This is a genomic window from Microbacterium rhizosphaerae, from assembly GCF_034120055.1.
GTDB classification, from domain to species: domain Bacteria; phylum Actinomycetota; class Actinomycetes; order Actinomycetales; family Microbacteriaceae; genus Microbacterium; species Microbacterium rhizosphaerae.
The window spans coordinates 3877326-3990903 of the sequence record NZ_CP139368.1; the positions used below are offsets into that span (position 1 = coordinate 3877326).

General features: G+C 70.1%; 108 protein-coding genes (2 of these 108 only partly in view). 36 read left to right on the forward strand and 72 right to left on the reverse strand.

The features are described from left to right. From SM116_RS17585 to SM116_RS17605, 5 genes are all read right to left on the reverse strand, one after another. Positions 1-727, reverse strand: partial view of an alpha/beta hydrolase family protein gene (locus SM116_RS17585; protein ID WP_320944207.1) — the 5' portion only. Its footprint begins 449 nt before the window's first position; only the first 727 of its 1176 coding nucleotides appear in the window; the start codon lies at positions 725-727; its stop codon lies off the left edge, out of view. A gap of 17 nt (positions 728-744) precedes the next feature. After that, complete coding sequence (locus tag SM116_RS17590) at positions 745-1554, reverse strand: SDR family NAD(P)-dependent oxidoreductase (protein ID WP_320942260.1); 810 nt, start codon at positions 1552-1554, stop codon at positions 745-747. Then, the gene (locus tag SM116_RS17595; protein ID WP_320942261.1) at positions 1551-2105 is read right to left on the reverse strand and encodes a cupin domain-containing protein; all 555 of its coding nucleotides are present in this window, start codon (positions 2103-2105) and stop codon (positions 1551-1553) included. The genes SM116_RS17590 and SM116_RS17595 overlap by 4 nt, the downstream gene beginning before the upstream one ends. Next, a complete protein-coding gene (locus SM116_RS17600; protein WP_320942262.1) occupies positions 2102-3238 on the reverse strand; it encodes an FAD-dependent oxidoreductase in 1137 nt (378 codons plus the stop codon). Before SM116_RS17600 ends, SM116_RS17595 begins: the two co-directional genes overlap by 4 nt. 101 nt (positions 3239-3339) lie before the next feature. Further along, positions 3340-4254, reverse strand: a complete 915-nt coding sequence (locus SM116_RS17605; RefSeq protein WP_320942263.1) for a LysR family transcriptional regulator — start codon at positions 4252-4254, stop codon at positions 3340-3342. A 120-nt stretch (positions 4255-4374) separates the two neighbouring features. Here SM116_RS17605 and SM116_RS17610 point away from each other — a divergent pair, with 120 nt between their 5' ends. Genes SM116_RS17610 through SM116_RS17620 form a run of 3 tightly spaced genes read left to right on the forward strand, consistent with a single transcriptional unit; the run spans position 4375 to position 6798 of the window. Next, positions 4375-5310 (forward strand): VOC family protein, encoded by a 936-nt coding sequence (locus SM116_RS17610; RefSeq protein WP_320942264.1) that lies wholly within the window; start codon positions 4375-4377, stop codon positions 5308-5310. A 44-nt stretch (positions 5311-5354) separates the two neighbouring features. Next, positions 5355-5873 (forward strand): RpiB/LacA/LacB family sugar-phosphate isomerase, encoded by a 519-nt coding sequence (locus tag SM116_RS17615; RefSeq protein WP_320942265.1) that lies wholly within the window; start codon positions 5355-5357, stop codon positions 5871-5873. Between the two features lie 10 nt (positions 5874-5883). Further along, on the forward strand, positions 5884-6798 hold the full coding sequence (locus SM116_RS17620; protein ID WP_320942266.1) for an NADP-dependent oxidoreductase: 915 nt from the start codon (positions 5884-5886) through the stop codon (positions 6796-6798). 6 nt (positions 6799-6804) lie between these two features. Here the strand turns inward: SM116_RS17620 and SM116_RS17625 are convergent, their stop codons facing one another. Continuing rightward, positions 6805-8181 carry an NADP-dependent succinic semialdehyde dehydrogenase gene (locus SM116_RS17625; protein ID WP_320942267.1) on the reverse strand — a complete coding sequence of 459 codons (1377 nt, stop codon included), beginning with the start codon at positions 8179-8181 and terminating at the stop codon, positions 6805-6807. 206 nt (positions 8182-8387) lie between these two features. Between SM116_RS17625 and SM116_RS17630 the strand changes: the two genes are divergently transcribed. The 5 genes from SM116_RS17630 to SM116_RS17650 all read left to right on the forward strand — a co-directional run bounded on the left by SM116_RS17630 (position 8388) and on the right by SM116_RS17650 (position 12379). Then, entirely contained in the window at positions 8388-9155 is a 768-nt protein-coding gene (locus SM116_RS17630; RefSeq protein WP_320942268.1) for a cyclase family protein, read from the forward strand. A 23-nt stretch (positions 9156-9178) separates the two neighbouring features. Then, positions 9179-9472 carry a putative quinol monooxygenase gene (locus tag SM116_RS17635; protein WP_320942269.1) on the forward strand — a complete coding sequence of 98 codons (294 nt, stop codon included), beginning with the start codon at positions 9179-9181 and terminating at the stop codon, positions 9470-9472. A gap of 1 nt (position 9473) precedes the next feature. After that, positions 9474-10439, forward strand: coding sequence for a fumarylacetoacetate hydrolase family protein (locus tag SM116_RS17640; protein WP_320942270.1), 966 nt, complete (start codon positions 9474-9476; stop codon positions 10437-10439). A 98-nt stretch (positions 10440-10537) separates the two neighbouring features. Beyond that, positions 10538-11467 carry a LysR family transcriptional regulator gene (locus SM116_RS17645; RefSeq protein ID WP_320942271.1) on the forward strand — a complete coding sequence of 310 codons (930 nt, stop codon included), beginning with the start codon at positions 10538-10540 and terminating at the stop codon, positions 11465-11467. A 132-nt stretch (positions 11468-11599) separates the two neighbouring features. Continuing rightward, on the forward strand, positions 11600-12379 hold the full coding sequence (locus SM116_RS17650) for an SDR family NAD(P)-dependent oxidoreductase (RefSeq protein WP_320942272.1): 780 nt from the start codon (positions 11600-11602) through the stop codon (positions 12377-12379). 60 nt (positions 12380-12439) lie between these two features. Here the strand turns inward: SM116_RS17650 and SM116_RS17655 are convergent, their stop codons facing one another. Both SM116_RS17655 and SM116_RS17660 read right to left on the reverse strand, forming a co-directional pair. Beyond that, on the reverse strand, positions 12440-13723 hold the full coding sequence (locus SM116_RS17655) for an MFS transporter (protein ID WP_320942273.1): 1284 nt from the start codon (positions 13721-13723) through the stop codon (positions 12440-12442). Positions 13724-13849: 126 nt separating this feature from the next. After that, positions 13850-14866, reverse strand: a complete 1017-nt coding sequence (locus tag SM116_RS17660; protein WP_320942274.1) for a VOC family protein — start codon at positions 14864-14866, stop codon at positions 13850-13852. Positions 14867-15103: 237 nt separating this feature from the next. Here SM116_RS17660 and SM116_RS17665 point away from each other — a divergent pair, with 237 nt between their 5' ends. From SM116_RS17665 to SM116_RS17680, 4 genes are all read left to right on the forward strand, one after another. Next, positions 15104-16366 (forward strand): ROK family protein, encoded by a 1263-nt coding sequence (locus SM116_RS17665; protein WP_320942275.1) that lies wholly within the window; start codon positions 15104-15106, stop codon positions 16364-16366. Between the two features lie 94 nt (positions 16367-16460). Further along, positions 16461-18035 carry a hypothetical protein gene (locus SM116_RS17670; RefSeq protein WP_320942276.1) on the forward strand — a complete coding sequence of 525 codons (1575 nt, stop codon included), beginning with the start codon at positions 16461-16463 and terminating at the stop codon, positions 18033-18035. Continuing rightward, positions 18011-18562, forward strand: a complete 552-nt coding sequence (locus SM116_RS17675; protein ID WP_320942277.1) for a redoxin family protein — start codon at positions 18011-18013, stop codon at positions 18560-18562. The genes SM116_RS17670 and SM116_RS17675 overlap by 25 nt, the downstream gene beginning before the upstream one ends. Further along, positions 18555-18866: a thioredoxin domain-containing protein gene (locus SM116_RS17680; protein WP_320942278.1), complete on the forward strand. Its 312-nt coding sequence runs from the start codon at positions 18555-18557 to the stop codon at positions 18864-18866. Before SM116_RS17675 ends, SM116_RS17680 begins: the two co-directional genes overlap by 8 nt. 82 nt (positions 18867-18948) lie before the next feature. On the opposite strand, the gene SM116_RS17685 is transcribed toward SM116_RS17680, so the two are convergent. The 19 genes from SM116_RS17685 to SM116_RS17775 form a co-directional block, all read right to left on the reverse strand. Continuing rightward, positions 18949-19941 carry a Gfo/Idh/MocA family protein gene (locus SM116_RS17685; protein WP_320942279.1) on the reverse strand — a complete coding sequence of 331 codons (993 nt, stop codon included), beginning with the start codon at positions 19939-19941 and terminating at the stop codon, positions 18949-18951. A 3-nt stretch (positions 19942-19944) separates the two neighbouring features. Further along, positions 19945-20826, reverse strand: a complete 882-nt coding sequence (locus tag SM116_RS17690; RefSeq protein ID WP_320942280.1) for a ThuA domain-containing protein — start codon at positions 20824-20826, stop codon at positions 19945-19947. Between the two features lie 5 nt (positions 20827-20831). Beyond that, positions 20832-21821: a sugar phosphate isomerase/epimerase family protein gene (locus tag SM116_RS17695; RefSeq protein ID WP_320942281.1), complete on the reverse strand. Its 990-nt coding sequence runs from the start codon at positions 21819-21821 to the stop codon at positions 20832-20834. Next, positions 21818-22795 carry a sugar phosphate isomerase/epimerase family protein gene (locus tag SM116_RS17700; RefSeq protein ID WP_320942282.1) on the reverse strand — a complete coding sequence of 326 codons (978 nt, stop codon included), beginning with the start codon at positions 22793-22795 and terminating at the stop codon, positions 21818-21820. The genes SM116_RS17695 and SM116_RS17700 overlap by 4 nt, the downstream gene beginning before the upstream one ends. Before the next feature lie 53 nt (positions 22796-22848). Continuing rightward, positions 22849-23850, reverse strand: coding sequence for a sugar phosphate isomerase/epimerase family protein (locus tag SM116_RS17705; protein ID WP_320942283.1), 1002 nt, complete (start codon positions 23848-23850; stop codon positions 22849-22851). A 111-nt stretch (positions 23851-23961) separates the two neighbouring features. Then, a complete protein-coding gene (locus tag SM116_RS17710) occupies positions 23962-25167 on the reverse strand; it encodes a Gfo/Idh/MocA family protein (RefSeq protein ID WP_320942284.1) in 1206 nt (401 codons plus the stop codon). Continuing rightward, positions 25164-25580 carry a C-glycoside deglycosidase beta subunit domain-containing protein gene (locus SM116_RS17715; protein ID WP_320942285.1) on the reverse strand — a complete coding sequence of 139 codons (417 nt, stop codon included), beginning with the start codon at positions 25578-25580 and terminating at the stop codon, positions 25164-25166. Before SM116_RS17715 ends, SM116_RS17710 begins: the two co-directional genes overlap by 4 nt. A gap of 9 nt (positions 25581-25589) precedes the next feature. After that, positions 25590-26420, reverse strand: coding sequence for a nuclear transport factor 2 family protein (locus SM116_RS17720; RefSeq protein WP_320942286.1), 831 nt, complete (start codon positions 26418-26420; stop codon positions 25590-25592). Further along, complete coding sequence (locus SM116_RS17725; protein ID WP_320942287.1) at positions 26413-27456, reverse strand: sugar phosphate isomerase/epimerase family protein; 1044 nt, start codon at positions 27454-27456, stop codon at positions 26413-26415. The genes SM116_RS17720 and SM116_RS17725 overlap by 8 nt, the downstream gene beginning before the upstream one ends. Continuing rightward, entirely contained in the window at positions 27453-28595 is a 1143-nt protein-coding gene (locus tag SM116_RS17730; RefSeq protein WP_320942288.1) for a sugar phosphate isomerase/epimerase family protein, read from the reverse strand. Before SM116_RS17730 ends, SM116_RS17725 begins: the two co-directional genes overlap by 4 nt. Next, positions 28592-28987 carry a C-glycoside deglycosidase beta subunit domain-containing protein gene (locus SM116_RS17735; protein ID WP_320942289.1) on the reverse strand — a complete coding sequence of 132 codons (396 nt, stop codon included), beginning with the start codon at positions 28985-28987 and terminating at the stop codon, positions 28592-28594. The genes SM116_RS17730 and SM116_RS17735 overlap by 4 nt, the downstream gene beginning before the upstream one ends. 426 nt (positions 28988-29413) lie before the next feature. Next, positions 29414-30970, reverse strand: coding sequence for a GMC oxidoreductase (locus SM116_RS17740; protein ID WP_320942290.1), 1557 nt, complete (start codon positions 30968-30970; stop codon positions 29414-29416). Further along, complete coding sequence (locus SM116_RS17745; RefSeq protein WP_320942291.1) at positions 30967-31761, reverse strand: TIM barrel protein; 795 nt, start codon at positions 31759-31761, stop codon at positions 30967-30969. The genes SM116_RS17740 and SM116_RS17745 overlap by 4 nt, the downstream gene beginning before the upstream one ends. Positions 31762-31799: 38 nt before the next feature. Further along, positions 31800-32171 carry a nuclear transport factor 2 family protein gene (locus SM116_RS17750; RefSeq protein ID WP_320942292.1) on the reverse strand — a complete coding sequence of 124 codons (372 nt, stop codon included), beginning with the start codon at positions 32169-32171 and terminating at the stop codon, positions 31800-31802. Then, positions 32168-34978, reverse strand: a complete 2811-nt coding sequence (locus SM116_RS17755) for a hypothetical protein (RefSeq protein ID WP_320942293.1) — start codon at positions 34976-34978, stop codon at positions 32168-32170. Before SM116_RS17755 ends, SM116_RS17750 begins: the two co-directional genes overlap by 4 nt. After that, complete coding sequence (locus SM116_RS17760; RefSeq protein ID WP_320942294.1) at positions 34975-36489, reverse strand: family 43 glycosylhydrolase; 1515 nt, start codon at positions 36487-36489, stop codon at positions 34975-34977. Before SM116_RS17760 ends, SM116_RS17755 begins: the two co-directional genes overlap by 4 nt. A 6-nt stretch (positions 36490-36495) precedes the next feature. After that, complete coding sequence (locus SM116_RS17765) at positions 36496-37338, reverse strand: carbohydrate ABC transporter permease (protein WP_320942295.1); 843 nt, start codon at positions 37336-37338, stop codon at positions 36496-36498. A gap of 3 nt (positions 37339-37341) precedes the next feature. Beyond that, complete coding sequence (locus SM116_RS17770; RefSeq protein ID WP_320942296.1) at positions 37342-38295, reverse strand: carbohydrate ABC transporter permease; 954 nt, start codon at positions 38293-38295, stop codon at positions 37342-37344. 64 nt (positions 38296-38359) lie between these two features. Further along, positions 38360-39649, reverse strand: coding sequence for an ABC transporter substrate-binding protein (locus SM116_RS17775; protein WP_320942297.1), 1290 nt, complete (start codon positions 39647-39649; stop codon positions 38360-38362). A 256-nt stretch (positions 39650-39905) separates the two neighbouring features. Between SM116_RS17775 and SM116_RS17780 the strand changes: the two genes are divergently transcribed. After that, positions 39906-40841, forward strand: a complete 936-nt coding sequence (locus SM116_RS17780) for a LysR family transcriptional regulator (RefSeq protein ID WP_320942298.1) — start codon at positions 39906-39908, stop codon at positions 40839-40841. A gap of 62 nt (positions 40842-40903) precedes the next feature. Here the strand turns inward: SM116_RS17780 and SM116_RS17785 are convergent, their stop codons facing one another. After that, positions 40904-42193, reverse strand: coding sequence for an ABC transporter substrate-binding protein (locus SM116_RS17785; protein ID WP_320942299.1), 1290 nt, complete (start codon positions 42191-42193; stop codon positions 40904-40906). A gap of 103 nt (positions 42194-42296) precedes the next feature. On the opposite strand from SM116_RS17785, the gene SM116_RS17790 reads away from it, so the two are divergent. Beyond that, complete coding sequence (locus SM116_RS17790; RefSeq protein WP_320942300.1) at positions 42297-43313, forward strand: TetR/AcrR family transcriptional regulator; 1017 nt, start codon at positions 42297-42299, stop codon at positions 43311-43313. 1 nt (position 43314) lies between these two features. On the opposite strand, the gene SM116_RS17795 is transcribed toward SM116_RS17790, so the two are convergent. The 11 genes from SM116_RS17795 to SM116_RS17845 form a co-directional block, all read right to left on the reverse strand. Then, on the reverse strand, positions 43315-44919 hold the full coding sequence (locus SM116_RS17795) for a DUF5597 domain-containing protein (RefSeq protein WP_320942301.1): 1605 nt from the start codon (positions 44917-44919) through the stop codon (positions 43315-43317). After that, positions 44916-45824 carry an alpha/beta hydrolase gene (locus tag SM116_RS17800; RefSeq protein WP_320942302.1) on the reverse strand — a complete coding sequence of 303 codons (909 nt, stop codon included), beginning with the start codon at positions 45822-45824 and terminating at the stop codon, positions 44916-44918. Before SM116_RS17800 ends, SM116_RS17795 begins: the two co-directional genes overlap by 4 nt. Further along, positions 45821-47041 (reverse strand): GDSL-type esterase/lipase family protein, encoded by a 1221-nt coding sequence (locus tag SM116_RS17805; protein ID WP_320942303.1) that lies wholly within the window; start codon positions 47039-47041, stop codon positions 45821-45823. The genes SM116_RS17800 and SM116_RS17805 overlap by 4 nt, the downstream gene beginning before the upstream one ends. After that, a complete protein-coding gene (locus SM116_RS17810; protein WP_320942304.1) occupies positions 47038-47169 on the reverse strand; it encodes a hypothetical protein in 132 nt (43 codons plus the stop codon). The genes SM116_RS17805 and SM116_RS17810 overlap by 4 nt, the downstream gene beginning before the upstream one ends. Continuing rightward, the gene (locus tag SM116_RS17815; protein WP_320942305.1) at positions 47166-48644 is read right to left on the reverse strand and encodes a C-glycoside deglycosidase beta subunit domain-containing protein; all 1479 of its coding nucleotides are present in this window, start codon (positions 48642-48644) and stop codon (positions 47166-47168) included. The genes SM116_RS17810 and SM116_RS17815 overlap by 4 nt, the downstream gene beginning before the upstream one ends. A 1-nt stretch (position 48645) precedes the next feature. After that, positions 48646-49554 (reverse strand): sugar phosphate isomerase/epimerase family protein, encoded by a 909-nt coding sequence (locus tag SM116_RS17820; protein WP_320942306.1) that lies wholly within the window; start codon positions 49552-49554, stop codon positions 48646-48648. Beyond that, entirely contained in the window at positions 49551-49952 is a 402-nt protein-coding gene (locus SM116_RS17825; RefSeq protein ID WP_320942307.1) for a C-glycoside deglycosidase beta subunit domain-containing protein, read from the reverse strand. The genes SM116_RS17820 and SM116_RS17825 overlap by 4 nt, the downstream gene beginning before the upstream one ends. A gap of 13 nt (positions 49953-49965) precedes the next feature. After that, the gene (locus tag SM116_RS17830; RefSeq protein ID WP_320942308.1) at positions 49966-51561 is read right to left on the reverse strand and encodes a GMC oxidoreductase; all 1596 of its coding nucleotides are present in this window, start codon (positions 51559-51561) and stop codon (positions 49966-49968) included. Between the two features lie 26 nt (positions 51562-51587). Continuing rightward, positions 51588-53102, reverse strand: a complete 1515-nt coding sequence (locus SM116_RS17835; protein WP_320942309.1) for an MFS transporter — start codon at positions 53100-53102, stop codon at positions 51588-51590. A 118-nt stretch (positions 53103-53220) separates the two neighbouring features. Then, positions 53221-54552, reverse strand: a complete 1332-nt coding sequence (locus SM116_RS17840; RefSeq protein WP_320942310.1) for a flavin monoamine oxidase family protein — start codon at positions 54550-54552, stop codon at positions 53221-53223. A gap of 78 nt (positions 54553-54630) precedes the next feature. After that, positions 54631-55251 (reverse strand): NADPH-dependent F420 reductase, encoded by a 621-nt coding sequence (locus SM116_RS17845; RefSeq protein ID WP_320942311.1) that lies wholly within the window; start codon positions 55249-55251, stop codon positions 54631-54633. Positions 55252-55349: 98 nt separating this feature from the next. Between SM116_RS17845 and SM116_RS17850 the strand changes: the two genes are divergently transcribed. Further along, positions 55350-55829 carry a MarR family winged helix-turn-helix transcriptional regulator gene (locus tag SM116_RS17850; protein WP_320942312.1) on the forward strand — a complete coding sequence of 160 codons (480 nt, stop codon included), beginning with the start codon at positions 55350-55352 and terminating at the stop codon, positions 55827-55829. A 3-nt stretch (positions 55830-55832) separates the two neighbouring features. Here SM116_RS17850 and SM116_RS17855 read toward each other — a convergent pair whose 3' ends face one another. Continuing rightward, entirely contained in the window at positions 55833-56678 is an 846-nt protein-coding gene (locus SM116_RS17855) for an NAD(P)H-binding protein (protein ID WP_320942313.1), read from the reverse strand. 93 nt (positions 56679-56771) lie between these two features. Between SM116_RS17855 and SM116_RS17860 the strand changes: the two genes are divergently transcribed. The 3 genes from SM116_RS17860 to SM116_RS17870 all read left to right on the forward strand — a co-directional run bounded on the left by SM116_RS17860 (position 56772) and on the right by SM116_RS17870 (position 61027). Continuing rightward, on the forward strand, positions 56772-57752 hold the full coding sequence (locus SM116_RS17860; RefSeq protein WP_320942314.1) for a helix-turn-helix transcriptional regulator: 981 nt from the start codon (positions 56772-56774) through the stop codon (positions 57750-57752). 58 nt (positions 57753-57810) lie between these two features. Then, positions 57811-59277, forward strand: coding sequence for an MFS transporter (locus SM116_RS17865; RefSeq protein ID WP_320942315.1), 1467 nt, complete (start codon positions 57811-57813; stop codon positions 59275-59277). Between the two features lie 109 nt (positions 59278-59386). After that, on the forward strand, positions 59387-61027 hold the full coding sequence (locus tag SM116_RS17870; protein ID WP_320942316.1) for an HNH endonuclease signature motif containing protein: 1641 nt from the start codon (positions 59387-59389) through the stop codon (positions 61025-61027). Between the two features lie 8 nt (positions 61028-61035). On the opposite strand, the gene SM116_RS17875 is transcribed toward SM116_RS17870, so the two are convergent. Genes SM116_RS17875 through SM116_RS17885 form a run of 3 tightly spaced genes read right to left on the reverse strand, consistent with a single transcriptional unit; the run spans position 61036 to position 64061 of the window. After that, the gene (locus tag SM116_RS17875) at positions 61036-62271 is read right to left on the reverse strand and encodes an acyl-CoA dehydrogenase family protein (RefSeq protein WP_320942317.1); all 1236 of its coding nucleotides are present in this window, start codon (positions 62269-62271) and stop codon (positions 61036-61038) included. A 16-nt stretch (positions 62272-62287) separates the two neighbouring features. Continuing rightward, on the reverse strand, positions 62288-63298 hold the full coding sequence (locus SM116_RS17880; RefSeq protein ID WP_320942318.1) for a phosphotransferase family protein: 1011 nt from the start codon (positions 63296-63298) through the stop codon (positions 62288-62290). Continuing rightward, positions 63291-64061, reverse strand: a complete 771-nt coding sequence (locus tag SM116_RS17885) for an SDR family oxidoreductase (protein ID WP_320942319.1) — start codon at positions 64059-64061, stop codon at positions 63291-63293. Before SM116_RS17885 ends, SM116_RS17880 begins: the two co-directional genes overlap by 8 nt. An 80-nt stretch (positions 64062-64141) precedes the next feature. Here SM116_RS17885 and SM116_RS17890 point away from each other — a divergent pair, with 80 nt between their 5' ends. The 4 genes from SM116_RS17890 to SM116_RS17905 all read left to right on the forward strand — a co-directional run bounded on the left by SM116_RS17890 (position 64142) and on the right by SM116_RS17905 (position 66834). Further along, positions 64142-64537: a VOC family protein gene (locus SM116_RS17890; RefSeq protein ID WP_320942320.1), complete on the forward strand. Its 396-nt coding sequence runs from the start codon at positions 64142-64144 to the stop codon at positions 64535-64537. Between the two features lie 14 nt (positions 64538-64551). After that, positions 64552-65103 carry a pyridoxamine 5'-phosphate oxidase family protein gene (locus SM116_RS17895; RefSeq protein ID WP_320942321.1) on the forward strand — a complete coding sequence of 184 codons (552 nt, stop codon included), beginning with the start codon at positions 64552-64554 and terminating at the stop codon, positions 65101-65103. Between the two features lie 79 nt (positions 65104-65182). After that, positions 65183-65851 carry a response regulator transcription factor gene (locus SM116_RS17900; RefSeq protein ID WP_320942322.1) on the forward strand — a complete coding sequence of 223 codons (669 nt, stop codon included), beginning with the start codon at positions 65183-65185 and terminating at the stop codon, positions 65849-65851. Then, positions 65848-66834, forward strand: coding sequence for a sensor histidine kinase (locus SM116_RS17905; protein WP_320942323.1), 987 nt, complete (start codon positions 65848-65850; stop codon positions 66832-66834). The genes SM116_RS17900 and SM116_RS17905 overlap by 4 nt, the downstream gene beginning before the upstream one ends. A gap of 160 nt (positions 66835-66994) precedes the next feature. Here SM116_RS17905 and SM116_RS17910 read toward each other — a convergent pair whose 3' ends face one another. Both SM116_RS17910 and SM116_RS17915 read right to left on the reverse strand, forming a co-directional pair. Beyond that, positions 66995-67528, reverse strand: coding sequence for an FMN-binding protein (locus SM116_RS17910; protein WP_320942324.1), 534 nt, complete (start codon positions 67526-67528; stop codon positions 66995-66997). Between the two features lie 16 nt (positions 67529-67544). Continuing rightward, positions 67545-68969, reverse strand: coding sequence for a ferredoxin reductase family protein (locus SM116_RS17915; protein ID WP_320942325.1), 1425 nt, complete (start codon positions 68967-68969; stop codon positions 67545-67547). Between the two features lie 184 nt (positions 68970-69153). Here SM116_RS17915 and SM116_RS17920 point away from each other — a divergent pair, with 184 nt between their 5' ends. Further along, a complete protein-coding gene (locus SM116_RS17920) occupies positions 69154-70284 on the forward strand; it encodes a DUF998 domain-containing protein (protein ID WP_320942326.1) in 1131 nt (376 codons plus the stop codon). 10 nt (positions 70285-70294) lie between these two features. On the opposite strand, the gene SM116_RS17925 is transcribed toward SM116_RS17920, so the two are convergent. The 10 genes from SM116_RS17925 to SM116_RS17970 form a co-directional block, all read right to left on the reverse strand. After that, entirely contained in the window at positions 70295-70651 is a 357-nt protein-coding gene (locus SM116_RS17925) for a hypothetical protein (RefSeq protein ID WP_320942327.1), read from the reverse strand. Between the two features lie 164 nt (positions 70652-70815). Then, complete coding sequence (locus tag SM116_RS17930) at positions 70816-72426, reverse strand: AMP-binding protein (RefSeq protein WP_320942328.1); 1611 nt, start codon at positions 72424-72426, stop codon at positions 70816-70818. A gap of 207 nt (positions 72427-72633) precedes the next feature. Then, positions 72634-73329 (reverse strand): lipoate--protein ligase family protein, encoded by a 696-nt coding sequence (locus SM116_RS17935; protein WP_320942329.1) that lies wholly within the window; start codon positions 73327-73329, stop codon positions 72634-72636. A 20-nt stretch (positions 73330-73349) separates the two neighbouring features. Beyond that, positions 73350-74957, reverse strand: coding sequence for an LTA synthase family protein (locus tag SM116_RS17940; RefSeq protein WP_320942330.1), 1608 nt, complete (start codon positions 74955-74957; stop codon positions 73350-73352). 8 nt (positions 74958-74965) lie between these two features. Further along, on the reverse strand, positions 74966-75658 hold the full coding sequence (locus SM116_RS17945; protein WP_320942331.1) for a RibD family protein: 693 nt from the start codon (positions 75656-75658) through the stop codon (positions 74966-74968). Beyond that, positions 75655-76620 carry a lysylphosphatidylglycerol synthase transmembrane domain-containing protein gene (locus SM116_RS17950; protein WP_320942332.1) on the reverse strand — a complete coding sequence of 322 codons (966 nt, stop codon included), beginning with the start codon at positions 76618-76620 and terminating at the stop codon, positions 75655-75657. The genes SM116_RS17945 and SM116_RS17950 overlap by 4 nt, the downstream gene beginning before the upstream one ends. Then, positions 76608-77408: an SAM-dependent methyltransferase gene (locus SM116_RS17955; RefSeq protein ID WP_320942333.1), complete on the reverse strand. Its 801-nt coding sequence runs from the start codon at positions 77406-77408 to the stop codon at positions 76608-76610. Before SM116_RS17955 ends, SM116_RS17950 begins: the two co-directional genes overlap by 13 nt. Beyond that, positions 77405-78409, reverse strand: a complete 1005-nt coding sequence (locus SM116_RS17960) for a glycosyltransferase family 4 protein (RefSeq protein WP_320942334.1) — start codon at positions 78407-78409, stop codon at positions 77405-77407. Before SM116_RS17960 ends, SM116_RS17955 begins: the two co-directional genes overlap by 4 nt. Further along, the gene (locus tag SM116_RS17965; RefSeq protein WP_320942335.1) at positions 78406-78801 is read right to left on the reverse strand and encodes a 6-pyruvoyl trahydropterin synthase family protein; all 396 of its coding nucleotides are present in this window, start codon (positions 78799-78801) and stop codon (positions 78406-78408) included. The genes SM116_RS17960 and SM116_RS17965 overlap by 4 nt, the downstream gene beginning before the upstream one ends. Beyond that, positions 78798-79850 carry a zinc-dependent alcohol dehydrogenase gene (locus SM116_RS17970; RefSeq protein WP_320942336.1) on the reverse strand — a complete coding sequence of 351 codons (1053 nt, stop codon included), beginning with the start codon at positions 79848-79850 and terminating at the stop codon, positions 78798-78800. Before SM116_RS17970 ends, SM116_RS17965 begins: the two co-directional genes overlap by 4 nt. Positions 79851-79870: 20 nt before the next feature. Between SM116_RS17970 and SM116_RS17975 the strand changes: the two genes are divergently transcribed. The 5 genes from SM116_RS17975 (at position 79871) to SM116_RS17995 (ending at position 84603) form a co-directional block, all read left to right on the forward strand. Continuing rightward, positions 79871-80599 (forward strand): CDP-alcohol phosphatidyltransferase family protein, encoded by a 729-nt coding sequence (locus SM116_RS17975; RefSeq protein WP_320942337.1) that lies wholly within the window; start codon positions 79871-79873, stop codon positions 80597-80599. A 114-nt stretch (positions 80600-80713) separates the two neighbouring features. Then, positions 80714-81130, forward strand: coding sequence for a hypothetical protein (locus SM116_RS17980; RefSeq protein WP_320942338.1), 417 nt, complete (start codon positions 80714-80716; stop codon positions 81128-81130). After that, positions 81127-83037, forward strand: coding sequence for a M64 family metallopeptidase (locus SM116_RS17985; RefSeq protein ID WP_320942339.1), 1911 nt, complete (start codon positions 81127-81129; stop codon positions 83035-83037). Before SM116_RS17980 ends, SM116_RS17985 begins: the two co-directional genes overlap by 4 nt. 116 nt (positions 83038-83153) lie before the next feature. Further along, positions 83154-83558 carry a hypothetical protein gene (locus SM116_RS17990; protein WP_320942340.1) on the forward strand — a complete coding sequence of 135 codons (405 nt, stop codon included), beginning with the start codon at positions 83154-83156 and terminating at the stop codon, positions 83556-83558. Positions 83559-83619: 61 nt separating this feature from the next. Next, positions 83620-84603, forward strand: coding sequence for a G1 family glutamic endopeptidase (locus SM116_RS17995; RefSeq protein ID WP_320942341.1), 984 nt, complete (start codon positions 83620-83622; stop codon positions 84601-84603). A 16-nt stretch (positions 84604-84619) separates the two neighbouring features. On the opposite strand, the gene SM116_RS18000 is transcribed toward SM116_RS17995, so the two are convergent. The 3 genes from SM116_RS18000 to SM116_RS18010 form a co-directional block, all read right to left on the reverse strand. Further along, positions 84620-85585, reverse strand: a complete 966-nt coding sequence (locus SM116_RS18000) for an alpha/beta hydrolase (RefSeq protein ID WP_320942342.1) — start codon at positions 85583-85585, stop codon at positions 84620-84622. A 143-nt stretch (positions 85586-85728) separates the two neighbouring features. Continuing rightward, positions 85729-87795, reverse strand: a complete 2067-nt coding sequence (locus SM116_RS18005; RefSeq protein ID WP_320942343.1) for a hypothetical protein — start codon at positions 87793-87795, stop codon at positions 85729-85731. A 164-nt stretch (positions 87796-87959) separates the two neighbouring features. Further along, positions 87960-88550 (reverse strand): TetR/AcrR family transcriptional regulator, encoded by a 591-nt coding sequence (locus SM116_RS18010; protein WP_320942344.1) that lies wholly within the window; start codon positions 88548-88550, stop codon positions 87960-87962. 103 nt (positions 88551-88653) lie between these two features. Between SM116_RS18010 and SM116_RS18015 the strand changes: the two genes are divergently transcribed. Together SM116_RS18015 and SM116_RS18020 are read left to right on the forward strand one after the other, a co-directional pair. Beyond that, positions 88654-89469 carry a sugar phosphate isomerase/epimerase family protein gene (locus SM116_RS18015; protein ID WP_320942345.1) on the forward strand — a complete coding sequence of 272 codons (816 nt, stop codon included), beginning with the start codon at positions 88654-88656 and terminating at the stop codon, positions 89467-89469. Beyond that, on the forward strand, positions 89466-90614 hold the full coding sequence (locus SM116_RS18020; protein WP_320942346.1) for a Gfo/Idh/MocA family protein: 1149 nt from the start codon (positions 89466-89468) through the stop codon (positions 90612-90614). The genes SM116_RS18015 and SM116_RS18020 overlap by 4 nt, the downstream gene beginning before the upstream one ends. Positions 90615-90645: 31 nt before the next feature. Here SM116_RS18020 and SM116_RS18025 read toward each other — a convergent pair whose 3' ends face one another. The 6 genes from SM116_RS18025 to SM116_RS18050 form a co-directional block, all read right to left on the reverse strand. Further along, entirely contained in the window at positions 90646-91761 is a 1116-nt protein-coding gene (locus SM116_RS18025) for a peptidoglycan-binding protein (RefSeq protein WP_320942347.1), read from the reverse strand. 100 nt (positions 91762-91861) lie between these two features. Further along, positions 91862-93385: a coiled-coil domain-containing protein gene (locus tag SM116_RS18030; protein ID WP_320942348.1), complete on the reverse strand. Its 1524-nt coding sequence runs from the start codon at positions 93383-93385 to the stop codon at positions 91862-91864. Positions 93386-93713: 328 nt separating this feature from the next. Next, a complete protein-coding gene (locus tag SM116_RS18035) occupies positions 93714-95282 on the reverse strand; it encodes an SLC13 family permease (protein ID WP_320942349.1) in 1569 nt (522 codons plus the stop codon). A 54-nt stretch (positions 95283-95336) separates the two neighbouring features. Next, the gene (locus tag SM116_RS18040; RefSeq protein WP_320942350.1) at positions 95337-95711 is read right to left on the reverse strand and encodes a hypothetical protein; all 375 of its coding nucleotides are present in this window, start codon (positions 95709-95711) and stop codon (positions 95337-95339) included. Positions 95712-95777: 66 nt separating this feature from the next. After that, complete coding sequence (locus SM116_RS18045) at positions 95778-96434, reverse strand: DUF1254 domain-containing protein (RefSeq protein ID WP_320942351.1); 657 nt, start codon at positions 96432-96434, stop codon at positions 95778-95780. Continuing rightward, complete coding sequence (locus tag SM116_RS18050) at positions 96431-97039, reverse strand: DUF1214 domain-containing protein (protein WP_320942352.1); 609 nt, start codon at positions 97037-97039, stop codon at positions 96431-96433. Before SM116_RS18050 ends, SM116_RS18045 begins: the two co-directional genes overlap by 4 nt. Positions 97040-97189: 150 nt before the next feature. Between SM116_RS18050 and SM116_RS18055 the strand changes: the two genes are divergently transcribed. Together SM116_RS18055 and SM116_RS18060 are read left to right on the forward strand one after the other, a co-directional pair. After that, on the forward strand, positions 97190-98257 hold the full coding sequence (locus SM116_RS18055; RefSeq protein WP_320942353.1) for a magnesium and cobalt transport protein CorA: 1068 nt from the start codon (positions 97190-97192) through the stop codon (positions 98255-98257). 143 nt (positions 98258-98400) lie between these two features. Further along, positions 98401-99867, forward strand: coding sequence for a glutamate-cysteine ligase family protein (locus SM116_RS18060; RefSeq protein ID WP_320942354.1), 1467 nt, complete (start codon positions 98401-98403; stop codon positions 99865-99867). A gap of 225 nt (positions 99868-100092) precedes the next feature. Here the strand turns inward: SM116_RS18060 and SM116_RS18065 are convergent, their stop codons facing one another. Continuing rightward, positions 100093-101538 (reverse strand): purine-cytosine permease family protein, encoded by a 1446-nt coding sequence (locus SM116_RS18065; protein WP_320942355.1) that lies wholly within the window; start codon positions 101536-101538, stop codon positions 100093-100095. Between the two features lie 207 nt (positions 101539-101745). Here SM116_RS18065 and SM116_RS18070 point away from each other — a divergent pair, with 207 nt between their 5' ends. After that, positions 101746-103455 carry a SulP family inorganic anion transporter gene (locus SM116_RS18070; RefSeq protein WP_320942356.1) on the forward strand — a complete coding sequence of 570 codons (1710 nt, stop codon included), beginning with the start codon at positions 101746-101748 and terminating at the stop codon, positions 103453-103455. A gap of 423 nt (positions 103456-103878) precedes the next feature. On the opposite strand, the gene SM116_RS18075 is transcribed toward SM116_RS18070, so the two are convergent. From SM116_RS18075 to SM116_RS18105, 7 genes are all read right to left on the reverse strand, one after another. Further along, complete coding sequence (locus SM116_RS18075; RefSeq protein WP_345135510.1) at positions 103879-105330, reverse strand: amino acid permease; 1452 nt, start codon at positions 105328-105330, stop codon at positions 103879-103881. Positions 105331-105447: 117 nt separating this feature from the next. Next, positions 105448-105846, reverse strand: coding sequence for a SpoIIAA family protein (locus SM116_RS18080; protein WP_320942358.1), 399 nt, complete (start codon positions 105844-105846; stop codon positions 105448-105450). A 282-nt stretch (positions 105847-106128) separates the two neighbouring features. After that, positions 106129-106593, reverse strand: coding sequence for a nitroreductase family deazaflavin-dependent oxidoreductase (locus tag SM116_RS18085; RefSeq protein ID WP_320942359.1), 465 nt, complete (start codon positions 106591-106593; stop codon positions 106129-106131). A 55-nt stretch (positions 106594-106648) separates the two neighbouring features. Next, positions 106649-107863 carry an SCO family protein gene (locus SM116_RS18090; protein WP_320942360.1) on the reverse strand — a complete coding sequence of 405 codons (1215 nt, stop codon included), beginning with the start codon at positions 107861-107863 and terminating at the stop codon, positions 106649-106651. Beyond that, complete coding sequence (locus SM116_RS18095) at positions 107860-108726, reverse strand: cytochrome c biogenesis CcdA family protein (RefSeq protein ID WP_320942361.1); 867 nt, start codon at positions 108724-108726, stop codon at positions 107860-107862. The genes SM116_RS18090 and SM116_RS18095 overlap by 4 nt, the downstream gene beginning before the upstream one ends. Beyond that, on the reverse strand, positions 108723-109754 hold the full coding sequence (locus tag SM116_RS18100) for a cytochrome c oxidase assembly protein (RefSeq protein WP_320944208.1): 1032 nt from the start codon (positions 109752-109754) through the stop codon (positions 108723-108725). The genes SM116_RS18095 and SM116_RS18100 overlap by 4 nt, the downstream gene beginning before the upstream one ends. Then, positions 109754-110224, reverse strand: coding sequence for a MarR family winged helix-turn-helix transcriptional regulator (locus SM116_RS18105; RefSeq protein ID WP_320942362.1), 471 nt, complete (start codon positions 110222-110224; stop codon positions 109754-109756). The genes SM116_RS18100 and SM116_RS18105 overlap by 1 nt, the downstream gene beginning before the upstream one ends. A gap of 74 nt (positions 110225-110298) precedes the next feature. Here SM116_RS18105 and SM116_RS18110 point away from each other — a divergent pair, with 74 nt between their 5' ends. The 3 genes from SM116_RS18110 to SM116_RS18120 all read left to right on the forward strand — a co-directional run. Beyond that, a complete protein-coding gene (locus SM116_RS18110; protein WP_320944209.1) occupies positions 110299-111687 on the forward strand; it encodes a chloride channel protein in 1389 nt (462 codons plus the stop codon). A 93-nt stretch (positions 111688-111780) separates the two neighbouring features. Beyond that, entirely contained in the window at positions 111781-112962 is a 1182-nt protein-coding gene (locus SM116_RS18115) for an FAD-binding domain (protein WP_320942363.1), read from the forward strand. 8 nt (positions 112963-112970) lie between these two features. Continuing rightward, positions 112971-113578: the 5' portion of a TetR/AcrR family transcriptional regulator gene (locus tag SM116_RS18120; protein ID WP_320942364.1), read on the forward strand. 10 nt of this gene lie beyond the right edge of the window; only the first 608 of its 618 coding nucleotides appear in the window; it begins with the start codon at positions 112971-112973; its stop codon lies off the right edge, out of view.

Sequence of the window (113578 nt, forward strand, 5' to 3'; positions counted from 1 at the left end):
AGCCGCCGAGCGACCAGCCGACGAGTCCGACGAGCTTCGGGTCGATGCCGAGCTCGGCGGCGTTCTCCTCGATCCAGTCGAGGGTGGATGCGGCCCACACCTCGGTGTCGTAGCGGGCGCGCAGATCGCGCATGCGCAGTGCCTCGCCGGAACCGGGCGGGTCCATCATGAGCGTCGAGATGCCCCGCGCGGCCAGCAGCTGCGGGAACCCCGAGGTGTACATCATCTCCTTGGTCGAGTCGAGGCCGTTCCACATCACCACGAGCGGGTGCGGGCCCTCGCCCGGGGCGCGGTGGAAGTACGACGGGATCGCGGAGCCCGCCGGGGCGTCGTCGCCCGTGTACGGGACGTCCACGACGGTCAGCGGCACCTCGCCCAGCTCGACGTGCTTCAGCAGCAGGTCGATCGACTTCTGGTAGGCGGCCTTGCGGCCCTCCCACTTCGGCGACTGGAGGCGCTCGGCCTGCGACGTGTACAGCGCAGCGCGGTAGTACTTCTCGGCCGCTCCGCGGCGCCAGCCGCGCGCCTCATCCTCCTGCGCGGAGGCGAGGATGCGGTCGGCCACCGCCTGCCATGAACCGTAGAGCAGCTCGGTGCCGACGTCATCCCCGTGCTCGGAGGCCTCGAGCACCGGACGCGACGCCTTGTCGACGTCGTCGATCAGACCGCCGTTGTTGAGCGTGGCGACGACCGACATGCTCCAGACGTAGTTGGTGGGGAAGTACATGTACACGGAACTGACTCCTAGGAGGTGGGAGGACGCACGGCGTCCGAGAGGTAGGTGGCGACGCCCGACAGCAGCTGGCCGCCGTCGACGCCGACTTCGGCGCCGGTGACGTAGGAGGCGGCGTCGGAGAGGAGGAACACGACGACGTTCGCGACGTCGTCGGGCTCCCCTCCGCGGTGCAGCGGGGCGATGGCGATGTTCGCGTCGAGGAAGGCGGGCGGCGCGCTCGCGGTCATCTCGGTGCGGATGTAGCCCGGGTGGACGATGTTGACGCGGATGCCGCGGGGCCCGAGCTCCGTGACGCACGAGTGGGTGAGGCCGCGCAGGGCCCACTTGCTGGTCGTGTACGCGGCCGTGTAGTGGCCGGTCACGCCGGCGGCCGAGCCGATGTTCACGATGGAGGACCCGGCATCCATCAACGGAAGAAGGGCCTGGATGCCGAGCATCGCCCCCGTCACGTTGATCGCGAGCACGCGGTCCCAGTCGGCGCGCTCGACGCTGCCGATGCGCACGCGATGGGTGACGCCGGCGTTGTTGACGAGGCCTTTCACCGTGCGTCCTCCGAGCGAGGCGGCGAGCTCGGCCCAGGCCGCTTCGTCGGTCACGTCGAGTCGGCGGTAGGTCACGGTGCCCGGCCTGACGCCCTCGGCGAAGCTCAGTGAAGCGGCATCCCGGAGCAGTCCCGGTGCGTCGTCGCGGATGTCCGCCGCGATGACGTCGGCGCCCAGGGCGGCCAGCAGCAGGGCCTCCGCGGCCCCCTGGCCACCAGCGGCCCCGGTCACGACGAAGAGGCTCCCGGTGATGCCGGGCAGCTGAAGTCCGGTCATATGGCGCGGTCCCGGGGTCCGTGGCGCAGGAGGCCGTTGCGCACGTCGGCGGGCAGCACGTCGAGGACGTCCTCGCCGAACGCACCGCCCACGAGCACGAAGGCGACGCGGGCGACGGCGTCCCCGCGATTGGCCCACGCGTGGTCGGTGCCCCGCTGGACGACGATGTCGCCGGCGCCGGCCGTGACCTCGCTGTCGTCCAGGATCAGCGTGATCTCACCCTCGAGGACGATGCCGTAGTCGATCGACTCGGTGCGGTGGACAGGCGACTGCAGGCCGCGGTCGTCCAGATGCCCGGGGAGGAACTCGTTGATCCGGATGCGGGTCCCCTGCGTCGGCGGCGGCACCGTCAGAGCGCCGGCGGTCGGGTCCTCGAACCCGCCCCCGATCGTCGCGGGGGCGGACGTCGTGACCCACACCTCGTGGAACGCGACGCCGTCCTCCTGGAGCTCGCGCGTGACCGGCACCGGGCCGTCGCTGACGACGACCGATGCGCCGGCGGCGTCGTGGCCCGTGACGATCCGGCGAGGGATGCGGAAGCCGCCGGTCACGGCGCGGGCACCAGGGCGGCGAGAGCCTGCCCCATGACGCGACCGGGGTCGGCGTCGGGTGCACCCGGGTCGAGCTCCCACTTCGCGAGGAGCATCGTGGAGTCGACGACGCCCTTGACCCGGGGGATGCGGCGCGCGTGGAACTCCGCGACCTGCGTGTCGAAGTCGCCGTCGGCGGTCACGTACTCGGCGAACAGCAGCGCGTCCTCGACGCACTGCGCGGCGCCCTGTGCGATGAGCGGGGGGACGGCGTGCACAGTCTCGCCGAGTGCGACGACCCGGCCCCGGTTCCACGGCCCCTCCACGAAGATCCACTCGATCTCCTGGAAGTTGAGGAATGTGTCGGGCCCGATCGACTCGCGCAGGTAGTCGAACTGCCCGTGGTAGTTCGCCATGAGCCGCTGCACCTCCTGCCAGCCCTCGAGGCCGTTGTCCGGACGCTGCGGCGGGCACAGCACGAAGATGTAGCACTGGCTGTCGCTCACCGGCGTGTAGCCGACCTTGAACGCGCCCTGGTCGTCGAAGGGGTACGCGATGCCGCCGGTCATCTCCGGCAGCCGCGACGTGACCGCGCGCCAGATGCCGAGTCCGCTCGGGCGTCGGTCCTCCGTGATGCCGAGCTTGGGGCGCGTCTGCGACTTGATGCCCTCCGCGACGACGATGACGTCCCACGACTCGGTCGTGCCGTCGGACAGCACGGAGGTCGCGGTGTCGCCGTCGTTCTCGAACGACGTGAGCTCGAAGCCGAGGCGGATCTCGACGCCGAGCGACTCCGCCTTGCGCACGAGGATCTCGTGCAGGTCGGGACGCAGGGCGCCGATCGTCGCGGGCAGGTCGTCACCGCCGGTGCGCGGAGTCGGCATCTCGGCCATCACCCGCCCGTCCGCGAAATAGAGGGTGACGGCGTTCTCCGCCTGGCCGACGGCGAGCACCTCGTCGATGACGCCGATCTCCTTGAAGACGCGGAGCGCGTTGCCCTGGATCGTCAGGCCGTGCCCGACGCGCGCCCACGCGGGCGCCTTGTCGACGAGCGTGACCTCGACCCCCCGCTGGGCGAGGGCGATCGACGTCGTGAGGCCGGTGAATCCACCGCCGACGATGAGCGCGCTGCGAACCGACATCTTCGTCTCCATCCCGGACGCGCCTCTGCGTTGGGTGCGTTCCGTCCGTTACCGACGTTACGTCCGGTGCCGGACGACGACCAATCGCCGTTGCTGATGCCTGATATCAGCGATCAGGAATGCAGGAGGCCGTCAGCGACGCCTCGCGCGACGAGCCCGCGGAACCAGGCGTGGCCGTCGTCGTGCGCGTGCGCCGGATGCCACCACATCCGCTGGAGTAGCTCCACACGCGGGAACGGCGTGGGCACGGCCACCGTGCCGGTGAGCGCCGCGCTGTCGGCTGCGAGCCGGCCGGGCACGACCCCGATGAGGTCCGTGCCGCTCACGGTCAGCGGAATGGAGAGCAGTGTGGAGGTCGTGACCCGCACCCGCGGATGCAGGTCGAGCTCGTGCATGCGCCTCTCCGCCGCCGTGATGTGCGCGCGGCCGAAGTCGCAGCGGATGAAGGGACTCGCCAGGAAATCGTCCAGCGAGACCGTCCCGTCGGCCACGATCGGATTGCCGCGGTCGGCGATCACGACGTACTCGTCACGGAAGAGCTCCATGCTGTCGACCTCGATGCCGATGCCGGGCGGGGCGACGATGAAGTCGTTGGCGAGCAGGTCGCGCATCGCATCCGTCGGCTCGGCGGGGAGGCGGAGCGTGTCGAAGCGGATGCCGGGGGCCTGCGCCTGCGCAAGGTCGAACACCGGGCCCAGCTCGAGGGCGCTGAAGTCCGAGACCTGGATGCGGAAGATCCGCCGGCTCGTCTCCGGATCGAACGGCTCGGCCTGACCGAGCGCCTGGGCGACCAGCGGCAGCGTGAGCTGGATCTGCGGGAGTATCTGCCGCGCCAGCGGCGTCAGCTCGTACTCGCGCCCCACGCGTACGAGCAGCTCGTCCTGGAAGACGGTGCGCAGACGCGCGAGAGCGCTCGACATCGTCGACTGACCACTGCCGATGCGCTCCCCGGCGCGGGTGACGTTCGCCTCCTCGAGCAGCGCGCGCAGCGCCACGAGGAGGTTGAGATCGGTGTCTCCGCTCGTCACAGATGCATGGTATCCGGCGGGAGCATGGCTCACCCGGGGGCCGTCGCCCTACTCTCATCACGTCGTTCCGTGCGCTTCGCGTGCCCCGGGGACGCCCCTGACTCACAAGAAAGGTCGACGATGACTGAGCGACTCGTCTCCCACCTGCGCTACGCCGCCCTCGCCGTGCCGAACTTCGAGGTCGAGCGCGACTTCTTCGTCAGGCACTGGGGCCTGACCGAGGTTCGCGCCGAGGACGGCCTCTCCTATCTGGCCGCGGAGGGCTCGACCGAGCCCTTCATCCTGCGCCTGCGCAAGGACGACAAGCGCGTCGACCTCGCCGGCTTCGGCGTGCGCAGTCGCGCCGACGTCGACGCCCTCGCCGCCAAGCTCCACGCCGAGGACGTGCAGTTCATCCACGAGCCGCAGGAGCTCGACGGATTCAGCGGCGGCTACGGCTTCCGCGTGTTCGACGGCGACGGCCGCGCGCTCGAGTTCTCGACGGGCTACCAGACGCGCGAGGCGCGCAAGATCCGCGAGCGCGAGCCGATCCCGGCCAAGCTCTCGCACATGGTCTTCAACTCGCAGGACCTGAACAAGACGGCGCAGTGGTACGTCGACCACCTCGACTTCACGATCTCGGACTCGCTCGTGCGCCCGGACGGCACCGACATGATGCACTTCATGCGCTGCAACCCGAACCACCACTCGATCGCCGTGGCGATGGGTCCGCACCACTCGCTGCACCACCTCTCGTTCGAGATGCGCGGCATCGAGGAGTGGATGCGCGGCGCGGGCAAGATCCTCCGCTCGGGCGCGCGCATGATCTGGGGTCCCGGGCGCCACAACGCCGGCGACAACACGTTCGCCTACTTCCTCGACCCGGCCGGGAACACGATCGAGTACACGACCGAGCTCTCGATGGTGGACGACGAGAACTGGGTCGCCCACAAGCACGACATCAGCCAACTGTCGACACAGGACCAGTGGGGCACCGCGCAGGAGATGAGCGAGCTCGTCGCCCGCGAGTCCTTCAACGACATCGACAAGGGCCTGTTCGTCGCCCCGCCGGTGTGACCGCACGTCTTCGTGAGCCGACGCATCCACTGGGAGAACCGATCATGACACGCATCCACTTCGCCGCCGACCACGGCGGCTACGAGCTCGGCCGAGCCCTCGAGGCGCGGGCGCGCGCCGCCGGCTTCGACGTCGTATGGCACGGCGCCGATGAGCCCGACCCGGGGGATGACTACCCGATCTTCGCCGTCCGCGTCGGCCGTTCGGTGGTCGAGGACCAGGATGCGGCGATCGACGCGTTCGGCGTGCTCGTCGTGGACGAAGCGGTCGCGGGTGTGGTCGCCGCCAACAAGGTCAACGGGGCCCGCGCCGTCACGAGCACGTCTCCCCGCGCGGCGGCGCACGCGCGCGGCGTCGTGGATGCGAACGTCCTCGTGCTCGAGGGCATCGCCTACGAGGAGTCGGCGTGGCTGAACGTGTCCGCGTTCGTGACGGCATCCATGGAGCAGACCGTCGAGCGCGGCCGGCAGATCCTGCAGATCGAGGAGTACGAGAACTCCGGGACGATCGAGGGATGGGCCGTGCAGCTCGAGCCGGACCAGATCGCCGTCCGGCACGAGTAACGTCGCGGGCATGAGCAGAGCCGCACTGTACGACCGCACCGGCGGGCCCGAGGTCCTCTACATCGGCGACGCCGCCGATCCCCAGCCGGGGCCCGGCCAGGTCGTCGTGAGAGTGCAGGCCGCGGGCCTCAATCCGGTGGACTCGAAGCTGCGCAGCGGCTTCATCCCCTCGGATGCGCCGTTCCCGCGGCGCGTGGGCTCCGATCTCGCCGGAACCGTCATCGCCGTCGGCGAGGGCGCCGTCTACGGGGACGGCAGGCCGGTCTCCGTCGGAGACGAGGTGCTCGGGCGCGGGCCCGGGGCCGTCGCCGAACGCACGCTGGCCGAGGCGGCCGAGCTCGCGATCCGGCCGCACGAGCTGCCGGTGGATGTCGCGGGTGGCCTGTGGATCGCGGGGCTCACCGCGGTCTCGTGCCTCGCGACCGTCCCGGTCGATGCCGACGACGTCGTGCTGGTCGGCGGCAGCACTGGCGGCGTGGGGCTCATGGCGGCTCAGCTCGCCGTCGCGACCGGCGCCCGCGTGATCGGGACGGCCGGCCCGCGCGCCGCGGAGTTCCTCGAGTCGCTCGGCATCGAGCCCGTCGCCTACGGCGAGGGGCTGGTCGACCGCCTGCCTCCGGCGGGCACGATCACCGCCGTCATCGACTGCCACGGTCGCGAGGCCCTCGACGCCGGCATCGCCCTCGGCGTGCCCGTCGACCGCATGGTCGCGATCGCCGCGTACGGCGCTGTGCACGAGCTCGGCGTGCACAACGTCGAGCGCTCCGCCCGCACCGCCCAGAACCTCGCCGGTCTCGCCGCCGGCATCGCGGCGGGAGACCTCCTGCTGCCCGTCGCGGCGACGTTCCCGCTCGACGAGGTCGCTGCGGCGTTCGAGGCCCTCGAGTCGTCGCACGCGCCGGGGAAGATCGTCGTCCTCCCCTGAAGCGGGTCAGCCCTTCCAGACCGTCTTCAGGTTGCAGAACTCCCGGATGCCGGCGGCCGCCAGCTCGCGGCCGACACCGGAGTCCTTGACACCGCCGAACGGCAGCTCGGGATAGGAGGCCGTCATCCCGTTGACGAACACCGCGCCGGCGTCGAGGTTCTCCACGAACCAGTCCTCCTCGTCGGGGTCGGTCGTCCAGACCGCCGACGAGAGTCCGAAGGTCGTGCCATTGGCGACGGCGGCGGCCTCCTCGCGGTCGGCCACGCGGTACACCGTGGCGACGTGGCCGAAGGCCTCCTCGAGGTGCAGGCGCATCCCGGGAGCCACGCCCTCGATCACGGTCGGCTCGTAGAACCAGCCGTCGCGGTCCGGCACGAACCCGCCGGTGCGGACGATCGCGCCCTTGGCGACGGCATCCGCCACCTGGCTCTCCAGCTCGTCGCGACCGGACTCGGTGGCGAGCGGCCCGACGTCGGTCGCCTCGTCGAGCGGGTCGCCCACCGTGAGCGCGGCGACCTTCTCGCAGAAGAGCCGCGTGAACGCGTCGTAGACGTCGGTGTGGACGATGAAGCGCTTGGCCGCGATGCACGACTGGCCGTTGTTCTGGTTGCGCGCGGTGACGGCGACGGATGCCGCCCGGTCGACGTCGGCGCTCGACATGACGATGAACGGATCCGAGCCGCCGAGCTCGAGCACCACGTGCTTGACCTCGGAGCCGGCGATCGCGGCGAGCGAGCGCCCGGCGGGCTCGGAGCCCGTGAGCGTGGCGGCCTTGACGCGCGGGTCGCGCAGCACCTTCTCGACGCGGGATGCGGGGATCAGCAGGGCGTGGAACGATCCGGCGGGGAATCCGGCGCGCTCGAAGAGCGTGTCGAGGTAGAGCGCGGCCTGCGGCACGTTCGACGAGTGCTTGAGCAGGCCCGTGTTGCCCGCCATGAGCGCCGGACCGGCGAACCGCAGCACCTGCCACAGCGGGTAGTTCCACGGCATGACGGCGAGCACGACGCCGATCGGCGCGTAGCGGGTGCCGGCCTGCGAGGCGCCCACCGCAGAGGGGTCGTCAAGCTGCTCGGGCGCGAGGAACTCCTCGGCGTGGTCGGCGTAGAAGCGCAGTCCCTTGGCGCACTTGAGCACCTCGGCGCGGGCGCCCTTGATCGGCCGACCCATCTCGATCGTGATGATGCGGGCGAGCTTCTCGACGTCGTCCTCCAGCAGCTGCGCGGCCGCCCGCATCCATTCCGCACGCTGCGCGAAGCTCGTCCGGCGCAACTCGGCGAACGCCGCGTGCGTCGCGGCGATGCGCTCCTCGACCTCGGCGTCGGTGTGCGGCTCGAACTCCTGCTCGGTCCGCCCGGTGAAGGGGTTGATCGTGGCGATGGCCATGCGGGCTCCTGTTCGATCGGCGGGGTCGTCGCGATGCTACGTGCCCGCGACGCTGTGCGTCCATCATCCGCCGCGATGCCTCCCATGGGGGCGGAGGATCGGCTCGGATATCGGATGCCCGGCGGCGAGAATACGTGGCATCGCGCGGTGCCACTCCCGGCGCAGACGGAGCCCGCCCAAGATGGATGTGACCGAAGGAGCTCCCGTTGCGTTTCGTAGACCTGTCCATGCCGCTGGACGACGTCATCCCCGTCGACCCGCCGTTCCTGCGCCCGAAGATCGAGTACAAGGACCACCAGGCCGGTCTGAAGGACATGGATGCGATGTACGGCATCCGCCCCGACCAGCTGCTGGACCAGCAGGGCCTGGCCGCCGAGACGGTGACGATCACGACGCACGCCGGCACGCACGTGGATGCGCCGTGGCACTACCACCCGACCATGAACAACGGCGAGCGCGCCTGGACGATCGACGAGGTGCCGCTCGACTGGTTCTTCCGGCCCGGCGTCAAGCTCGATCTGCGTCATCTGCCCAGCGGGCACCTCGTGACCCCGGACGACATCGACGCGGAGCTCGAGCGCATCGGCTACGAGCTGAAGCCGCTGGACATCGTGCTCGCCAACACCATCGCCGCGAGCGCCTACGGCCGCGACGACTACATCGACACCGGCATCGGCTTCGGCCGGGATGCGACGCTGCACCTCACGGGCAAGGGCGTCCGCGTCGTCGGCACCGACGCGTGGGGCTGGGACCTGCCGGTCAGCATCAACCGCCGCCTCTTCGAGGAGACCGGCGACCCGACCATCGTGTGGGAGGGCCACAAGGCCGGCGCCGAGGTCGGCTACTGCCAGATCGAGAAGCTCCAGAACCTCGAGGAGCTTCCCGCCTTCGGCTTCACCGTGGCCTGCTTCCCGGCCAAGGTGCGCGGCGCCTCGGCCGGCTGGACCCGCGCCGTCGCCCTCTTCGACAACTGAAACCCCGCCCGAAAGGAAGAGACATGGCATTCGTCTGCAGCGCCACCTGGATCGCCAGGCCCGGAGAGGAGGAGACCGTGCGCGACGCGCTGGAGAAGCTCTCCCCCGCCTCGCGCAAGGAGCCCGGCAACATCTACTACCAGGCCTATCAGAGCCCCGAGGAGCCGCACACGTTCCGCATCTTCGAGGTGTACGTGGACGAGGACGCGTTCACGGCGCACGGCACCTACCCCCACTTCGAGCAGTGGGCGCTCGGCCAGGCGATCCCGGCCCTGGAGACCCGTCGGCGCGACTTCTACGCCACGCTGGACTTCTGAGGTGGCGCAGTACGCGCGCTACGTCGGGCCGAACGGCATCGTCCACACCGGACGGGTGCAGCACGGCAAGCTGCAGGACATCCCGGGAGACCCGGAGATCCTCGACCTGCTGAGCGCGCCGGCGGAGGTGCGCCGCGACCTCGACGTGCGCGCCGGTCGGCAGCAGAAGCTGCCCATCCCCGAGGCGACGTTCGCCGTGCCGGTGCAGCCGCGGGCGATGCGTGACTTCCTCGTGTTCGAGGCGCACATCGCCGGCATGAAGAAGAACGAGCCCGGCGACGGGTCGGTGCCGCCGCAATGGTACGAGGCTCCCGCGTTCCTGTTCATGAACCCGTGGTCGGTGCTGCCGACCGGGGCAGACATCCCGATGCCGCCGTTCACGCAGAAGCTCGACTTCGAGCTCGAAGTCGCGATGATCGTCAAGGACACCGTCCGCGACGTGCCGCTCGAGGAGGCCGCCGAGCACCTCGCCGGCTTCTGCATCTTCAACGACTGGAGCGCGCGCGACATCCAGGCAGGCGAGATGCGGGTCGGCCTCGGACCGTCCAAGGGCAAGGACTTCGCCAACACCCTCGGCCCGTGGATCACCACGCCCGACGAGCTCGAGCAGTACCGCGAGGGCGACCGCTACGCGTTGGAGATGTCGGTCGCGATCAACGGCGAGGTCGTCGGCACCGACAACCTGCGCAACATGTCCTGGTCGTTCGAAGAGATGCTCGTGCACGCCTCCCGCGACGCGTGGGTCGGCCGCGGTGACGTGCTCGCCACCGGCACCGCCTCCACCGGCGCCCTCTCCGAGCGCTGGGCGCGCACCGGGCAGCTCACCCCGCCGCCACTGCAGGTCGGCGACGTCGTCACCATGACCGTCCAGGGCCTCGGCACCATCGAGAACCGCATCGTCGAGACGGTCAGCCCCGCCCACACCGTCCCGACCGCGCGGCGCACCTACGGGTCCGACCGGCTCTGACCGCGGTGCCCGCTTCCGGCGCGGCCGCTGCGCACCCGAACCCGAAGGGGGGCGCAACGGCCGCGCCGTATGCTGACAGCGAAGCAGGAAGGGCGGCCGTGGACGATCTGCGCGGGGTGGACCTCAATCTCCTCGTCGTGCTCGACACGGTGCTCTCCGAGCGCAGCCTCACGCGAGCCGCCGACGTGCTCGGCACGAGTCAGCCCACCGTGAGCGGCGCCGTCGCGAAGCTGCGGACGATGCTCGACGATCCGCTGCTCGTGCGCAGCGGACGCCTGTCCGAGCTCACTCCGCGCGCGCAGGCGCTGCAGCCGATCGTGCGCGCGGCGCTCTCGGAGATCGATCGGACGCTCAATCTGCGACCGATGTTCGACCCGCTCACGAGCAGCCGCCACTTCCGGCTCTCGACATCCGATTACGCCCTCTCTGTCATGGCGGCTCCCCTCCTCGCGGTGCTCGAGCAGGCCGCACCGCAGGTCACGATCGACTTCGGGCCGCTCGCGAACTTCGGCCCGGTCGATCTGCTCCGCGACGACGTCGTCGTCGCATTCGCGGACCGCGGCGTGCCGGGGAAGCACCGGGCCCTGTTCTCGGACGCGCTCGTCTGCCTCGTGCGGCGCGATCATCCCGCTCTCGTCGACGGCGCACTGAGCCTCGAGCAGCTCGCGTCGCTGCCCTACGTGCAGGTCGCCTTCGGCGAGGGAATCGTCATGTACGCCGACGACAGCCTCGCCTCGGCCGGTGTGTCACCGCGCGTCGCCCGCACGGTGCCCGGGTTCCTGCCCGTTCCGTTCACCGTCGCGGGCTCGGACCGGTACGGCTTCGTTCCGGAGCGGGTGGCCGATCGCTACGCCGCCCAGCTCGGCCTCCAGGTCGCCCGCATCCCGGTCTCCCTCCCGGTCCTCGTCGAGGCGGCGTTCTGGCACCCCTCCCGCAACGACGATCCCGCGCTGCGCTGGCTCGTGTCGATCCTGCGAGAGGTCGCGGAGCGCGTCGAGTTCGCGGACGACGAGGGCTCTCCCGTCTGACTCGAGCCGCCGCCCAGCGGCGGGCCTGCCCCTCGCTGCGCGGAGGCGATGCCAGTCATCCCCGGAGACCCGTACCACGGATCCGCGCACCGCCGTAGCGTGTGAGCGTGACGAGCCGGGGAGGCCGCGACGATGACAGAACTGACCCCCGAAGACCTGTTCAGGCTGGAGGGTCGGGTGGCGATCGTCACCGGCGCGACGAGCGGGATCGGACTCGCCTGCGCGGAGGCGCTCGCCGCCGCCGGCGCGAGCGTGCTCCTCGCCGGGCTGGGTGATGCTCCCGGCGCCGCCGAACAGCTCGCCGCCCGCGGCCTCTCGGCGGTCGGCCTGGAATGCGATCTGCTCGATCCCGGTGCGCCCGCATCCCTCGTCCGCGCGGCGGTCGATCGCTGGGGCCGCCTCGACACGGTGCTCGCGAATGCCGGAGTCGCCCTGGACCGCCCCGGCGAGCCGATCGACGACGCGCTCGGAAGGTTCGAGGTCATGTTCGGCCTGCACGTCGGCTCGGTGCTGCGTCTCGCCGACGCCGCGCTGCCGATCATGGCCGAGGGCGGGGGCGGCGCCTTCCTCGTGATGTCCAGCCTGGCGGGCCTGCGCGGAAACCGGATGATCGCCGGCTACGGCATCACGAAGGCCGCCAACGCGCAGCTCGCGAGGAACATCGCCGTCCAATGGGGGCCGCACGGAATCCGCGCGAACGCCATCGCGCCCGGAGTGATCGCCACGGACTTCGCAATGCCGATCACCGGGGATGACGACGTCGCGCGCATCCGGCTCGCGAAGACCCCACTCCGGCGCTTCGGCACCACCGCGGAGATCGCCGGGACCGTCGTGTGGCTCGCCTCGCCCGCCGGCGGGTTCGTGAGCGGCCAGACGATCGTCGTCGACGGCGGGACCCTCGCCTCGGACTGAGACGAAGGAGGGGGATGCCGTCGGCCGACGGCATCCCCCTCCCGGATACTCCGGTCGCGTCTACCTGACGCCCCGGATCGGCAGGATGAGCACCGCCCCGATCAGGCCCGCGATGGCGCCCGTGAGGAACAGGGCCGGGAAGTTCTGGGGATGGGCGGCGGAGGCGCCGATCGCCAGCAGCACCGGCGCCACGGCGGGGACGATGGACTGCGGCAGTGTGCTCGCGAGCCCCATGATGCCCATGTCCTTCGCGATGTTGTGACGGTCGGGCAGGATCTCGCTGACCAGGGCGAGGTCGACAGCCATGTAGACGCCCTGGCCGAGGCCGATGATGCCCATCGCGACGAGGAACATCGGGTACGAGGTCGCGAACGTGACGACGATCAGGCCGATTCCGAACACGAGAGCCGCGACGATGACGAAGGGCTTGCGGCGACGGACGCGGTCGGAGATCTTGCTCGCGATCGGGGCGAAGATCAGCGCCATGACGGTGAGCACGAGCGTCGACAGGAACACCGCGGTGGAGACCCCCGCGATCGAGAAGTGCAGCGCGATGATCAGATAGAACGCCTGGTAGGCCTGCACGGCCGCGATGCCGAAGAAGATCAGCAGGCGGCTCCACCACGCCCATCCGTACGACGGGTGCTTGACGGGATTGACCCAGAAGGTGCCGAAGAAGTCGCGCGCGGTGAACGTCGGCACCTCGGCCCGGGTGATGGGCCGGTCGGGCAGACGCAGCGCGAGCAGGATCACCGCGATGACGCCGATCGCCGCCGGGATCAGGAACTGCGCCAGGAGGCTCCCCGACACGAGCTGCGCGAGGAAGAGGCCGATGACGGCCCCCACCGGCAGGCTCAGCCCGATGAGGGCGGAGGCCGGTCCGCGGCGATCCGGCGAGTACTGGTCCGCGAGGATCGCGGTGCAGGCGACGGTGACCGCGGCGACGCCGAGGAACGTGAGCACGTTGCCGAGGATCAGGATGCCGAGCGAGCCTGCCGCGTACGACAGCGGTGCGCCGATGGCCATCAGGACCGCGCCGATGATCAGCAGCGGACGGCGACGACCGAGCCGCGTCGTGAGGCGGTCGCTGATGCGGCCGAAGATCGGGGCGGCGATGAGAGCGACGATCCCGCTGATCGCCATGACGATCGACAGCAGTGTCGTGGCGTTGCTGTGGTCGATCGCCTCCGCCTTGAGCGAGAGCGTCAGCACGGCCGGCACGAGCTGCGCCATGCCGGCGCCGATCGCCCCGAAGCCGAGGAAGAAGAGGAGCCCACGGCGCGGGTTCGGCCAGTCGTGGCCCGAGGTGTCGACGTCCTGGGTCGTCGTGCTTGTTGAGGTCATGAGGCTTCCTTGCCTGTGCCCGGCGTTCGGGCGGCCGGGGTCTGCAGCGATTCAACCAACGGGCATCCGCCTGTCCCATGGGCTGCGGCGATTCAACCCATCGCGCAGCCCGATGAAGAACCCGCGTCAGCCCTGGCCGTGCTTCGCGTACGGGTTGAGCAGCGCCTCGCGGATCTCATCCGGCACGCCTTCCTCGGTCGCGCTCGGGCCGTCGGCGGCCGGGAACGACTCGGTCATCGACATCGGCATCGCGCCGTTGCGATAGAAGTTGTTGGACCCGAGCGACGGCTTCCACGTGTTCGGCTCCCAGTCGGGAACGTAGTTGCGGTAGCCGCCGGTGTTCAGCTCGATGCGCAGGCTGGACGGCTCGCGGTAGTAGAGGAAGTTCTGCTCGCCGATGCCGTGGATCGACGGGCCGTACTCGATGGGGATGCCGTGCTCCATGAGCGTGTCGGCGGCGATGAGCAGCTCCTCGCGCGTGTCGACCCAGAAGGCGTAGTGGTTCACGCGGCCGGCGCGCGACGAGCCGTCGAGCACGACGCCCAGGTCGTGCGACTTCTCGTTCGTGGTGAGCACGGAGAACACCGAAATCGGCGCCTCGTCGAGCAGCGTGCGGGCCATGATCCGGAACCCGAGCACCTCGTTGTACCAGGCGGCGAACGCGTCGACGTCGCTCGCGGCGATCGTGACGTGGTCGAGCTGGCGCGGAGCGCCGGCGACGGTGCTGCGCTTCTCCGGGCGGTCGGGATAGATGGATGCCGTGTGCCCCTGCGCCTGGTGCCGCGTGACATCCCAGTGCAGGGTCATCGAGTGGCCCCACGGGCCGGTGAAGCGGTAGGCGCGGCCGATGGTGTGGACGTCGACCCACTCCCCCTGGACGCCGGCGGACTCGATGCGCTGCACGGCCTTGTCGAGCGCCTCGAGGCTCGAGGTGCGCCAGGCCATCGTGTCGAGCGACGGCTCGTCGCCGGGAAGGACGACGACCGAGTACGCGTAGTAGTCGCCCCAGCAGCGCAGATAGACCGCGCCGTCGATCCGGTCGACCACGGTGAGGCCGACCCGCTCGACATAGAAGGCGACGGAGGCCTCGACGTCGGGCGACGTGATCGCCACGTACGACAGGTGGGACAGGAGCTTGATCATCGTCGATCCTTTCGAAGTGCCGGGCGACGGCCCACTTCCACGATCGGCGCTCGGCCGATATCAGGGAAGACCGGGTTCCCTATCTCCACCATCACCGCGACTTATGCATTCCGGTTCGCCGTGGAGTGAACCTCGGAGGGGCAGCTTTTGCGCAGATTCCTCCTAAGTCCATGTGGATTCGTCGATAGTTCGCGCGTTTGTGTCGATTTGATGCGTCGAGTTGTGTGAAAATCAACCATGGTCAGGGAGTCAGCACTGCGTTTCGGCGCACAGACGGACGAGGTGACGAGCCTCCTCAGGATCGTCAACATGGTGCGCACGGGCGAGGCCACGACCCGCCCAGAGATCGGTCGCCTCACGGGACTGGGACGTGGCGTCGTCACCCAGCGCGTCGAGGCGGCGATCGCCATGGGCTTCCTCGAGGACGGCGCTTTCGGCCCCTCGTCGGGTGGTCGCGCACCCCGCACGCTCGGATTCCGTTCGGACCGCGGTCTCATCGTGGTGTGCGCGCTCGGCGCCCTGCACATCCACGTGGGACTGGCATCGCTCGACGGCGTGATCATCGCCCAGGATCACCGGGCATGGGAGATCGTCCGGGGGCCGGCCGAGACCCTCGAGGCGACGATCGCGATGGTCGAGAAGCTCCTCGCGACCACCGATGGACGCCCCGTCTGGGCCGTGACGGTGGGCGTGCCGGGCCCGGTGGACTTCGAGTCCGGTACGGTCGTCGCCCCGCCGATCATGCCGGGCTGGAACGGCTTCGATGTGCGGCGCCGCTTCGAGCAGCACTTCCAAGCGCCCGTCTGGGTCGACAACGACGTGAACATCCTGGCGCTGGCCGAGCGGGTGCACCGCCGGGACGACGCCATCGACCTCATCTATCTGAAGGTCGGCACGGGTATCGGAGCCGGGCTCCTCTCGCACGGACACCTGCACCGCGGTGCCAACGGCGCTGCCGGAGACATCGGGCACGTCCGCGTGGGCGACTCGGAGGTGATCTGCCGCTGCGGCAAGATCGGCTGTCTCGAGGCCGAAGCCGGCGGCTGGGCGCTTGTGCGGGATGCCGAGCGAGCCATCGGCGACGGCGCGGTCGGGGTGCTGAAGACCCACCACGACGCCGGTGAGCAGCTCACTCCCGAGCTCATCTGCGTGTCGGCGCGCGACGGGGATGCCCTGGCGATCGCGCTCGTGCAGCGCTCCGCGCGGCTCGTCGGCGAGTCCATCGCGGCGCTCGTCAACATGTTCAACCCGTCGGTGATCGTGATCGGCGGTGCGATGGCGGGTGCCGGAGAGATCTACCTCGCCGGGGTGCGGCAGCGGGTGTATGAGCTGTCCCTTCCACTCGCGACGCGGGATCTCGTCATCCAGCCCTCGAACAACGACGTCGCCGAGCCGCTGCTCGGCGGGGCGGAGCTCGCGATCGAGCAGCTGTTCGACGTGACCTTCCCCCGCTGGTTCGCGTCCGGCGTGCCGACGATCGAGCGGGTGCGCGCCGCCTGAGTCGTCTTCCGCGCATCGGCGAGCCGATACTTCTTCTGTTATTCGACTTAAGTGTGTAGGTTGTGATCTGAAGTAGGGATCACGAGGAGACCGCATGCTGCCGATCCTGCGCGAGGGGGCGCTGGCCTGGACCGACCGTGGCATCGCCCTGCGACTGTGCCTCCCGTGGATCCGCTCACTGCCCCTCTCGTCCATCACCGCCATCGAGGTCGCGGTGGACGGCGAGCCGCTCACGGTTGTCGTCTGCGTCGACGGACGCGCCGTTGCCCCAGGCGAGCTCGCCGACGAGGACGGCTGGTGGTTCGTGCAGGACCGCCTCGTGCTCGAGGCTCCGCGGTCGCCACGCCCGCTCCCGTCGCTGCCGGGACGTCGTCCGAAGCCTCGCGCCCCGGACGGCCGGCTGCGCCCCGGGGTGCACGACGTCTCCGTGTCGTTCCGGCTCGTCATCCCCTACCTCCCGGCGGGCCCCGACGCACCGTTGGTGCTGCCGTTCCACGCCGAGGCGCAGCTCATCCTGGATGCGCCGCGCTCGCCCGCTGCGCGAGCCGCCGAAAGCCCCAGAATCCCCGGAGAGGCGGAGGCCCGGCCCGCAGAGGTCCGACCGCGCGAGGATTCTCCGAGGTCGGAACGGCTGCCGAGCGGCTGGACGCTCGGCGCGAGCGCCTTCAACTGGACGCCCGTGGTCATCACGGCCGAGCGGCCGGCTCCTGACATCGCGGTCGGGATCGTCGCCGACGGCGTCGCCGACGTCATCGAGGTCGAGCTGGGTCAGCTGTGGCGCTCGTTCCCCGACCCCGCGGACGCGGATGCCGACGACCTGCGCGCGGCGCTGGAGGCCGTCGGCGGTTCGGTGAGCATCGTCGGCGCCAGCATCGACGACTGGCGCACCCCGACCCGGCACCGGACGGACGAGGAACGGCTCGCCTTCCTCATGCCCCAGCTGCGCGCCGCGCACCGCCTGGGCGCCCACGGCGTGCGTCTGCCGATCGGGCAGGCGGGTGCCGCGCTGCTGCGTCGCCTGCAGCCCACGCTCGACGAGCTGGACCTCATCCTGTACGAGGAGGTGCAGGGCCACCAGGCGCCGGGAAACCCGGCCGTCGCGGCGGCGTACGAGACGATCGCGCGGCTGGACGACCCGCGCATCCGTCTGCTCGTCGACATCAGCATGCTGATGCCGGCGCTCCCGACGTCGTACCTCGGACTCCTGCGCGATCGTGGAGTGCCCGCATCCCTCGTCGACGCCCTCGAGTCGGACTGGCGGGAACCCGCGATCGGCGCGAAGGTCGTGCGACTCCTGCAGTCAGGTGGTGTGCCGCCGGCAGTGCACACGGCCTACATGAACCTGCTCGTGCGGTTCGGGCGATCGGATGCGGCCGACCTGCGCAGCATCCTTCCGCGAACCGGAGCCTTCCATCTGAAGTTCTGGGATCTCGACGACGCCGATGGACGCGTGTCGAGCCCGATCCGCGATCTCGGCGCCCTGCTCGTCGAGCACGGCTGGCGCGGCACGCTCACGAGCGAGTGGGGCGGGCACGAGTGGCTCGAGGACCTCGATGCCACCGAGACCACGCGCGCCCACCTCCGCCTCGCCCGCGCGGCACTCGCACAGGGCGCGCAGACCATGACCGAACAGAAGGAGAATCCATGCCGTACGCCGTCGGCGATCTGACCGAATCGTTCACGCTGCCTCGGGCGGGGGGCGGTGAGGTGACCGTCGCAACCGCGGGGGCGCCCGCGACCGTCGTCATCTGGACGTGCAACCACTGCCCCTATGCCCTCGCCTGGCATGACCGGCTGCAGCAGGTGGTGCGCGACTACGCGGACCGCGGGGTCGTCTTCGTGCAGGTCAACGCCAACGACGAGCAGAAGTACCCCGCGGACTCCTTCGCCGAGATGGAGCGGCGCGTGGCGGCGGGTGAGTTCGCGTCCGACTTCCTGCGGGACGCCGAGCAGTCCCTGTCGAAGCAGTGGGGCGCGCGCGTCACGCCGGATGTCTTCGTGCTCGATCCGCAGGGCCGGATCGTCTACAAGGGGGCCCCGGACTCGGATCACGACGACCCGACGCAGAACGCGCAGCACCTGCGGAACGTCCTCGATGACGTGCTCGCCGGCCGCCCCGCCCGCCTCAGCGGCACGCGCGCGGCGGGCTGCAAGATCAAGTGGACCGTCGACGATCAGCCGAACCCCTATGTCTGAGAAGCTGACCGTCCTGGGCTGGTCCGGATGCCCGTCGACCGGGATGGTGGACACGTGGGTGGCCGACGTGTGCGCGGGGGCCGGCATCCAGCCCCCCGCACTGGAGCTCGAGTACGTCGAGACGGACGAGGATGCGGCGGCCCGCGGCTTCATCGGATCGCCGACGTTCCTCCGCGACGGCGTCGACCTGTTCCCCGAGCCCGGCGCACCGCCGGCGTTGACGTGCCGGCTCTATCGGCGCCGCGACGGGCGCCCGTCGCCCCTGCCGGATCCCGCGGACTTCGTCGAGGCCCTGCGACGCTGAGTGCCCTGCTGCCGGACGGGCGCGCCGCCCGCAGGCGCCGGAGCATCGAGCGCCCGTGCGCGACGGCCGGGCGGAACGGAGCTCAGCGCGGCTGGAGACCAGCCGCCCGGTAGATGTCGTCGACGGTGCGCATGGTTCCGACCCCGCGGGCCGCATCGAGGATGCTCGGCGAGCCGTCGTCCAGCACCGCGACGAGGTGCTCCAGCTGACGCACGTAGCTGTTCTCGCCCTCGACGGCCTTCTCGTCGATGAGGACGTCGTCGCCCGCGGTCACCCGCAGCGTCGCTCCCCACTGCGGCACGATGACACTCGTCGCCTCGAGGTGGGCCGCCGACCCGGCGACCCGCATCCACATCGCACCCTGGTCATCCCCGATGAACGATGCCCGCAGCTGCACCGGCCCGCCGGACGGCAGCCGCAGCACGGCATCGGTCTGCAGGTCGATCCGCGGGTCGTCCTCGAAGAGCACCGCCGTCGCCGACTCGACGACGGGCTCGCCCCAGGCGGCGCGCATCAGATCGACCGCGTAGCATCCGACGTCCATCACGGCCCCGCCGCCGAGGTCTCCGTCGAGCCGGATGTTGCCGGGCTTCACGACGAAGTGGGGGATGCTGAAGTCGAAGTCGACCCGCTCGATGTCGCCCAGCGCACCCGAGGAGATGACTTCCAGCAGCCGCTGCGTGAACGAGTGCAGCCGGTAGTGGAAGCCGACGAACGCGCGCCGGCCGGTCGCCGCGGCCGCGTCGGCGATCGACGCAGCGGTCGTGCCGTTCACCGACAGCGGCTTCTCGCACAGGACGTGTTTTCCGGCCTGCAGCGCCCGCACGCCCCACTGGGCGTGCACGATGGGCGGCAGTGCGAGGTACACGAGGTCGATCTCGGGGTCGGACAGGATCGCCTCATAGTCGCCGTGCTGCGGCAGGTGCAGCCGCTCGGCGAACGCCCGCGCACGTTCCGGATCGCGCGCACCGATCGCGACGACCCGGGCGCCGTCGACCTCACGGGAGGGTTCGACCATCGCCCGCTCGGCGATGCCGCCGGCACCCAGGATGCCGATCCTCAGTTCGGATGCCATTGGTCAGCCCTCGTGGTTGTAGTACGGCCAGGGCAGGAACCGGCGCTCGCCGCGACGGTCGGGACCCTCGAGCGACACCGAGCCCGTGGCGGCCCACTCGACACCGCGCGGGAACATGCGGATGAACTCGATCCGGCGGAACGTGTCGATGTCGTGCCCGATCGTGATCGTGAAGGAGCGGCCGGCGCCGTACTCGTTGATCCACGCGATCGGCTGGTCGGTGTTCATTCCCGGGAGCGCGGCGATGCCCTCCGGCGGGATCGCCACCGGGTAGTGCGACATCGGCCAGATCGGCGCCTTCTGGTACGACTCGAGGTCGTCGTAGGTCGTCAGCAGCACCTGCGCGCCGTCGGCGATCTCGACGCCGGTGAGGATGTCGTCTCCCGTCACGGTCCACCGAGCGCTGATGCCCTCGGTGATCGCGTGCCGAGGCTCGACGGTGTCCAGCCGCGCCTCGCCCCACGGGCGCGGACGCAGCCCGTCGGCGACCGTCATCCGCGAGCCGCGCATGACGTTGTACTCGTCGGGGTAGCCCCAGTCGTCCTCTTGAGCGGCGGATCCGTGGAACCACACGATGCCCTTGCCGTCGTCGTGGACGAAGGTCAGGAGCGCAGCATCCGTCTCGGCGCCGAAGCCCACCGCCTTCTCGTGATAACCGTCGCGCCCCTCGAACACCACGATCACGACGTCGTACTTGTCGATGATCGCGGCGCCGAGACCCCGCGGATCCTCGACGACCCGTACGGTGAACCGGCCGGTGTCCTCGAGGAGCGCCGTGATCCACTCGTTGTGCTTGCGGAAGCTGCGGTGCTCGTTGTCGTGCTCGCGGGTCATGTGTCCCGACAGGATGAGGACGCGCAGACCGTCCGATTCGTGCTCTGCCATGTCGTTCATACCCGGGCGACGCGCCTCTCGACGATCGGCTCCAGCACCTTCTGCACGTACCAGCCGCTGACCATGGCGCTCTCGGCAGGCCGCGGGCTCTGGTCCGACTCGACCACGATCCAGCCCGAGTACGAGGAGTCGGCGACGGCCTGCGCGAAGGCCTCGAAGTCGATCAGTCCGCCTTCATCGGTCGGCTCGAAGAACCAGCGCTCGATCCGCCGGGAGCCGCCTTCGGTGCGCACGAACTGCTCGGCGTGGGGCGTCAGCGCTTCCGCGTCGTCGACGACGTCGTGCGCGTTCTTGAGCTGGATGTGCCACACGCGGTCGGCATGGCGACGGAAGAACTCCACCGGCTCGATGCCGGCGACGGCGAGCTCCGCCGTGTCGAGCGCGAGGCCGACGTGGTCGGGATCGGTGGCGGCGAGGAGCCGGTCGAGGCCGTCCTCGAGGCGCAGCGCCGACAGGAAGTCGACGTGCAGCGCCAGTCGCACGTCGTGCTCGGCGATACGGCGGCCCACCTCGTCCCAGAGCACGGCGAGCGTGCCGATCTGCTCATCGCTGAGGGCGCCCGTCTGCCATGCGGAGCCGGCGGGGCGCACGACGAGGACATCGCCGCCGAGGCGATGCACCGCATCGGCGAACCACACCGCGGTGGCGGCGATCTGCTCGCGTGCATCCGGATCCAGCGGATCGGGACCGCGACCCATCTCCACATCGAATCCGACGGACGGGTCGTAGACGTAGCTGCTCACGGCGTCGAGCGCGCACTCGGCGAGGAACGAGCGCAGATCCTCGAGCGATCCGTAGAGGTGCGCGATCTCATCGGGGCTGCCGAACGGCTCCCAGGGACCGAAGCTCACCGCCGTCAGCTCGACCCCGCTGAACCCGCTGATCGAGATGGTCTTGAACGCGCGCTCATGGTCGCGCCGGCGAACGAACGCATCGATGTTGGTGTCCCACTGGTTGAGGGCGTAGCCCCACCGGATGCCGCTCACTTCGCACCCTCCCCGTAGATGCCGTCCAGCACGTTCTTGGCGTACCACCGCGCGATCGCCGTGCTCTCGGAGTAGTCGCCGCCGAGCTTGTCGGCCTTGTCGTGCTCGACGCTGATCCAGCCGGAGTACCCGTGATCGCGCACCGAGCGCATCATCGACTCGAAGTCGACGAGACCCTCGGCGGTGCCCATCTCGTAGAACCACTTCTCGGTCGTGACCGCCGAGAGCTCGGCATCCGGCCAGAGTCGGTAGTCCTCGTTCACGTCCTTCGTGCGCGTGTCCTTGAAGTGGAACCCCGTCACCCGATCGTGATGGGCCTCGTAGACGTCCACCGGGTCGACATCCGCGATGCAGTGCTGGGCGGTGTCCACGAAGAACTTCACGTAGTCCGGATCGGCGTAGTCGTAGAACGTGTCGATCTGGGCACGCGTGCGGATGCCGCCGTAGAACTCGTGGTGGCACGTGAGGTTGACCCCGTACTCCTGCGTGATCCGTCCGACCTCGCCCCACACGTCCGCCGCGTGCTTGAGTCCGTCGTCGCTGACGCCCACCTCGTCGAAGTACCTCGAGCCCGGCATGACGATGATGTTGTCCAGCTGGATGCCCGACCACCGGTCCATCGTCACCTTGAAGTCCTCGAGGATCGTCGGATGGGTCGCGGGGACCTCCGGGGCGTACCGCTCGGGCGTGTAGTAGACGCCGTGGAACGTGTTCACGATGCGCTCCAGCCCCTGCTCCTGCACGAACTCCTGGTAGTTCGCAACGGACCCGTACTGCTCGAGGATCTGCCAGAACCGGAAGTCGAACGTGTCGATCGCGTCGAATCCGACGGCTGCGACCTGACGCAGGAACCGGGTCATCGCCAGCCGCGACTGCCATTGATCGATCGGGCCGGCCGGACCCTGGCTGCGCCAGTGGTCCATGTAGCTCCACTTGATCTTCGGGGGCTCGGTGGTCGGCATCGTCATCGTCATGTCTGCTTTCGTGTGGAGTGGAGAGGAGCCGACCCTCCGGCTGGAAGACCGGCCTACTTCGTCGAGAAGGCGGCGTCGAAGGCGGCGGCGGGCGGGGTGATGGCGTTCAGCTCGCGGACGAACGCGATGGCCTCCGGTGCGCCCTGCAGGCGGTCCATGCCGGCGTCCTCCCACTCGACCGAGGTCGGGCCGGTGTAGCCGATGAAGTTCAGCGCCCGGAAGATCGGCTCCCACGGCACCTCGCCGTGCGCGGTCGACACGAACGTCCAGCCGCGGCGCGGGTTGTTCCAGGGCAGGTGCGAGCCGAGCACCCCGTTGCGGCCGTCGAGGTTCGTGACGGACTCCTTCACGTGCACGTGGAAGATGTGGTCGGCGAAGTCGAGGATGAACGCCACCGGGTCCAGCTGCTGCCACATGAAATGCGACGGGTCGAAGTTGATGCCGAAGCTCTCCCGGTGGCCGATCGCCTCCAGTGTCGCCTTCGCGGTCCAGTAGTCGTAGGCGATCTCGGACGGGTGCACCTCGAGCGCGAACCGCACGCCGACCTCTTCGAACACGTCGAGGATCGGGTGGAACCGGTCGGCGAAGTCCTGGTAGCCGGCGGCGATCCACTCGTCGGATGCCGGCGGGAACATCGCCACCGCCTTCCAGATCGACGAGCCCGTGAACCCGGTCACCGTCTTCACGCCGAGCTTCGCGGCGAACCGGGCCGTCATCTTCAGCTCCTCGGCAGCCCGCTGCCGCACTCCCTCCGGGTCGCCGTCGCCCCACACCCGATCGTTCAGGATGTCACGGTGCCGCTCGTCGATCGGGTCGTCGCAGACGGCTTGACCCGCGAGGTGGTTCGAGATCGTCCACACCTTCAGGCCGTTGCGCTCGAGGATGTCCTTGCGGGACTGCACGTACTCCTCGTCATCCCACCGCCCCACATCGATGTGGTCGCCCCAGCAGGCGATCTCCAGGCCGTCGTAGCCCCACTCGCCGGCGAGGCGAGCCACCTCCTCGAACGGCAGATCGGCCCACTGTCCGGTGAACAGCGTGATCGGACGCGTCATTGCTTCTCCTTTGTCATTCTTCGGTCGTTGAGCGGGCGCAGCGAGTCGAAACGTGGTGATCGATCGACGTCGGCGGCATGCCGCGTTTCGTCTCGTCGCTGCGCTCCTCGCTCAACGACCGACCTCCAGGACATCCGCACCGACGCGCACCCACGAGGAATCCTTCGCCGCGCTCGCCTCGACCGCGGACAGGACACGCTGCACGCTCAGCCCTTCGTCGAACGAGGGATGCGGGTCGGTGCCGTCGTGGATCGCGGCCACGAGGTCCACGACCTGGTGCGTGAACCCGTGTTCGTAGCCGAGCATGTGCCCGGGGGGCCACCAGGCGGCGACATACGGATGCTGCGCCTCGGTGACCAGGATCTTCGTGAACCCCTGCCGGTCCGCCGGTGCCGTGCGATCGTAGAACCGGAGGCTGTTCAGGTCCTCCAGGTCGAACGCGAGCGCCCCCTTGTCGCCGGAGACCTCGATCGTGAGCGCATTCTTGCGGCCCGTCGCGAACCGGGTCGCTTCGAACGAAACGAGTGCGCCGCCCGACAGGCGCCCGGTGAACAGGGCGGCATCGTCGACCGTGACATCGCCGTAGCCCTCGGCCGCCGTGCCCGTGAGACCCGAGCCCGAACCGAGGAGAGGGCGCTGCTTCACGATGGTCTCGAGAGTCCCGGAGACGGCATCCACCGTCTCACCGGTGACGAACTGGGTCATGTCGATGATGTGCGCGCCGATGTCGCCCAGGGCGCCGGAGCCCGCGTGCTCCTTCTGCAGGCGCCACGCGAGCGGCATCTCGGGGTCGACCAGCCAGTCCTGCCGGTACGCGGCCCGCACCTGCTGAACCCGCCCGACGACGCCCTCCGCGATGAGATCGCGCAGGAACGTGACGGCGGGCACCCGGCGGTAGGTGAACCCGACCATCGCCTTCGCGCCGCCGCGCGCGGCCCGTTCGGCCGCGGCGGCCATCGCCTCGGCCTCCTCGACCGAGTTCGCCAGCGGCTTCTCGCACAGCACGTGCTTGCCGGCATCCAGCGCGGCGATCGCGATCTCGGCGTGCGAGTCGCCCGGCGTGACGATGTCGACGATGTCGATGTCGTCCCGCGCGATCACCTCGCGCCAGTCGGTGGCCGACTCGGCCCAGCCCCAGTGCGCGGCGGCCTGTGCGACCGCGTCCGCGTTGCGACCGACGAGCACGGCCATCTCGACGTCCTCCGGGAGGTCGAACACGTGCGGCGCCTGCCGCCAGCCCACCGAGTGCGCCGCGCCCATGAAGCCGTAGCCGATCATCGCCACCCGCAGTGGTCCCCGAGCCTGTCGAGGGGTCATGACAGCACGACCTCTCGCTCGACCGGGACGCGGTTGGTCACGTAGCGGCCGGGACCGCCGTCCTGTCCGGGCATGATCTGCATGTAGAGCAGACGCATCGTGAGCACCACCTCGATGGTGAGCCTCTCACCGGCGGCGGGCACCTCATCGAGCTGGATGACGACCTCGGGGCGATCGGCGACGAACCAGAGGGTCTCCCACTGCGCGGGGAGCTCCTCGATCCGGTACGACCGTCCGTTCAGCTCGAACCGCAGGCGGTCACGCGGGATCGCCGTGCCGTTGACGGTGGCGTCGACGCCGTCGACCGCGGAGAGCCAGAGGCTGCGGTACCAGGGCAGCTGCACCGACACCGCGATGCCGTCGGGACGCCGGGTGACGTCCTTCTCGGAGAACAGGGAGTTGTGGGTGGCCATGGCGCTTCCTTACGCGAAGGTATCGGTGAACGTGTCGTGCGGAACCGGCGGGACGGGCTCGAGCTTCTGCACCGTCCGCGGGCTGTAGGGATGGTTCGTGCTCGGGACGGGCTCGTCGGCGGGCGGCATGAACACCGGCTTGCCGTCATCCCCGAAGTACATGAGGTCGAGGTCGAACGCGCCCTGGTTCTTCAAGCCGAAGCTGACCCAGTTCTCCTCGAACGGCGCGCGGGCGAGCTCGTAGCAGCGGAACTTCCAGAACTTCCACTCGCCGTCCTGCTTCAGGAAGTCGATCGCGTACTTGCACCACACCCAGTGCGCCCAGACCTTCTTGCCGAGCACCTCCTCCGGCGAGTACATGTCGGGGAACGCCTCGGCGACCGCAGGGTCGGTCAGACCCGACTCGGTGCCGGCCATCAGCCACACACCCTTCGCAGTCCGGCCGTCGGCGGCGACCTCGATCACGGGCGTGGTCGTGGCGTGCAGGATGAGCTTGCCCTCGGGCGCCGGCCGATCCCGGTGGTATCGCGTCACGCTCTCCCACGTCGTGTACTGACCGGCGTTGGTGTAGCGCGCGCGGATGCCTTCCGTGCCCTCCTTCACCCACAGCGGGATGATCTGCTCGTCCTGGAACGCGTTGTGCAGGTACATGTAGCGGTTGAAGAGGTTCTCGACCCGCCCGCGGTCCTCGGCGCGCTGCGCGAGGCGCCGAGCATCGGCCACCTCCTGCCGGAGCCGCGCGAGCTCGGCCTGCAGATCTTCGACGGTCGCTGAGCCGGTCGAAGCGTCGCTCTTCGACGCCTCGACGGGCTCGGGCACCAGTGCACGCAGATCAGACATCCGCGGTCTCCTTCTGGGCGACCGCATCCTCGATCGCACCGCGCATGAGCGCGTGCTGCTTCTTCACGAGGTCGATGGGGTCTGCTTCGCCGAGGTCCTGGAACGCGTGCCCCTCCCACTCGCTGGAGAGGAACCCCTGGTAGCCGCCCTCGACGAACTGGCGGACGATGCGCGGGATGTCCATCGCCGGCTCCTCGCCGTCCGCGCCGATGTCGTAGAACTTCGCGTGCACATGGAAGATCTGCGGCATGATGTCCAGCCACTCCTCCGGCGGCACCAGCCCGTGCATGTTGAACGCCAGCCGGGTGAACGGGCCGAACGTGAGCGGGTCGACGCCCTCGCCGCTCAGGTAGTCCTCGAAGGTCTGATTGCGCACGTGCATGGGGGTGGGCTCGTGCCAGATCTCGTCCATGACCGCGAAGTGCTTCGGGTCCATGCCCATCTTCTCCAGCTGCGCGAGCAGCGTCGGCGACAGGCTGTGCATGGTCGACGAGAAGTCCGCGGTGAAGCCCAGGCGGTCGCTGCCGAGCTCGTCGTACAGCTCGCGGATGCCGAGCACTTTCGGGTCGTTCGGACCCTGCGGCGCGTGGATCTCGTAGCCCAGACGCTGGTCGTACTCCTCCGCGAGCGGCAGCAGGCTGCGCAGCAGCTCGCGGCCGGCCGACCGGATGACGACCCGCGTGAAGCCGAGCGTGTGCGCGGTCTTCAGCTGGCGGGCGAGGAAGTCGTGCTCCTCGTCTGGGGTCATGTCGCGGTCCTTGCGACGCCCCATGTCGAGGTTCGTGCCCACCGCGCTCGGCTCGAGACCGTACTTCTCCAGCGAGTCGAACCACAGCTTCACGAACGCACTGTCGACGTCCGGGTACGTGCGCAGCAGCTGCGCGATGTTGAACTCCACACCCGGGCCGATGCCGTTCTCGGCGACGGCGGCGATCAGCGTCTCGGGCGTGTACAGCCCCGCCGCGAACTCGCTCGTCATCGAGTAGAGGGTCGTGCCGAGCCGGATGCCGGTTCCGGCGATGCCGTCCGCGGTCATGCGCGTGCTCCTTCCGTGTCGGGCAGCCAGGCCGCCAGTTGTGCGCGGGCGTCCGCGGCATCGGTCACCATGCGGCTGCCCGCGTCCCGAGCGGCGGAGCGCTGCACCTTCTGCTCGCCCGCGATGATCTCGAAGGGCGACTGCCAGTGGTTCCAGTGCCACCCCTCGTATTCGCTCGAGATGGCGCCGTTGTAGCCGTTCTCCACGAGCAGGCGGATGAGATCCCGCACCGGCACCGAGGGCTCCTCGCCCGACTCGTCGATGCCGAAGAACTTGCCGTGCACGTGCCTGATCCACGGCATGATCGCCAGCCAGTCGTCGACGCGCGCGGGCCCGAACAGGCCCGTGCCGTTGATGCCGAAGTCGATGCCCAGGTCGGGGCGGCCGTTCTCGGCCGCCAGGCGGATGAAGGAGCCCATGCGCTGGGCGTGATCCTGCTGGTCCTTCGGCGGGCCCTGCTCGTAGTAGGAGTTCCACAGGTCGACGACCCTGCCGAGCAGCTCCTCCGACGCGCCGCGGCGTCGATACGCCTCGACGAGCGACGGTGCGAACCCGACGGTCGTGGCGCCCCAGTCCATCGTGAAACCGAGGAACGGTGAGCCGATCTTCTCGTAGCGATCGCGCAGGGCCAGGATGCGGGGATGCGACGCGTACTGGTCGGCGTGCACCTCGAGCGCGAGGGTGACGCCGTAGTGCTCGGCCACCGGCGCGAGGGCCTCCATCGAGTCCGGCTCGATCGAGATCTGCACGCGCGCGATCGGGAAGCCGAGCTTGGCGGCGGCCTCGATCTGACGGCGCATGTACTCGATGAGCTCGTCCTGGTTCAGCAGGCGATCGCGGTGGATTCCGATGTCGGCGTTGATCGCGAGCGAGGTCTGCACGAGCCCGGTCTCCGCGATGAGGTCGCGGAACCACGCGGCGTAGGCGTCGTCGATCTGGGGGAAGCCACGGAAGCTCGAGAAGCCGATGATCTCGAGGCCCGGGCCGAAGCCCTCGGCTGCACTCTTGCGGATGAGGCCTTCGAGGTCGTACTCGCGGCCGTGGAACGCGCGCGTGAAGCTGTACAGCGTCACGCCCTGGATCGGTGCCCCCGGTTCCTGCCCTTCGACAGGCTCAGGGACCGAAGTCAGATCGGTCATGCCGCCACCGCCTTCATCTTCTTGGTGTCGTGCTCCTCGATGTGAAGCACCTCGTTCTCGCCGATGACGATGTACGGGATGTACAGGGTGAGGTCGACGCTCACCTCGTGTTCGGCGCTCGGGTCGACGGGCAGGTCTCCGGAGAGCACGGCGGAGTCCGTGGGGAACCACCACTCGTCGACGTCGTCGACCATCTCGGCGAAGGTGCGGGAGCGGCCGTTCATCTCCCAGCGCAGGGAGTCGGTCGACGCGGCCACGCCGTCGATCGTCAGCCCGGCGCCCGCGATGCAGGATGCCGGAAGGGCCCGGTACCAGGGGATGCGCACCTCGACGGCGGCGCGAAAGCCGTCCGTCCGGAGCGTGCCGTGCTCGATGATGCGATCCGGGATCACAAGTCCTCCTCGACTTAAATCTTGTTTCTACAGTCTATTGTTTGAAATCGACATAAGCAAGCGCCGCGAGTGAGACGAGGTCGCGAATTCCACGTTTCGTCTCGCTCGTTCCTCGCTCGCTCAACGGCCGGCGGGGGAACGGTCGCTGAGCGAGCGCCAGCGAGACGAAACGAGGTCGCGGGTTCCACGTTCCGTCTCGCTCGTTCCTCGCTCGCTCAACGGCCGGCGGGGGAACGGTCATTGAGCGAGCGCCAGCGAGACGAAACGAGGTCGCGGGTTCCACGTTCCGTCTCGCTCGTTCCTCGCTCGCTCGACGACCGGCGGGGGAACGGTCGTTGAGCGAGCGCCAGCGAGACGAAACGAGGACGCGGGTTCCACGTTCCGTCTCGCTCGTTCCTCGCTCGCTCAACGGCCCGTATCGCTCGCTCACCGACCAGGGTCGGCGAGCTCCGCCGCGATACGTCGGGCGCCCCGTACGGCGAGCGCGACCGACGTGAGCGTCGGGTTGCACGCGGTGGCCGTCGGGATGACGCCGTTTCCGGCGACGAAGACGCCGGGCGCCGACCACACCTCGCTGTCCGGACCGCACACACTGGTGCCGTCGTCCGTCGCTCCCATCCGGACGGTGCCCTGGTAGTGCAGCGAGGCGCCGAGCGGCATCGTGAACGGGCGCTCGTCGATGGGCTCCCCCACCGCGTTGCCGAGACGCACGATCTCCGCGCGGGCGCGGTCGAGCACCTCCCGGTCGCGGTCGGTCAGCCGATAGTGCAGGCTCATCGACGGCATGCCGTACGCATCCGTCTCGTCGTCCGAGAACTCGACGCGGTCGTCCCACTGCAGGTCCTTCGCGGTGAACAGGCCCAGGCCCACGATCGAGCCGGGAACCGCGGGATCGTCCTCGGCGAGCGGGACGGGCGAGGCATCCAGCTGCATGATCTGGCCGTGCCACGGCTCGGCATCGGTGAACGGCACCCAGCTGACCCCGCTCTGCTCGCTGAGGGCGCCGGCGACGATGTCGTGCTCGTCGGACTGCCCCGCGGGTGCGGCCGCAGCGGAGCCGCCGGGGGCGGCGTCCCGGATCCGCGACGCGAACACGACCTGCGACTGGTCGTTCAGCATGCGACCAAGGGCGCGGGGGCGGATGCCCGAGGCGAAGAGCACTTGGGGCGTGCGCAGCGCGTCCGCGGCCACGACGACGAAGCGGGCCCGCACCTCGTGCACCTCTCCGGTGCGCTGATCGCGCACCTCGACGCCCGCCGCGCGGCCGTTCTCGAGGAGCACGCGGGTCACGAGCGAGTCGTCGAGCAGGGTGAAATTCGGGTTCCGGCGGGTGACGTCGCCGAAGACGACGTCCGAGCCCGACCACACGAGACGGCCGTCCTCCCGGCGATGCACGGCGAGCGGCATGCGCTGGACGCGCCGGTCGGCCGGGCGCCCGGCGTCGACGGCTGCCGCGAGGCGATCGCGCACGAGCTCGGTGAAGGGCGCGCCGTCGAAGGCGTGCGTCGTGACGCCGAGCAGGCGGTCGCCCTCATCCAGCAGCTCGTCCAGGTCGTCGAGGAACGCGATGCGCTCGCTCTCGCCCGGTCGCGGGCACGCGGCCGTCCAGTGCGCGCCCATGCCGCCGACGTTGCTCGAGAAGGCGGCGACCGGCAAGCCGTCCTCGCCGGGGAACGCGAAGCCCTCGTCGAGCAGATACGTGCCGGGGCGTGCCATGCGGTCGCCGGATTTCACGGCGCCCGGACCGTTCACGGTCGCGGCCTCGGCGCCAGGCCCCTGCGACCGGTGCTGCGCCGCGGCGCGGGCCGCGGCATCCTCGATGTTCTTCACGTGCGCACCGGGCGGATCCGAGACCGTCGGGCCCACCTCGAACATGGCGACCGTCGCCTGCGGCGCCTGCTCGCTGAGAATGCGCGCGTACGCGGCGCCCGTCGGGCCGCTGCCGACGATCGCGACATCGACGGCATCAGGGTATCGGGTCATGCCGACACCGCCAGCTCACGGATGAGGACGACGGATGCCGCGGACTCCTGCGTCGGGTAGTACTCGAGGCCGATCGGGCCGTCGTAGCCGGAGCTGCGCAGAATGCCGAGGCGCTCGGCCCAGTCGAGGTCGCCCGATCCGGGCTCGCCGCGGCCCGGCGCGTCGGCCAGCTGCACGTAGACGATGAGGTCGCCCGCGTTCGCGAGCTCGGCCCTCATGTCCTCGCCCTCGACGGCCGAGTGGTAGATGTCGTACAGCACGCCGAAACACGGCGAGTCGACGCCGCGCGCCACGTACACGGCCTCGGCCGTGCGGTCGAGCAGCGAACCGGGGTGATCCACCCGCACGTTGACCGGCTCGAGGGCCAGCGTGATGCCGGACCCGTCGATCTGCGCGATCGCCTTCTGGTAGATCTCGATGAGCTTGTCGAGCTGCACCTGGCGCTTCCAGCCCCCGAAGCCCGTCCCGCTTCCGACGACGATGCGGGGGCAGCCGAGGTCCTGCGCGATCGCGACGCCCTCGTCGAGCTTGCGGTAGAACTCCGAGTGGTCCCACGGCGGGATCATGAACTGGGTGCGGGGCTCGGACAGCTGGGCCGTGAGCTTCGTTCCGGTCTCCTCCAGCGCAGCCTTCAGCGCCGGGAGGTCTTTGGGCGTCGCGGGCGCGTCGGCGCCGGTCGGCCCCCACATCTCGACGGCGGTGAAACCGGCGGCGGCCGCCGCGCGCACGCGGTCGTGGTAGTCGCCGGCCTCGGTGAACAACAGCTCGATATTGGGTGCGAGTTCGTACATGATTGCCTTTCTGGTCGGTCCCCGAGCCTGTCGAAGGGTCAGAACATGGGGTGGTCGTGGGCGGCGTGCACGGGAACCTGCTGCAGCACGTCCCAGTGCTCGACGATCCGGCCGTCCTCGAATCGGTAGATGTCCGCGACCGCCGCGTGGGGCGCGCCGGGTCGGGAAGCCTTCACGTGCACCATCGCCAGATCGCCGTCGACGAGGATGCGCTGGATCTCGAACCGCGCATCGGGTGAGCCGTCGAACTTCGGCGTCAGCAGCTCGACGGCGGCGGCCGGGCCGTCCACGATCGTCGGGTTGTGCTGGACGTAGTCGTCCGCGACCAGCAGGGCGAACGCATCCGCCACGCGCTTGTGCGTGTAGAAGAGGTCGCAGAAGCGCTCGAACGCGGCGCGGTTGTCGGTCATGCGTCGTCCTCCCGCAGCGGTGCGAGCGTCACAGGCCCGAGCAGGCCGGTGGGCTCCTGCGGGGCGAAGGCGGAGAAGAAGTCGGGCTGCGCCTTCACGAGGGTGTTGACGACCTCGATCTCCAGCACGTTGGTCGCACGCAGGACGCCGTCCGGCACGTCGAAGACGTAGGGCGGTGCGATGCGCGTGCCGAGGTCGACGCCGTTCAGGCGCACGCTCGCCACCTCGAAGACGGCGCCGAGGTCGAGGCGCGCGGGACCGGTCGCAGCGGTGGAGAGGGATGCGGTGTACCGCAGCGTCCCGCTGAACCGGGGCAGCAGGCCCGGCCGGTCGAGCGGCACGAGCTCGTCCAGTTCACCCCACGGCCTGAACTCCGGATACTCCGTCGCGGTCGCGGTCGACACGCTCCAGGTCGGCGCGACGGGATGCGACTCACCCGCGGTGACAGCAGGGGCAACGGGCAGTCCGTCCCAGGCCTCGGGATCCCCGACCAGCAGCACGATCGCCTCACCGGGGCCGAGGTCGATATCCACGGAGGTCTCCGCCGCCCCCGGGGCTTCGAGCACGGCCGCTCCCGCGGTCGTCGGCAATCCGGCGGAATTCGGGCTCTCGGAGCCGAAACGCCCGATTCCGGCCGGATCACCGACGGTCGACGAACGGCGCAGAATCGGCGATCCGGCGGATATCGGGCTTTCCAGGCCGAAACGCCCGATATCCGCCGGATTTCCGCCGCGGAGCGCGGGCATCCGGGATGCCACGGCCGAGGGCCGGCCGGAGAACGCGTCGAACCGCACCGCCTCGCCGGCGCGCGGCACCGTCACGGCGGCCTGCACGCGGTCGCGCACCGACTCGTTGACGAGCATGACGACGTCGGCGTCGCCGTGGTCGATCCGCAGCGTTCGCAGGGACGGCGCATCCACCGACACCCGCACCGCGCGGTCGGTCATGCCGGACACGGCATCCACCAGCTCCCCGAGCGGCACGGCGCGGAACCGCGCCCGCAACGCCTCGGCGGCCCCGTCGGCGACCTCGGGGACGCTGTCGACGAAGACGACCGGCACTCCGGCGTCGTCGAGCCGCAGCAGTTCCGACGCGATGTGCGCAGGCAGGAACGCCGACCCGGGCACGACGAGCGCGTCGTACTCCTCGGCTCCCGCGACCAGCGCCGCCCCGTCGACGGATGCGGCGGCCAGCGCGTCGCCGGGCAGGACGTCGGCATCGAGCTGCGCCTCCATGAGCACCCGCAGCGGGCGCTCGAAGGGCTCCGCCTCGCCGAGCCACTCCGCGTCGGCGTGGTAGAGCACGGCGAAGGGCGCGACGTGTGCGCCGCCCTGCAGCAGGTGGCTGAGCCTGTTCGTGTACGCGCTCAGCACGTGCTGGTGCCGGTACTGGGGGTTCTCACCCCGGGCGTAGAAGTGCGGCGGGCAGTCGAGGTCCGGGAACGGCGCCGGCGAGAAGGCGTGCGGCACGATGTGCGTGACCCCGCGGACGAGCAGGTGATTCGTGAGCCACGTGAACAGGCGCAGCCCCGCGTACCAGCCGTAGGCGCCGATCGTCTCGCACATCGACCGTCCGCGCTTGCGCGGGTCGAGGTGCGCGGCGGAGGAGGCGAGCTTGGCCAGGCCGAAGTGGAAGAAGTCGCCGTCTGCCGCTCCGGACATGTTCCCGAACGGCCCCCGCGCGAAGCCGGGCACGACCTGGCCGCCGATGATGTCGACCCCCGCCATGTCCTGTCCGGCCATCGCGCGGAAGTAGTGCCCGGCACCGGGGCCGAGGCGGGCGTGCGCGCCGTTGTCCTCGATGACATGCCCGATGTACTCGACGTCGTGCGTGCGGCACCAGGCGCCCAGTCGACAGCTGAAGCTCTCGGAGTAGAGCCGGCTCACGGCATCCATGAACGCGTACCGCACGCGGCGCTCGGCGCCGCGACCCGGCGCCCACAGCAGGGGCAGGCTCAGCAGCGCATCCGCCCCGAGCGCCCCTTCGAGAAGCGGCAGGATGCGGTCGTTCCACGGCAGCGGCACCCGCGTGCCGAGCTGCGAGCCGAAGTCGAACGTGTCGGGGTCGTTGTACAGGCCGGGCTCGTCGCTGAAGAAGCCGGCGATCGTGTCGCCGAACTCGTCGGCGTACCGGGCGTGGATGCGTTCGTACACGCTGTCGATGAGCAGCTGCGTCGAGTCGGGGTTGAGGTAGTCGATGTGGTCCGCGTGCGGCGCGCTGCCCCCATCGGCCGTGACCGAGAGGAAGAAGACGCGCCACCAGCCGTCCGGGATGTCCCAGTGGATGACGCCGTCCGCGATGCGGTCGGTGAGGTCGACCGGCTCGCCGACCAGCTCGTCCGAGTCCTCGGCGCGGGGATAGGCCATCACGCGCAGCAGCTCCCCCGGATCGAGGGATGCCGAGGGCCCCCAGAACTGCCGCCGCTCGACGAGGAACGACGCGCCGACGGCCGGCCCGACGGCATCCGTGTGCCGCTCGACGAGGAACCGGCGACGCAGCCCGGCCGGAGCCGTCGCGACGGCCCCGCCCGCGTGCCCCGTCGGGAACGTGTCGTCGTCGAAGAACCAGACCTTCATGCCGCGCCGGCGCGCGATCTCGAGGACGGCGTCGACGTCGCGCCACCAGCCCTCTTCGAGGAATTCGGGATGCGGGCGCGCCTCGAGGATGACCGCGCCGATGCCGGCATCCGCGATGCGCTCCATCTCCTCGCGGACGATCTCGACCGGTCCGCCCTTCTGCCAGAAGAGCGGCATGATCACGTTCGGGACGGCGCCCGTCACGGCGTCACGCAGTCGCTGGAGGGTCATCGCGAGGCCTGCTCGCCCAGCGACCGATAGCGGAAGCTCCGGAAGACGACCTGGCCGTCGCCCGCGGCGAAGATCGCCGGACGCAGGCTCTTCAGGTCGTTGATCGTCGCCGAGTGCGCACCCGACGTGTCGTACCGCACGCCGTGGCGCTGCCACTCGCCGCCCGGGTGCCGGTGCCAACCGGTCACGATGTGGTGGTCGTTCTGCAGGCGGAGCTGGATGCCGCGACCCGGCTCGGCCGGCTCACGCCAGTGCGTGCGGATGCCGCCCGCAAAGCTGTGCATCGCCTCGCCGTCCCAGCCCATGCCGTAGAACAGGCGGTCGTTGAAGTACAGCAGCAGTCCGCCGAGCACGTCGCCGGAGGTCTCGAGCTCGACCTCCACTTCGAACGCGCGGTCCATCGACCAGGTCGTGAGGGGTGAGGAGTCCGCGGGTCCGGTGCCCTTGCCGGCCAGCACGAGTCCGTCGGCGAACACGGCGCGGGACTGCTCGTCGGGACCGGGGTTGTCGAACACCCAGCGCTCGCCCCACGCGGGGGCCGTGAAGTCGTCGGAAGGCGCCGGCACGGGGGTCGGCTCCGCACCGGGACGCGGCAGAGGCAGCGGCGCACCGAGGTCGCGCGCCGGCGCGATCGGCCAGCCGTCCTCGGTCCACTCGATGGGCTCGAGGAGCGCCTGGCGACCGAGGGTGCGGTAGCCGTTCTCGTAGCCGTGCGAGACCATGAACCACTGATCCGCCGGTCCTTCGAGGATCGTGGCGTGCCCGCGCGACCACCACGCTTCGTCGACGCTCCACGTGCGGGCGACGGGGTTGTGCGGGGAGTTCTCCCACGGCCCGAGCACCGAGCGGGAGCGGGCGACGATCACCATGTGCCCGGTGGCCGGACCTCCAGTGCCCCCCACGGCGCTCACGAGGTAGAACCAGTCGCCGCGCCGGAAGAACTTCGGCCCCTCGAGCGCGTAGGCCTCGGTGACCCACTCGTCCGGGTAGCGCCAGCCGTCATAGCCGTGCTCGAGCGGCGTCACGGCGGTCAGGCCGTCCGGGCTGAGCCGGCAGCGACGGATGCCGGCGACGAAGAGGTAGCGCTCTCCGTCCTCGCCCACGACATGGCCGGGGTCGATCGCGCCGGAGACTCCCGTGTACACCGGTTCGCTCCACGGGCCCTCCGGGCGGTCGGCATGGATGACCCACACCTGCGGTGCATCGATGGCGTCCGACCACGAGCTCGGGATGAACGGGATGTAGATGAAGTACCGCCCATCGTGCTCGACGAAGTCGGGCGCGAACACCGTGCTGAGGGGCTTCTCGACCGCGGACGTGACGAACGTCCAGTTGACGAGATCGGGCGAGCGCCAGATGGTGAGCCCCGGCGACGCGTCGAACGACGAGTACGTGAGGTAGTAGTCGTCGCCGACCCGCAGCACGCTCGGGTCCGGCCGATCGCCCGGGAGAACGGGGTTGCGGAAGTGTCCGTCCCCGAGGTCGGGGGCGGGTCGACGGGTCTCGATCATCCCGGGTCAGCCCTTGAGTCCGCCGGCGTAGCCCTGGATGAACTTCCGCTGGGCGAACGCGTAGAACGCCAGGATCGGGATCATCGAGACGATGACGATCGCGAAGATGAGGTTCCACTGCGAGACGAGCGAGCCGACGTAGCTGTACATCACGACGGGCAGCGTCTGCCACGGCGTTCCGTTCAGGAAGATCAGCGCCGTGAAGAAGTCGTTCCACACGATGAGCCCGGCGAGGATCGACACGGTGCCGGTCGCCGGGGACATGAGCGGGAACACGATCCGCCAGAACACCTGGTACCTGTTGGCGCCGTCGATCACGGCCGCCTCTTCGTACTCCACGCCGAGGTTGCGGAAGAAGTTGGCATAGAGGAACACCGACAGGGGAAGCAGCATCCCGGTGTAGATGATGACCATGCCCCACGGGTTGCCGACGAGTCCCACGCTGCGCGCCCCGATGTACAGCGGCAGCGTGCCCAGCTGCGTCGGCAGGATGATCGCCACGAGGAACAGGTAGAAGGAGCGTCGGCTCCACCGGCTCGTGGAGCGGGCGATGCCGTACGCGGCGACCGAGCCGAGCACCACCAGGAGCAGGATGCTGCCGACCGTGATGACGACACTCGCCAGCAGACCCGCCCAGATGTTGCCCGACGAGCTGGACGACGGCGACAGCAACTGCACGAAGTTGTCGATCGTGGGCTGGGTGGGCGGTGCGACCGCCGCGGTGTTCAGGATCTGCGGGAGGGTCTTGAAGGACCCCATCAGCAGGATCCAGAAGGGCAGCAGCAGAATCGCGGTGGCGAGGATCGTGATGATCTCGACCGTCAGGGTCTTCTTGGTGTAGCGGAACACGGGTCAGGCCTCCTTCTGCGAGCGGTCGCGCGTCGCGTACTGCTGTCCGACGGAGAAGATCAGGATGAGCAGGCTCAGCACGAGGGCCAGAGCGGCGCCGAACCCGAACTGCTGGTAGGTGAATGCCGTGTTGTAGACCTCGAGCGCCAGCGTCTGGGTGGCACCGGCGGGACCGCCGTTGGTGAGTGCGACCACCTGGTCGAACACGCGCAGGCCCTGGATCAGGGTGAGCGTCGTCGCGATCGCCACCGAGGGCTGGATCATCGGCAGCACCACGTACCGGAAGCGGCGGAAGGCGCCGGCGCCGTCGATGGCCGCGGCCTCCTCCATCTCCACCGGGACCGTGGCGAGGCCGGCGAGGTAGGTGACCATGATGAAGCCGATGTTCTGCCACACCAGAACGACCAGGACGCACCAGATCGCGAGCGTGGGGCTGGCCAGCCAGTTCTGCCTCGGAATCCCCAGGGCTCCGACGAACTGGTTCAGCGGGCCGTTGTAGTCGAAGATGAACTTCCAGATGTACGAGACGGCGATGGGGCTCACGACCACCGGCATGAACACGAGGGTGCGCAGCACGTAGCGCGACTTCAGCCCGCGATTCAGGGCCAGTGCGAACAGCAGGCCCAGGATGTTCGTGAAGATGAGGAACCCGAACGCCAGGAACAGAGTGTTCCACAGCGAGCCGACGAGCTCCGGCGTCTGGAAGATCTTCACGAAGTTCTGCAGACCGACGAAGTCGAAGTCGCCGACGCCGGTCCAGTTCGTGAAGGCGAAGAAGCCTCCGGCGACCGTCGATGCGTAGATCACGATCAGCACGAGCACGAGGGCGGGCAGCGCCCACCACCACGAGCCGAGCCGCACGTGGTAGGACTTCGTCCGCGGACCCCGCGGCCGTCCCCGCCCGACCGACCGCGCGGTCGTGATCACTTCGGTCTCGGTCACCATCTGGGTCACCATCGCGTCATTCCCCTCATCCGAGCCGGTGGCCGGCCCTCAGGGCCGGCCACCGAGCGCATCCGGATCAACCCCAGTCGGCATCCATCTGCTTGAGCACCTGGTCGACCGTCATCTGACCGGTCAGGATGCCCTGTACGCCGCTCCCCAGGTCGGCGTACACCTTCGCGTTCGACCACGCCGTGGCCGGGTATCCCCGAACGTCGTTCGCCGTGATCATGTCCTTGAGGCCTTCGTATTGGGGCAGCAGTGCCGTGGAGCTGCTGACGTTCACCGGGATGGTGCCCACCAGCGTGGAGTACGCCTGCTGGCCCTCGCCCGACAGGATGTACTTCAGGAAGTCCGTCGACAGCTTGGGGCTCTTTGTCTTGGCGCTCGCCGCAACGCTCTGATCCGCACTCAGCGACAGGTACGTCTTGGTGCCCGCGGGCGCGGGAATGGGCTGGATGACGAGCTTCACGTGGCCGCCCGCGGCATCCATGATCTCCTTCGCCGCCGCGCTCGGCGCGAAGAAGCCGAGGATCTTGCCCTGCGAGGCGCCGTTCGTCAGAGCGTCGAAGCCGGCGCCCTGCGCTCCGTCCTGGAAGCACTTGGCGTCGAACATCGCCTTGATCGACTCGAGCGCCGTGTGCCAGCCCTTCGTCCCGTCGAAGGTGACCTTGCCTGCGGCGCGCTTCTGGTTCCAGTCCTTGTCGGGGCCGTAGACCGTCGAGGTCGCGATGCCGAGCGCCAGGAAGCCCGTGTTGGGCGGCGCGGCTCCGGCCAGGCCGTAGATCGACTTGCCCTGCGCGCGCGCCGCGCCGCACTGCGCGATGAGGTCGTCGAGGCTCGTCGAGGGGGTCACGTTCACGCCGATGGACTTCGCCAGCTCGTCGTTCCAGATCACGCCGTTGGCCTGGGTGCCGAGCGGCACGCCGTACGCCTTGCCGTTGTAGACCCAGAGGTCCTTCTGCGACGCGGGCAGGTTCCGCTGGATATCGTCGCTGAGCGGCAGCAGCAGCCCGGCCTTCGCCCAGGGGATGATCGAGTTCGCCTGGCCGATGCCACCCTCGGCATTGAAGGTGTCGGGGGCGTTACCGCCCTGCACCCGGGTGGCGAGGGCGCTCGCGTAGCTCTCGCCCGGGAGGTTCACCGTGTTGACGGTGACGCCTTTGTGCGCCTTCTCGTAGTTGGTGGCGATGCTCGTGTACGCCGCCTTGTCCTGCGGGTTGCTGGCACCGAAGGCGTACGAGATGGTCTGCGGTTCGGGTCCGCTGGCCGTGTTGCTTCCGGAGCAGCCGGCGAGGATGAGGGCCCCGACGGCGAGCGGGGCGGCGAACAGGCCGATCCGCATCCGCGAACGGAGATGCTGTGTCATGTCCAGCCTTTCTGACTTCGTTGTCGACACTCGCTCGTCGAGTGTCCGGTGCTGTTTCTCCAGTATCGCCGGGATGCGCCTAAAACACACATAAGTGGTTTGGATATCAGACATAACCCGGCGCCCGTGCGGCACAGTCGGGACATGCGGAGTTCTGCGGGTGCGCCGATCGGGGGCGACGATGGGCCCGGTGTGCCGCATCAGCGCGGCTGATACAGTTGCCACACCAGCGCCTCACCCGAAGGATCACGCAGAAGTGGCCGATCATCTCCTGCTGTCCCGGCTCGATCTGAATCTGCTCGTGTCGCTCGACGCCCTGCTCACCGAGCGCAGCGTCACGCGGGCCGCCGAGCGCCTGCACCTCAGCCAGCCGGCCCTCAGCGCCTCCCTCGCGCGGCTGCGGACGCACTTCGGCGACCCGATCCTCGCCCGCCGCGGCAACACGTACGAGCTCACCCCGCTCGCCCTCCGGCTCGCCGACCACACGACGACGGCGCTCGAGGCGGCGCGCCGCGTGTTCGAGAGCCAGGCGACGTGGGATCCGGCGGAGTCGGTGCGCGAGTTCTCGATCTACGGCTCCGACTACGGCTTCACGACCGTGGGCCGCGTCGTCTCCGAGCTCGCGGCGCAGCGCGCACCGGGGGTGCACTTCCGGTTCATGCTGCACAACCCGGCGGTGGTCGAGGATGCCGCGAACCGCCTGCGCTCCGTGGACGGGATGGTGATCCCGCACGGCTTCCTCACCGATCTGCCGTACGTGGACGTGTGGCGGGATGAATGGGTGGCGATCGTCGCGGCCTCCAACGACACCGTCGGCGAGCGGCTGACGCAGGACGACATGCTGCGCCTGCCGTGGGTCATGAACTACCAGAGCCGGTCGGCCTTCACCTCCGCCGAGCGGCAGGTGCAGCAGCTCGGCATCGAGCCCAAGGTCGAGGTGGTGGTCGAGAGCTTCCTCGCCATCCCGCACTTCATCGCGGGCACCTCCCGTGTGGCGATCATCCACTCGGCGCTCGTCCCGCTGGCGTTGCGCGCGGCCGCCGTGCGGGTGGTCGGCCTGCCGTTCTCCCCGACTCCGATCGTCAACGCGCTGTGGTGGCATCCGGTGCACAGTCACGATCCCGAGCACACGTGGATGCGGTCGCTGTTCGAAGAGGCCGGACGCATCGTCGAGGCCGGCGAGCACGCCTGAACCACGGACAGGGAGCCGGGCGCCCTCCGCGCCCCGCTCCCTGATTCACCGATGGATGCGGGTCACCCCCAGTCGGCGTCCATCTGCTGGAGCACCTGCTTGACGGTCATCTGACCGGTGAGGATGCCCTGCACGCCGCTGCCGAGATCGGCGTAGACCTTCGCGTTCGTCCAGTCCGTCGAGGGAAGCCCGCGGACGGTGTTCGAGGTGATGAGTCCCTTCACCGGGTCGAACTGCGGCAGCAGTGCGGTCGATGCCGTCGCCGTGACCGGGATGGTGCCGACGGCCTGGGAGTACTGCTCCTGACCGGCCGGCGAGACGATGAACTTCAGGAAGTCCGCGGCGAGCTTCGGGCTCTTCGTCTTCGCGCTCGCGGAGACCGACTGGTCGGCGCTTACCGAGAGGTACGTCTTCGTTCCGCTCGGGGCCGCGATCGGCAGGATGACGAGCTTCACGTGGCCGCCCGCGGCATCCATGATCTCCTTCGCCGCGTTGCTCGGCGCGAAGAAGCCGAGGATCTTGCCCTGCGAGGCGCCGTTGGTCAGGGCGTCGAAGCCGGCGCCCTGGGCGCCGTCCTGGAAGCAGCCCGCGTCGTACATCTTCTTCAGGTTGGTCAGGGCCTCGTTCCAGCCCTTGGTGCCTGCGAAGGTGACCTTGCCTGCCGCGCGCTTCTCGTTCCAGTGCTGATCGGGTCCGTAGACGGTCGAGGTGGCGAGGCCGAGCGCGAGGAACGCGTTGTTCGGGACGGTGGATCCGGCCAGACCGTAGACCGTCTTGCCCTTCGAGCGGGCGACCGCGCACTGCGCGATGATGTCGTCGAGGCTGGTGGATGCGTCGATGTTGACGCCGATGGACTTCGCCAGCTCGTCGTTGTAGATCACGCCGTTCGCGTTCGAGCCGAGCGGCACGCCATACGCCTTGCCGTTGTAGGTCCACAGCTCCTTCTGCGACGAAGGCAGCGCCGAGGTGACCGCCGAGTCGGTCAGCGGCAACAGCAGGCCGGCCTTCGCGAACGGGATGATCGAGTACGACTGACCCGTTCCGCCCTCGGACTGGAACGTGTCGGGCGCGTTGCCGCCCTGCACGCGGGTGGCGACCGCGGTCTGGTAGCTCTCGGCGGGCAGGTTCTGCGGCGTGACGGTGACGCCCTTGTGAGCCTTCTCGTAAGCCTGGGCGAGACCCGAGTACGCCGCCTTGTCGGCGTCGTTGGTCGCGCCGAAGGCGAACGTGATCGTCTGCGGTTCCTTGGCGCTCGCTCCGCTGCCGGTCGAGCACCCCGCGAGGACGAGGGCTCCCGCGGCGAGCGGGGCCGCGAACAGGGCGATCCGCTTCCACGAACGGTGCTGTGTCATGTCCAGCCTTTCTGACGTCGTCGTCGGCACGGTCATTCGGGTCGATCCGTGCATTTGGTCAAGAGAAACACAGATCCGCTGAAAACACACATAAGTCTTCGCGATGCTGATCATCAGCGACCTTGTGGGTCGCCGGAACTGTGGCGTCGACACGCACGACCTCGGCGCTCCGTGCCACTCGACGTTCCGCAACGCGGCGGGTCACGTGCGAGCAGATGTCCGGATCCCGGACGACGTCGTCGAGCGCTACGGGGGCGGATTCATCGGGATGCTGCGACCCGACCTGTACCGACGCATGCTGGCGGCCCTCCCGGAAGGCATGCTGCATGTCCACACGGAGGTCGCCGAGATCGCCGACCGGGGCGACCACGTCGAGCTGACGCTGAAGGGCGGGTCGACCGTCCGCACACCGCTGCTCGTCGGCGCGGATGGCATCGATTCGACGGTGCGGACGCACGTGTGGGGCGCCTCCCCGAAGAGAGAGCACCGCCTGCAGATCATCGGCGGCTACTGCCCGATGAGTGACGTCGCGCCGTCGGCGAGCAGCATCCGCGAACCCCAGCAGGCGCGCAGCCGGGCCAGCTGGCTCCGGGTGGTCGCGGCGGGGCGCGACCTGCTCGCCGAAGGCGGCTATGACGCCCTCACCATCAGCGAGGTCTGCCGCCGCGCCGGTGTGACGGCCCCGTCGATCTACGCGCGCGTGGACGGTCGGGCGGGGCTCTTGCGCGCCGTGTACGAAGACGTCATGCAGGATGTCGTGGCCTCGGAGGACGAGCTCTTCGGGTCTACCGAGCCGTCGGTTGCCGGAGCAGTGGGGGCCGCCGCGACCGTGTTCGACCGCCACTCCGCGCTGATGGGGGCGATCATCCGACAGGCCGTGGAGGACCCGTGGCTGCTCTCGCACGGTGCGATGACCTCCCGGCGACTGCGGTCGCGGATCGCGGGTGCGTTACATGCGCGGAGCGCCGAGGCTGCCGCATCCGCCGCTCGTGTCGTCTACGAGGCGTGCGTCTTCCGCACCATCTACGGACCGACGTTCTGGTCGGACGAGCCCGAGACGCTCGACGAGTTCTGCGCGCGTCTCACCCGCGTCGCCGAAGGAGTCCTCGGGGACGGGTGACTCAGAGGCGGAGGACCCGGATGCGGACCACGCCGATCCCGTCCGTCGGCAGCACGACCAGCCGCTCGTCGCCGTTCAGGACGGCTCGCGGCATCCACTCCCCCGCCTCGAACCGACCGGCGACGACGGAATCGATCTCGACCGTGCCGTCGTCGTGGAAGAAGTCGATCGTGAGGCCCTCCCCGATCACGAGGAAGGCGTCACTGTCCTCGGCGACGACGAGTGCGAGCGGGCGCGTGTCGTGCGCTGAGGTGATCCTGGCGCCGTCCATCGTCTCGGCCGGCAGCTCGGGCGTCGCCGGCAGCTCGGCGACGCCGACGTCGAGCAGCATCCGCCCGAAGAGCGCGCGTGTGCCGCGGCCGACGAGCCGGTAGCCGCCGAGGTCGACCTCGGCGTAGTCCGCAGCGGGCTCGAGGACGACGCCGGCGAGCCGGCCGTCGCGCTGGGCCGTCGTGACGAGCTCTTCGAGTTGGGTGAGCTGTTCGAGCAGCTGCGAGACCTGGCCGCCCGCGCGTGCGTCGTCGATGCCGAACGCCGACCAGCCGAGGGCTCCGCGGGCGATCGACAGAACGGCGTCCCCGGCACGCAGCCGGCACTCCGGGACGAACAGCGGGCTTCCGTCGGCGACATATGCGTCCATGACACCGGCCGCATCGTCGATGTAGATGTCTGGCGACCGCGTGGCCAGGCTCGGCGCCGCGGCGCGCCAGACGTCGAGCACGCGGCTCGCCGGTCCGCCGCTCGGGTACCGACCGGCGCGGTCCTGGCCGGGCTGCGGACCGAGCCACGCGTTGACGTAGAAGGGAACGGGCCAGACGGCGGCGCCGCGCACTGCGAGCGCCTCGACGTAGGAGGCGAACGCCCACGCCATGAAGACCTCGTCGGCCTCCCAGCCGTCGCCGAGCAGTTCAGACCACGAACCCGATCGCGGCGCGCCGGCCTCGCGCCACAGTCCCGCGGCGATCGACGCCGGCGCGGTGTCAAGGAAGGCGAGGAACGCCTCCGGGACGTCGGCGCCCCACGCCGCCGCGGCGAGCTCGCTGCGGTCGCGGCTGTCCGCCAGAAGTCCGATCTCGTTCTCGATCTGCACCATCGCGACGCGATCGCGCAACTCGTTCCCGGCGACGAAGGACATCAACGCCTCGAATGCGCGCGCATCCGCCTCGCGCAGCTCGGGCGAGAAGACGCTCAGCACGGGCGAGGGCGTCTGGCCCTCGTATGTGAACGCCGGCCTGATCTGACCGCTCGTGCGAGCGCGCGGAAACCGCTGCGTGTCAGCCCGGACCCAGCGCGGTGCGTAGGTCGAACCCGCGTTCTTGTACGCACCGAACCACAGCAGGACAAGGCGGAGGTCGTTCGCGTCGGCCTGGGTCAGCAGGGCCTCGACGAGCGAGAAGTCGAACTCGCCCTCGACCGGCTCGGTGAGGTCCCAGCAGACGGGCGCGACGACCGTGTTGCCGCCGAGCTCGCGCACGTGCCGGAGTCCTTCGGCGATCCCGCCGATGCTCGAGGAGGTCGAGTTGTGCAGCTGGCCGCCGAGCAGGAGGACGGGCCGGTCGTCGAACAGCAGCTGCGTGTCGGCGATGCGCCAGCGCGGGGTGGTCACGCGCGCATCCATGCCGCGATCACCTCGATCGTGGGGAGCGCCGTCGGATCCGACGGCTCATTGATGTGCGCGTGGTCCGCACCTGGCTCGAGATGCAGAGTCACGTCAACGCCGCCCTCGTCGAGCAGCGCCGCGAAGGCCTCGCCGGACGGACGGAGGCCGTCGTGCTCGCAGACCACCACGATCGTGCGCGGGAAGCCCTCGCCCGACCCCAGCCCGGCGAACACGTGCGGATCGTACAGCGCCTCGGCGGAGCCCGCGTAGTTCAGCGACAGCTGGGCGTGCGGCGCGGCCGGATCCGGGATGGAACCCGGATGCGCGCCGTCGGGGTGCGCGACGGGATACACGAGCACCAGCCCGGCCGGGACGGTCCCGCCGCCGTCGCGCAGCCGCGCGGCCGCGCCCGAGGTCAGCGCGCCGCCCGCGCTCGCCCCGCCGAGGTAGAGCGCTTCGGGGCCGACGCCCAGGAGGTCAGCCGAGTGCGCGAGGCCGTACTCCCAGGCCGCGATGACGTCGTCCGAGGGCACCGGGTAGTGGACATCGCCGAGGCACTTCGAATAGTCGACGGCGAGCACCGGGATGCCGCGAGCCGCGAGCTCGAGCGCGACCCAGTTCGACTCGGGCATGTCGAGGTACCCGCCGATGAACGCTCCCCCGTGCACCCACACGAGTCCTCGACCGGAGGAGTCCGCGCTGTTATCGCGGTACGCGCGGGCGGGCTGCGCGCCATACGGGGTCTCGATCGTCAGGTCGTGCGTCTCGACGTTCGCCAGCCGTGGGAAGCGGCGTCGCAGCGACCCGGTGTCGATGTCGGTGCGCGGGTCGGCGGGCTCGCCGTTCTCACGCAGCCACCGCAGGGCCTCCGGAAACGGCAGTGAGCGGATGTCGAACTCGCTGTCGGTCATGCCGAGATTCTCCCTGTCATACGCGGTGTCTCCGCATCCATCTCATTCCGTACCCGGGTGTCTGGCCGAGCAGCCGCGATCCATTCGGAGACGACGGGCGATCCCGCGAACCGCTCGGCGATCAGCAGGTACCCGGCCGGGCTGGGATGCAGGCCATCGGGCAGCTCCCCGAGGTCGTCCGCGCCGAAGAGATCACGCCCATCCAGATAGAACAGTGCGGGGTCTTCCGACGCCCGGGTCTGGACGATGTCTCGCAGAATCCCGCGAACCGAGCGCAGGGACAGGGGCGGTTCGAAGACGTCGGTCGTCTGGCTCGGCGTTCCGTGCCGCTCACCGGTCTCCGGGTCGGTGACAGTCGGGCCCGGTGTGTCCTCGTGCATCGGGCAGATGATCGGCGAGACCACGAGAATCGGCGCCGTCGGAGCGCCATCGCGGATCGTGTCGAGGAAACCGTGCACGGCGGGGACGAACGTGCGCCGCTTCATGGTGTCACCACGGACGATGTTGATGCCGATCTTCAGGCTGAGGAGGTCCGCGCCCGAGTCCCTCATCGCCCGGGCGGTGAATTGATCCAGATGGGCGTTGGCCGCGAAGCCGAGATTCGTGACGTCCAGCCCCAGCTGGTCGGCCGCAGCGACAGGCCACACACCACGAGGTGTCGCCGCCTCGATGCAGTGGCTGATCGAGCTGCCGTGATGCCACCAGCGCAGCTGGTCACGGGGCTCGGCGGGCCGGAGCGGCGCATCGGCTCGCGCATCGCGGATCTCGACGGTGTCGGTCTGCGGTAACCACACGACGACCCGGCGCTCCTCGACACCCGTCCCACCGAGCTCGAACCGCACGACGGCCGGCTCGCCCTGCACGAATCGCGGTCCGCCGGGCTCCGCCAGATGCAGCTCGGATCCACCCGTCACGCGGGCATCGTCGACGGGCTCGCCGTCGACCGTCGCGGAGAACACCGCCCACCGCGCCTGCGCGGGAACCCAGGGCAGATACAGACCGGTCGTCTCCACCGTGAGCTCGATCCACGTCGCCGCCGTACGGAACTCGCAGCGCACCCCCGAGGCCTGCTCAGCCGCGATCCGCATCCAGTCCGAGTCGGACTGGGCCCGAGCGCGCGCCGGCAACCGCAACGGTGTCAGACCGGTCGCGCTGACCTCGACGTCGACAGCTCCATGCAGGCTTGCCCGAACGAGGTCTGCAGTCTCCTGATTCATGTCACTCCTTCGGTGCTCTGCCGGAAGGCGTGGACGTCTGCGACGGCCCGCTGAGCCGCGATGATGGATGCCGTCGGCATGGAGCGGGCGCGCGAACGCCTCTCGGCCTGCGCGGACTGCGCGGTCATACGGGGGCCGCCACAGCGTGCATCGCGCGGCGGATGAGGTCGTGCTGCTTGCGGACGAGCAGCAGCGGGTCGACCTCGCCGAGCTCGGCGAACGCGTGGCCCTCCCACTCGCTCGACCAGTAGCCGCGGTATCCGCCCTCGACGAAGACCCTGACGAGCTCCGGGTAGTCGATCGCAGGCTCCTGGCCGTCCTCGTCGATGTCGTAGAACTTCGCGTGCACGTGCAGGATCTGCGGCATGATGTCGGCCCACTCGTGCGGGTCGACGTGCCCGTGCATGTTGAAGGCCAGGTGCGCGAACGAGCCGAGACGCCCGGGGTCGAAGTCCCGGTTGCGCAGGTAGCCGATGAACTCCTCCTGGCGGTCGCGCATCGGGGCATCGGTGGCCCAGATGTCCTGCATCCGCTGGACGCCCCCCTCGTCCAATCCTGCGCGGCGAACGGCGCGCAGCAGCGTCGGCGACATGGCGTGCATCGTCGCGGAGAAGTCGGCGACGAACCCGAGGAGGGGCGAGTCGAGCTCGGCGAAGGTGTCGCGCACCTTCAGGATCGGCTCGGCGTTCGGGCCCATCGGGGCGTGGATCTCGTACGCGAGCTTGAGATCCAGCTGCTCCGCGATGGGCAGCAGGCGCCGCAGCAGCTCGGGCTTGGCGGATTGGATGCGCACCAAGGGGAATCCGAGCTTCTTCGCGCCCTGGAACATGAGCTCGCTGAAGGCGAACTCCTCGTCCGGGGTCATGTCGCGATCGCGCCGCCTGCCCATGTCGAGGTTGGCACCGAACGAGCTCGCGTCGAATCCGTGGCGGTCGAACGCCTCGCGCCACGTACGCACGAAGTCGTCCGACACGACGGGATACGTCGGCACCATCTGCGATGCCACGATCTCGATGCCCGGCCCGATCCCGAGCTCGGCGACGCGATCGAGGAGGCCGTCGAAGTCGAACCACCCCGCCCTGAACTCGGCCGAAGCCGAGTAGAGCGTGAGACCCAGCTGGAAGGGGTCGGCGTCCGTGGCGGGCGGGGGCGGCGCGATGCCCGTCTCGAGCACCGGGGGCTCGGGATCGCGATCGGTCGCGGTGAGGGTGAGCACCTGGTGGACGATGTTCGGCACATAGAGGCCGGCTCCGCCGTTCTCGCCCGGAACGATCTGCATGTATGGCAACCGCAATTCGCCGTGGATCACGATGTCGTGCGTCTCGCCGAGCGCGACCGCGGCATCACGCCGCACGATCAGGAGCGGGTGCGACTGCAGGTACCAGAGCACGTCGCTCTGCGCGGGAAGGTCGGCGATGGCGTACCGTACGCCGTCGAGCTCGAACGTCAGGTCGTCCTGCGGCACATCGACGCCGTCGATCGAGACCCAGAGGGTGGTCACGGACGACAGCCAGAGGCTGCGGTACCAGGGGATGGTCAGCGCCAGCGCGAACCCGTCGGGGTGCGTGCGCAGGCTCGCGTCGTCGATCAGTCCGTTCGGCATGTCATCTCTCCGTTCGTTCGGCCGCGATGGAGCGGATCAGGGCGTGCTGCCGGCGCAGCTGGTCGGCGGCGCGATAGGGCACGTGGTGCCCCTCGTACTCGCTCGACAGCCAGCCGGTGTAGCCCGAGTCGACGACGACGTCGATGATCTCGCGCCACGGGAGGTAGTGGTCGACGAGGTCGTCGTCCACCTCGTAGAACTTGGCCTGGAAGTACACCGTGTGCTCCATGACCTCGGCGAGGTCCGACACCGGCACGAACGGGACGTCCGGCGGCATCGCTCCCCCATCACCCATGCGGAACGACGCGCTGCCGCCACGTGCATGGAACCGCTGGACGTCGAAGACGCCGGTGTCGATCAGCAGGCCGAACTGCGAGGTGCCGGTCCGCTCCTTGAACTCGAGGTACTCCTCGACCACCGGGGACCTGATGACCGTCGGCCAGTGGATCTCGGGGCAGATGACGATGCCGAGCTCCTCAGCGAGCTCGAGGTTGCGCTCGACGGCCTCCTGCCAGATCGGGTCGACCTGCAGGTCGCCCGAGATCACGCCGATCTTCGGGCGGACGAACGAGAAGCCGAGCCGCCCGGCCAGGCGCAGGTCGAGTGCGAGCTGCGCGGCCCCCTCGGCGGCCGTCATCCCGCGTCCTGGGAACCGGCGGGTGTCGATCCACGAGCCGTACAGCGTGGGCGTGAGGCCGAGGCGCTCGTTCCGCGCGAACCAGGCGTCGATCCATGCGGTCGAGGGGTTCGGGTAGTCGGCGATATGGCCCTCGCCGAGGATCTCGAGGCCCTTCGCGCCGAGGTCGGCGACATCCTCGATGCAGTCCTCCACGGTCATCGTCACTCCGAGGTCCTCGGTGTAGCTGTAGAGCGAGACGCCGAGACCGAAGGGCAGGTTGTCGGTGCTCATCGGACGATCACCGCCTTTCGGGTCGCGGTCCAGATGGAGGGCTGGAGCTCTTCCGGGATGTACGACATGCGCAGGCGCAGTTCGAGCGTCACCTCGTGGATGCCGCGGGCCAGCCCGCCGGGCTTCGGAACCGTGAGCACCGCCGGCGCGTCCATCGGCCAGCGCGCGTCGGGCGATCTCTGCAGCTCGGCGAAGGTGTACTCGCCGGTGGGGAGGGTCCAGAGGGTGTCGTCGCCGGCGAACTCCTCGCCGTCCACGGTGACCGTCGGCCTCTCGATGAGGCTTCCCCACAGACCGCGGTAGTACGGGCTGCGCACGCGCAGCTGGAAGCCGGTGGGCGCGGCATCCGGTCCGACGTTGCGGAATCCGGCGGCCTGGATCAGCTGTTCTTCGAGCATGTCTTCCTCTTCCTCAGCTCACGCGCTCGGCCGCGCGCGACGCGCTCAGCTGCTCCGCGGCCTTGCGGGCACCGCGTACGGCGAGCGCGACGCTCATGAGCGTCGGGTTCATCGTGTTGGCCGTCGGGATGAGCGCGTTGCCGCCGACCACGAGGTTCTCGGTGCCCCAGACGCGCGAGTACGGATCGGCCACCGAGGTGCCGTCATCCGTCTCGCCCATGCGCATCGTGCCCATGTAGTGCAGGCTCGAGCCGTTCGGCAGCAGCCTCGGCTCCGCGACGAACGTGCCGAGCGCGCCGCCCGCGCGGCGCAGGTGCTCGGTCGCGAGCGCGATCTCGTCGTTCTCGACGTCGGTGAGCGCGTACTCGATCGTCATGTTCGGGAACCCGCGGTAATCGAGTTCGCCGTCGTCGAAGCGCACGCCGTCCTCGACACGGGGATGCTTGCGCACCCCGTAGCCCATGTTCACGTAGCCCCAGCGGTTCCCGGCGTGCGGGTGGGCCGGGTCGAGCGCGAACGGCGGGTTCTCGGCGTACATGACCTGCAGCGAGAACGGGTGGTCGGGCTCGGAGAACGGGATGCGGTTGACCGCCGCAACCGGATCGGCGGCGTTCTGCGCACGACGGGCGAGCTCGTCGGCGAGCTCCTCGTCGGAGACGAGCTCGCGCATCCGCTCGCCGTCGAGGGCGACGGTGCTGATGACGACGTGATGCTCGGTGAGGTAGCGACCGAGGGCGGCGGGACGGATGCCGGACGCCCACAGCAGCTGCGGCGAGCGGAAGGCGTCTGCGGCGACGACGACGAGATCCGCCGGGATGACAGAGGTCTCGCGAGTGCGCAGGCCCTCGACCGCGACGCCGGTCACGACCCCGTTCTCGTGCTCGATGCGACGGACGAGGGTCAGATCGCGCAGCTCGAAGCGCTCCGACTCGGGCGTGCCCGGCTCGATGAGCGGACCGAGCACGACGTCGGCACCGGCCCAGACCATCGTTCCGTCGGGCTGCGGGTCGCCGGCGACGGGCAGCGTGCCGACGCCGTAGCCCGCGGGCAGCCTCGCGCCGAACTCGCGATCGAGCAGGGTCCGGATGCCGGCCCCGATCGCCGAGTCGGCGAACGCGGCGCCCTGCACGTGCAGCAGGCGCTCGGCCTCCGAGATGAGGTCGTCCCACTCCTCGTCCGGGATGAACGGCACCTTCTCGCTGAAGGCGGGCGCCGGTGTCGCGCACGTCCAGTGGGCGCCCTGGCCGCCGACGTTCGTGGCGGCCGCGACCGCGGGGAAGGTCGCGGCGTGCGCCGAGCCCTCACCGCCGAAGTCGAGCAGGAACGTGCCGCCGCGGGCGGTGAACATGCCCTCGACGACGGCTCCGGCCGGGATGCCCAGCGACTCGCGGTACGCGCCCGACTGCGGGCCCTGCGACATCTCGCGCGCCCGCTCCTTCTCGGCGGGGTCGACGATGTTGCGCACGCTGGCGCCCGGGCGCTCGGTCAGCTGCGGACCGGCCTCGAACATGACGACGCGGAGGTCGGGCGACGACTCGAGCAGCACCCGCGCGTACGCGGAGCCGATCGGGCCGCTGCCGACGACGACGACGGTGGGTGGGGTGGACATGCGGGCTCCTTCGAGGGACATCGCGCCTACGCGGCTTCGGGTTCGGGCACGGCGACGGCGACGGCGACGGCGACGGCGCCGCCCATGGTCGGGTCGGGGTGGTCGGAAAGCCGCCGGTTCGGCAGCAGGGCGGCGGCGACGACGCCGATCGCGTAGGTGACGGCGAGGCCGGCGAAGATCGGCGCGAACACGCGGTGGTAGATCTCCGCGACCTGCGCCTGCAGCTCGGGCGCGGCGGCATGGGCCACCGCCGGCGTCAGGGTCGCGGCATCCAGTCCGCCGGGTAGAAGGGCGGCGACGCCGAGACCGATGAGCGCGCCGATGATCGCGGTGGCCACGGTCGAGCCGACCTGGCGGACGAGGTTGACCGTCGCCGTGATCGTGCCGGTGTCGCGGGTCGGTGCCGCGCTCTGCACGACGGCGACGATGAGGCTCATGAAGGCGCCGGTGCCGAGTCCGACGACGGCCATGACGGTCATCGGCACCCACAGCGGCAGGCCGCCGGGCAACAGCGCCATCACGGCGAGCCCGGCTGCCCCGATCGCCGTGCCCGCTATGGGGTACGGACGGTAGTGGCCCGTGCGGCTGACGAGCCATCCGGTCGCGAGGTTGGCGACGAGCATCCCGAACACCGTCGCGATCGGCACGAGACCGGACACCGTCGCGCTGGTCCGGTACGCCATCTGGAAGTACGTCGGCAGGTATGCGGTGATCGAGAAGAGCCCGACGCCGACGATCGCCGAGACGACCGTGCCGGCGGCGATCGTGCGGTCGGCGAAGAGCCGCAGCGGCACGATCGGCGCGGGCGTGCGCAGCTCGACGACGAAGAAGACGACGAGGGCCAGGATGCCGGCGGTGAGGGCCAGGATGCTGCCCGGGCCGCGGCTTCCCATCCACGTGACGGCGAGCACGACTGCGACGAGCGCGATGGTCAGGGCCACGGAGCCGGCGATGTCGAAGCGCTCGGCTTCGCCCGGCTCGAGGTGCGGCACGGCGATGATCGCGAACGCGAGCGCCATAAGCCCCACGGGCACGTTCACCCAGAACACCCACGGCCACCCCCAGTAGTCGGTGATCAGCCCGCCGAGCACGGGGCCGATGAGGATGGCGATGGGGAACGCGGCGCCGATGATCGCGAGGTACTTCGGCCGCTGGATCGGGGTGGTCGTCTTGGCGACGATCGTCTGCGACATCAGCTGGAGGCCTGCAGAGCTCATGCCCTGCACGACCCGGGCCGCGATCAGCCAGCCGAAATCACGGGCGAAGCCGCAGCCGACCGACGCGAGGATGAATACGGCCAGCGAGGCGAGGAAGACAGCGCGCGGGCCGATCCGGTCGCCGAGGCGCCCGAGGACGGGCAGCAGCACGGTGCTCGCCAGCGTGTAGCCGACGACGATCCAGCCCATCTGCTCGAGCGCGCCGAGCTGGCCGGCGACCGTGGCGAGGGCCGTGGTCACGACCGTGTTGTCCAGCGCTCCGAGGAACGAGACGGTCAGGAGCGATGCGACGAGGAGGCGGAATCTCAGCGGTGATAGCGGCATGGTGTCACCCGATCGATCGGGCATCGACGTGACCTGCTGTGCCCTCACGCGACCTCGCGCAAGGAACGGGCCGTCGGCCCCAACGTCACGTCGATTCTATGCCGACTTCTGTCATAAATCAACTAAAGCGAGAGGACCACAGCTCTTCGATCGGGATGCTGCGCCCTGTGATGTTCTCCGCCGCCCGGTGTCCCGAGAGCAGCGCCGCCGCGACGGTTGCGGGATCGTCGGTCCACGTCGCCTCTCCGGCGAGGTGCAGGACTCCTCCGACCGGGGTGGCGAGATCATCGTGATCGGCGGTCGTCGAACCCACCGTCATGTAGGCGTAGGAGCCCCGGGCGAACGGGTCGTCCTGCCAGGCCGTGAGGTGGATGCGCGTCGGCTCCGGCACCGCATCCCCGAACAGCCGGCGCAGCTGCTCGAGCACGGAGGCGGCCACCTGATCCGGTGTCCACGTGCGCGTCTCGATCGCCGCGGGACCGGCGGCGAACGTCAGCAGCGTCGGCTCGCCGTGCACCGCTGTCAGGTCGTACCACGAGTGCCACCGACGCCCCTCGGGCCCCTGTTGGCGGATCGCGTAGACGTCGGCGTCCCAGAAGACCGCCGGGAACCGCAGGAAGACCTTCTCGAAGGCGTTCATCCTCAGCCTGCCGAGAGCGCCGGCGACCGGCTCTGGCAGCGCGGGCGCGATCACGAACTCGCCGGACTGCAGCACGCCCACCGGCACGGTGATCACGACCTCGTCCGCCGTGAAGCCGCCGCGGGCGGTCGTCACGGTCGCTCCGGCCCCCCAGTCGACGCGCGACACGACGTGTTCGAGACGGATGTCGAGCCCCTGCGCCAGCGCGATCGGCAGCGCGTCGTAGCCATCGGGGAAGACGACCTCGTCGCCGGCGATCGAGTCGTCGTCGAGGCCGTGGGCCGCCAGATGCTCGATCCAGGCGCCGTATTGCTCCTCGGTGCGGTGCTCGAGGTACTCGCGCACACGCTGCGCCCGCTCGTCGTCCCAGTCGTGTCGTGCGATGGCCGTCTCGGTCACGTCGCGGTACGACGCGTCCGGCGCAGATGCGGCGACCACCTCGAGCAGCGTGGCGTCGACGGCGTGGATGTCGTCCGCGAACGCCGCGGCCTCGGCATCCGTCAGCCGCGCGCCGTCCGGGCCGTAGGAGGCGATCGGGCGGCTGTCGGGCTGGTACCCGCCGACCGTGAACTCCGTCATCCGCATGCCGAACGCCTCCGCGGCCGCGGCCACCGGGCTGTCGGCGATGCCGTGGATCCACGAGGCGCCGAGATCGGTCGCGACCCCGTCGGCGCGGTCCGTCCAGACGCGGCCGCCGACGCGGTCGCGGGCCTCCAGCACGACGACGCGCCGCCCGGCCTTCGTCAGCAGCCGGGCTGCGGTCAGGCCGGCGACGCCGGCGCCCACCACGATCGTGTCGACGTGTTCCATGACTCGATCATGGCCGCGAGACGGGGAGGCCGCCGCATCCACCGGATGCAGCGGCCCCGCTTCGTGCGTCAGGCAGTCTCAGGAGACGACCGCGAATCCGCCGGTCCAGGCGATCTGCTCGCGCACGGCGAGCACCATCTGCAGGAAGCCGAACGCCTCGAGCTCGCGAGCGCGCTTCAGGGAGCCGGCATCCGCCACGGCGAGGCCGCCCGCCTCGACGAAGCCGCGGACGAGCGCCTTGGCCTCGTCGTCGTCGCCCGCGAGGATCACGCGCGTGGGCGCGTCACCGACAGCGCCGCTGGCGAGGGATGCCGCGAAGTTGGTGTTGAACGCCTTCACGATGCGGGCGCCCGGAAGGAGCGTTGCGAGCTCCTGCGCGGCGGAGCCGTCGGCCGGGACGACGAGCCCGTCGAACGTCTCGAAGTCGACCGGGTTCGAGATGTCCACGACGACCTTGCCGTCGAGCTGCGCGCCGTAGACGCCCGCGAGCTCGGCGAGGGCGGGGTACGGCACCGCCAGGACGACCACATCGCCAGTCAGGGCATCCCCGACCGTCGCCGCCGTGCCGCCCACCTGGGCCGCCAGCTGCGCGGCGCGCTCGTCACGACCGACGATCTGCACGGCCGCGCCGCCCTTGGCCGCGATGCCCGCGATCGCCGATCCCATGTTCCCCGCTCCGATGACGGTGACTGTGCTCATGTCGTTCTCGCTCTCTTGTAGAAGTTGTTGTAGAGGCAACTACAGTGTTCAAGCGAGTTGCCGGGGAAACTATTCCCGGTTGCTGGGAGACTGTCGGCATGTCTTTCCAGGTGCCCCGGATGGACGCGCTCGAGTCGCGAGCGTGGCTCGCGATCATCGGCACCGCCGAACTCCTGCCGGCGGCCCTCGACGCGCAGCTGCAGACCGAGGGCGACATGACCCACTTCGAGTTCATGGTGCTGACGGCGCTCCGCCAGACCGGCCCGATGCGGATGACGCAGCTCGCCGCGGCCGCGAACGCGACGCTCCCCCGCCTGTCGAAGGTCGTCACGCGCCTCGAGACCCGCGGGCTCGTCGAGCGGGCGAGCGGGGAGGGCGACGGGCGCGCCGTGTCCGTGTCGCTGACCGGCGACGGGCGCCGCGCGCTCGTGCGCGCGACGCCCGGTCACATCGAGCGCGTGCGGGAATTGGTGATCGACCGGCTCACCGCCGAGCAGCTGGAGGCCGTGGCATCCGCCCTTGAACCGGTCGTCGAGGCGCTCGACCCGCACCACCGTTTCGGGCCCGCCGCACGCTGAGGATCAGGCCGCCCCGAACTCCGCGCGGTGGTCGCGCGCCCACTGCGCGAGCGTGCGGCCGGGATGCCCCGTCAGAGGTGTGACCGGACGCACCCGGTCAGGGGTCGCGAGGGTATCCCTCCAGTAATCGAGGAGCATGCTGACGATCGGCGTCGGGATGAACTCCGCCGCCTCGGCGCGGAACTCGTCGGGCGTGATCTCGACGAGCGGGATGCTGCGCCCGATCGCCTCCGCGATCGCCGCGACCTGCTCGACCCGCGTGAGCGCCTCGGGGCCGGTGATCGCGATGGCCTGGCCGACCCACTCGTCCGACCGCAGGGCCGCGACGATCGCGTCCGCGACGTCGGCCTCATGGATCGGCGCCTGCGCCGACTGCACGTACGGCGCTCGGATCGGGTAGCCGGCCGAGATGGCGTACGCCCAGGACAGCAGATTGTTGGCGAACGTGCCCGGCCGCAGGATCGTCCAGACGTCCGTGCGCGAGGTCACGGCGGCCTCGACGGCGGCGTGGTGCACCTGGCTCGCCGAGCCATGGTCGCGCGGGAACTCCTCCGCGGCGGCGAGCGACGAGAGGACGACGAACCTGTCGACACCCGCCGCTGAAGCGGCCCCGACGAAGGTGTCGACGCCGTCGGACGGGAACACGAACGCGCGGTCGACACCGTCGAAGACCCGGCCGTCGAGCGTGGTGGCATCCGTCATGTCACCCGCCACGACGTCGACGCCTGCGATCAGGGCGGCCCGCTGCGGATCGCGGGTGAGCGCGCGCACCGGCTCGCCCGAGCCGACGAGGGTGGCGATCACGTGACGGCCGACGGCGCCCGTGGCGCCGGTGATGAGGATGGTCATGTCGCACCTTCTCTTCAGGGAGGGGTCTGGATGTGGTCCACTCTTCCGAAAGATCAGGACGAATCCTGTCCTGATCTCGCCGAGAATGAGGACATGTCCGAAACCTCTCCGACGAGCCGCGCCCTGCAGCTGCTCGAGCTGCTGCAGGCGCGCCGATTCTGGCCGGGTCCGGAGCTGGCTGAGCGCCTCGGCGTCACCGAGCGAACCCTCCGGCGCGATGTCGACCGGCTGCGCGCGATCGGCTACAGCGTCGCGGCGCGCCGAGGCCCCGATGGCGGCTACGAGCTCTCCACGGGAACGGAGCTCCCGCCCCTCGTCTTCACACCCGACGAGGCGATGGCGCTCGCCGCGGCGGCCGCTTCGGCCGCAGCGGGCGGGACGAGCGGCGAGGTGACGCTCACCGCACTGGCGAAGCTCGAGCAGGTCATGCCGCAAGGCGCGCGCGGCCGGGTACGGGCGCTGCGGGCTGCCGTGTCACTCGGAGCCGCACCGGACACGCCTCCGCTCGACGCGTCCGTCCTCGCCGCGCTCGCGCTCGCGTGTCGTGACGGGGAGCGGATGCGGCTGCGTCATGTCTCCGGCCCGTCGACGTCCGGTGAGGGGGACGGCGAGGAGAGCACACGTCGCGTCGAACCCGTCGCGCTCGTCCCGCGGCACGGCCGCTGGTACCTCGTCTGCTGGGACCTCGACCGCGAGGACTGGCGCGTGCTGCGGGTCGACCGCATCCGTCGCGCCGACGCCACCGGGCTGCGCTTCACACCCCGTCGCGTGCCGGGCGGAGACGCGGCGGCGTTCGTCGAGGAGAGGATGCGGGCCCAGCCGCTGCACGCGGCGACCATCCGCATCGCGGCGCCGATCACCGACGTCACGGCACGGATGGCCGGGTACGCCCGCGACTTCTCCCCTGTCGCCGGCGACGCGCAGGCCACGGACTGGCGCATCGCGGACGTCCGGCTCGAAGTGCTCGCCGGCGCCCTGCTCTGGCTCGTGTGGCCGTTCCGGGTGCTCGACTCGCCGGAGCTGTCGGCCCTTCTGCGCGAGCGCTCCGCGCGCTTCGCCGCCGCTGCCGACTGAGGTCGGATTGACGCCGCACACCTGCCGGGTGTCCGCGGGCAGGTCTAACGTGTGAACCATGGCCGACGCTCGCACACAGCGGCTGGTGCTGCTCATCGCCATCCTCGCGTCGTTCGTGGCGTTCCTCGACGGCACGGTCGTCAACGTCGCCCTTCCGGCGATGCAGCGGGAACTCGGCGGCGGCATGGTCACCCAGCAGTGGGTGGTGGATGCCTACTTCATCACCCTCGGGTCGCTCATCCTCGTCGCAGGCTCGCTCAGCGACGTGTTCGGCCGCATCGTCATCATGCGGGTCGGCCTCGTGATCTTCGGCGCGGCATCGGTGGCGATCTTCCTGGCCCCCGATCCGCTGTTCCTCGTGATCTGCCGTGCGATCCAGGGTGTCGGCGGGGCCTTCCTCGTCCCGAGCTCGCTGGCGCTCATCACGACGTACTTCCGCGGCCCCGCGCAGGCGCGCGCGATCGGAATCTGGACGGCTGCGACCACAGCCGCGCTCCTGGTCGGCCCCGTGATGGGCGGCCTGTTCGTGGACTTCCTGACCTGGCGCCTGGTCTTCCTCATCAACGTGGTGCCGATCGCGGTGACGCTGTGGCTGCTCGCCATCCTCCGCGAGCGTGACGTGCGCAAGCCGGGATCGAGGGTCGACTGGGGCGGTGCAGCACTGTGCACGATCGGCCTCGGAGGGACCGTCTACGCGTTCATCGAGCAAGGGAACCTCGGATGGAGCAGCCCGGCGATCTGGGGATCGATGACCATCGGCATCTTGGCGCTGATCGGCTTCATCGTGCGCCAGGCGACGGCCAAGCAGCCGATGATGCCTCTCGAGCTGTACCGGGTGCGGAACTTCTCCGCGGGCAACATCACGACGCTCTTCGTTTACGGCGCGCTGGCGCTGAACGGCCTCGTCGTGACCGTGTACCTGCAGCAGGGCGCCCACCTGTCGGCGACCCTTGCGGGGCTGACGACGATCCCGGTCACGATCATCATGATCTCGCTGAGCTCGCTGATCGGCGGCTTGAGCGGTCGGTGGGGGCCGCGCATGTTCATGACCATCGGGCCCGCCCTCATGGCCGTCGGGTTCGCACTCCTGCTCACGGTCTCGGAGAACTTCGACTACTGGACCCAGGTGCTGCCCAGCACGATCCTGACCGGTCTCGGCCTCGTCATCACGGTGGCACCGCTCACGTCGGCGATCCTCGGCTCGATCGACCCGGCGCGCTCCGGCATCGCGTCGGCCGTCAACAACGCCGTCGCGCGCATCGCGGGCCTCATCTGCATCGCTCTGCTGGGCGTCATCACCAGTGGAGTGCTCGACCTGGCCGGCTTCCATCGTGTGGCCGTGTTCACCGCCGTGCTCATGGCGGCCGGCGCCGTGACGTCGTTCATCGGAATCCGCAATCCGGTGCATGCCGCAGCCGGCCAGGCATCCCCCAATGGGGAGCAGCCCGCAGCCGGCAAGGCATCCCCCACAGAGCAGCCCGCTGCCGAGCGTCCGGCGACCGGGGGCTCCGTCCCCGAGAGCTGACCGCGCAGGGTCGGGGCGGCGGCGATCTCCACCGATCAATGTCACTGCTTCGGACCGGCAAGTGGGCCGTTCACGCTTTGAGCGTCGTTGTCATTTCGTTATCGTATTTATGTTCTATATCGTAGCGCTCATGGTACCTTTAGTTATGCGATTCTTCTTCGAGCTTGAGCGTCAGGTCGACATCCTGCGCGCAGCCCTCGGAGACGAGGTGGATGCGGCGGCTTGCCCCGCGGCAGTGCTGCTCCTGACCGACGACGCGGTCATCCGCGTGTTGGAAGCGGCAACGGCGCTCGTGAAGGCCGGAGAGGCGGTGAGGATCGCTGCCGCCGGTGTGGCCGCCGGCCGCTCCCCTCGCGCTGCGGGGCACCAGGGTCTCGCACAGACCCGGGGCCATCGCTCCCCCGTCGCGCTCGTGCAGGAGATCACCGGGTCGACGCGCGCGGACGCCGCCAAGCACGTGCGTCTTGGGCAAGCACTCCTGCATGCGGGACTCGTGGATGCGGAGAGCCGAATCGATTCCGCGGCCGCATCGCCGACCGACTCCGAGATTCCTGGCACGCCTTCCATTCCCGGGAGCGAACGGCCATGGCATGCCGCCCTGAGCGACGCGATGATGCGCGGAACGATCACCTCGACTCAACAGGACGTGATCTTGCGGGGACTGGGCGAGCCGCCCTCGTGCGACACCCCCGCCGCCTGCGTGGGCGATGACGGCGCCCGCACCGATGGAGACGTGTGCAACGAGCACCGGGGCGCCTCCGCACGGCATGCCTGGGCCGCCGCCGCGGAACAGCTCATCGACGAGGCGTCCACACGGACGGCCGAGGAGTTGGGCAAGGCTGCGCGCACGATCCGCGACATGCTCGATCCCGAAGGCGCGCAGCGCCGGTTCGACGAGCGGTTCGAGGGGCGCTCCTTCCACACCTGGACGGATGGGGACGGCATCCATCACGGGTCGATCAGGTTCGACGACCTCGGCCATGCGTGGCTTCGTGCCGTCCAGGACACCGCCCTGCGGCCGCGTCGAGGAGGACCGCGTTTCGTCGACCCCGACGAGAAGGCGAAGGCCGACGAACTCGCAGCAGATCCGCGCACGAACGACCAGCTCGCCTACGACCTCCTGTTGGACACGCTTCGCGCCGGCTCCCTCGCCGATGCCGCCACCGTCTTCGGAACGCGCCAGGCGGGCGTCCGAGTCATCATCACTGCCGACGCCCTCAGAAGAGCGGACGGGAGCACCCGCGATACCGAGCGCTCCGCCGACGACCTCGGAGCAGATGCGGGAATCGCTGTGCTCGAAGAAGGTGGAACGCTCCCCGCCTGGCTCGCACGGCAGCAGGCCTGCAGCATCGGGAGCGTCGAATGCGCGCTGGACGGGTCCGGCAACCCCCTCTACCTCGGTCGAGAGGTCCGAACGTTCTCATCGAAACAGAACATCGCGCTCGCTATCCGGGACGGCGGATGCCGGTGGCCCGGCTGCGACCGACCACCCGCGTATGGCGAGGCCCACCACATCGACCGATGGGTCGACGGCGGCCGCACGGATATTGACCGGGGCATTCTGCTCTGCAGGTTCCACCACATGAATCTGCACCACGGCGGCTGGCGCATCACCCGGCATGGACCGGGGCCCTTCCTTCTGCATCCGCCCCGCGGAGCGGATCCGATCGTGCTCGGCACACCGATCGAGCGGCGATACGTCTACGGCGATCTTCAACCACCGCCCCTCCGATTCCGGCCGGCCGCATGAGATCGACCTCAGCCGATGCGGTCGCGCGCCTCCGCCTGGCGGCGCAGCTCCATCCGGGCGAGCGAGTTCTTGTGGACCTCGTCGGGGCCATCGGCCAGGCGCAGCGTGCGGATCGCGGCGTGCATCTCTGCGAGCGGGAAGTCCTGCGAGACCCCGCCGGCCCCGAACAGCTGGATCGCGTCGTCCAGGATGCCCTGCACCACCTTCGGGGTCGCGATCTTGATCGCCTGGATCTCGGTGTGCGCACCGCGATTGCCGACCGTGTCCATGAGCCATGCGGTCTTCAGAACGAGCAGCCGCAGCTGCTCGACGTGGACGCGGGCGTCGGCGATCCAGTCCCGGACGACCCCTTGCTCCGACAGCGCGCGGCCGAAGGCGACGCGACTGTCCGCCCGCTCGCACATCAGCTCGATCACCCGCTCGGCCATCCCGATCGCACGCATGCAGTGGTGGATCCGTCCCGGCCCGAGCCTCGCCTGCGCGATCGCGAACCCCATCCCCTCGCCCGCGATGAGATTCGACGCCGGGACGCGGACGTCCTCGAACAGCACCTCGGCATGCCCGCCGTGCTCGTGGTCGTCGTAGCCGAACACCTGCATCCCGCGCACCACCGTCAGTCCCGGCGTATCGCGCGGCACGAGGATCTGCGACTGCTGCCGGTGCCGCTCGGCCGCCGCATCCGTCTTGCCCATCACGATGAAGATCGCCGCATTCGGATTCATGGCGCCGGTGATGTACCACTTGCGACCGTTGATCACGTAATGGCCGCCGTCTCGGACGATCGAGGTCTCGATGTTCGTCGCATCCGACGAGGCGACATCGGGCTCCGTCATCGCGAACGCGGAGCGGATCTTCCCCCACAGCAGCGGCTCGAGCCACCGCCGCTGCTGCTCGTCGGTGCCGAACTCGCTGAGCACTTCCATGTTGCCGGTGTCGGGCGCCGCGCAGTTGACCACGGCGGGGGCCAGTGCCGGCAGCCTCCCCGTGATCTCCGCCAGCGGCGCGTACTGGAGATTCGTGAGCCCGGCGCCCCCGTCGCCGGGCAGGAAGAGGTTCCACAAGCCTCGCGCCTGCGCCTCGGCCCGCAGCTCCCGCAGGATGGGCGCGGAGTCCCACGCCCACCGGTCTTCCAGCTCCGCGAGCTGGCGGCGGAACGTGTGCTCGGCGGGCTCCACGCGCTCGTGCATGAAGTCGAGCAGCGCCTCCCGCACCTCGATCGTGCGGTCGTCGAACTGGAAGTCCATGGGTCCTCCGGATGGGTCAGTCGAGGGCGTCGAGCCCGGTGCGCAGCAGCGGCTCGACGAGCTCGCCGATGCGGTCGAAACCGGCGCCGACGGTCTGACCGTGCCGGTACCGGTAATGGATGCCTTCCAGGATCCCCGCCGCCTTGTACGACGCGAGCCCGAGATAGAAGCCGAACCGCGACAGGTCGCGATCGCTGCGGGATGCGTAGCGGTCGACCACCTCCGCCTCGGAGAGGAAACCCGGCGCGAGGTTGGCATCCGCAACGACGGGGCCCGCGGCGGCCGCGATCCGCCCGTAGACGATCATGAGCGCGAGGTCGGTCAGCGGATCGCCGAGCGTCGCCATCTCCCAGTCGATGACCGCGGCCGGCCGATCGCCGGCGTCGATCAGCACGTTGTCGAGCCGATAGTCGCCGTGCACGATGCCGACCGCCCCTTCGTGCGGCACATCGGCGGCGAGCCGGCGGTGCAGCTCGTCGGCGTCAGGCAGATCGCGGCTGCGGGAGGCGTCGAGCTGCTTCTTCCACCGGGCCACCTGCCGGGCGAGGAACCCGTCCGGCCGCCCGAAGTCGCCGAGGCCGACGCCATCCGGAACGATCGCGTGCAGGTCGGCGAGCGTGTCGACCACCCGCGTCGAGATCGCCCGCGTGCGCTCCGCGCCGAGCGCCTCGAGCTGCGCAGCGCGGGTGTAGACCGTGCCCTCGATCCGCTCCATCACGTAGAAGGGGGCTCCGACCACGGCATCGTCATCGCAGAGCGCCAGCATGCGCGGCACCGGGACCGCGCTTCCCTGCAGCGCCGACATCACCCGGTACTCGCGGGCCATGTCGTGCGCGGTCGCGAGGACGTGCCCGAGCGGCGGCCGCCGGACGATCCACCGCCCGGTGCCGTCCGTCACGTCGTAGGTGAGGTTCGACCTGCCCCCCGCGATGAGGGTCGCCGTCAGCTCGCTACCCGCGCCGGGAACGGCATCGGCCAGCCACGGGCCGAGCCGGGAGAGGTCGAGGCCGGGAGGATCCTCACCCACGGGTCGTACCGAGCGTCTCACCGGTGCCGAGGGTCGCGCCGCCGTCGATGACGACGGTCTGACCCGTCATCCATCCCGCGTCGTCCGACAGCAGGAATGCGACCACGCCGCCGACGTCGTCCGGAACCCCGAGCCGCCGCAAAGGATACGCCTTCGACACCTCGGCCTCGCGACCCTCGTACAGCGCGCGCGCGAAGGTCGTCTTCACGACCGCGGGCGCCACGGCGTTCACCCGGATGCCGGGCGCGAGCTCGAACGCCAGCTCCTCCGTCAGGTGCTTCAGGGCGGCCTTGCTGACGCCGTACATCGCGATCATCGGCGCGGGCTGGATGGCGGCGACCGAGGCCACGTTGACGATCGCGCCGCCGTGCGCCCCCATCCACGCCGCGTGCACCTTCTGCACCCACGCGAGCGCCGCCAGGACGTTGACCTCGAGGATCTTGCGCGCCGTCCCGAGGTCGAGGTCGAGGAGCGGCCCGTACGCCGGGTTGATGCCGGTGTTGTTGACGAGCAGGTCGACGCTGCCGAACGCGTCGAGGGCCGTGCCGATGACCTCGTCCTGGTGCGCGGGGTCGTCCGCCTTGCCCGCGACGAACCGGGCGCTCGCCCCCAGGGACGTCGCCGCCTCACGCAGATCGTCCTCCCCGCGCGCCGTGATGACGACATGGGCACCCTCGTCGACGAGCCGGCGGGCGATGGCGAAGCCGATCCCGCGGCTCGCGCCCGTGACGATCGCGGTCTTGCCGCTGAAGCGTGGACTCATGGTTCGAGGATGCCGTTCCGCCGCCTCCCCGTCTACGTGTCGCGCTGGACGGGGGCGCGGCGCGGCGGGATGCTGGGACCATGAGCGCTTTCCAGACAGCCGGCGTGTTCAGCGGCTTCAGCGTCGACGACATCGACGCCGCACGACACTTCTACCGCGAGACCCTCGGCCTCGACGTCCGGGACAACCCGATGGGCTTCCTCGACATCCATCTGCCGCGCGGCGGCGTGATCCTCGTCTACGCCAAGCCGGACCACACCCCGGCGAGCTTCACGGTCCTGAACTTCCCGGTCTCGGACGTCGAGGCGGCCGTCGACGACCTCAACGAGCGCGGCGTCGTGACGAAGATCTACACCGACCCCGACTACGGCACCGACGCCAAGGGCATCCTGCACGGCGAACCCGGTCGCGGGCCCGACATCGCGTGGTTCACCGACCCGGCCGGCAACGTGCTGTCGGTGCTCGCCGAAGGCTGAGCGAGGAACCCGGAATGTCTGCACACGATGGCCTGATCGATCCCGCCGGCAACGGGGTCGAGGAGCTCGACGCCGAGGAGTGCTGGCGCCTCCTCACGCTCGGCAAGGTCGGCCGCCTCGCCGTCGTCGGCCACGACGGGCATCCCGACCTGATGCCGCTCAACTACCTCGCCCACGACGGCTCCCTGTACTTCCGCACCGCGCCGGGCGGCAAGCTCCAGAGCATCGAGGCGCATCCGGAGGTCGCCTTCGAGATCGACGGACAGGATGCGCGGCGCCGCTGGAGCGTCGTCGTCCGCGGTTCGGCCCGCCGCCTGACCGACCCCGCCGAGATCGACGCATCCGGGATCGCCCACCTCATGTCGTGGAGCCCGACGACGAAGCAGGAGTTCGTGCGCGTCGACCCGTCCACCGTCTCCGGCCGGCGCTTCGCCAAGCGGTTCGAGACGACGACCGACTCCCGCGGCGACGCCGCGGGAGAGGTGCAGGAGTTCACCGACCACGACGGTGTGCTGCCGAAGCCGTGGCCGATTCCGCATCACCCCCCGGCCGGGCAGGGCGCTTGAGCATCGCCGCTGGACGCACGCGACGGGATCATGTGCGCTCTCTGAGAGAGCGCGTGCTGGCATGAACCGGGGAGGTGGCATGGGCGAGCCGCTGCCGGCGCTGCTGTACGTCGAGGACGACGCGGACATCGCGGAGATGACGGTCGAGGTGCTGTCCGACGCGTACCGCGTCGACCACGTCATCGACGGGGAGGAGGCGCTGCAGCGCGCCCTGCGCAACCGCTATGACGTGATGGTCGTCGACCGGCGACTGCCCGGTCGAGACGGCGCGAGCCTCGTCGAGGCCATCCGCACCGCACGCATCACGACGCCCATCCTCATGCTCACCGCGCTCGGGACGGTCCCCGATCGCGTGGAGGGGCTGGATGCCGGCGCCAACGACTACCTCACCAAGCCGTTCGACTACGACGAGCTGCTGGCCCGCCTGCGGGCGCTGCGCCGCGGGTTCCAGGCCGAGGGCAGGCGGCGCGAGATCGGCGACTGGATCTACGTCCCCGACTCGTCGTCGGTCCACTCCCCGTCCGGGCTGCGGATGTCGCTGACCGTGACCGAGAACGCGCTCCTCGAGCTGCTGTCCGCCAGCCCCGAGCGCGTCTTCAGCCGCGACGAGATCATGCGCGCGGTCTTCTCGACGGCGGATGGCGAGGGCGCCGTCGACACCTACGTCCACTACATCCGGCGCAAGACCACGCCCGAGATGATCGAGACCGTCCGCGGCCGCGGGTATCGACTCGGGATGCCGACATGACCGACTCCCCCGATCAGCGACGCGTACGGCGCTCGGCGCGGCAGATCGCCCTGTGGACCGGCATCGCATCCGCCGTCGTGCTCGCCGGAGGTGTCGCCATCCTGATCGCGGTGATCCTGCTGACCGCGCGGACCGAAAGCGGGCCACCGGCGCCCGACGGCGACGACCGGCACGGATCGCCCTTCGACCACATCGTGGTCGACGTCGACCGTGTGCTCCCGTGGGTCGTCGCGCTCGGGATCGTCGGCGTGCTGCTGCTCGGGCTCGTCGCCTGGTTCGCGGCCCGCCAGGCTGTCGCGCCGCTCGGCGAGGCGCTGCGCGTGCAGCGGAACTTCCTCGCCGACGCGAGCCACGAGCTGCGCACACCGCTCACCGCGCTCACCAGCCGCGTGCAGATCCTGCAGCGTCGGAACGCGCGCGGCGAGCCCATCGACGACACCCTCGACAAGCTGCGACGGGATACGTCGGCGATGGATGAGATCCTCACCGAGCTCCTGCTGGCCGCGCAGGCCGACAGCGCTCCCGCCAACGGCGAGCCGGCCGACGTCGGACCGGCTCTCGCGGCGGCCGTCGACACCGTGCGGCCCATCGCCGAGGAGGCGGGCGTCGCGATCGACTCGTCCGTGGCCGGGCGGATGGATGTGGTCGTGCCCGCGGTGACCCTCACGCGGCTGTGCGTCGCGCTGCTCGACAACGCGGTGCAGCATTCGCCGCGGGGCGCGGCGGTGGTCGTCACCGCCGACCACGAGGGGCGGCACATGGAGCTGCGCGTCGCCGACAGCGGCTCGGGGATCGCGTCCGCCGATCGTGAGCGGGTGTTCGAGCGCTTCGCGCGGGGAGCCGACACCGGTCGCCGTCGGGGCTTCGGCCTGGGGCTCGCCCTCGTGCAGGACGTCGCGAACCGCTACGGCGGGTCGGTGGAGATCGAGACGACGTCGGCCGCCGGCACGACCTTCCTGCTCACTCTGCCGCTCGCCCGCTGACGTCGGCGTGCGGCCACGTTTCGTCTCGGTCGCTGACGCTCCCTCGCTCAACGACCCGCCCCGCCGTTGAGCGAGCGAAGCGAGACCAAACGCCCCGACCCACACCCGCCCCGCCGTTGAGCGAGCGAAGCGAGACGAAACGCGGCAATCGCTGCGCTGGTCAGGCGCGGGCCTTGTCGATCGCGCTCTGCAGCGACTCGACGTACCCCTGGCTCGTGTAGGTCGCGCCGGAGACCATGTCGATCTGCGCGCTCTGCGCCGTGACCGTCTCGGCGACGAGTTGAGGGAGCGCATAGGAGTTGATCTGCTGGTCCTGGCCGCTCCCGCTCGGATACCGCGGCACATCGACCCGGCTGATCACACCGTTCGACACGGTGATCCTCACCTGCACCGGGCCGTACGGCGTTCCGGCCGACCCACCGGTGTAGGTGCCGTTCTTGAGCCCGCTCGACGCCTGGCTGGACGTGCCGCTCGAGGAGCTCGACCCGTCCGACGATCCGGAGGAGGCCGTCGGAGCCGGGGACGCCGTCGGAGTCGCCGACGCCGACGGGGTCGCCGACGCCGAGGGGGTCGTGGTGGTCTTCGTTCCGGCGACGATCGGGGATGCGGTGGGCTGGTCGAGCGACGTGCGGTAGCTGAACAGCAGCACCAGCCCCGCGACGGTGGCGAGCACGCTGTAGACGATCTTCTTCATGACGGCTCCTCGGGTCTCAGACGGCGAAGGCTTCGGTGTGGATGCGGTCGGCCCGCACGCCGGCGGCGCGGAGGTCGTGCTCGAGGCTCTTCATCCAGGGAATGGCCCCGCAGATGTAGACGTCGTACGCCTCGATGTCCGGGGCGATGTGCCGCAGCAGTTCCGGGCCGCCCCAGCCGCCGTGGGATGCGGGCAGCCAGGAGGGTCCCTGCGTCGCGCGCTTGCCGGGCAAGGAGTAGTGCACCAGGCCGCGGCGCGACACGAGGCCGGTGATCTCGCGGCTGCGCATGCTGTGCGCTTCTGTATGGTCGCGCGTCACGAGGATCGCCTCGCCGGGCGCATAATCCTCGGCCTCGAGCAGCGCGACGAGCGGGGCGACGCCGGCGCCGGCGCCGAGCATGAGCAGCTTGGTGCCCTGACGGCGTTCCCCCGTCATCCCGCCGTACGGGCCCTCGATCATCACGCGGGTCCCAGGCCGCAGCCGCATGAGCCGGTGCGTGCCCTCACCGACACGGCGCGCCGAGATCACGAGCTCCTCGCTCGTGGGGGCCGCCGAGAGTGAGAAGGGGTGACCCCGCGACCAGCCGGGGCCGTCGAGGAAACGCCAGATGAAGAACTGACCGGGCCGGGCGCGGAGCCCGCGGATGGCGCGTCCCCGCATCCGCACCGCCACGCCGTCCCGTCCGTCGCGCTCCACCTTGACGACCCGCAGCTGGTGGCGTGCGGTGCGCAGCAGCGGCACGGCGATACGGAACCACAGCACGCAGGCTGCCGTCACGGCCCACAGCGTCCACCAGTAGATCGTCGACGTGGGCGACGAGATGAAGTCGGCTCCGGTCCACAGCATGTGCGGGATGGCGAGCCCGACCCCGAGATAGCCGTAGAGGTGGAGGAGGTGCCACGACTCGTAGCGCAGCTTGCGCCGCGCCCGCCGGATCGACGTCGCCACCACGAGGATCAGCAGCAGGGTGCCCGCGGTCGCGAGCAGCATCCCCGGGTAGTCCCACACGAACTGCCACGCCTGCACGAACACGTTGATGTTCGCGGTGATCGAGTACCCGATCGTGGTCAGGATGATGTGCGCGACGAGCAGCCAGAACGACCAGAATCCGACGAGGCGGTGCATCCGCGTGATCTCGTCGCGTCCGAAGCCCCTCTCGAAGAGCGGCACACGCGCCATCAGCAGCACCTGGTACAGCAGCAGGTTCGCCGAGACGAGGCCGGTCAGCCGGCCCAGCGTCGTCCAGGTCGCGCCATCCACGGCCAGCAGCGACTGGATGCCGGCACCGCCGACCCACATCGCGAGCACGATCAGGCTCGTGCCCCAGATCACCGCGATCGCGGCGAGGTTCCAGGCGCGCCGCGCGCCGCCGGCGCGCCTGCGCTCGGGCAGGAGCGGGGGCAGCTCGGACGTCGCAGAGGAGGAGGCGAGAGAAGCCATACCTGGATGCTCGGGTGCCCGGTGACAGAAACCGCTGAGAATCCGGCCACCTCGCCGATCTCACGGAAAGCTCATAGCCGTCACATGGCGAGCGTCGCCCCACCTTGCGGGCGTGGACGGCCACCCTGCGCGCAGGCATGGATAAGGTGGGGCGTGCAGGGCTCCTACGCCCGCCGGGAGGGTCATGGCCGCCGAACCGCAACGTGTGCTGCACGAGCGTGACACCACGGAATCGCCTCTGGTGCGGGTCTGGCACAGCAGCGCAGCCCGTCTCGAGTCGCTCTCCACGCGATGGGCGATCGGGGCTTTCGTCGTGGCCGGCGTCATCACGATCGCCGTCATGTACGGCTCCCGGTGGCCGCTCGCCGGCATCGACCGATCGGTCGGCAACCTCGCCGCGTGGGTCACCTCGGGTCTCGCGGGACTCTCGTTCGCGACCGCGTACATCGTCGAGGCGCGCCGCGGCTACGACTCGTGGCGGCGCAGGCTGCCGCTCGCCAAGCGGGTTCTCGACATCGTGGCGACATCGGTGGCGATGGGGATGCTGTCATACCTCGGCGTGCTGGCGGTCGCGAGCCTCTTCCAGCTGGGCTTCCACGGACTCACGATCGATCCGCTCGGCGGCGCCGCCCTCGCGGGCGCCGCGGCGGCGACGTTCACGTATGTCGCCGTGCTCGCCGGCTCCCGGGTCACCGGCGAGGGCCTGTCGATCCTCGCCACGCTCGTCCTGTTCATCGGCACGATCGGCAGCATGCTCAGCACGCCGGACCAGTCGTGGTGGCAGTGGCACTTCTCGGAGCTGGGCAACAACCACGCCGCATCCGCCTACCGCTTCAACCTCGCCCTCATCCTGACGGGCCTCGTCATCACGGTGCTCGCCAACTACGTGGGTCACGACATCGAGCTGGGTCTGCGCGCCCGGAAGGTGGAGAAGAGGAAGCGGATGCGCCGGGTCCGCCTGTTCTCGTGGCTCTACGCCGGTATCGGCATCTTCATGTCGATCGCCGGGATCGTCACGGACGGCATGAACTTCCCGTTCCACGTCGCGGCCGCGACGAGCATGACGCTGACGGTCGGCGTATTCGTCTACTTCGCGCTGCGCTACCTTCCCGGGCTCCCCCGCGACATCACGGTGTTCTCGCTGCTCGTGCTCGCCGGCACGGCCGTCGCCGTGCTGCTCTGGGTGCCGGTCCACTATTACAACCTCACCGGCATGGAGTTCATCGCGGCCGGTCTCATGTTCGCGTGGCTGATCGTCTTCGTGCGAGCCATCGCCGCGTATGCCCGACCGGGGACGCCGCCGGAATCCGCCTAGAACGCGTCGGTCACGCGGCTGCGTCGCCCGCGGCTCGGGCTGCTCCCCTGCCCGAGGCGGCTTCGGACTGGGCCTCGCTGATCTCGGTGCGCTCGATCAGGGCATCCACGACGTCCGCGGCGACATCCTCGTCAGCGATCCGCTTCGCGTCTTCTTGCTGCTTGACCTCCACGCGCGCCGCCTGCCACGCCGACCAGTGACCTGAGACGAGCGCCCACAGCGACAGCGCGGACACATACACGACGCTGTTGACCCAGTGGGTGGCGATCGAGACGGGGATCATCACGACCCAGAAGATCGCCAGCCAGCCGTTGACGCGACGCATGAAGACCGGGTCTCCCTGCACCATCGCCCACAGAGACTTCATCGTGTTCACTGTTCCTCCTCGGTATCGGCAACACACAGCTCGACAAAGAAGTCGAGCAGTCGATGCTCTCCTCGGTGACGACGAACCCGATTCTCAGCCCCGGAAGGGCGACCAACCTAAATTCGGTGCGAGGCTTGCAGCGCCAACCTGTTCGTGGTATGGCGTCATCCGCCGAGGATGTCGCGAGCCATCTCGCGCATCTCGACCTTGCGCACCTTGCCGGTGACCGTCATCGGGAAGCCATCGACGATGTGCACGTAACGCGGGATCTTGAAGTGCGCCAGCCTGCCCGTGGAGTACTCGCGGATGGCGGCGACCGTCAGCGGCTCGGCACCGGGGCGCATGACGATCCAGGCCATGATCTCCTCGCCGTAGCGCTCGTCCGGCACGCCGATGACCTGCACGTCGCCGACATCGGGGTGGCGGTAGAGGAACTCCTCGATCTCGCGCGGATAGATGTTCTCGCCGCCGCGCAGGATCATGTCCTTCGTACGTCCGACGATGTTCAGGCGCCCGTCCGCATCCATCGTCGCGATGTCGCCGGTGTGCATCCATCGGCCCGCGTCGATCGCCTCGGCCGTCCTCTCCGGGTCGTCCCAATAGCCGAGCATTACGGAGTAGCCGCGCGTGCAGAACTCGCCAGGCACCCCGCGGCGCACCACCAGCCCCTCCCCGTCGATCACCTTCACCTCGACGAACGGCATCACCGTGCCGATGGTCTGCGTGCGCGCCTGCACGTCGTCGTTCCGCGAGGTCATCGTCGAGACCGGCGAGGTCTCGGTCATCCCGTAGCAGATGGCGACCTCGGGCATGTGCATCCGTTCGATCACCCGCTCCATGACCTCGACGGGGCACGGCGAGCCGGCCATGACGCCCGTGCGCAGCGACGTCAGGTCGAACTCGTCGAAGCGGGGATGCGCGAGCTCGGCGATGAACATCGTCGGCACGCCGTACAGCGACGTGCAGCGCTCGCGGTGGACGGCTTCGAGCGTCTGCTCGGCGTCGAAGACGGGTGCCGGCAGCACGACGCAGGAGCCGTGCGAGTGGCCGCCGAGCACGCCCATCACCATGCCGAAGCAGTGGTACAGCGGCACCGGCACGCAGACGCGGTCCTGCTCCGTGTACCCCAGTCCCTCGCCGACGAAGTAGCCGTTGTTGAGGATGTTGTGGTGGGACAGCGTCGCGCCCTTCGGGAACCCGGTCGTGCCGGACGTGTACTGGATGTTGATCGCCTGATCGAACGTGAGCGTCGCGGCGCACTCGTCGAGCGCGGCCGGGTCACCGGTGCGTCCCCTCTCGAGCAGGTCGCCCCACTGCGGTGTGCCGATGAAGACGACGTCGTCGAAGCCGATCTCGGCGAGCATGCCGGCGTAGTCCGTCGTCCGGAAGGACGTCGCGCTCACCATGAGCCGCATCCCCGACTGGCGGATCACGTACTCGACCTCGCTCGTGCGGTAGGCGGGGTTGACGTTGACGAGGATCGCGCCGATCCGCGCCGTCGCGTACTGCGTGAACACCCACTCGGCGCAGTTCGGCGCCCAGATGCCCACCCGGTCGCCCTTCTGGATGCCGAGGGTCAGCAGTCCCAGCGCGAGCCGGTCGACCTGCTCGCGCAGCTGCGCGAACGTCCAGCGCCGACCGCGGGCGCACTCGACGAGGGCTTCGCGGTCGGGATGGGCGGCGACCGCGGCGTCGAGCATCTCGCCGATCGTCTGGCCGAGCAGCTCGGTGGTGGCCGGTCCGGAGGCGTACGAGACCTGTGCTGCGTTGCGCATGAGCACATGATGCGACCGCGAAGGGCGCGCGCACCAGTCCCTGCGGCCACCGCGGTCGAACCGTCATGATCTGCTGCACCGTGCCGATCGGCCCGCGCTCGTCGTGCAGCACGCCGTGGGTCAGGCCCAGGCCTGTCGGGCCCACGTCGACCCGTACCGCCCCGGCCAGATCTTCCCCGCCGACCACGGCTCGAGCAGGTGCACGGCTCAGTCCACGAGCGCGGCGGCCAGCGCGTCTTCGACCGCCGCTCGCGGCACCGCCGGCGCCTCGACCTGCATCGTCCCGAACGTCGCGGGGTCCCACTCCAGGCCGAGGGCAGCATTCGCCTCGAGCAGCACAGCGACGAAGCGTCGGACCGATCCGAACGCGAGCATGCCGCTCAGCAGCCGCGCCCCGCGGATCGCGCGCTGCGACGTGCCGATGAGCTTCACCACCCCGCGGGCGTTGATGCTGTACTCGCCCGGACAGTACTCCCCCGCCACTTCGCCGAGGCGAGCATCCACTCCGAGGCTCTGCAGCGCGTCGGCGACGCTGTTGCCGGCGCGCGCGAAGTAGTCGGACGGGTCGAGGGTCGCGTCATCCCGGCTGATCAGGTCGAAGACGAGGCACGACTCGTCGTACGCCACGGCTCTGCCGCCGGTCGGCCGGATCGCCGGAGCGAAGCCCAGCCGCTCCGCGGCCGCCGAGGCCACGGGGAATCCCGGCATCCTGCTCTCTCGCCGCGTCATCGCGAGCGTGGCGGCGGGCGTGTACAGCCGGAGGACCCGCTCCTCGGCGATCTCGCCCGATGCGACGCCCCTCAGCAGCTCGCCCGAGTGCTCGAGGTCGTCGTCGCCCGGTGCGCTCTGCCGGATGAGCAGCCCCGGCACGCGCGCGAGGCGGGCGGCGCCCGGTGCGGTCATCCCCTCATTCTGGCGCGCCGTCACTGCGGCGAGAAAGCGGAGAGGAAGCGGTCGCGGAAGGCATCCATCCGCCACACCGGTGCGGGCGAGCCGGGCTGCAGGCCGTCCTGCCAGTGCCAGCCGTCGATCGACCCCAAGACGGCGGGGTCGCGGGCGATGATGCTGACCGGCACGTCGTGCGAGGCGTTCTCGCCACTGACGATCGTGGATGCCTGGTGGTCGCCGAGCGCGATGACCACGAGGTTCGGATCGTCCACGTTCTGCAGGAACGAGAACAGGGCGCCGAGCGAGTACTGGATCGAGCGGCCGTAAGCGTCGCGGATCGTCTCGGTGTGCTCCCAGACCGCCTGCGCCGACGGGCCCTGCTGCGGCTGCCCTGCGAACACCGAGCCGTCGCCGAGCTGCGACCACGGCACGAGCTGCGGCACCGGGGCCCACGGCGTGTGCGACGAGATGAGGTCGAGGTCGGCGAACACCGGCCGATGGCCCGGCGCGAGCATGCGATCGGCGAAGGCCTTGAAGGTGTACTGATCGGGGATGCGCGCGTACCCGAAGCTCGGTCCCCGGTAACCGACATTCCGTGCGTCGAGGAGCGTCTCGTAGTGGTAGAACGAGCGCCCGACATCCCAGCGCTTCGTGTCGCGCGGCACGTCGCTCACCGTCTTCCACCCGGCCCGGCGGAAGACGTCGGCGAGCGTCAGCCGCTGCGTCGCCGTGACCTTGTCGTAGGCCGCCTGGCTGGTGATCCAGAGCCCGCTCTGCAACGTCGAGTGGGCGAGCCAGCTGATCCCGCCGAACGTCGGCGAGGTGAGCCAGGCGCTGCGCATCCCGTAGCCGTCCTTCGACAGCGCGGCCGTCCCCTGCTGGAGCACGGCGTCCACGCCCGGCGAGAAGCTGCTGCCCTCGACGGCCGCACGACCGTAGCTCTCGATGAAGACGACGACGACGTCCTTGCCGCGCAGTCCGCCAAGGAGGGCGGACGGCGGGACGCTCGCGTAGGCGTCGACCGCGCTCGCGCGCTCGAGCGCCGACTGCGCGCGGATGCTCGTCGAGGCCCGCGAGACGGCCGCGCCGATCGTGTCGGCGGATGCGGCGGCCGCCGCGGGCTGGATCGCCGTCGTCTGCGAGCCGATGAGCGCGAAGACGATCCACGCCGCCGTCACCGCGGTGAGGGCGGCGCGCCCGGTCCCGCGGTGCCTGCGGATCGCCCCATCCGTCCGCAGCGCGGCCCACGCGAGTGCGCTCCCCAGAGCGACGCCGACGCCGATCAGCAGCACGAGCCCCGCGACCGCGGTCGCCGCGCCGATCGCATCGGCGACGACGCTGAACCCGTCGCCGAGCGACTGCGGGTCGGCCGGGTCGAAACTCGTGGACAGCGTCGTCCGGTAGACGCGGTCGATGGCGGCGAGGGCGATGGCGACGACGACCAGCGCGCCGAAGACGCCCGCCACCGCGATCCGCGCCGGCCGGGCGGGGATCAGCGAGAGTACGAGGATGACGACGAGGGACTCCGCGGGCAGGCGCACGAGGCCCAGCGCCGAGCCCGCCTCGATCGCGCCGGGCACGAGAGGCAGGGCGACGAGCAGCACCAGTGCGACGATCAGCGCCATGCGCTCGCGGGTCGGCATCGGTTCCCCTACCGGCGGAATCGCTCGGAGAGCGCGTAGCGCAGGAGCACGACATCGCCGATCTGCACGGAGGCGGCCAGTCGCGCCCGTCGCGGGGCCGTCCAGGGGAAGTGGGCGGGGCGCACCACCCGCGGGGCGCCCGCGTCGCCCACGAAGACCGGCGCGATGACGAGCTGCAGCTCGTCGACGAGGTCGGCGGCGAGGAACTGCGTGAGCACCGAGCCGCCGCCCTCGACGAGCAGGCGGCGGACGCCGCGCGCGCCGAGGTCGTCGAGCAGCCCGGCCATCATGACCGAGTCGCCGAGCCCGACCACGGTCGCCCGCTCGCCGAGACGCATCCGGAGGATGGCCGCACGCTCCTGCGGACAGTAGACGATCCGCGCGCAGGCGCCCGTGGTGAAGAACGCGGCGTCCGGCGAGATATCGCCCGTGGACGTCACGGTCACCTTGGTCGGCGATTCGGCAAGGCCGGCCGCGACCCGGCGCTCGCGGCGCCCCGCATCCCGCACGAGCAGTCGCGGGTCGTCGCGCCGCAGCGTGGTGGCGCCGACGAGGATGGCGTCGCTGCGCGCCCGGAGGTCGTCGACGCGGTCCAGGTCGGCCGCGTTGGAGAGCGTCAGCCGCCGCGCGTCGGTGTCGTCGAGATAGCCGTCGATCGACATCGCGCAGCTGAGGGTCACGTAGGGGCGGACAGGGCTCATGCGGGTCTCCTCTCGCGACGGGCGCGGACACGGTCGGTCATCAGGACGAGCCCGCCCGGGCCCACGGCGATCAACGCCAGCACGCCGTACGCGGTCGAGACCTCGACGCCCGCGGCGCCGCCGATCCCCGCGAGTGCGAAGACGGCGCCGCTCGCGGCCTCGCGCGGGCCCCATCCGCCGACGTTGAGCGGGATCGCCGAGGCCGTCAGCACCAGGAGCGCGATGGGCACGAGCTCACCGGGGCCGGCCTCCACGCCGACGGCCGCGCCCGCGACGAGGAACGTCGACACGTGCGCCCCGAGCGCGAGGACGGAAGACACCACGACCGTGAGCAGCGTCGACGGTCGGGCGAAGACGGGGCGCAGCAGCGCGAGCTCGCGCAGCATCCATCGACGCGCCGCGGGGATCGCAGCGGCGACGAGGAGGCCGGCGACCGCGGCTGCCGCCACGGCCCCCGCCGTCCATTCGAGGGGTGCGAGGGCCGAGGCGAAGCCGAGCGGGAGGAGGATCGCGAGAGTCACCGCGAACTGAACGAACTGCCCCGCGATGCGCTCGGCGGCCACCGCCCGCGCCGCGACGCCGACACGGTCGTGCTCGCGCCCGTGCGCGTACGCCCGGTGCACATCGCCGAGCACTCCGCCCGGCAGCACGGCGTTGAGGAACTGCGACCGGTAGTACGCGGCGACGGCGGAGCGCATCGGCAGCGGGAGGCCGAGTCCGGCGGCGACCGCGCGCCAGCGCCACGCGCACGCCGCCGTGCCGCAGGCGACGAGCACGAGGGCAAGCGCGACGGTGCCGATCGAGACGGATGCGATGCCCCGCAGAAACGGCCCCGTGCCGACCACCGCGACGGTGGCGACGACCACGGCGACGGCCGCAGCGACGCGCACGAGAGCCCGGGCGCGGCTGCGGCCCGGCGCGCGGGCGTCGGGGACGGCAGGGGATGCGATCAGCTGGGCCATGCGAGCAGATCCTGGTGCGGCACGGTCACGGCGAGCCCCTCGCGCGCGAGGCGTCGCTCGACATACTCTGCGGCGGCGGACGCGAGCTCGGGCCGCTGTTCGACGGCGGCCCCGACCCATCCCGCGAGCCACTCCCCGACGAGCGCGGCCTCGGACGCGTCCAGGAGCCACGGCGTCGACGCCGTTCGGACGTTCCACCCGGCCGCGGCGAACAGGCCGGCGACGACCGGCACCGCGTCGGGGCCGAGGAGCGGCCGCCCGTGCGCCTCGCGGCGCTGGTGGTCGTCGAAGGCGGCGCCGAGGACGGCGTCGAGCGCGTCCGCAGGCTCGAGCACCACGTTCCCGGTGACCGTGAGGCTGAACAGCGCCGGCGCGCCGCCGGCGACGCAGGCCGCGACGATGCGCTCCGCTTCGGACAGCGTGATGACGTCGAGGAGGGCGGATGCGACGACCGCCGACGCTCCGGCGAACGCGTCCGCGGGGAGGTCCGCCAGCGTCGCGACCCTGGTCGTCGACATCAGCCGATCTCCGCCGCTGTCGACGACGCCATCGAGGTCGGCGTGCGCCAGGATGTCGGCGTCCGCATCGTGCAGCACCCAGGTCTGCGGGCCGGGCAGCCGGGGAGCCAGCCAGCGCACCATCGCGCCGGATCCTGCGCCCAGATCGTGGATGACGATGCCGCCCGTCCGGATCGACCCCCGCAGCTCGGCCGTGAGCTGCTCCGAACGGGCGGCGTCGTCCGCGGCGGCCCGCAGCTCGAGCCAGTCCGCGGTCACGGTGGCGATCATGAGCGCACCAGCGCCTGTTCGATCGCCGTGACGGTGTCCTCCCACCGCGGCGTCGCACGCCGTGCGAGCGCCGCCTCCCGCCGCAGTCGATCGCGCAGCGCGGGAGACGTCATCCACGCGCCGAGCTGCCGCGCCAGGGCGCCGGGGTCGTCCGGTCGCACGAGGATCGCACCGCCGCCCGCGACCGTGTCCGGGATGCCGCCCACCTCCGCCGCGATGACGGGGATGCCGTGCGCCCGCGCATCCGTGATCGCCATCCCGGCGCTCTCGACCCGGGAGGGGGCCACCAGCAGCGAGCTGCGCCGGTACTCCTCGGCGAGGGTCTCGGGGTCGAGCACGCCGATCATCCGCACGCGACCGTCGAACCGCGCGGCCTTCCGCGCGATGCGCCGCGCATAGCGCGGGAAGGAATCGGCGGAGCCGACGATCGAGCAGCTCCAGTCGCCGCTCGGCAGCTGCGCGAGGGCGTCCAGCAGGATGTCCTGGCCCTTGTGCGGTGCGATCACGCCGACGCACAGGAGGTTGCGCCCCTGCCCGGCGCCGAGGGTCGCCTCGTGCGCCCCGGGGACGGCGACGGTGGTGCGCTCCGGGTCGGCGAGCCCCCGCGCGGCGAGTTCGTCCGCCGTCCACCGGCTCGTCGTGACCACGGCGCGAGCCGCGCGAAGGCTGCGCCGCTCCGCCTCGACGACGTCCGGGGGCGCGTCGGGGAACGCGGCGGCGATCATGTGGGCCAGGACGACGATCCGGATGCGGTGCTCCTCCGTCTCGAGCGCCTCCGGCGCCCAGTCGGCGACGAGTCCGTCGACGAGCGCGATCGAACCGTCCGGCACCGAGGACAGCGCCGCCGTCGCGCCCGCGCCGTCGGAGGTCTCGACGAGGTCGACGGCCCACCCGCGACGCCGGAGCCCGTCGCGGACCTCACGGTCGTAGACGTTTCCTCCGCTGACCTGGTCCGGATCGTCGATGCCGGCCGGCACGACGAAGCGCACTCCGCGTCTCATATCTCCACCTCGTACGACGCCCACGCGACATGGGACTCGTGCAGCGTCACGCCGATCCCGGTGAGTCGGGCGGCCCCGAGCGCTCCGGCGCGGAACGCGTCCACCAGCCGATCGCCGATGATCTGGCACAGCCGCTCGGTCGTCGTGTTCACGCCCCGCAGGTCGGGCTCGTCGTCCAGGTTGCGGTACGAGAGGGATGCGACGATCCGTCCGAGCTCCTCGGCCGCCCGGCCGATGTCGACGACGAGGCCGTCGTCATCGAGGTCCGCCGCACGGAAGGTCGCGTCGACGACGAAGGTCGCGCCGTGCAGCCGCTGGGCCGGGCCGAACACCTCGCCCCGGAGGCTGTGGGCGACCATCAGGTGGTCGCGAACCGTCAGGCTGAACGTCACGAACCGCTCCCCTCGCTCTTGGTCGACGCAGCCCGTCCGGGCTCGCTCCAATCGATCGTGTGGCACAGCGGATCGGCGGTTCCGTCGGCGAGCTGCGCGACGACGTCGGGCAGCCGCATCCACGGACTCGTCCCGCCCAGCAGGGCGTCGAACGCGGAATCCTCCAGCAGACGCAGTGCGAGCGCGAGGCGGTCGGCCGTCGTCCGCCGCCCGCGCCGCGCGGACGCGACCGCGCCCACCTGGCTCGCGCGGATCGTGAGCCGTCGGGAGTGGAAGTCCGCGCCGAGCTCGAGCGGCACGGCGGTGGTGCCGTACCAGCTCGCGACGACGATCTCGCCGTCGGTCGGCGCGATGCGCAGGGCGAGCTGCAGCCCCTCGCCGCGGCCGCTCGCCTCGATCACGATGTCGGAGTCCTCGGGCGGGGCGGATGCCGGCGCGAAGCCGACGCCGAGGGCGGTGGCCAGCTCGCGCTTCGTCTCGTCGACGTCGATGAGCACGACGTCGACGCCGGGGATGCGGCGTGCGATCGCCGCGACCGCGCATCCGATCATCCCCGCGCCGATCACCGCGATCCGGTCGCCGAGCTGCGGCCGCGCGTCCCACAGCACGTTCACCGCCGTCTCGACGGGGCCCGCGAGCACCGCGCGACGGGGAGGCACCGCATCCGGGACCGCGGCGAGCGCGGCGGCCGGAACGACGAAGCGCGACTGATGGGGATGCAGCGCGAACACCGTGCGCCCGGCCGACGGGCCGTCCTCGACCACGCCGACGCTCAGGTAGCCGTACTTGACGGGGAACGGGAAGTCGCCCGCCTGGAACGGCGCGCGCATGCGCTCGTATTCGGCCGCGGGCACCTCCCCCCGCGAGACGAGCGTCTCCGTACCGCGGCTGATCCCGGTCCACAGCGTGCGCACGAGGGCATCGCCGCCGCCCCGGGACGGCAGGTGCTCGGTCCGCAGCTCCCCCGAGCCCGGACCGATCGTCCAGAGGGCGACGGCGACGTCGTGAACCGCAGACGGCCCCCCTGTCGTGTTCACGTCGACGGCCATGAGGGGAACACGGAGCTCGGATGTCGAAGGTTCAGTGGGTGCCATGGGGGTGGGCCGCAGCGGGCGTCGTCGCCTTGTACGCGGTCGAGGGAGCGGCGCCGCTGGGCGCGGCGGGATGGGCGGCGGGGCTGGCGTATCTGGTCGTGTCCACGGTGCTCCTCTCGCGAGGGCTCGGTCGGAGCCGAGCCGAGCGCTTCGGGCCGGCGAATGCCGTGACAGCGATGCGCTCGACGCTCGTCGGCGTCGTCACAGCGATGGTCGTGGCCTCCGTGGGCGGCCCGGCATCCACCCTGCTCTTGGTCACGCTCACGAGCACGGCCCTTGCGCTCGACGCCCTCGACGGCTATGTCGCGCGCCGTTCGGGCACGGTGAGCGCCCTGGGTGGGCGGTTCGACATGGAGGTCGATGCGTTCCTGCTGCTCGTCCTGAGCGTGTACACGGGGCCGATCGTCGGCTGGTGGGTGCTCGCGATCGGGCTGATGTTCTATGCGTTCGTCGCGGCGGGATGGGTGATGCCGTGGATGCGGGCGACTCTCCCGCCGCGCTACTGGCGCAAGGTCGTGACGGCCGCCTGCGGCATCGCGCTCACGGTGGACGCGGCCGGCATCCTCCCCGGTGCGCTCGAGGTCGCCATCGCCCTCATCGCCCTCGGCCTGCTCCTCGAGTCGTTCGGCCGCGACGTGATCTGGCTCGTGCGGGCCCGGCATCCCCTCACCGTCCCGGCGGACTCCGCGACCGCCTCGTCATAGTCCACGCCCGACGTATCGCGCGCACTCCCCGGCCCCTCCTCACACAGGGGAGCCAACACATCGGGAGGTTCACACATGTCGGATCCGACCACAGGTCAGCCGTCGTCATCATCGATGAGACTGATCTTCGAGTACAACGGCGATGACGTCCGGCTGGTCAGTCAGCAGCCGGTGGACATGGCCATCACGGGCTACGACCTGCCCCAGGAGATGATGCCCGGCTACCACGTCGAGGTGCAGGATGCCGACGACGCGGTGCTCAGCCGCGTGCCGGTGCGGGCAGATCTCAGCTCCACGCGCGAGGTGTTCCCGGAGCAGCCGGGCGAGCCGATCACGCGGGTCGCCGTGCCCGAGCGCAGCGGTGCGTTCACCGTCGTCGTCCCGGCGCCGGCGCACGCGGACCATCTCGCCCTCGTGAGGGTGACGCCGGCCGAGGGCGCGGGCGACCGCGCGGAGGCCGCGCCGTTCGCGCGAGAGCGGATGCAGGTCACCGAGCTCGGCCGCTACCCCCTGGAGGGGGGCACGCGATGACCACCGCAGACGGCACCGTCCTCGGGACGACCCAGATCTCCGGGTCGGCTCCGCGCAACCGGGCCTTCAACATCGTGCTCCTCGCCGAGGGTTTCCGCTCCACGGAGCAGGCGGCGTTCAACAGCGCTGCCGACGCCTTCGTCGCCGCGCTGTTCGCGACGCCGCCGTATGACCACCTCCGGGCCGCGATCAACGTGTTCCGGGTCAATGTGGCCTCGACCGATTCGGGCGCCGACGACCCGACCTCGACCGGCGGCACCGGTGCGGTCGTCAGCACCTACTTCGACGCGACGTTCGGAGCAGGCGGCATCCGTCGGCTCCTCGTGTGCAACGACACCACCGCCCTCACCGTCGCCAGTGCGCAGGTGCCCGAGCACAGCCTCGTGCTCGTCGTCGTCAACTCGACGGTGTACGGCGGCAGCGGCGGGTCGGTGGGCACCTACTCGCTGGCCGGCGGTGCCACGGAGATCGCGATCCACGAGGCCGGCCACACCGCCTACGGCCTGGCCGACGAGTATCCGTACTACGCGGGTGGCGCAGAGACCGGTCACGACCACTACTCCGGCGGTGAGCCGGCGCAGCCGAACGTGACCGCGAACAGCAACCGGTCGACGCTGAAGTGGAGGTGGGCGGTCGCCTCGAGCACCGCCGTCCCCACGATGTCGAACCCGGACTGCTCCACGGTGGACTCGCGGCCGAGTCCGGTGCCGACCGGCACGGTGGGCCTGTTCGAGGGTGCGTTCTACTTCCACTGCGGAGCGTTCCGCCCGGAGTACGACTGCAAGATGCGAGAGCTGGGCGTTCCGTTCTGCGCCGTGTGCCGTCAGGCGATCTGGAACCGCATCGGGCCGCTCGCCGATCTGCCCGCCCGTCCGGCGACGCCGATCAGCGTGGTCGCGCGGTACCCGGAGCACCTCGACGTGTTCGCGGCCGCCGCAGACGGGCGCACGATGAGCAACTGGTGGGATGCGTCGAGCAGCTGGGCCGGCTGGTTCCAGCTCTCCGGCGGCGTCGCGTCGAGCGGCGGCACGGGCTCGCCGATCACCTCCATCTCGCGATACAGCGGCCACCTCGACATCTTCACGATCGGCACCGACAACCGGGTCTACAGCGCATGGTGGGACGTGTCGGCGGGATGGTCCGGGTGGTTCCGGCTGGGCAGCCTCGTGGCGCGGCCGGGCTCGACAGTCAACGTCGTCGCGCGCTACAACGATCACCTCGACCTGTTCACGACGGCCTCGAACGGCGCCACCATGTCGATCTGGTGGGACGCGCACGGCGGCTGGGCGTCGGACTGGTTCCAGGTCTCGGGCGGGGTCGCCGCGAACGGCGCTCCGGTGACGGCTCTGAGCCGCTACCGCAATCACCTCGACCTGTTCACCGTCGGCACCGACAACCGCGTGTACAGCACGTGGTGGGACGACCGCTCGGGATGGGCCGGATGGTTCCCGCTCGGAAGCCTCGTCTGCAGGCCGAACTCGACCGTCACCGCCGTTTCGCGCACGCCCGACCACATCGACCTGTTCACGACGGCGTCCAACGGCGCGATCATGTCGACCTGGTGGGATGCGCGCGGCGGCTGGGCGAACTGGTTCCAGGTGTCCGGAGGCGTCGCGTCCCCGGGCTCGCCGGTGACCGCGCTCGCGCGGTTCTCCAACCACCTCGACCTGTTCACGATCGGCACCGACAATCGCATCTACAGCACGTGGTGGGACTCCAGCTCCGGCTGGGCCGGCTGGTTCAACGTGTCGGGCGGCATCGGCGAGCCGGGCGGGCAGGTGGCCGCCATCCAGCGGATCACCGACCACATCGACCTGTTCGTCGTCGGGTCCGACAGCCTCGTGTACAGCACGTGGTGGGACTCGAACGGCGGCTGGGCGAACTGGTTCCCGCTCGGCGTCAGCTGAGCCGGGGAGTGGGGCCCGGACCGCCGCGTCCGGGCCCCGCTCCGTCGACGGATGAACCGCACGACGCCGAGGCTCGTGTCATCGACGGGAACTGTTCGACAGAAAGCGGTGATGACATGAACGCAAGCTCCGGACTCCAGTGGACGATGCGCATCCTGAGCGCCCTCGTGCTGCTGGTCGTGGGCGGCATCCATCTGTTCCTCGTCTTCGACGGAGTGGGCGGCCTGCTCGGCGTGATGTTCGTCCTGAATGCGATCGCCGCCGTCGTGCTCACGATCGGGATGCTGGCGCTGCGCGGCAGGCTCGTGCAGATCTGCGTGGTCCTGAGCCTGCTCTTCGTCATCGCGACTCTCGCGGCGCTGCTGCTCGCGCTCACGGTGGGGCTGCCGTTCAACATCCACGAGACGTGGACCTTCACGCTCGTGCCGCAGACGGTGATCATCGAATCGGTCGGCATCGTGATCCTCGCGATCGCCACGGCCGTGCTGGTGCGCACGCCGAAGCGCGTCGCCGTGGCCTGAGTATCACGGGCTTCCGGCCCTCCTCCTTTCCTGTAGGTCCAGGCACGAAGGAGAGCCGATCATGGTCGAGAAGTCACCGCGACGCGCTGTGAAGGCCGTCGTCCCCGAGTCGCTGACGAGCAAGGGGTTCCGCATCCGCGGATACGGAGCGCTGCCGGACGGGTTCGACCCGCAGACGGCGACGGATCGCCAGCTCGCCGCCGTTCGGCTGCCACGGCGCCCGGATACCGAGCAGGAGCCCGAGCTGCGTGCACTGTGGGACCGCGCGATGGCCCGGACGCAGGTGTGGATCGAGCCCGAGTTCGTGCATCACGAGAACATCTCGCACGGGCCGGCGCAGCCGTCCGCACGGCGCAAGGCGCTCACCGCGCCCGCCGCGGGCGAGACCGTCAGCAATGCGACATCGAACAACTGGTCGGGCGCGGCCGTCTTCCCGCCGCAGGGCAAGCCCTACCGGTTCGTCGGCGGCCAGTGGACGGTGCCGAGCCCCAACACGGCCGCGGACGGCGCGTACTACGCCTCCGAGTGGGTGGGCATCGACGGATGGGGATCCCCCGATGTGATGCAGGCGGGCACGGAGACCCACGTCACGAAGATCCTGTTCATCACCAGCCGGCAGGTCTACGCCTGGTGGGAGTGGTTCCCCGCCGGCGAAGTCGCGATCAACAACCTCCCGGTCGAGGCGGGCGACGTCATGTACTGCCTGATCTGCGCCGACACGACGTCGCATGCCACCGTCACCTTCAGCAACCAGTCGCAGGGGGTCGGTACGCGCTTCGACATCACGCCGCCGAAGGGCTCGAGCCTGTCCGGCAACGTCGCGGAGTGGATCGTGGAGCGCCCGGGCATCAACGGGGGCACGGCGAGCCTCACCGACTACGCCGCGTGCTACTTCGACGAGTGCATCGCCGGCGGCAGCGGGAGCATCGACAACATCGGCGGCGCGACCCTCATCACGATGACGGGCGGTGGCGGCGCGACGCTCTCGGATCCGGTCAGGGAGAACTCGAGCGTCCTGAAGGTCAACTGGCGCAAGTCGAGCTGACGCTCCGGAGGGGCCGTCAGCTGCCGAAGCCGTCGACGAACTGCACGGTGGCACCGGAGATCTGTCTCCGCGCATCCTCCGCGCTGATCGTCGGGGTGTTGTCGCCGGCCTGCGGTCCGTAGGAGCCGAACTGCGCGTGCGACCCACCCGCGATCTGCACGAACTGCGCGTCCGACGGCAGGTCGTGCCGGGATGCGGCGATCTTGTCGGGCGTCGCGAGACCGTCGCGCGACCCCGAGATCGAGAGCACCGGGATGCCGAGCGAGCCGCTGATGTCGCTCGCGGGGTAGGAGGCGTAGAAGAGCAGGCCGACCGCGGGCGAGGCCGCATCGGAGTCCGCCGCATCCGCCTGCATCGCGGCGACCGTCCCGCCGAGGGAGTGACCGCCCACCACCCAGCCGTCGATGTCGGGGAACCCGGCGCGGGCGTCGTCGAACGCGCCCGTCGCGAGGAACGCGATGCCGAGGGGCTGCTTGGGGATGACGACCGTGTGGCCGCTCTCGGCCAGCGGGCGAAGGTGCGCCGCATAGGCGCGCGCGTCGACGAGCGCGCCCGGCTGGAAGAAGACCCCGGTCGCACTCCCGCCGCTCGTCGGCGTCATGACGATCTGGGTCGGGGTCTCCGTCACGGTGACCGTGCCGTCGGAGACCATCGCCGTCAGAGCCGGTTCGACGGCCGTGTACGGCCGCAGCCAGCCGATGAGCGCCAGCCACCCGATGCCGAGCACCACCACGATGACGACACCGCCGGTGCGCCACCCTCCTCTGCGCGTGCGCCGCCCGCGCAGTCCGCGGACCGCCGTCAGGATCGAGGCGACCGCGGTCACCGCGAGCAGCACGGCGTACGCCGGGTGCCCGTGGACGACGCCGCCCCACTCGGTCACGCACACCCATGCGACGACGACGAGGCCCGCGATCCCGAGCGCGAACGTCGTCCAGCTCAGCCAGTCCCGGCGTCGGGTGGGGCGGGATGCGTCGGCCATGTGTCGTCTCTCCAGGAAGGTCGTCCGGCTTCGGGATCGTTCACTGAGCAAGTAGGTACCCAGACTAGCGATCTCCGAGGGCGCAGACGAAAGCCGGGCCCACGACGTGGCGTCGCGGGCCCGGCTCCGATCAGCGAGGCGGATCAGGGCACGAAGGAGCTGATCTGCGTGCCCCAGTTGGCGAGTGCGGTGCGCTTCCCGGCTCCGTGCGACGCTCCGGCGCAGGTTCCGAGGAGGTTGTCCCCGCTGCCACCCGTGAAGAACGGACCGCCCCACGCCGTGTAGTCGCACGCGCTCGGAATGTACTCGCTCGCGATCCAGACGGTGTTGCCGTCCACGGCTGCGGCGCCGTAGTCGCCCCAGCGCGTGCGTACGGGGTCGACCTGCGCGTGGTAGCCGGTGAAGCCGTCATCCACGGCTTGACCCTGGCCTCCGGGCGCGATGTTCCACGAAGTGACGCCCGCGATCGCATCGATCGCGGCATAGCCGGCGCTCGGGAACACACCGTCACCCGTGGCCGTGAAGGCCATCACGCCTCGGCCGCTCGGTGTCACACCGATCGCGGGGTAGGTGAAGTCCATGCCCACGGCGCTGGTGTAGCCCTGCAGCGCGACCTTCGGCGAGAAGCTCGTCGTCCCCGGCTTCAGGATGTACCAGGCGATTCCTGCCCGGTTCGCGCCCCCGACCGTGACCGCGGTATCGAGTGCTCCCCACAGCTTGCCGTTCGCGTACGTCACCTGCTGCATGCGGGTGTCGTTCGAGTCAGGGGTCGAGACGACCTCGTGGCCCGGAGCGCCGACGAGCAGCCTCCAGCATCCGACCCCCGCGATCGTCGACGTCGTCGTGTCGTTGATGCAGTGACCCTGCGGCGCATCCACACCCGGAGCCTGCCCGGCGCCCGGCTGCTGCTGCTTGGGTGGCAGCGCGTAATCCCCGACCGAGACGAGCTGGTTCGTGAGCTGCAGGGCCGCTGTCCCGGTGTTGAGCGACGCCGTGTTGGTCATCGACCACACCACCACCTGCGACGACGTGTAGCTGCCGCCGGTGCCCGCCACCGGATGAGTGGCCTCATCCGCGGCGTTCGAGCTCATGAAGTACTCGGTGCCGTTGCCGTTCAGGTTGAACGAGGACGTGCCCGGGGACTGCGCCGGCCAGACCGTGAAGCCCGGCTGCGTGGAACCGGCGTCGCTCGGCGCCGCCACCATGCCCGACGTGTCGATGTGCTGCATCGTCACGCTCGACGCACCTGCCGCGAGCTGGGCCTTGGACAGCGCGTAGATCTGCGCCCCTGCGAAGCCGTTCGTGTTCCACGGATAGGCGTTGGTCGTCAGATAGACGCCGTTTGCGTCGGCGCCGATGTGCGGGTAGTCGCCGAGGTACGGACCGGGGTTCGCACCGCCCGTGTTGGTGCCGTCGTTCGTGACATCGATCTTGTAGATGTTCCACTGCCCGGTCGGATCGGCGGTCTTGCTGACCGCCAGATCGAGGTGGTTCGTCTTCGTCAGCGCGCCGGTGGACGGCACGCGGTCCAGGGTCAGGACGACGAGGAAGAACCGCTGAGTGGCTGCGTCATAGATGCACGTGGGGTCCGTGATCTCCGGCCCGAATGGCCCGGCCGGGCGAGTGACCGCCGGTGGGTAGCCGTAGAACGAGTTGAGGTCGACCGCGTGGTTCACGTTTCGCGGGAAGCCGGCGACGATGTTGGTCGCCGTGTTGTCCGGCAACTGTGACAAGCCGGTCTTCGCGTCGTAGACGTTGAACACGTCGTTGACGGCCTCGACCACGTGGCCGCCGCCGACGCACAGCGCCTGGTCGGGCGGCTCGAGCGTGAACTGGTTACCGCCCCGCGCGTACCGCTGCTGGTAGATGTCCAGCCCGGAGAATCCGGTCACGAACGACGGATTGGACTTGGCCTTCCTCGTGTCGGGCACCGTGGCCCCGTGCCCCGCGGCATGGCCCTGCGACATCGTCCTATTGACGATCGTGCCGGTGAAGTCCTCCGGCGCGGCTTCGTTCTCCTGCGCCGGGAACTCGGGGCCCGATACGCCGACGGTGAAGGGTCCGGTGACGGGCGCTGCGGTGCCGCCCAACGAGATCGACGAGGAGTCCGCCGTCGCCGGTGCGGACAGTGACAGCGACAGCGCTGTCACGAGGAGGGCGGGCGCCGCGATCGCGGCGATGCGCGCATTTCGAGCGCGGTGAGATGGCATGGAGATTTCCCTTCGTACATCCGATGGTGTGGAGGTCGAGGGGTCGGGGTCGGGGGTTGACCTTCGCCCGGCCTTGCCTGCACCGGGAACTATGGCACTGCGGAGAGTCCGCGACAAGAGACCACCGCGCGACGGGATGCTGGGCGCCCGCCCTGGGGCCGCTGTCAGCGCTCGATGAGCTTCTGCAGCAGTTCCAATCCGCCCGCGATGTCGACGCTGTCGTCGAGCAGCCATTGGATCTGGAGGCCGTCCGAGGCGCCGATGATGAGCGAGGCGAGTCTCATGTGCTCGGCGCCGACGGGCTCGCCCGCATCCTGCGCCACCGCCTGCGCGATCTTCGCGCGCAGCTGTGCGAAGCGCTCCGTGAAATACGCGCGCGCCTCGTCGTTCCCCGCGTCCGCGGAGGTGCCCGCCATCGAGGTGTAGAGGGCGATGAGGCCGGGCACCGTGGCGTTGTACTCGGCGCCGTGGGTGAGGGCGGGGAACGGCATGTGCTCCTCGAACCCGGTCCCCCGATGGTCGCGCTCCCGGAGCACCTCGATGAGGAGCGCCTCCTTCGACGGGAAGTAGTGCAGCAGGGCGGCGTGCGTCACGCCGATCGCCTCGCCGATGGACCGGAGCGACGTGCCGTCGTACCCGCGCTCGGAGAAGATCTCGAGCGCGCGGTCGAGGATCTCCTGCCGCCGCCGGATGCCCTTCGCATACGAGCCGCGCTTGCGCGGCTCGGGCTGCGCGTCGGCGGTCTCGTCGTCCATGGACAGAGGCTACCCCGGCGCCTGGAAACCTTCCGCCGGGAGGTTCTCCCTGCTAGGCTCGTTCAAAACCTCAAGGCGGAGGTTTTATCGAGAGGAGACTCACATGTCGTCGCCACGGATCGCCCCCCAGATCTCCGTGCAGCTCTACTCCGTCCACCCGGCGCTGGCCGCCGATCTCGACGGGACCCTCGCGAAGCTCGCAGCCATCGGGCTCGAGCGCGTGGAGGCGTTCAACTTCACCGGCGAGCCGGCGCGGCTGAAGGCCGCGCTCGACGCGAACGGCCTCGCATCCCCCACCGGCCACGCGATCCTGATCGCCGAGGACGTGCAGACGCCCGACGGCGTGCTGGCCGTCCCGAGTCCCGAGGTCACCTTCGAGGCCGCGGCGACCCTCGGGCTCGACTACGTGATCGACCCGTTCCTCCCCGCCCAGCACTGGCAGCAGCGCGACGACGTGCTCCGCTCGGCCGAGACGCTGAACCGTCGCGCCGAGCAGGCGAAGGCGTACGGCCTCAAGGTCGGCTACCACAACCACGACCACGAGCTGCGGTCGATCATCGAGGGCCGGACGGCGCTCGAGCTGTTCGCCGCGAACCTCGACCCGGAGGTCGCACTCGAGGTGGACGTGTACTGGGCGACCGCCAGCGGCCAGGATGCGCCTGCCCTCCTGCGTCGCCTCGGCGACCGCGTGAAGGCGCTGCACCTCAAGGACGGCCCCATGCGTGAGGGGATCTCCACCGCAGAGCTGCCGAAGGACCAGACGCCGGCCGGTCAGGGCGACGTGCCCCTCGCCGAGGCGATCGAGGCCGCCCCGAGCGCCGAGTACGGCGTCATCGAGTTCGACCACTATGCGGGCGACATCTTCGACGGCATCGCGCAGAGCTTCGCCGCCCTCCAGAAGCTGGGGGTCGTGCGATGACCCGCACGGGGCGCGTCGGCGTGGGCCTCATCGGCGCCGGCATGATCAGCAACCAGTACCTGACGAACCTCTCGCAGTACCCGGACGTCGAGGTCGTCGCCGTCGGCGACATGAACGCCGAGCGCGCGGCCGCGCAGGCCGCGGCATTCGGCGTCCCGCGGTCGGGGGATGCGGCGTCCATCCTCGCCGACGACGATGTCGAGATCGTGGTCAACCTCACGATCCCGGCCGCGCACGTCGAGGTCTCCACGGCGGCCCTCGAGGCCGGCAAGCACGTCTGGAGCGAGAAGCCCATCGGCATCGACCGGGCGGCCGCACAGCGCCTCGTCGAGCTCGCGAAGGAGCGCGACCTGCTGCTCGGCGTCGCACCCGACACGGTGCTCGGTCCGCGCTGGCAGACGGCCAAGCGGGCGATCCAGGCCGGCGTGATCGGTACGCCGCTGACCGCGACCACGGCGTTCCAGTCGCAGGGACCGGACTGGTTCCACCCGGACCCCGAGTTCCTCTTCGCCCAGGGTGCAGGTCCGCTGTTCGACATGGGCCCGTACTACCTGTCCGCACTCGTGCACCTGCTCGGCCCGATCACACAGGTGGTGGCCGTCGGTACGAAGGCCTACGAGACGCGCACCATCCGCTCCGGCCCGCGCGCCGGCACGACGTTCCCCGTCGAGGTGCCGACGCACCTCACGGTCGTCAGCCGCCTGGCGAACGGCGAGGCGGCCTCCTCGCTCATGAGCACCGACACCGCGCTGTTCCGCCACGGTGTGTTCGAGGTCAACGGCACCGAGGGCACGCTCGTCCTCGGCGACCCGAACTACTTCGGCGGCGGCGACCTCAAGCTCTACCGTCCCATCACCGAGTTCCGCGACGGCCGGATGGCGCAGGAGCCCGAGATCATCGCGGAGGAGGGTCCGCTCTCCGGCCGGGGCGTCGGCGCGCTCACGATGGCGCGCACGATCCGCAGGGGCGGCGACCTGCACATCGCGACCGGTGAGGTCGGGTATCACGTGCTCGACGCGATGACGAGCATCGAGGAGTCCGTCGAGCGTCAGGCGTTCGTCGACATCCGGAGCACGGTCGCGCCGATCCCGGCGCTCCCCGCCGACTTCGACCCCTTCGCCGCGACGCTGACGACGTCCGTCTGACCCCGTCTCCGCGGCCCCCTGTTCACGCGCTTCAGGGGGTCGCGGACGGGCTCGCGGACGGCGCCGGGGTCGCGGTGAGTTCGGCGATCGCCTTCTCGAAAGCGGCGATGGTGGCGGCATCCACCGCACCCGTGGGCTCGACGCCGAGCGTGATCTGGAACGTCTTGACGGCGTCGGTGAGCTCGGGAGTCCACACGCCGTCGACCGGGCCGTCCCAGAAGCCGAGCAGCTTCAGCGTCTGCTGCACGGCCGCCGTCGAGGCGACGGACGCCTGTGCGGCGGCTCCGCTCTTGGCGGCGAGCGCGGCCTGCAGAGCATCCGCCGTCGCCTTGTCCACCGTTCCCGTGACCGGCAGGCCTGCCGCTTTCTGCAGGTCCTGCACGGCTTGCACGGTGATCGGGCCGTAGACGCCGTCGACCGGGCCCGGGTAGTAGCCGGCGGTCGCCAGATCCTGCTGCAGGGCCGTCGTGTAGGCGCTGACCGCCTCGGCCGCCTTCTGCTGGTTGGCATCGGAGATGCAGCCGGCATCGGCGTAGAGCTTGAGCCACGCCATCTCGAGCGCCACGACGGCGCTGTTGAACTGCACGGATGCCTGCTTCAGCGGAGTCGCGTCCGTCACGGCCGACTGCGCGACGGAGAACTCCGACTCGGCCTGCTTCACGCGATCGACGGATGCGGCCGGCGCCAGCGGCGCCGGACTCGTCGGAGTGGCGGCCGGCGCCACCGGCGACCCGCTCGCCTCCGCCTCGGCGAGTGCGGTCCGCGCCTTCGCGAGTTCCTTCTCGGCGTCCGTGACGTCCTTCTGGGCCTTGACCGCAGCGTCCGCGCCGGCGTACGCCTCCTCCTTGGGCTGCGCGAGATCCTTGCCCGCGACACGGACGTCGCCCACGGTCGGCGCGGTGCTCGTCAGCACGTCGCCGTAGCGGTCGAGCGCGACGACGTAGTCCTTGCTCGAGGAGCAGAACTTGTCGGAGGCGTCCGAGAAGGCCGTCTGCGCATCCGCGAGCGCCTTCTCCTTCGCGCTGACCTGCGCCTTCGCGCGGTCGACGTCGCTCACGCTGTCGGTGCAGCCCGCCAGCGCGATCGCGGCCGCCGTCACGCACACAACCACCGTGGTCAGTCGCATCCCTGTGCGGCTCTTCTTCACGTACGGCCCCCGATCATGAACAGGATCTCCGGCTCATGATCCCACCCCCTGCGGGGGTTCGACCGCATCCCGCACCCGCCACGCCGCCGGGTCGCCCGGCTCAGTGCGCGGCTTCGAGCTCCTCGGCCTCGTCCGCCTCGTCACCGGCGGCCTCGTCGCCCGAGGACTCCGCGTCGGCCTCGCCGGCGTGCTCGTGCGCGCCGTGCTCGTGCTCGCCGTGCTCCGCCGCGATGATGTCCTCGGCCTGCTGCACGACGGCCTCCTCCTCGGTCGGCACACTGTCGAGCACGCCCTCGGGGCGGATGAGCTCGGTGACCTCGGCCATGAAGCTCGTCAGCTGGTGCTGCTGCCAGCGCAGCTGGCGCGTGCGGTCCTCTGCGTCGCGGAGGACGGCCTGCGAGTGCGCGGTGACCGTCTCGATGATGTGCTGCGCCTTGTCGCGGGCGCGGTCGAGCGTCTCACGCGCGCGGATGCGGGCGTCCGCCTCGATCTGCTGCGCCTGCGCGCGCATGAGCTTCTCGAAGTCGTCGGCCTTGGCCGACACGCGCTGCGCGTGCTCGAGGGACGCCGCAACCTGCTCGTTCGCGTCCTGCGTGATGCGCTCGGCGTGGGCGACGGCCTGATTGTGCAGCACGAGGAACTCCTGCTGCGCGTCATCCTGACGGCGCGTCAGCGACTCCTCGAACTCCAGGGCGCGCATGCGCAGCTCGCGCACGGCCTGCTCGGCCTCCGCACGGTCACGGGTGGTCTCGCGCGAGACCATCGAGCGCAGGGCGGCGGCGCCCTTCTCGGCCTCGGAGCGGATGGCGGCGGCCTCCTGCTCGGCCTGCGACACCTTCTCGGCGGCGTGCGCGGCCTCGCGCTCGAGCTGCGCCTGGTGCGCGGTCAGCTCGGTCTCGACGCGGAGGCGGATCTGCTGAGCGTCATGCTGCGCCTGCTGCAGGATGGCCTCGGCCTCGACCTGCACCTCCTTGCGGCGCGCGGCGATCTCCTCGCGCGCGGCCTCGAGCAGCCGGTCGCCCTGCACGCTCGCGTTGCGGATGAGCGTGCTCGCCTGCTCCTCGGCGACGCGCAGGATCTCCTCGAACTGGTGGCGGTTCGTGGAGTCGCCGGCCCCGGCGGCGCCCACGAGCTCGTCCGTGAGCATCTGCACCTTCTGCTCTGCGGCGCCGGCACGGGCGGTGGCGGCGGTCAGCTCCGCGGTCAGGCGCTCGAGCGCCTCGTCGGCCGTCGCCGCATCCAGCTCGCTCTTCAGCTTCTCCGCCGCCTCGCGAGCGGCCGCGCCGGCGGCCTGCTCGTCGGCGAGGCGCTTGGCCGTCTCGCGGTTCTTGGCGTTCGCCGCGGCGAGGTCCGCCTCGAGGCGCTCCACCGTGCGGCGGTTCTGCTGCACCGCCGCCTGCGCGGCGCGGCGGAAGCGGTCCTCGAGGCCCGCGGCCTCGTCCGCCCTCGCCTGCAGCTGCGAGGTCAGCTTCGAGATGGTCGCATCGACCTCGTCGCGGTCGTAGCCACGGAACGCCGTCGTGAATCCTCCGCCGGCGGGGGCGCCGGCGTGGTTGACCAGCACGTCGAAGGGGTTCGTCGGCGGGGTGGCGGAAGTGCGGTTCTGGTCGGACTGTTCGGGCATGCCGATACTCGCTCTCGCGTGGAAAGGGGGGTCCGGGTCGTCGGCCGGCGACCACGGAATGCTCGCGCGCGCGGCTCGCTTCGGATCGGGTTCCGGCAACGGGTCGGAGGCACCGCAACGTGCTGAGCGGGGGGCAGGGTTGAACAGAGGATACCTCCCCTTCCGATGAGGACGAAACGGGATGCGGCTGCCCCCGGCCACTGCGCGCACAACCGCGGGTTTCATGGCCGACACGCCGGCCGTCGACATCCATTCCCGGTGTGTCGCGCGTCGTGCCCCGCCCTTGAGAACGGCCGCCGGTGGGGGCGACGGATGCCGGCATACCTCATCAGGGGTGGAACGGCCACACCACCGGCACCCACAGCACCGCCACGACCAGGTAGAGCAGCGCGAGCGGGAGGCCGAGCTTCCAGTAGTCGCCGAAGCGGTAGCCGCCGGGCTCCATGACCATGAGGTTGGCGGGCGTGGCGATCGGGGTGAGGAAGGATGCGGCGCCCGCGACCGCGAGCGCCATCATGAACGGCTGAACGGACAGATGCAGATCGGCCGCGACCGATACCGCGATGGGGGCGACGACGAGCACGGTCGCGACGTTGCTGATGAGCTGGCCGAGCACCACCGTCAGGACGCAGAGCGCGAGCAGCGCGACCGTCGAGCTGCCCGCGCCGACGAACGACAGCAGCCAGCCGGCGACGAGCTCCGACGTGCCGGTCTGCAGGAACGCCGTCGACAGCGGGATCATGCCGGCGATCAGGATGACTGTGGTCCACGAGATCGAGTGATAGGCCTGCGTGAGCGAGACCGTGCGGGTGACGATCAAGGCGCCGGCGGCGAGGAGCGCGGCGACCGCCGGGGGGACGAGTCCCGTCGCGAGCAGGACGACCATCGCGACCAGGACCACGATCGACCGCTTCGCGCCATGCCCGAGCGGGACGGCTCGGCGCAGCGACGCCGGCTCGTCCACCGCCACCACCGCGGGGCTCGCCGTGTGCCGGACGAGGTCGTCCCAGCTGCCCTGCAGCAGCAGCGCGTCACCGGCCTGCACGAGGAACTCCTGACCCTTCAGCAGGTCGTCGCCGCGCCGGGCCGCCAGCACGACGAGGTCGCCGCTCGGCGTCGACATCCCCGCACAGAGCCGTTGGCCGATGAGCGGCGACCGGGGCGCGACGAGCACCTCGGTCACCCCGCTGGCCGGCCCGAGCAGTGCGCCGGTGTCGAGGCTCACGGAGTACTGCTGACGCAGCATCCGCGCGTGGCGCGCCAGGTCCGTCGGCATCAGGGCCCCGCCGCGGTCGGGCAGCAGGTGCCTGCCGAACAGCAGCAGGATCACGAGGGTGCCGAGCAGCAGCGGCAGCCCCGCGAGCGCGAACTCGAAGAATCCGAAGGCGTGGCCTCCGTTCTCCGCCGCGATCTCCGACACGATGATGTTCACGGGCGTGCCGGTGAGCGCCAGCAGCGAGCCCGCGTGGGCTGCGAAGGCGAGCGGGATGAGCAGCTGCGACGATGGGATGCGCGCCCGCGCGGCGACGACGACCACCAGCGGCAGCAGCGCCGCCACCGACGCGTTCACTGTGATGAGCGCCGTGGTGGCCGCCACGAGCAGCGAGATCGCGACGAGCAGCGCGACCCGGCCGGTGCCGGCGCGGCCGATGACCTTCTGAGCGGCCCAGACCGTCACACCCGACGCATCCAGTGATTCGCTCACGACGAAGAGGGCGGCGATGAAGACGACGGTCGGATCGCCGAATCCCGCAAGCGCCTGGTTCAGGGTGAGGACGCCCGTGAAGAAGAGCGCGAGCGCGACGCCGACGGCCACGACGGGAAGCGGCACGCGATTGCTCACGAACCCGACGATCGCCAGCCCCAGGACCAGCAGCGTTGCGACGACGGGGTCCACGCGGCCAGCGTAGCGACCCCGCCCCGTGCGAGGGGAGGGGAAGCGCGGCGGGTTCTATCCCCGTGCGAAGAGGCGGTGGATGCCGTGGCCGGCGAGCGCGCCGACCGCACCGCACAGCGCCCCGACGAGTCCGAGCACGGCGAAGAAGACGACCACGGATCCGAGGGGCGCGCTCCCCTCGTATCCGGCGATGAGGAACGTCTCGGAGAGGACGACGCCGTAGACCGCGCCCGCGATGGTGGCGAAGAGCCATCCCGGCGAGAACCAGCCGATCAACAGCCCGGCCACGGCCCACGGAAGGAGCGCCCACCAACTGCCGACGAAGACGACGCGCGCGCAGAGCCACCCGAGGAACAGACCGATCGCGATGACGATGACGACCGCGGCCGCCCATGTCGACCGCGGGGTTCGCACGCGCGAGTCCGTCATAGCAGCTCCTCCCCTGAATACCTAGAACCTCTAGGTATGAAGGAATGTACACCCGCGCGGCGGCCGCTACGAGCCCAACGGCGCTGCCGTGATCTGCTTCGCCAGCGCGTATGCCGCCGGCTGGTCGTCATCCCCTGCGACGAAGACGCGCCCGATGACGAGGGCGGAGCGGCCCGGAGCCTGGATGCGCGTCATCCCGCTCGGCACTTCGCCGGTCCATCCCCCAGCGCTGATCACGACATCGCCGGCGGCGCTCCCCGTCGCCCGGGTGCCGATGTAGGCGAAGTTCGCGCCGCTCGACGGATCGGTGAACTGCAGACTGTAGTAGCGGCCGGTCATATCGGGAACGTGCACCACGACGGGCCGCTCCCCCAGCTCGAACCAGCCCCCGACATAGAGCACGTCATCCGTGCCGGTGCCCATCAGGCTGCCGTTCGATGCGGATGCCGATGATCTGCTCGGCTCGGCGTACAGCGTGTTGACCGGGATCGGACCGCCGCCGAAGCCGCGGCGGACGATGGCTCGCTTGAATCCTGCGACGGTGATGCGCGGCCAGAACAGGATGAAGGCGGGCGCGCCGATCGCCCACACGATGACCGCGGCGATCACGAGCGGCGCGAGGGCCACCCATCCGCCGGCCGCACGCTGCACGATCACCCATGCGAAGATCAGCAGAATGACGGCCGTGATCGGATAGCCGTACTTCAGGATCAGGCGGTTCATGCGACGGATGCCTCCACCACCGGCGGCACGTGATAGGAGCCGTCGACCACCGTCGGGCCGGGCAGGTATGCGCGCAGCATCAGCTTGAAGCGCCCGTTCGGGACCGGCAGCCAGTTCTGCTCGCGCCCCGGCGGCGTTCTCGCCTGGAGGATCACGTCCACCGAGCCGTCCGGGTTCGGGACCAGGCCCGAGCGGTCGTCGACGCTGTGGCGGTCGGTGGGGCCGGCCACCATGTATCCGACCGTGTCCGTCGCCGTGAGCGACCAGAAGGCGGCGCTCGGCGGGAGCTGTCCCGCGGGGAAGCGCAGGACGTACGCCTTCGTCCCGTCGAGCCGGTGGCCCGCGGCATCCCGCGTCGTCGTCCAGTACGCGGCCTCCTCGAAGACGTTGACGAGCGGCAGCGCCTTCGCGCACGCGGCCCGGACGAGCACGCCGTTCTCGGGCCGACCGCACGCCGGGATCGATGCCCAGCCGTCGACCGTCCGGGTGATCCGCCGAAGCACGAGGTTCATGACGACGACGGCCGTCAGGAACGCCAGCGTCGCCCCGATGATGACTCCCTGCACGACGCCGGAGTGCACGATCCAGCCCAGGATTCCTGCCACATCCCGGACGCTACACCGCCCCGGTGGCGGCGCGGGGCGCGAGCGCTTGTGGGCTGGCTGAGGATGGGGTTCCGCCGTCACCTCACGAGGCGATAATGAGGTCGGGGCAGCGGGATCGCCCAGCCGAACACCTCACGTGAGGGGGCGATGATGATCATCGATTGCGCGCACTACGTGGACGGCCGCAGGCAGGGCGAGGGGCCGGTGCCCCTCGAGCAGGCCGCCGATCTGTGCCGGCAGGGCGGCTTCGTCTGGCTCGGTCTCTTCGAACCCGACGCGGTCGAGCTGGCGCAGGTGCGGGAGACGTTCGACCTCCATGAGCTGGCCGTGGAGGATGCGCAGACCTTCCACATGCGGCCCAAGCTCGAGACCTACGACCAGGGGGTGCGGCTCGTCATCCTGCGCACGGCGCGCTACGACGACGATGCCGAGGAGGTGGACTTCGGGGAGATCAGCGTCTTCCTGGCCCCCACCTTCGTGATCACGGTCCGCCAGGGGGTGGCGAGCGAGCTGCACGGTGCGCGGCTGCGGCTGGAGCAGCGGCCCGAGCTCCTCGCCGCCGGCACATCGGCGGCGCTGTGGGCGATCCTCGATCAAGTGGTGGACGGGTATGCACCCGTCGTGGCCGGCCTCGAGCACGACATCGACGAGATCGAGGCGACGGTGTTCTCCGGCAGCGCGACGCCGACCGAGCGGATCTACTCGCTCCGCCGCGAGGCCACCGACTTCTACCGGGCGGTGCATCCCCTGCTCGCCGTCGTCGCCACCGCCGAACGCGCGACCGGACAGGACGTGCTCCAGCCCTACCTGCGCGACGTGCAGGACCACCTCACGCTGATCAACGAGGAGGTGGCGGCCCAGCGCGACCTGCTCGGCACGATTCTCGAGGCGAACCTCTCGGTGATCTCGGTCGAGCAGACGCGGGTCAGCGTCCGGCAGAACGCCACGATGGAGCGACTGACGGTGCTCGCCACCGTGTTCCTGCCTCTCACGTTCATCACCGGGTTCTTCGGTCAGAACTTCTCGTGGCTCGTCGACCGGATGACCGGGCCCGTGCCGTTCCTCGTCTGGGGCATCGGCGGGCTCCTGATCCCGCTCGTCCTGCTGCTGTGGTGGCTGCGAAGGGATACCCGTCAAGACGAGCAGCGGGCGAAGACGGAGCCGACCCCGGTCAGACCCGTTGATCGGTCGGCGGAGGCGGCGTCATCCCGCCGTTGAGCAGGCACGATCGGCGCGGAGCCGCCGGGCGCCCCGGGTGCACGGGCGGCGGCCAGCGCGACGGACCGGGCGATGACCGAGGTCGTCCGCGCGCTCCGCGAGCACCGATGGTCTGCACGATCGCGGCCCGTTAGAGTGCGGTCATGGGCGAAGACGTCCCCGCAGTGGAGTTCACCCGCGCCGACCGCACCCGCCATCGCGAGAAGGTCAGACGCAACCTGGACGTGTTCGCGCGGATGCTGCGCGAGGCCCACTTCGACACGGATGACCCGTTCACCGGCATGGAAGTCGAGCTGAACCTCATCGACGCCGCGGGCGACCCGGCGCTGCGCAACGCGCAGGCGCTCGCGGCGATCGCGGATGCCGCGTTCCAGACGGAGCTCGGCCAGTTCAACATCGAGATCAACGTGCCGCCGGCCCGATTGCGCGAGGGCGGCCTCACGACGTTCGAGGAGGGCCTGCGGCGCAGCCTCAACAACGCCGAGGAGCGGTCATCGGCGATCGGCGCCCACCTCGTGATGATCGGCATCCTCCCCACCCTCGCCGAAGGCCATCTGCGCCCCGACAGCATCAGCGCCAACCCGCGGTACCGCCTGCTGAGCGAGCAGATCCTCAACGCGCGGGGAGAGGACATCGCGATCTCGATCCGCGGCCCCGAGTATCTGCGCACGACGGCCGAGTCGATCCTGCCGGAGGCCGCATGCACCAGCGCGCAGCTGCACGTGCAGACCTCGCCCGACGCGTTCGCGGCCTACTGGAACGCCTCGCAGGCGATCGCGGGCGCGCAGGTCGCCGTGTCCGCCAACTCGCCGTATCTTCTGGGCCGCGAGCTGTGGCGCGAGACGCGCATACCGCTGTTCGAGCAGGCCACCGATACACGCAGCGAGGAGCTGAAGGCACAGGGGGTGCGGCCCCGGGTCTGGTTCGGCGAGCGCTGGATCACCTCGGTCTTCGACCTGTTCGAGGAGAACGTCCGGTACTTCCCGGCGCTGCTGCCGATCGTCCACGACGAGGACCCCATGGCCGTTCTGGATGCGGGCGGCATCCCTTCGCTGTCGGAGCTGCGGCTGCACAACGGGACGATCTACCGATGGAACCGGCCGATCTATGCCGTCACCGCGGGCGTTCCGCACCTGCGCGTCGAGAACCGGCTGCTCGCAGCGGGCCCGACGGTGGTCGACATCATGGCCAATGCCGCGTTCTACTTCGGGCTCGTGCGGCGAATCGCCGAGGAGGATCGGCCCCTGTGGTCACAGCTGTCGTTCCGCGCGGCCGAGGAGAACTTCCACACGGCGGCCCGCGACGGCATCGATGCCCAGCTCTACTGGCCCGGCGTCGGCCAGGTTCCCGCGACGGAACTGGTGCTGCGACGCCTCCTTCCCCTCGCGCACGAGGGCCTGCGTTCGTGGGGTGTCGAAGCATCCGTGTGCGATCGCCTGCTCGGCATCATCGAGGGGCGATGTCTGACCGGGATGACGGGTTCCACCTGGTTCACGGGCAGGATGCATCAGCGTGCGCAGATGGATCGCTACGACGCCCTGCGCGCCACCCTTCTCGAGTACTGCGAGGCGATGCACACGAATCGGCCCGTGCACACCTGGGTCCCGTGAGAATAGGGGACCCCTGCACGGCTCTGGGGAAGCCGTCAGGGGTCCTGGTCACCCGGAGCCGGAGCCGTCGAAGACGACGGCCGTAGCGCTGCTGGGGACAGCTGCGACTAGGAGCGACGTTGTCAGCCTAGGAAATGATGCGAGGCCGCCGCGTCCCCTCTTTGGGGGACATTTGAACGTGAAAGCCGGGGTGCGGAGTTCCCATCGAGACGCGCGCGTCGCCCGTCATGCGACGGTGTCCGCGGCATCCACCCCGATCACGAGGTCCGGCTCCTCGGCGAGCGGGCCGCCGACGGCCGGTTTGAAGGCCCGGAAGAACGCGTAGTACAGCACCGCCGCGAGCGCGAAGCCCACGAGCGGGGTGAGGTCGCCGATCGGCGCGACCTGCGCGACCAGACCGGTGTAGAAGCTCTGGTTGCTGAACAGCCAGACCGAGATCACCCCTGCGATGAGGATCGACACGACCCCGGCGGCGTTGCGGTACCGGGCGGTATCGGGCACGAGTTCGGCGATCGACGTGCCGCGACGCAGGAACCTGTCGACGAGGACGATGCCGAGCCACGGCGCGATCCAGTACGCGATCACGAGCAGGAAGTTCTCGTACCACTGGCCGAACGACGCGTTGAGGATGGCGGCGAGAGCGATGAGGAATCCGAGGATGCCGAAGCCGAGGGCTACGATCGCACGGCGCAGACCGAAGTTGATCTTCACTCCGGCTGCGAGGAACGACATCGCTCCCGAGTAGATGTTCAGGGCATTGGCCGCGACGGCACCGATGGCGATCGCGACGAGCGTGAGGTCACGGATGACCGGCGGCATCGGTGCGACGAATCCGGCGGTGGGGTCGTCCGGGTTGAAGCCCGCGAGGAGCGCGACGGCGGCGCCGGCGGCCATCAGGACGGTGCACGAGATGAAGTCGCCGAGGCCCGCCGCCCACGCGATCGCCTTCGTGCTCGCGTCCTTCGGCAGGTAGCGGCTGTAGTCCGATGCGTACGGGTTCCAGCCGGCGCTGTAGCCGAAGGCGGCCGCGGCCGTGAGGGTGAAGCCCGCGAAGTTGAACGAGTGGCCCTTGATCGGCGCGTTGACGTTCACGTGCAGGAAGATCGTGACGACCGCGACCAGGAAGATCGCGCCCAGCACATACGTGGCGTAGCGCTCGAACCACTGCACGAGGTCGTGCCCGACGAAGGCGAGCAGCACCTGGACGGCCACGATGATGATGAGCGACAGCCACGCCGGCATCCCGGTGAGCACGGTCAGTGCGAGCGCGCCGCTGACGGAGTTGGTGGCGAACCAGCCGAGTCCCGCCATGACGGTGTTGAGGCCGGCGGGGAGGATGTTGCCGCGCAGGCCGAACGCGGTGCGGCTGAGCACGAGCTGGGCCAGTCCCTCACGCGGACCCCACGTCGACAGGATGCCCTGGGTGATCGAGCCGAGGGCGTTTCCGAGCACGATCGCAGCGATGGCCGACCAGAAGTCGAGCCCGAAGAACGCGACGCCGATCACCCCGACGAACACCGTCGCGAACTCGAGGTTCGGCGCCGTCCACGTGTTGAAGAGCTGCCACGGCGACCCGTGTCGACGATCGGGCGGGATGGCCTCGATCCCACCGGGTTCGACGGACAGGGGTTTCGGCGCGGCAGAGGCACCGACAGTGGGGGTTGCTGTCATGTCCGCATGGTAGATCCACAGCGCCGCCGGGTCGAGAGGCAGGGGAAGACTTCACACAGCGGAAACATCTCTTCTCGCGGAACACGACGTCCGCGTTCGTCCCGACGTAGCATGCCGTCAGGGTGATATCGGGAACACCCGGGGTCGGCACGAGCGTCGCGCGCCTCACCGGGACGCAGCCCGACGCGCCGATGGTCGGAGGCAACTGTGCACGCACGTGCGAAGAGCGGTTCCGGAGGCTTTCTTCCGATCCTGCACTGGCTGCCGCGGTATGAGCGGCGCTGGCTGCGCGCGGACGTCATCGCGGGGGTCGCCGTCGTCGCGATGATCGTGCCCAAGAACCTCGGCTACGCCGAGATCGCAGGTGTCCCGGTCCAGAACGGCCTCTACGCTGCGGCGGCCGGGGCGATCGTCTACGCGCTGTTCTGCACGTCACGTCAGATCTCCACGGGTCCGAGCTCGGCCTTGGCGACGGTCGCGGGGGGTGCCGTGATCGTGACCGGAGTCACCGGCGGTGATGCGGCTCAGCTCGTCGCGGCGATCACGCTGGTGACCGGAATCCTGTTGCTGCTGCTGGCCCTGTTCCGAATGGGATGGATCGCCCAGTTCCTCTCGAGAGCCGTGGTCACCGGGTTCCTGGCCGGGGCTGCGGTCGACGTGGTCGTCGGCGAGCTGCCCAAGCTGACCGGCACCTCGGGCGAGGGCGACAATGTCTGGCGGGAGTTCGCGTCGTGGATCGTCGGCCTCGGCGGCACCCACCTACCGACACTGGTGATCGGCGCGGGGGCCCTCGCGGTGATCCTCGCTCTGCGATTCTGGGCGCCGAAGGTCCCGGGCGCGCTGGTGCTGGTCGTCGGCGGGCTCATCGCCTCCTCGCTCCTCGACCTGGGCACGCGAGGCGTGGCGCTGGTCGGCGCCGTGCCGAGCGGGCTGCCTGTCCCGCAGCTGCCGAGTCTCGACATCGTGCTGCGGAACGTCCCTGAGATCGTCATCGCAGCGTTGGCGCTTCTGCTGATCGGGTTCTCGCAGACCGCCGGCGACGCCCGGGCCTTCGCCACCCGGCACCACTACCGCATCGATGCGAACCAGGAGGCGGTCGCCCAGGGGATGGCCAACGTCGGCGCCGGTCTCGTCCAGGGTATGCCGGTCTCGACCAGCCTGTCGGCCAGTTCACTCAACGAATCCGCCGGTGCGCGCACGCCCGTGGCGTCGCTCGTCACGGGAGGGCTGGTGATCCTGACACTGCTCTTCCTCGCGCCTCTGTTCTCGGAGCTGCCGAAGGCCGTGCTGGGAGCCATCATCATCGACGCCGTCGTGTTCGGGATGATCGACCTCAAGGAGTTCGCCCGGTTGCGGCGCGTGTCCAGATTCGATCTCTGGATCGCTGTGGCCGCGGTCGTGGGTGTGCTCTCGGCGGGGGTGCTCTTCGGGATCGTCATCGGCATCGCGCTGTCGCTCGCATGGCTGATCTACGTCTCGACACGACCCGCCATGCCTCTGCTCGGCCGTGAGCCGGGCACCCAGGTCTTCCGCGACATCGATCTCAACCCCGCCGATGAGACCATCCCGGGCATCGCCGTGATACGTCTGGACGGCGGCCTGTTCTTCGCCACCGCCGAGGCATTCGATGAGCGCATCCGCGAAATCATCTCCGTGGACGCGCCCCTCACGGCGCTGGTGATCGATCTGGAAGGCGTTGCCTTCGTCGACTCGCAGGGCGCCGCGAAACTCACCGAGATCGTCGACCTGACCGAAGCGGAGGGCCTCGCGCTGCGGCTGGCGCGAGTCAAGCCGCAAGTCCTCGCCGTGCTGAAGGCCCAGGGCATCCTCGATCGGATCGGTGACGACCACGTCCACGGCAACGTCCACCGAGCCGTCGAGGCCCAGCTGTCCCAGAGCGCAGACGACGAGACCTAAGGAAGCCGCCGGCGACGGTGACGCGTCGAGTGCGGGCGAGGAGCGTCTGCGCGATCCCGACGATGGCGGGGAAGCATCCGGAGACGACCGACTGCACCGAGCTCGACAGCGATCCGACCTTGTTGATGAGGTTCTGGATCACGGGGAGCAGCTGCACGCCGGCATGCATTCGGACGAGGTTGCCGCGGCCGCCGGTCAGCAGCGTTCCCGATGACGACGGCCGAGATCGCCGAGAGCCCCCGTCCCACCCCGACGTTCGGCACGCCCGAGGACGAGTAGGCCGCCGGGAAAAGTGCGGATGAGCCTGGTCGCGGCGAGGACGGGGGTCATCGGCGCGCCGTGTTCGGACCGATGGGCGTGAGGGGTCGCCCCGGCTGACAGACCAACTCGCGCTCGTCTGAGAGCGGAGCGCGGCGGGCCGCGTCACGAATCGTTCCCTGCGTCGGTGTGGGCGTCGGCAACGGTGTCGGCGTCGACTTCTGCTTCTGCTTCTGCTTCTGCTTCTGCGGCGACATTGCGGATGCCGGCGGGCCGGCCCGCGCGTACCCAGCTGAGGTACAGGATCCCGGCGATGCCGAGGGCGGCGATCAGGCTGGCGATCGGGTCGATGCGGGCGAGGTCCATGACCAGGGTGAACGCGACCGCGATCGCGCCGATCACGTTGAGGATGAGCACGCCGGGGCGGTGCTCGCGGGCGGCGAACACGGCCATCGCGGTGAGCCCGGCGAGGAAGCTGAGGAACACCGAGACGGCGTAGAACAGCACGAGTTCCTGATCGTTGCCGCCGGCGACGACGGTCATGGTGGAGGCGAGCAGGAAGAAGACGACGACCCCCCAGTAGGGGGTGTGATGGGTGTTCACGCGCCCGAGCGGGCGCGGGAGGATGCCGGTGGCCCGCCCGTCGTGCCGGATGCTGCGGGCCAGGGCCTTCAGCAGTCCCGGGCCGGCCTGGAACGACGAGCTCGCCGCGGACAGCAGCAGCAGCGCGGTCGCGAGCTGGAACGCCGCATACACCGCGGGCGACGACGCGACACGGGCGAGGTTGGCGATCTGGGTGTCTTCGGGGGCCGGGATGCCGATCTGCAGACGGGTCGCGGTCAGCGCGAGTCCGATCGTGATCGCCCCGACGATGCCCAGGGTCAGCCACAGCGTGGTGCGACCGAACCGGCGCCGGTCACGGTCGTCGAGCTGACCGAGCTGTGCGATCGCCGACGACGGGGCCTCTGCCCCCGTCGCCAGGGCCATCGCGACCGGGAACGCCAGCACGATCGCCACGATCGGGGGTTGCCCAGCGGTCTGGGTGATCTCCCCGGTCGGCTGCGGGGTCGCGAAGATCCCATCGATCAGCACCCACACGGTGATCACGATGAACGCGACGGTCAGCACGGCGAACAGCAGCCGGCCCAGGTGCCCGAACCAGGTCAGAACGGCGACGAACGCCAGCAGACCGAGGGCGATCGGTATGCGCCACACCGCCAGCACGGGCACGTACGCGATGACCGCGGACGCGCCTGCGGACACGCTGATCGCGATCGTGAGCACGAAGTCGACGATCAACGCGCCGATCGGGATGAACGCCCACCCTTCACCGAACGCCTCGCCGATCGCGGCGGACGCGCCACCGCCGTTCGGGTAGCGGGCGACCAGCTGGTGATAGTTGACGATCACCAGCCCGATCACCGCGATCACCAGGCACATCGTCGGAACCAACAGAGCCAGATCGCCGTTGAGGGCACGGAGCCCGGCCTCCACCGCGTACGCGACGGACGAGACGGGGTCGGCCATCACGGCGAACGCGAACGCGAACAGCAACGCGGGCTTTGCCCTCAGGATGCGTGATGCTGCACGCGGCCGCGCAGGAACAATGTGGGACATCCGGGCGCCTCTCGTCGACTGTCGTCACCGCATCAGTGACAACGCCGACCAGACTTCCCGGCACTCCGCGACGATCCTAGCCCCACCTCGCACACACCGAGGAGTCGCGCTCCGTGCTCAGCCGGCTGCTGCGGCAGCGTCTCCGGTCACGAGGCCGGACGCCCATTCCACGGCGTCGGACTGCTTCGCGAGGGCGAAGATCCTGAGCTCACCGGGGAACAGGAATGCCAGCAGGTGGATCATCTCTGCCAGACCGGAATGATCGGTCACGAGCGCGACCCGTCCCCACGTCTCGTGCGGCATCCCCTCGAGCATCATGTCCTGCCACATCGCCCCCAGCGAGTACCGGTGGAAGTCGTCGCCCAGCACATAGATCAGATTCACCTTCGTGTGATCCGCCGCCGCCGCCTTGATCGCAGGATCGAACACCGTCCGATAGTCGTCGGCCGAGACCACACCGGAAGCCTGGAAGCCCAGGGTGCCGGCGGGCAGGTCAGGAATCGTTGTAATCGCCATGCGCACATGGTGCCAGCCACGGCCGATACGGGCGGAGCCGAAACGCCGACGCGCTCAACCGACGACACCCTCGCTCGCGAAGAGCCATGAATGCTCGTCACCGGCCAGGAGCTCGTGCCGACCGCGTCAGCCGAGGCGGCGCCGATCGCCTGCGCGATGTGCACGCGAGGATGGCCGACCCGGGTCCGCGCTGTTCACCGCCTGAGCGAAGCGACCCGAACACAGTGGATCGAGGCACGGGCCCGTGAGACGACCGGTCGAGGGCACCGGGAAGGCTGACGCTCAGCGATGTGGGGTGAAGGCGGTGAGCGGGAGGATCTGAACGAGGCGGCGCCGGTCGGCGTCGGTGTCGTGGTACGTGAACCCGGCGAGTCGGCCGAGCACGGGTCGGACGAGGGGCGACGCGAAACGCATGCGCCGCGCGTAGTCGCGAACCGTCTGCGCAGCTTCGTCGGTGTCGAGGACTCGGTGGTCGGCGAGGACGGGCCCGCCACCGAAGTTCACCCAGGTGGGGGTGCCGGCGGTGACGTTGCGGAACCATCCGCTCTGTCGTCCGAACCCGGACATGACGATGGCTTCACCGGTTGCCCGGTTGTACTTCACGACCTCCAGGACGACACGGTACTGCTTGCCGCTCTTGCGTCCGGTGTGGGTGAGTTGCAGGAATCGGTGTCCGAAGATCCGCCCGAGTCCCCACGTGTAGAGCGCATTGGGGGCGCTGAGCAGGTGTTTGAGCCATCGCGGCATCGTGGGTGCTTCCCTTCTGTGTCCACCGTGGGCTTCGTCTCGTTCGCCCCGCTGCTCAGGTTGCGGGGGGCAGGGCGGTGTCGAGGCTGTGCAGGACGTAGTCGAGTTCCTCGGTCGTGAACAGGCCGGGGTGCCGGACCAGAACGGTCCCGGTTGGCGACAGGATCACGGTGTACGGGAGTTCGCTGACCCGGAACCGGGCGGCTTGCGTGCCGTCGGGGTCCCGCAGGGTGGGGATCGTGACGCGGTCGCGCGCCGTGGCCGCGCGGCCGCTCGCCTGGTCGTCGGCGACGTCGACTCCGAGGAACGCGACCGCCGTGCCGAGGCTGGTCGCTTCGGCCTGGTCGTCGGTCAGCTGGATGCTGCAGGCCGCGCAGGTGGAAGACCAGAAGTCGATGACCGTGTACTGCCCGTGCGTGGTGGCGCTGGTCGTGGTGGCGCCGATGAGGGCGGGGCCCGTCACCGGGGTTGGGGTGTCGCCGATGTCCGTTCCGCCGGGGACGACGGTCGTCAGGTTGGTGCCGCCCACGACAGCCCGCTGGCTCAGGGGGAGCGCGTCGTCAGCGAGTGCGGCCAAGCCGTGCGCGAAGGGGATGGTGTCGGCGGACTCCGCACCGAAGGCGGCCTGTTCCACGATGTGCCCGGTGGGGTCGATGATGAAGATCTGGCTGCCGTGCGACACAGATCGGGTGGCGGGGTCGAGCTGGATGGGCACCGCGTACGCGCGGGCGGCTGCGGCCAGCTGGGTGGGAGCGCCGGTGAGGAAGTACCAGTTCGGCAGGGCGTCAAGCCCGTGCTGGTGCGACCAGGTCTTCACATCCGTGACGGCCGGGTGGTACGGGTTCGCATTGATCGACACGAACGCGACCTTCGCTCGAGCGGCGGCGGTCAGGTCGTGATCGGCGGCGATGATGTCGGTGGCGAGCATCGCGCACTGGTCCAGGCAGCGGTCGTCGTTGAAGGTCAGAACGACCACGCGTCCGTGCAGGCTGCTGCTGTCGATCACGCGTCCGCGCTGGTCGGTGAGCCGGTACCCGGGCGCGGTAACCGGGTCCGTCGGGGTCGGTGAGACCCCGAGCAGATCCGCGGTCGCCTGGTTGAGACCGGCCGGCACGGCGTTCACCGCCGGAGGAGCGGCGGCGGGCCGGGCGTCCGCGACCCCGATCACGACCAGCAGGCCGATCACGACCAGCAATGCGGCGGACGACACCCACAGCACCCACCCCGGGACGCCGGTCCTCCCGCCGTCGCTGTTACCCGCTGAACTCACACTGATTCCTTCCTACGGTGCGGTCCTGCCGACTCGGCCTCCGCTCGGTTCCGGTGTCGCGCGGCGACGATGAGAGCGACGAGGATGACCACGACGAGCGCCACTCCGATCGGCAGCCAGGCGCTTTCGACCATGGACGCCAATATCCCCTGGGCCGCGTCGAGGATGGCGGTGACCGGTGCGACCAGATCCGGGCCGCCGAGCTGGGCGGTCCAGTACCCGACCAGATAGACACCGATCAGGATGCAGAGGGCCCCGGCGGCTCGCGGAAGCATCGCCATGATCGGCCGCAGGGAGCGCAACACGGTGGTGTCGGCTAGAGATACTGCGACCGCGAGAACGGTCGCGAACAGTCCCATTCCCAGGCCATATGCCGCCACGACGGCACCGACCACGACGGCGGAGCCGGAGGCGAATGCCCCGCCGATCGCGGCGATGAAAACGGGCAGGGAGCAGCTGAGCGATCCGATGGCGTACGCCATCCCGAACCCGGCCATCGCGACGAATCCCGTCCCGGTCCGAAACCGAGGCGCGACGCGGAGGGGCACGGTCCTGCCGAGCAGGCCCAGGATGCCGAGCGCCACGACGATCACGCCGACGCCGATCATGACCCACGGAGCGAATGCCAGCAGGACCGCGTGCACGGACCCGGCGAGCAGACCCGCCGTGGCGAAGACGGCGAAGAACCCGGCCGTGACCGCGATCCCCGCGCGGATGCCGGACAGGGCACGCGTGACGCGGTCACGATCGCGGCCGCCGACGAATGCGGCGAGATAGACCGGGAGCAGCGGGAATCCGCACGGATTGAGCAGGCCGATCATGCCGAGCACGAACGCGTATCCCACCACGGACCCCGTGGTCATTGAGCGGCGTCCCGACGTGCCAGAGCTTGGAGCCTCGCGTTGTACTCGTCGAGCTCCACGTCGCCGTACCGTGCCGCGCGTCGTTCGGCGGCGACGGTTCGCCGTGCATCGCTGCGCTGCCACTGCAGGAAGAGCACCAGAAGCACCAGCAGGGTCGGAAGTTCCGTGAACCCCCACGCGATGCCTCCGGCGGTCTGCTGATCGCTCAGGGCCGTGGCATCGAGCGACCGCATCGGCGCGGCGTAGTACGACACCATCACGGTGCTCGCCATCATGAGCACGACCCCGAAGAACGCATGAAACGGCACAGGTACGGCCATCTCGGCGATCCGGGCGACCGGGCCACCGGCCTGCCTCATGAGCCTGGTTCCGCGCCGCGGCGAGGGGTCGACCCCGAGGATGCCCCAGAAGTACAGCGACCCGATCAGGAGGAAGTGGATGAGCATCACGTTGTGCCCCCACATCGTGCTCATCAGCACATCGAAGAGCCGGGTGAAGTAGAGCGCGTAGAGGCTGAACAAGAAGAGGATCCCGGTGACGATCGGGTTCGCGACCACGGCCGCAAGCCGGGAGTGCAGCACGCGCAGGAGGCCTGCCCGCATTCTCCGTCGACCCGTTCCTCCACCCGAGAGCGCCCGCAGCAGCAGGGTCACCGGCGCGCCGAGGCAGAGCAGGATCGGGGTGAGCATGCTCAGCGTCATGTGCTGGATCATGTGGACGCTGAACAGCTCCATGCCGTACCCGTCGAACCCGGTCGCCGTCATCAACTCGATCGACGCAACACCGAGCAGCCAGCACACGATCCGCAGCGGCGGCCACGCATCCCCCCGTCGCGCCAGCATGACGACTCCCGCAACATAGGCGCCCAGGAGGAGGAGGCCGAGGATCGGCAGGACCGGGACCGGCTGCGGGTGCACCGCGAACAGCCGTCCGGCCGTCAAGGGACGGGTCGGCATCCACATCAGCCCGGTCATGTGCGCGGCACCCACGGTGGGCGGCATCGGCATGTCGGACAGCGGTGCGAGCATCACAGCCCGAGGATCAGCAGCTCGGTGGCGGACGGCTCACCCGCCGCATCCGTGAACGCGCGCAGCGACGCGACGAGTTGGTCGCGCTCCGCGGGCGCCATGCCCTCGAGCACCTCTTCAATGAGCTGACGACGGTGTTCGGTCACGGAGGCGACGAGCCCGAGACTCTTCTGGGTGGGGGCAAGGATGACTTCGCGTCGGTTGTCCGGGTTGTCCTCCCGAACCGCCCATCCGCCCGTGACGAGGCGGTCCGCCGTGCGACTGAAGGTCGACACCGTCACGCCCAGACGCTCGGCCAATGCGCCCATCCGCAGCGGGCCGGCCGAGGCGAGCAGCACGAGAACCCGGAACTGAGGCAGGGAAACATCCTCCAGCGCCGGCACCATCGACCGGGCGATGATCCCCAGCAACGCCCGGGATGCCGTCACCGTCGCATCCGCGGCCGGCCGGATGTCGTCACCTTTGCTCACGACCACGATCTCGCTTCCACGTCATGATTGTATGAGACCAATGATTGCATGAATACAATGCTTGTGTGACAGCAATGATAGCGCCCGTATCGCGGTGGTTGCGGAAGAACCGGTACGGCCTGTTCTCCCTCGCCCTCATCGTCGGCCTCGGCGCAGGCCTTGGAGCGTTGCTGTTCCGCGGCCTGGTGTACGGGATCACATGGCTCGTCACCGGGCACGTCGAGTTCGGCCAGGACGGCCGCGTGCCCAGCGATCACCTTCCTTGGCTCGGGCTGGGGTTCTACATCGTGATCCCCGCGATCGGCGGCCTCGTCTACGGTCCGATGGTGTACCGGTGGGCGCGCGAGGCGCGCGGTCACGGCGTCCCGGAGGTCATGGTCGCCGTCGCCGAGGGCGGCGGCAAGATCCGTCCGCGGGTCGCGATCGTGAAGGCGCTGGCCTCCGCACTCACGATCGGCACCGGCGGCTCGGTCGGCCGGGAAGGACCCATCGTGCAGATCGGGGCTGCCCTGGCCTCCACCATCGGGCAGGGAACCAGACAGCCCGAAGGCCGCCTGCGCATCCTGGTGGCGTGCGGAGCGGCCGGCGGCATCGCCGCCACGTTCAACGCCCCCATCACCGGGGTGTTCTTCGGTGCCGAGATCATCCTGCGCGAGATCTCTGCCGGGTCCCTGTTCGCCATCATGCTCTCCGCGATGGTCGCCGACGCGGTCGTCCGACCTATTCTCGGAAACGACGCGTTCCTCACGGGGTTCCCGCACGGTGCCACGCTCGGCCACACGGCCGACTTCGCCCTCGTCGCCGTGCTCGCCGTCATCGCCGCCCTCGTCGGCCAGCTGTTCCGGTATGTCCTGTACGCCGTCGAGGACCTGTGCGACAGGGTCTGGGCCGGACGCCCGGAATGGGCGCGACCCGCCGTCGGGGGCGTGTTCCTCGGTCTGCTGCTGCTCGCGGTCCCGCAGATGTACGGGGTGGGATACCCGGTCATGTTCCAGGCGCTGCATGGCGACTACGGGTTCTGGCTGCTGCTCTTCTTCGCTCTCACGAAGATCCTCGCCACATCCCTCACCCTCGGCATCGGCGGATCCGGCGGCGTCTTCGCCCCGTCCCTGTTCATCGGCCTGATGCTCGGCACCGCCTATGGCCTCGTCGTTCACCAGCTGTTCGGCAGCGCCGCCGGCGACCCCGCGGTCTACGCCGCCATCGGCATGGGCGGCGTCTTCGCCTCCGGCACGCGCGCACCACTGACGGCGTTCGCATCCGTCGTCGAGATGACCGGCGACATGTCCCTCGTCCTGCCGATCATGCTCACCAGCGCAATCGCGACCGTCGTCTCCCGCTCGGTCGCCTACGGCACCATCTACACCACCAAACTCCTGCGCCGCGGCCAGGACATCGAGAAGCTCCAAGACCGCCAGTACCGCCACCTGCTCGGTGGAGGAAACGACCCCTCCGCGGCCTGAGATCCCTGAAGCGCATTCTTCCCCTCGCGCAGGCAGCGGCAGAGTGACACAATGAGACCACCGGTTCGACCACTGGTCTGAAGGAAGGTCGACATGAAGATTCTGATCGTCGGTGCGGGCATCGCCGGCCCCACGCTCGCGTACTGGCTGCACCGAATGGGGCACGAGCCTGTCATCGTCGAACACGCGCCGGGGCTGCGGCGCGGGGGCTACGCGGTGGACTTCTGGGGCTCCGGGTTCCAGGTCGCCGAACGCATGGGGCTGGCACCCCGGCTGCGGCAAGAGGGCTATCGCTTCCGCGAGGCACGCGAGGTATCCGACAACGGCCGGCGGATCGCCCACTTCGACCCCCTCCGGTTGATCGACGGCTACGGCGGCGGATACGTCACGCTCCTGCGCTCCGACCTGGCCGCCGCGATCTGGGACGCGCTGGAGGGCGAGGTGGAGACCGTCTTCGACGACACCGTGCAGTCGCTTCACGACGACGGCGACCGGGTGCTGGTCGAGTTCGCCCATGGCGCCGCTCGGGAGTTCGACCTCGTGATCGGGGCAGACGGCCTGCATTCCCGGGTACGGACGCTGGTCTTCGGGCCGGAGAGCGAGTTCGAGCGCGATCTCGGGATCACCGTCGCGGCGTTCGATCTCGAGGGGTACCGTCCGCGCGACGAGCTCATCGCGGTCACGCACACCGTCGTGGGTTCGCTGACGCTGCGGATCGGGCTGCGCGACGACTCCACCATGTTCTGCTTCATGTTCCGCCACGACGGCGACACGCCGCAGGACGACGTGGCCGCGCAGCAGCAGCTGCTGCGCGAGCGCGTCGGAAACGTGGGCTGGGAGGTGCCGGCGATCCTGGAGCAGGTGCCGCAGGCGCGCACGTTCTTCATGGACCGGGCGAGCCAGATCCTCCTGCCGTCGTGGTCACGCGGCCGCGTCGCGCTCGTCGGTGACGCCGCAGCTGCCCCGTCGCTGCTGGCCGGGCAGGGCTCGGCACTGGCGATGGTGGAAGCGTACGTCCTCGCTTGCGCGCTGCACTTGGCGGACGGCGACCACCGAGCGGCGTTCGACGCATACCAGGGACAGCTGCAGGGGATCGTGCGGGCCAAGCAGGATGCCGCGATCGGCATGGGGTCCGCGTTCGCGCCACGCAACCGCGCGCAGGTGCTGCTGCGCAACGTCGTGGTCGGCCTCATGAACATCCCGATGGTGGCGAACCTCGCGGTCGGGCGGAGCCTGCGCGATCCGATCGTGCTTCCGCCACCGCCGGCGGGTTGAATGTCTGCATGGCTCGTCCCCGATTCCACCGGCTCCCTGTCGCGCAGCAACAGGCGTTGCTGGATGCCGCGCTGGAGGAGTTTGCCGGCCACGGATACGGCGGGGCATCCCTGAACCGGATCATCGCGGCGACCGGTCTCTCGAAGGGTGCGATGTACTACTACTTCGACGGCAAAGAGGACCTCTACGCCGACGTCATCCGCCGTCAGCTCGAGCGGCTGTTCGAGCACAGCGGCCCGGTCCCGGTGCCCGACGCCGCGGACCCTGAAGGCTTCTGGGCAGCGATCGAACAGACCTACATGCGCCTCATGGTGCTCATGACCGAGACCCCGGAGACAGGGGTTCTGCTGCGCGACTGGCTGACCGGAGCCGCATCCCCGGCCCTGCGTGAGGCGCAACGCAACGCCGAGCAGGCCACCCTGCCCTGGCTGGAGCAGACGGTCGCCGCCGGGCAGCGGATCGGCGCGATACGCACCGACCTGCCGGCAGACTTCCTCATCGCGATCGCGCTCGGCATGGGGCAGGCAATGGATACCTGGCTCATCATCCGCCCCTTCGCCGAGACTGAACTCGGCGAAGCGATCCATGCGCTCATCGACATGATGCGTCGCGCCCT

Coding starts and splice junctions, on each gene's coding strand:
- SM116_RS17890 (WP_320942320.1), top strand. CDS start 64,142: ATGAGCGCTTTCCAGACAGCCGGCGTGTTCAGCGGCTTCAGCGTCGAC.
- SM116_RS17875 (WP_320942317.1), bottom strand. CDS start 62,271: ATGGACTTCCAGTTCGACGACCGCACGATCGAGGTGCGGGAGGCGCTG.
- SM116_RS17660 (WP_320942274.1), bottom strand. CDS start 14,866: ATGATCAAGCTCCTGTCCCACCTGTCGTACGTGGCGATCACGTCGCCC.
- SM116_RS17600 (WP_320942262.1), bottom strand. CDS start 3,238: ATGGAGACGAAGATGTCGGTTCGCAGCGCGCTCATCGTCGGCGGTGGA.
- SM116_RS17855 (WP_320942313.1), bottom strand. CDS start 56,678: ATGACCATCCTCATCACCGGCGCCACGGGCGCCGTCGGCCGTCACGTG.
- SM116_RS17655 (WP_320942273.1), bottom strand. CDS start 13,723: ATGACCTCAACAAGCACGACGACCCAGGACGTCGACACCTCGGGCCAC.
- SM116_RS17715 (WP_320942285.1), bottom strand. CDS start 25,580: ATGGCCACCCACAACTCCCTGTTCTCCGAGAAGGACGTCACCCGGCGT.
- SM116_RS17920 (WP_320942326.1), top strand. CDS start 69,154: ATGGCCGCCGAACCGCAACGTGTGCTGCACGAGCGTGACACCACGGAA.
- SM116_RS17790 (WP_320942300.1), top strand. CDS start 42,297: ATGCTGATCATCAGCGACCTTGTGGGTCGCCGGAACTGTGGCGTCGAC.
- SM116_RS18040 (WP_320942350.1), bottom strand. CDS start 95,711: ATGACGGACTCGCGCGTGCGAACCCCGCGGTCGACATGGGCGGCCGCG.
- SM116_RS17835 (WP_320942309.1), bottom strand. CDS start 53,102: ATGCCGCTATCACCGCTGAGATTCCGCCTCCTCGTCGCATCGCTCCTG.
- SM116_RS18005 (WP_320942343.1), bottom strand. CDS start 87,795: ATGCCATCTCACCGCGCTCGAAATGCGCGCATCGCCGCGATCGCGGCG.
- SM116_RS17675 (WP_320942277.1), top strand. CDS start 18,011: ATGCCGTACGCCGTCGGCGATCTGACCGAATCGTTCACGCTGCCTCGG.
- SM116_RS17770 (WP_320942296.1), bottom strand. CDS start 38,295: ATGGTGACCCAGATGGTGACCGAGACCGAAGTGATCACGACCGCGCGG.
- SM116_RS17685 (WP_320942279.1), bottom strand. CDS start 19,941: ATGGCATCCGAACTGAGGATCGGCATCCTGGGTGCCGGCGGCATCGCC.
- SM116_RS17755 (WP_320942293.1), bottom strand. CDS start 34,978: ATGACCCTCCAGCGACTGCGTGACGCCGTGACGGGCGCCGTCCCGAAC.
- SM116_RS18115 (WP_320942363.1), top strand. CDS start 111,781: ATGAAGATTCTGATCGTCGGTGCGGGCATCGCCGGCCCCACGCTCGCG.
- SM116_RS17960 (WP_320942334.1), bottom strand. CDS start 78,409: ATGAGACGCGGAGTGCGCTTCGTCGTGCCGGCCGGCATCGACGATCCG.
- SM116_RS17865 (WP_320942315.1), top strand. CDS start 57,811: ATGGCCGACGCTCGCACACAGCGGCTGGTGCTGCTCATCGCCATCCTC.
- SM116_RS17785 (WP_320942299.1), bottom strand. CDS start 42,193: ATGACACAGCACCGTTCGTGGAAGCGGATCGCCCTGTTCGCGGCCCCG.
- SM116_RS17845 (WP_320942311.1), bottom strand. CDS start 55,251: ATGAGCACAGTCACCGTCATCGGAGCGGGGAACATGGGATCGGCGATC.
- SM116_RS17990 (WP_320942340.1), top strand. CDS start 83,154: ATGAACGCAAGCTCCGGACTCCAGTGGACGATGCGCATCCTGAGCGCC.
- SM116_RS17860 (WP_320942314.1), top strand. CDS start 56,772: ATGTCCGAAACCTCTCCGACGAGCCGCGCCCTGCAGCTGCTCGAGCTG.
- SM116_RS17730 (WP_320942288.1), bottom strand. CDS start 28,595: ATGACCGATCTGACTTCGGTCCCTGAGCCTGTCGAAGGGCAGGAACCG.
- SM116_RS17705 (WP_320942283.1), bottom strand. CDS start 23,850: ATGACGCGTCCGATCACGCTGTTCACCGGACAGTGGGCCGATCTGCCG.
- SM116_RS17935 (WP_320942329.1), bottom strand. CDS start 73,329: ATGACCGCACCGGGCGCCGCCCGCCTCGCGCGCGTGCCGGGGCTGCTC.
- SM116_RS17690 (WP_320942280.1), bottom strand. CDS start 20,826: ATGGCAGAGCACGAATCGGACGGTCTGCGCGTCCTCATCCTGTCGGGA.
- SM116_RS17975 (WP_320942337.1), top strand. CDS start 79,871: ATGTCGAAGGTTCAGTGGGTGCCATGGGGGTGGGCCGCAGCGGGCGTC.
- SM116_RS17820 (WP_320942306.1), bottom strand. CDS start 49,554: ATGAGCACCGACAACCTGCCCTTCGGTCTCGGCGTCTCGCTCTACAGC.
- SM116_RS17775 (WP_320942297.1), bottom strand. CDS start 39,649: ATGACACAGCATCTCCGTTCGCGGATGCGGATCGGCCTGTTCGCCGCC.
- SM116_RS17870 (WP_320942316.1), top strand. CDS start 59,387: ATGTTCTATATCGTAGCGCTCATGGTACCTTTAGTTATGCGATTCTTC.
- SM116_RS18010 (WP_320942344.1), bottom strand. CDS start 88,550: ATGGACGACGAGACCGCCGACGCGCAGCCCGAGCCGCGCAAGCGCGGC.
- SM116_RS17760 (WP_320942294.1), bottom strand. CDS start 36,489: ATGATCGAGACCCGTCGACCCGCCCCCGACCTCGGGGACGGACACTTC.
- SM116_RS17590 (WP_320942260.1), bottom strand. CDS start 1,554: ATGACCGGACTTCAGCTGCCCGGCATCACCGGGAGCCTCTTCGTCGTG.
- SM116_RS18055 (WP_320942353.1), top strand. CDS start 97,190: ATGATCATCGATTGCGCGCACTACGTGGACGGCCGCAGGCAGGGCGAG.
- SM116_RS17710 (WP_320942284.1), bottom strand. CDS start 25,167: ATGACCCCTCGACAGGCTCGGGGACCACTGCGGGTGGCGATGATCGGC.
- SM116_RS18085 (WP_320942359.1), bottom strand. CDS start 106,593: ATGCCGCGATGGCTCAAACACCTGCTCAGCGCCCCCAATGCGCTCTAC.
- SM116_RS17815 (WP_320942305.1), bottom strand. CDS start 48,644: ATGCCGAACGGACTGATCGACGACGCGAGCCTGCGCACGCACCCCGAC.
- SM116_RS17700 (WP_320942282.1), bottom strand. CDS start 22,795: ATGACGATGACGATGCCGACCACCGAGCCCCCGAAGATCAAGTGGAGC.
- SM116_RS17945 (WP_320942331.1), bottom strand. CDS start 75,658: ATGAGCCCTGTCCGCCCCTACGTGACCCTCAGCTGCGCGATGTCGATC.
- SM116_RS17610 (WP_320942264.1), top strand. CDS start 4,375: ATGACTGAGCGACTCGTCTCCCACCTGCGCTACGCCGCCCTCGCCGTG.
- SM116_RS17665 (WP_320942275.1), top strand. CDS start 15,104: ATGGTCAGGGAGTCAGCACTGCGTTTCGGCGCACAGACGGACGAGGTG.
- SM116_RS18045 (WP_320942351.1), bottom strand. CDS start 96,434: ATGAACCGCCTGATCCTGAAGTACGGCTATCCGATCACGGCCGTCATT.
- SM116_RS17650 (WP_320942272.1), top strand. CDS start 11,600: ATGACAGAACTGACCCCCGAAGACCTGTTCAGGCTGGAGGGTCGGGTG.
- SM116_RS18030 (WP_320942348.1), bottom strand. CDS start 93,385: ATGCCCGAACAGTCCGACCAGAACCGCACTTCCGCCACCCCGCCGACG.
- SM116_RS17930 (WP_320942328.1), bottom strand. CDS start 72,426: ATGCGCAACGCAGCACAGGTCTCGTACGCCTCCGGACCGGCCACCACC.
- SM116_RS17885 (WP_320942319.1), bottom strand. CDS start 64,061: ATGAGTCCACGCTTCAGCGGCAAGACCGCGATCGTCACGGGCGCGAGC.
- SM116_RS17625 (WP_320942267.1), bottom strand. CDS start 8,181: ATGGCCATCGCCACGATCAACCCCTTCACCGGGCGGACCGAGCAGGAG.
- SM116_RS17895 (WP_320942321.1), top strand. CDS start 64,552: ATGTCTGCACACGATGGCCTGATCGATCCCGCCGGCAACGGGGTCGAG.
- SM116_RS17915 (WP_320942325.1), bottom strand. CDS start 68,969: ATGGCTTCTCTCGCCTCCTCCTCTGCGACGTCCGAGCTGCCCCCGCTC.
- SM116_RS17720 (WP_320942286.1), bottom strand. CDS start 26,420: ATGTCTGATCTGCGTGCACTGGTGCCCGAGCCCGTCGAGGCGTCGAAG.
- SM116_RS17680 (WP_320942278.1), top strand. CDS start 18,555: ATGTCTGAGAAGCTGACCGTCCTGGGCTGGTCCGGATGCCCGTCGACC.
- SM116_RS17985 (WP_320942339.1), top strand. CDS start 81,127: ATGACCACCGCAGACGGCACCGTCCTCGGGACGACCCAGATCTCCGGG.
- SM116_RS17800 (WP_320942302.1), bottom strand. CDS start 45,824: ATGACCGACAGCGAGTTCGACATCCGCTCACTGCCGTTTCCGGAGGCC.
- SM116_RS17900 (WP_320942322.1), top strand. CDS start 65,183: ATGGGCGAGCCGCTGCCGGCGCTGCTGTACGTCGAGGACGACGCGGAC.
- SM116_RS17825 (WP_320942307.1), bottom strand. CDS start 49,952: ATGCTCGAAGAACAGCTGATCCAGGCCGCCGGATTCCGCAACGTCGGA.
- SM116_RS17635 (WP_320942269.1), top strand. CDS start 9,179: ATGGCATTCGTCTGCAGCGCCACCTGGATCGCCAGGCCCGGAGAGGAG.
- SM116_RS17620 (WP_320942266.1), top strand. CDS start 5,884: ATGAGCAGAGCCGCACTGTACGACCGCACCGGCGGGCCCGAGGTCCTC.
- SM116_RS18000 (WP_320942342.1), bottom strand. CDS start 85,585: ATGGCCGACGCATCCCGCCCCACCCGACGCCGGGACTGGCTGAGCTGG.
- SM116_RS17995 (WP_320942341.1), top strand. CDS start 83,620: ATGGTCGAGAAGTCACCGCGACGCGCTGTGAAGGCCGTCGTCCCCGAG.
- SM116_RS18060 (WP_320942354.1), top strand. CDS start 98,401: ATGGGCGAAGACGTCCCCGCAGTGGAGTTCACCCGCGCCGACCGCACC.
- SM116_RS17950 (WP_320942332.1), bottom strand. CDS start 76,620: ATGGCCCAGCTGATCGCATCCCCTGCCGTCCCCGACGCCCGCGCGCCG.
- SM116_RS18080 (WP_320942358.1), bottom strand. CDS start 105,846: ATGGCGATTACAACGATTCCTGACCTGCCCGCCGGCACCCTGGGCTTC.
- SM116_RS17745 (WP_320942291.1), bottom strand. CDS start 31,761: ATGTACGAACTCGCACCCAATATCGAGCTGTTGTTCACCGAGGCCGGC.
- SM116_RS18020 (WP_320942346.1), top strand. CDS start 89,466: ATGACCCGCACGGGGCGCGTCGGCGTGGGCCTCATCGGCGCCGGCATG.
- SM116_RS17925 (WP_320942327.1), bottom strand. CDS start 70,651: ATGAAGTCTCTGTGGGCGATGGTGCAGGGAGACCCGGTCTTCATGCGT.
- SM116_RS17725 (WP_320942287.1), bottom strand. CDS start 27,456: ATGACCGCGGACGGCATCGCCGGAACCGGCATCCGGCTCGGCACGACC.
- SM116_RS17940 (WP_320942330.1), bottom strand. CDS start 74,957: ATGCCGACCCGCGAGCGCATGGCGCTGATCGTCGCACTGGTGCTGCTC.
- SM116_RS17955 (WP_320942333.1), bottom strand. CDS start 77,408: ATGATCGCCACCGTGACCGCGGACTGGCTCGAGCTGCGGGCCGCCGCG.
- SM116_RS17615 (WP_320942265.1), top strand. CDS start 5,355: ATGACACGCATCCACTTCGCCGCCGACCACGGCGGCTACGAGCTCGGC.
- SM116_RS18075 (WP_345135510.1), bottom strand. CDS start 105,330: ATGTCCCACATTGTTCCTGCGCGGCCGCGTGCAGCATCACGCATCCTG.
- SM116_RS18015 (WP_320942345.1), top strand. CDS start 88,654: ATGTCGTCGCCACGGATCGCCCCCCAGATCTCCGTGCAGCTCTACTCC.
- SM116_RS17850 (WP_320942312.1), top strand. CDS start 55,350: ATGTCTTTCCAGGTGCCCCGGATGGACGCGCTCGAGTCGCGAGCGTGG.
- SM116_RS17805 (WP_320942303.1), bottom strand. CDS start 47,041: ATGAATCAGGAGACTGCAGACCTCGTTCGGGCAAGCCTGCATGGAGCT.
- SM116_RS17980 (WP_320942338.1), top strand. CDS start 80,714: ATGAGACTGATCTTCGAGTACAACGGCGATGACGTCCGGCTGGTCAGT.
- SM116_RS17840 (WP_320942310.1), bottom strand. CDS start 54,552: ATGGAACACGTCGACACGATCGTGGTGGGCGCCGGCGTCGCCGGCCTG.
- SM116_RS17670 (WP_320942276.1), top strand. CDS start 16,461: ATGCTGCCGATCCTGCGCGAGGGGGCGCTGGCCTGGACCGACCGTGGC.
- SM116_RS18065 (WP_320942355.1), bottom strand. CDS start 101,538: ATGACAGCAACCCCCACTGTCGGTGCCTCTGCCGCGCCGAAACCCCTG.
- SM116_RS18110 (WP_320944209.1), top strand. CDS start 110,299: ATGATAGCGCCCGTATCGCGGTGGTTGCGGAAGAACCGGTACGGCCTG.
- SM116_RS18100 (WP_320944208.1), bottom strand. CDS start 109,754: ATGCTCGCACCGCTGTCCGACATGCCGATGCCGCCCACCGTGGGTGCC.
- SM116_RS17970 (WP_320942336.1), bottom strand. CDS start 79,850: ATGGCCGTCGACGTGAACACGACAGGGGGGCCGTCTGCGGTTCACGAC.
- SM116_RS17830 (WP_320942308.1), bottom strand. CDS start 51,561: ATGTCCACCCCACCCACCGTCGTCGTCGTCGGCAGCGGCCCGATCGGC.
- SM116_RS17905 (WP_320942323.1), top strand. CDS start 65,848: ATGACCGACTCCCCCGATCAGCGACGCGTACGGCGCTCGGCGCGGCAG.
- SM116_RS18095 (WP_320942361.1), bottom strand. CDS start 108,726: ATGACCACGGGGTCCGTGGTGGGATACGCGTTCGTGCTCGGCATGATC.
- SM116_RS17810 (WP_320942304.1), bottom strand. CDS start 47,169: ATGACCGCGCAGTCCGCGCAGGCCGAGAGGCGTTCGCGCGCCCGCTCC.
- SM116_RS17910 (WP_320942324.1), bottom strand. CDS start 67,528: ATGAAGAAGATCGTCTACAGCGTGCTCGCCACCGTCGCGGGGCTGGTG.
- SM116_RS17750 (WP_320942292.1), bottom strand. CDS start 32,171: ATGACCGACAACCGCGCCGCGTTCGAGCGCTTCTGCGACCTCTTCTAC.
- SM116_RS17740 (WP_320942290.1), bottom strand. CDS start 30,970: ATGACCCGATACCCTGATGCCGTCGATGTCGCGATCGTCGGCAGCGGC.